110 protein-coding genes and 1 pseudogene (2 of these 111 only partly in view) are annotated in these 111488 nt (G+C 66.3%); 45 read left to right on the forward strand and 66 right to left on the reverse strand.

The genetic code is table 11. The features are described from left to right. Positions 1-428 carry the 5' end (the start) of an MFS transporter gene (locus AC3FKH_RS06555; protein ID WP_488673968.1) on the reverse strand. 901 nt of this gene lie to the left of the window's left edge, so 428 of the gene's 1329 nt are visible here — the first part of the coding sequence; the start codon lies at positions 426-428; the stop codon falls past the left edge of the window. Between the two features lie 71 nt (positions 429-499). After that, a complete protein-coding gene (locus AC3FKH_RS06560) occupies positions 500-1669 on the reverse strand; it encodes a M20 aminoacylase family protein (RefSeq protein WP_488673970.1) in 1170 nt (389 codons plus the stop codon). A 130-nt stretch (positions 1670-1799) separates the two neighbouring features. Between AC3FKH_RS06560 and AC3FKH_RS06565 the strand changes: the two genes are divergently transcribed. After that, positions 1800-2759 carry a LysR family transcriptional regulator gene (locus AC3FKH_RS06565; protein WP_488673972.1) on the forward strand — a complete coding sequence of 320 codons (960 nt, stop codon included), beginning with the start codon at positions 1800-1802 and terminating at the stop codon, positions 2757-2759. Between the two features lie 81 nt (positions 2760-2840). Here the strand turns inward: AC3FKH_RS06565 and AC3FKH_RS06570 are convergent, their stop codons facing one another. The 5 genes from AC3FKH_RS06570 to AC3FKH_RS06590 all read right to left on the reverse strand — a co-directional run bounded on the left by AC3FKH_RS06570 (position 2841) and on the right by AC3FKH_RS06590 (position 8930). Next, positions 2841-4232: an FAD-dependent oxidoreductase gene (locus tag AC3FKH_RS06570; protein ID WP_488673974.1), complete on the reverse strand. Its 1392-nt coding sequence runs from the start codon at positions 4230-4232 to the stop codon at positions 2841-2843. A 30-nt stretch (positions 4233-4262) separates the two neighbouring features. Next, positions 4263-5381, reverse strand: coding sequence for an alanine dehydrogenase (ald, locus tag AC3FKH_RS06575; RefSeq protein WP_488673976.1), 1119 nt, complete (start codon positions 5379-5381; stop codon positions 4263-4265). Positions 5382-5434: 53 nt separating this feature from the next. After that, positions 5435-6877: a phosphonoacetaldehyde dehydrogenase gene (gene phnY / locus AC3FKH_RS06580; protein ID WP_488673978.1), complete on the reverse strand. Its 1443-nt coding sequence runs from the start codon at positions 6875-6877 to the stop codon at positions 5435-5437. Between the two features lie 98 nt (positions 6878-6975). Then, a complete protein-coding gene (gene phnA, locus AC3FKH_RS06585) occupies positions 6976-8211 on the reverse strand; it encodes a phosphonoacetate hydrolase (protein ID WP_488673980.1) in 1236 nt (411 codons plus the stop codon). 29 nt (positions 8212-8240) lie between these two features. After that, positions 8241-8930 (reverse strand): phosphonate utilization associated transcriptional regulator, encoded by a 690-nt coding sequence (locus tag AC3FKH_RS06590; RefSeq protein WP_483714028.1) that lies wholly within the window; start codon positions 8928-8930, stop codon positions 8241-8243. Positions 8931-9105: 175 nt separating this feature from the next. Between AC3FKH_RS06590 and AC3FKH_RS06595 the strand changes: the two genes are divergently transcribed. From AC3FKH_RS06595 to AC3FKH_RS06615, 5 genes are all read left to right on the forward strand, one after another. Next, positions 9106-10131, forward strand: coding sequence for a putative 2-aminoethylphosphonate ABC transporter substrate-binding protein (locus tag AC3FKH_RS06595; RefSeq protein WP_488673983.1), 1026 nt, complete (start codon positions 9106-9108; stop codon positions 10129-10131). 71 nt (positions 10132-10202) lie between these two features. Further along, positions 10203-11333: a putative 2-aminoethylphosphonate ABC transporter ATP-binding protein gene (locus AC3FKH_RS06600; protein ID WP_488673985.1), complete on the forward strand. Its 1131-nt coding sequence runs from the start codon at positions 10203-10205 to the stop codon at positions 11331-11333. Continuing rightward, the gene (locus AC3FKH_RS06605) at positions 11330-13060 is read left to right on the forward strand and encodes a putative 2-aminoethylphosphonate ABC transporter permease subunit (RefSeq protein WP_488673987.1); all 1731 of its coding nucleotides are present in this window, start codon (positions 11330-11332) and stop codon (positions 13058-13060) included. The genes AC3FKH_RS06600 and AC3FKH_RS06605 overlap by 4 nt, the downstream gene beginning before the upstream one ends. A gap of 23 nt (positions 13061-13083) precedes the next feature. Continuing rightward, positions 13084-14256, forward strand: a complete 1173-nt coding sequence (locus AC3FKH_RS06610) for a 2-aminoethylphosphonate--pyruvate transaminase (RefSeq protein ID WP_488674851.1) — start codon at positions 13084-13086, stop codon at positions 14254-14256. A gap of 325 nt (positions 14257-14581) precedes the next feature. Next, complete coding sequence (locus tag AC3FKH_RS06615; RefSeq protein WP_488673989.1) at positions 14582-15154, forward strand: NADPH-dependent FMN reductase; 573 nt, start codon at positions 14582-14584, stop codon at positions 15152-15154. 142 nt (positions 15155-15296) lie between these two features. On the opposite strand, the gene AC3FKH_RS06620 is transcribed toward AC3FKH_RS06615, so the two are convergent. From AC3FKH_RS06620 to AC3FKH_RS06630, 3 genes are all read right to left on the reverse strand, one after another. Next, the gene (locus tag AC3FKH_RS06620) at positions 15297-15668 is read right to left on the reverse strand and encodes a hypothetical protein (RefSeq protein ID WP_488673991.1); all 372 of its coding nucleotides are present in this window, start codon (positions 15666-15668) and stop codon (positions 15297-15299) included. A 164-nt stretch (positions 15669-15832) separates the two neighbouring features. Next, positions 15833-16669 (reverse strand): hypothetical protein, encoded by an 837-nt coding sequence (locus AC3FKH_RS06625; RefSeq protein WP_488673993.1) that lies wholly within the window; start codon positions 16667-16669, stop codon positions 15833-15835. 129 nt (positions 16670-16798) lie between these two features. Beyond that, positions 16799-17602, reverse strand: a complete 804-nt coding sequence (locus AC3FKH_RS06630) for an SDR family NAD(P)-dependent oxidoreductase (RefSeq protein WP_488673995.1) — start codon at positions 17600-17602, stop codon at positions 16799-16801. 296 nt (positions 17603-17898) lie between these two features. Here AC3FKH_RS06630 and AC3FKH_RS06635 point away from each other — a divergent pair, with 296 nt between their 5' ends. Further along, complete coding sequence (locus tag AC3FKH_RS06635) at positions 17899-18405, forward strand: MarR family winged helix-turn-helix transcriptional regulator (RefSeq protein WP_488673997.1); 507 nt, start codon at positions 17899-17901, stop codon at positions 18403-18405. A gap of 136 nt (positions 18406-18541) precedes the next feature. On the opposite strand, the gene AC3FKH_RS06640 is transcribed toward AC3FKH_RS06635, so the two are convergent. Genes AC3FKH_RS06640 through AC3FKH_RS06675 form a run of 8 tightly spaced genes read right to left on the reverse strand, consistent with a single transcriptional unit; the run spans position 18542 to position 25224 of the window. After that, complete coding sequence (locus tag AC3FKH_RS06640; protein WP_488673999.1) at positions 18542-19270, reverse strand: NIPSNAP family protein; 729 nt, start codon at positions 19268-19270, stop codon at positions 18542-18544. 9 nt (positions 19271-19279) lie between these two features. After that, positions 19280-19696: a nuclear transport factor 2 family protein gene (locus tag AC3FKH_RS06645; protein WP_488674001.1), complete on the reverse strand. Its 417-nt coding sequence runs from the start codon at positions 19694-19696 to the stop codon at positions 19280-19282. Then, the gene (locus AC3FKH_RS06650; RefSeq protein WP_488674003.1) at positions 19689-20405 is read right to left on the reverse strand and encodes an ABC transporter ATP-binding protein; all 717 of its coding nucleotides are present in this window, start codon (positions 20403-20405) and stop codon (positions 19689-19691) included. Before AC3FKH_RS06650 ends, AC3FKH_RS06645 begins: the two co-directional genes overlap by 8 nt. A 2-nt stretch (positions 20406-20407) precedes the next feature. Continuing rightward, positions 20408-21217 carry an ABC transporter ATP-binding protein gene (locus tag AC3FKH_RS06655; RefSeq protein ID WP_488674005.1) on the reverse strand — a complete coding sequence of 270 codons (810 nt, stop codon included), beginning with the start codon at positions 21215-21217 and terminating at the stop codon, positions 20408-20410. Further along, positions 21214-22164: a branched-chain amino acid ABC transporter permease gene (locus AC3FKH_RS06660; protein WP_488674007.1), complete on the reverse strand. Its 951-nt coding sequence runs from the start codon at positions 22162-22164 to the stop codon at positions 21214-21216. The genes AC3FKH_RS06655 and AC3FKH_RS06660 overlap by 4 nt, the downstream gene beginning before the upstream one ends. A gap of 3 nt (positions 22165-22167) precedes the next feature. After that, positions 22168-23055 carry a branched-chain amino acid ABC transporter permease gene (locus AC3FKH_RS06665; RefSeq protein ID WP_488674009.1) on the reverse strand — a complete coding sequence of 296 codons (888 nt, stop codon included), beginning with the start codon at positions 23053-23055 and terminating at the stop codon, positions 22168-22170. Between the two features lie 27 nt (positions 23056-23082). Further along, a complete protein-coding gene (locus tag AC3FKH_RS06670; RefSeq protein ID WP_488674011.1) occupies positions 23083-24243 on the reverse strand; it encodes an ABC transporter substrate-binding protein in 1161 nt (386 codons plus the stop codon). A 42-nt stretch (positions 24244-24285) separates the two neighbouring features. After that, on the reverse strand, positions 24286-25224 hold the full coding sequence (locus tag AC3FKH_RS06675) for an NAD(P)-dependent oxidoreductase (protein WP_488674013.1): 939 nt from the start codon (positions 25222-25224) through the stop codon (positions 24286-24288). 336 nt (positions 25225-25560) lie between these two features. Here AC3FKH_RS06675 and AC3FKH_RS06680 point away from each other — a divergent pair, with 336 nt between their 5' ends. From AC3FKH_RS06680 to AC3FKH_RS06720, 9 genes are all read left to right on the forward strand, one after another. After that, positions 25561-26523 carry a VOC family protein gene (locus tag AC3FKH_RS06680; RefSeq protein WP_488674014.1) on the forward strand — a complete coding sequence of 321 codons (963 nt, stop codon included), beginning with the start codon at positions 25561-25563 and terminating at the stop codon, positions 26521-26523. 90 nt (positions 26524-26613) lie between these two features. Beyond that, on the forward strand, positions 26614-27468 hold the full coding sequence (locus tag AC3FKH_RS06685) for a fumarylacetoacetate hydrolase family protein (protein ID WP_488674016.1): 855 nt from the start codon (positions 26614-26616) through the stop codon (positions 27466-27468). Between the two features lie 32 nt (positions 27469-27500). Then, positions 27501-29279 carry an FAD-dependent oxidoreductase gene (locus AC3FKH_RS06690; protein WP_488674018.1) on the forward strand — a complete coding sequence of 593 codons (1779 nt, stop codon included), beginning with the start codon at positions 27501-27503 and terminating at the stop codon, positions 29277-29279. Between the two features lie 94 nt (positions 29280-29373). Continuing rightward, positions 29374-30168, forward strand: coding sequence for a GntR family transcriptional regulator (locus AC3FKH_RS06695; protein ID WP_488674020.1), 795 nt, complete (start codon positions 29374-29376; stop codon positions 30166-30168). Between the two features lie 167 nt (positions 30169-30335). After that, a complete protein-coding gene (locus AC3FKH_RS06700; protein ID WP_488674022.1) occupies positions 30336-30722 on the forward strand; it encodes a DoxX family protein in 387 nt (128 codons plus the stop codon). A gap of 8 nt (positions 30723-30730) precedes the next feature. Continuing rightward, positions 30731-32917 (forward strand): FUSC family protein, encoded by a 2187-nt coding sequence (locus AC3FKH_RS06705; protein WP_488674024.1) that lies wholly within the window; start codon positions 30731-30733, stop codon positions 32915-32917. Between the two features lie 10 nt (positions 32918-32927). Beyond that, positions 32928-34385 carry an efflux transporter outer membrane subunit gene (locus AC3FKH_RS06710; RefSeq protein WP_488674026.1) on the forward strand — a complete coding sequence of 486 codons (1458 nt, stop codon included), beginning with the start codon at positions 32928-32930 and terminating at the stop codon, positions 34383-34385. A 14-nt stretch (positions 34386-34399) separates the two neighbouring features. Further along, positions 34400-34600: a DUF1656 domain-containing protein gene (locus tag AC3FKH_RS06715; RefSeq protein ID WP_488674028.1), complete on the forward strand. Its 201-nt coding sequence runs from the start codon at positions 34400-34402 to the stop codon at positions 34598-34600. Positions 34601-34626: 26 nt separating this feature from the next. Continuing rightward, the gene (locus tag AC3FKH_RS06720; RefSeq protein ID WP_488674030.1) at positions 34627-35502 is read left to right on the forward strand and encodes an efflux RND transporter periplasmic adaptor subunit; all 876 of its coding nucleotides are present in this window, start codon (positions 34627-34629) and stop codon (positions 35500-35502) included. Between the two features lie 819 nt (positions 35503-36321). Here the strand turns inward: AC3FKH_RS06720 and leuD are convergent. From leuD to AC3FKH_RS06740, 4 genes are read right to left on the reverse strand one after another with little or no spacing between them, the layout of a single operon-like run. Then, on the reverse strand, positions 36322-36972 hold the full coding sequence (leuD, locus tag AC3FKH_RS06725; RefSeq protein WP_488674031.1) for a 3-isopropylmalate dehydratase small subunit: 651 nt from the start codon (positions 36970-36972) through the stop codon (positions 36322-36324). Next, a complete protein-coding gene (gene leuC, locus AC3FKH_RS06730) occupies positions 36969-38402 on the reverse strand; it encodes a 3-isopropylmalate dehydratase large subunit (protein ID WP_488674032.1) in 1434 nt (477 codons plus the stop codon). The genes leuD and leuC overlap by 4 nt, the downstream gene beginning before the upstream one ends. A 24-nt stretch (positions 38403-38426) precedes the next feature. Further along, positions 38427-39371, reverse strand: coding sequence for a hydroxymethylglutaryl-CoA lyase (locus tag AC3FKH_RS06735; RefSeq protein WP_488674034.1), 945 nt, complete (start codon positions 39369-39371; stop codon positions 38427-38429). Positions 39372-39398: 27 nt separating this feature from the next. Then, the gene (locus AC3FKH_RS06740) at positions 39399-40634 is read right to left on the reverse strand and encodes a CaiB/BaiF CoA transferase family protein (protein ID WP_488674036.1); all 1236 of its coding nucleotides are present in this window, start codon (positions 40632-40634) and stop codon (positions 39399-39401) included. A 70-nt stretch (positions 40635-40704) separates the two neighbouring features. Here AC3FKH_RS06740 and AC3FKH_RS06745 point away from each other — a divergent pair, with 70 nt between their 5' ends. Continuing rightward, positions 40705-41556 carry an IclR family transcriptional regulator domain-containing protein gene (locus AC3FKH_RS06745; RefSeq protein ID WP_488674038.1) on the forward strand — a complete coding sequence of 284 codons (852 nt, stop codon included), beginning with the start codon at positions 40705-40707 and terminating at the stop codon, positions 41554-41556. On the opposite strand, the gene AC3FKH_RS06750 is transcribed toward AC3FKH_RS06745, so the two are convergent. The 4 genes from AC3FKH_RS06750 to AC3FKH_RS06765 form a co-directional block, all read right to left on the reverse strand. Next, a complete protein-coding gene (locus AC3FKH_RS06750; RefSeq protein WP_488674040.1) occupies positions 41553-42386 on the reverse strand; it encodes a dioxygenase family protein in 834 nt (277 codons plus the stop codon). The two genes, AC3FKH_RS06745 and AC3FKH_RS06750, sit on opposite strands and share 4 nt — an antisense overlap. A 58-nt stretch (positions 42387-42444) precedes the next feature. Next, positions 42445-44073: a class I adenylate-forming enzyme family protein gene (locus AC3FKH_RS06755; RefSeq protein ID WP_488674042.1), complete on the reverse strand. Its 1629-nt coding sequence runs from the start codon at positions 44071-44073 to the stop codon at positions 42445-42447. Then, positions 44070-44867 carry a citryl-CoA lyase gene (locus AC3FKH_RS06760; protein ID WP_488674044.1) on the reverse strand — a complete coding sequence of 266 codons (798 nt, stop codon included), beginning with the start codon at positions 44865-44867 and terminating at the stop codon, positions 44070-44072. Before AC3FKH_RS06760 ends, AC3FKH_RS06755 begins: the two co-directional genes overlap by 4 nt. A 200-nt stretch (positions 44868-45067) precedes the next feature. Further along, positions 45068-45709 carry a hydrolase gene (locus AC3FKH_RS06765; protein WP_488674045.1) on the reverse strand — a complete coding sequence of 214 codons (642 nt, stop codon included), beginning with the start codon at positions 45707-45709 and terminating at the stop codon, positions 45068-45070. A 257-nt stretch (positions 45710-45966) separates the two neighbouring features. Here AC3FKH_RS06765 and AC3FKH_RS06770 point away from each other — a divergent pair, with 257 nt between their 5' ends. Beyond that, the gene (locus tag AC3FKH_RS06770; protein ID WP_488674047.1) at positions 45967-46266 is read left to right on the forward strand and encodes a putative quinol monooxygenase; all 300 of its coding nucleotides are present in this window, start codon (positions 45967-45969) and stop codon (positions 46264-46266) included. 4 nt (positions 46267-46270) lie between these two features. Here AC3FKH_RS06770 and AC3FKH_RS06775 read toward each other — a convergent pair whose 3' ends face one another. Then, positions 46271-46936 (reverse strand): TetR/AcrR family transcriptional regulator, encoded by a 666-nt coding sequence (locus AC3FKH_RS06775; RefSeq protein ID WP_488674049.1) that lies wholly within the window; start codon positions 46934-46936, stop codon positions 46271-46273. A 206-nt stretch (positions 46937-47142) separates the two neighbouring features. Here AC3FKH_RS06775 and AC3FKH_RS06780 point away from each other — a divergent pair, with 206 nt between their 5' ends. Together AC3FKH_RS06780 and aceE are read left to right on the forward strand one after the other, a co-directional pair. Further along, entirely contained in the window at positions 47143-47421 is a 279-nt protein-coding gene (locus AC3FKH_RS06780) for a hypothetical protein (RefSeq protein WP_488674051.1), read from the forward strand. Between the two features lie 193 nt (positions 47422-47614). Next, positions 47615-50290: a pyruvate dehydrogenase (acetyl-transferring), homodimeric type gene (gene aceE / locus AC3FKH_RS06785; RefSeq protein WP_488674053.1), complete on the forward strand. Its 2676-nt coding sequence runs from the start codon at positions 47615-47617 to the stop codon at positions 50288-50290. Positions 50291-50320: 30 nt separating this feature from the next. Here the strand turns inward: aceE and AC3FKH_RS06790 are convergent, their stop codons facing one another. Further along, positions 50321-51289: a LysR family transcriptional regulator gene (locus tag AC3FKH_RS06790; protein WP_488674055.1), complete on the reverse strand. Its 969-nt coding sequence runs from the start codon at positions 51287-51289 to the stop codon at positions 50321-50323. Positions 51290-51455: 166 nt separating this feature from the next. Here AC3FKH_RS06790 and AC3FKH_RS06795 point away from each other — a divergent pair, with 166 nt between their 5' ends. Next, positions 51456-52361 (forward strand): LysR family transcriptional regulator, encoded by a 906-nt coding sequence (locus tag AC3FKH_RS06795; RefSeq protein ID WP_488674057.1) that lies wholly within the window; start codon positions 51456-51458, stop codon positions 52359-52361. Between the two features lie 28 nt (positions 52362-52389). Here AC3FKH_RS06795 and AC3FKH_RS06800 read toward each other — a convergent pair whose 3' ends face one another. Then, positions 52390-54120, reverse strand: a complete 1731-nt coding sequence (locus AC3FKH_RS06800; protein ID WP_488674059.1) for an FAD-dependent oxidoreductase — start codon at positions 54118-54120, stop codon at positions 52390-52392. Between the two features lie 217 nt (positions 54121-54337). Between AC3FKH_RS06800 and AC3FKH_RS06805 the strand changes: the two genes are divergently transcribed. Together AC3FKH_RS06805 and AC3FKH_RS06810 are read left to right on the forward strand one after the other, a co-directional pair. After that, complete coding sequence (locus AC3FKH_RS06805; protein ID WP_488674061.1) at positions 54338-55042, forward strand: YceH family protein; 705 nt, start codon at positions 54338-54340, stop codon at positions 55040-55042. Between the two features lie 188 nt (positions 55043-55230). Then, positions 55231-56169, forward strand: a complete 939-nt coding sequence (locus tag AC3FKH_RS06810; protein WP_488674063.1) for a patatin-like phospholipase family protein — start codon at positions 55231-55233, stop codon at positions 56167-56169. 40 nt (positions 56170-56209) lie between these two features. On the opposite strand, the gene AC3FKH_RS06815 is transcribed toward AC3FKH_RS06810, so the two are convergent. The 4 genes from AC3FKH_RS06815 to AC3FKH_RS06830 all read right to left on the reverse strand — a co-directional run bounded on the left by AC3FKH_RS06815 (position 56210) and on the right by AC3FKH_RS06830 (position 60484). Next, positions 56210-56716: a hypothetical protein gene (locus AC3FKH_RS06815; protein ID WP_488674065.1), complete on the reverse strand. Its 507-nt coding sequence runs from the start codon at positions 56714-56716 to the stop codon at positions 56210-56212. 231 nt (positions 56717-56947) lie between these two features. Then, complete coding sequence (locus AC3FKH_RS06820; RefSeq protein ID WP_488674066.1) at positions 56948-57610, reverse strand: Hpt domain-containing protein; 663 nt, start codon at positions 57608-57610, stop codon at positions 56948-56950. 13 nt (positions 57611-57623) lie between these two features. Beyond that, the gene (locus tag AC3FKH_RS06825; RefSeq protein WP_488674068.1) at positions 57624-58247 is read right to left on the reverse strand and encodes a response regulator; all 624 of its coding nucleotides are present in this window, start codon (positions 58245-58247) and stop codon (positions 57624-57626) included. A 206-nt stretch (positions 58248-58453) separates the two neighbouring features. Then, positions 58454-60484 carry a hybrid sensor histidine kinase/response regulator gene (locus AC3FKH_RS06830; RefSeq protein WP_488674070.1) on the reverse strand — a complete coding sequence of 677 codons (2031 nt, stop codon included), beginning with the start codon at positions 60482-60484 and terminating at the stop codon, positions 58454-58456. Between the two features lie 258 nt (positions 60485-60742). Here AC3FKH_RS06830 and AC3FKH_RS06835 point away from each other — a divergent pair, with 258 nt between their 5' ends. Both AC3FKH_RS06835 and AC3FKH_RS06840 read left to right on the forward strand, forming a co-directional pair. After that, on the forward strand, positions 60743-62593 hold the full coding sequence (locus AC3FKH_RS06835) for an ATP-binding protein (protein ID WP_488674072.1): 1851 nt from the start codon (positions 60743-60745) through the stop codon (positions 62591-62593). 423 nt (positions 62594-63016) lie between these two features. Continuing rightward, positions 63017-63259, forward strand: coding sequence for an isochorismatase (locus AC3FKH_RS06840; RefSeq protein ID WP_483734057.1), 243 nt, complete (start codon positions 63017-63019; stop codon positions 63257-63259). 29 nt (positions 63260-63288) lie between these two features. On the opposite strand, the gene AC3FKH_RS06845 is transcribed toward AC3FKH_RS06840, so the two are convergent. The 3 genes from AC3FKH_RS06845 to AC3FKH_RS06855 all read right to left on the reverse strand — a co-directional run bounded on the left by AC3FKH_RS06845 (position 63289) and on the right by AC3FKH_RS06855 (position 65396). Continuing rightward, positions 63289-63645, reverse strand: coding sequence for a hypothetical protein (locus AC3FKH_RS06845; protein ID WP_488674073.1), 357 nt, complete (start codon positions 63643-63645; stop codon positions 63289-63291). Between the two features lie 85 nt (positions 63646-63730). Beyond that, the gene (locus AC3FKH_RS06850; protein ID WP_483714003.1) at positions 63731-64015 is read right to left on the reverse strand and encodes a hypothetical protein; all 285 of its coding nucleotides are present in this window, start codon (positions 64013-64015) and stop codon (positions 63731-63733) included. 478 nt (positions 64016-64493) lie between these two features. Next, complete coding sequence (locus AC3FKH_RS06855) at positions 64494-65396, reverse strand: LysR family transcriptional regulator (RefSeq protein WP_488674075.1); 903 nt, start codon at positions 65394-65396, stop codon at positions 64494-64496. 116 nt (positions 65397-65512) lie between these two features. Here AC3FKH_RS06855 and AC3FKH_RS06860 point away from each other — a divergent pair, with 116 nt between their 5' ends. From AC3FKH_RS06860 to AC3FKH_RS06880, 5 genes are all read left to right on the forward strand, one after another. Further along, a complete protein-coding gene (locus AC3FKH_RS06860; protein ID WP_488674076.1) occupies positions 65513-66502 on the forward strand; it encodes a 2Fe-2S iron-sulfur cluster-binding protein in 990 nt (329 codons plus the stop codon). A gap of 47 nt (positions 66503-66549) precedes the next feature. Next, positions 66550-67803 (forward strand): aromatic ring-hydroxylating dioxygenase subunit alpha, encoded by a 1254-nt coding sequence (locus tag AC3FKH_RS06865; RefSeq protein ID WP_488674078.1) that lies wholly within the window; start codon positions 66550-66552, stop codon positions 67801-67803. 4 nt (positions 67804-67807) lie between these two features. Next, positions 67808-68278 carry an aromatic-ring-hydroxylating dioxygenase subunit beta gene (locus AC3FKH_RS06870; RefSeq protein ID WP_488674080.1) on the forward strand — a complete coding sequence of 157 codons (471 nt, stop codon included), beginning with the start codon at positions 67808-67810 and terminating at the stop codon, positions 68276-68278. A 21-nt stretch (positions 68279-68299) separates the two neighbouring features. Beyond that, entirely contained in the window at positions 68300-68614 is a 315-nt protein-coding gene (locus tag AC3FKH_RS06875; RefSeq protein ID WP_488674082.1) for a non-heme iron oxygenase ferredoxin subunit, read from the forward strand. Between the two features lie 83 nt (positions 68615-68697). After that, positions 68698-68919: a DUF3820 family protein gene (locus AC3FKH_RS06880; protein ID WP_211950750.1), complete on the forward strand. Its 222-nt coding sequence runs from the start codon at positions 68698-68700 to the stop codon at positions 68917-68919. Between the two features lie 3 nt (positions 68920-68922). On the opposite strand, the gene AC3FKH_RS06885 is transcribed toward AC3FKH_RS06880, so the two are convergent. From AC3FKH_RS06885 to AC3FKH_RS06895, 3 genes are all read right to left on the reverse strand, one after another. Continuing rightward, positions 68923-69675, reverse strand: coding sequence for an SDR family NAD(P)-dependent oxidoreductase (locus tag AC3FKH_RS06885; protein WP_488674085.1), 753 nt, complete (start codon positions 69673-69675; stop codon positions 68923-68925). Between the two features lie 124 nt (positions 69676-69799). Then, positions 69800-70858: a porin gene (locus tag AC3FKH_RS06890; RefSeq protein WP_488674087.1), complete on the reverse strand. Its 1059-nt coding sequence runs from the start codon at positions 70856-70858 to the stop codon at positions 69800-69802. 154 nt (positions 70859-71012) lie between these two features. Beyond that, a complete protein-coding gene (locus AC3FKH_RS06895) occupies positions 71013-72002 on the reverse strand; it encodes a Bug family tripartite tricarboxylate transporter substrate binding protein (RefSeq protein ID WP_488674088.1) in 990 nt (329 codons plus the stop codon). Positions 72003-72258: 256 nt separating this feature from the next. Between AC3FKH_RS06895 and AC3FKH_RS06900 the strand changes: the two genes are divergently transcribed. After that, positions 72259-72975, forward strand: coding sequence for an FCD domain-containing protein (locus AC3FKH_RS06900; protein ID WP_488674090.1), 717 nt, complete (start codon positions 72259-72261; stop codon positions 72973-72975). Here the strand turns inward: AC3FKH_RS06900 and AC3FKH_RS06905 are convergent. Both AC3FKH_RS06905 and AC3FKH_RS06910 read right to left on the reverse strand, forming a co-directional pair. Beyond that, positions 72972-73358: a RidA family protein gene (locus AC3FKH_RS06905; RefSeq protein ID WP_488674092.1), complete on the reverse strand. Its 387-nt coding sequence runs from the start codon at positions 73356-73358 to the stop codon at positions 72972-72974. The genes AC3FKH_RS06900 and AC3FKH_RS06905 overlap by 4 nt on opposite strands. Further along, positions 73355-74236: an alpha/beta hydrolase gene (locus AC3FKH_RS06910; protein WP_488674094.1), complete on the reverse strand. Its 882-nt coding sequence runs from the start codon at positions 74234-74236 to the stop codon at positions 73355-73357. Before AC3FKH_RS06910 ends, AC3FKH_RS06905 begins: the two co-directional genes overlap by 4 nt. 473 nt (positions 74237-74709) lie before the next feature. Between AC3FKH_RS06910 and AC3FKH_RS06915 the strand changes: the two genes are divergently transcribed. After that, positions 74710-75129, forward strand: coding sequence for a BON domain-containing protein (locus AC3FKH_RS06915; protein ID WP_488674853.1), 420 nt, complete (start codon positions 74710-74712; stop codon positions 75127-75129). Positions 75130-75176: 47 nt separating this feature from the next. Here the strand turns inward: AC3FKH_RS06915 and AC3FKH_RS06920 are convergent, their stop codons facing one another. From AC3FKH_RS06920 to AC3FKH_RS06935, 4 genes are read right to left on the reverse strand one after another with little or no spacing between them, the layout of a single operon-like run. Further along, complete coding sequence (locus AC3FKH_RS06920; RefSeq protein WP_488674096.1) at positions 75177-76238, reverse strand: VWA domain-containing protein; 1062 nt, start codon at positions 76236-76238, stop codon at positions 75177-75179. Next, a complete protein-coding gene (locus AC3FKH_RS06925; RefSeq protein ID WP_488674097.1) occupies positions 76235-77251 on the reverse strand; it encodes a DUF58 domain-containing protein in 1017 nt (338 codons plus the stop codon). Before AC3FKH_RS06925 ends, AC3FKH_RS06920 begins: the two co-directional genes overlap by 4 nt. Beyond that, a complete protein-coding gene (locus tag AC3FKH_RS06930; RefSeq protein WP_483713993.1) occupies positions 77229-78242 on the reverse strand; it encodes an AAA family ATPase in 1014 nt (337 codons plus the stop codon). The genes AC3FKH_RS06925 and AC3FKH_RS06930 overlap by 23 nt, the downstream gene beginning before the upstream one ends. Before the next feature lie 12 nt (positions 78243-78254). Continuing rightward, positions 78255-79199 (reverse strand): S1C family serine protease, encoded by a 945-nt coding sequence (locus tag AC3FKH_RS06935; RefSeq protein ID WP_488674100.1) that lies wholly within the window; start codon positions 79197-79199, stop codon positions 78255-78257. Positions 79200-79274: 75 nt separating this feature from the next. On the opposite strand from AC3FKH_RS06935, the gene AC3FKH_RS06940 reads away from it, so the two are divergent. Beyond that, entirely contained in the window at positions 79275-80339 is a 1065-nt protein-coding gene (locus AC3FKH_RS06940) for a VWA domain-containing protein (protein ID WP_488674101.1), read from the forward strand. Positions 80340-80492: 153 nt separating this feature from the next. Next, positions 80493-81260, forward strand: coding sequence for a ParA family protein (locus AC3FKH_RS06945; RefSeq protein ID WP_483713989.1), 768 nt, complete (start codon positions 80493-80495; stop codon positions 81258-81260). A gap of 36 nt (positions 81261-81296) precedes the next feature. On the opposite strand, the gene AC3FKH_RS06950 is transcribed toward AC3FKH_RS06945, so the two are convergent. Together AC3FKH_RS06950 and AC3FKH_RS06955 are read right to left on the reverse strand one after the other, a co-directional pair. Beyond that, on the reverse strand, positions 81297-82100 hold the full coding sequence (locus AC3FKH_RS06950; RefSeq protein ID WP_488674104.1) for a BPL-N domain-containing protein: 804 nt from the start codon (positions 82098-82100) through the stop codon (positions 81297-81299). 79 nt (positions 82101-82179) lie between these two features. After that, positions 82180-82653 (reverse strand): Lrp/AsnC family transcriptional regulator, encoded by a 474-nt coding sequence (locus tag AC3FKH_RS06955; protein ID WP_483734039.1) that lies wholly within the window; start codon positions 82651-82653, stop codon positions 82180-82182. 411 nt (positions 82654-83064) lie between these two features. Between AC3FKH_RS06955 and hppD the strand changes: the two genes are divergently transcribed. From hppD to AC3FKH_RS06990, 7 genes are all read left to right on the forward strand, one after another. Next, on the forward strand, positions 83065-84144 hold the full coding sequence (gene hppD / locus AC3FKH_RS06960; RefSeq protein WP_483734038.1) for a 4-hydroxyphenylpyruvate dioxygenase: 1080 nt from the start codon (positions 83065-83067) through the stop codon (positions 84142-84144). 139 nt (positions 84145-84283) lie between these two features. Next, entirely contained in the window at positions 84284-85669 is a 1386-nt protein-coding gene (locus AC3FKH_RS06965) for an amino acid permease (RefSeq protein WP_488674106.1), read from the forward strand. Between the two features lie 117 nt (positions 85670-85786). Then, positions 85787-86986 carry an amino acid aminotransferase gene (locus tag AC3FKH_RS06970; RefSeq protein ID WP_483713983.1) on the forward strand — a complete coding sequence of 400 codons (1200 nt, stop codon included), beginning with the start codon at positions 85787-85789 and terminating at the stop codon, positions 86984-86986. Between the two features lie 215 nt (positions 86987-87201). Then, positions 87202-87876, forward strand: coding sequence for a (2Fe-2S)-binding protein (locus AC3FKH_RS06975; protein WP_488674109.1), 675 nt, complete (start codon positions 87202-87204; stop codon positions 87874-87876). A 9-nt stretch (positions 87877-87885) separates the two neighbouring features. Continuing rightward, the gene (locus tag AC3FKH_RS06980; protein WP_488674110.1) at positions 87886-88875 is read left to right on the forward strand and encodes an FAD binding domain-containing protein; all 990 of its coding nucleotides are present in this window, start codon (positions 87886-87888) and stop codon (positions 88873-88875) included. After that, positions 88872-91082 (forward strand): xanthine dehydrogenase family protein molybdopterin-binding subunit, encoded by a 2211-nt coding sequence (locus tag AC3FKH_RS06985; protein WP_488674112.1) that lies wholly within the window; start codon positions 88872-88874, stop codon positions 91080-91082. The genes AC3FKH_RS06980 and AC3FKH_RS06985 overlap by 4 nt, the downstream gene beginning before the upstream one ends. 57 nt (positions 91083-91139) lie before the next feature. Beyond that, a complete protein-coding gene (locus AC3FKH_RS06990) occupies positions 91140-92024 on the forward strand; it encodes a MipA/OmpV family protein (protein ID WP_488674114.1) in 885 nt (294 codons plus the stop codon). Between the two features lie 74 nt (positions 92025-92098). On the opposite strand, the gene AC3FKH_RS06995 is transcribed toward AC3FKH_RS06990, so the two are convergent. Further along, complete coding sequence (locus AC3FKH_RS06995; RefSeq protein WP_483734032.1) at positions 92099-92281, reverse strand: hypothetical protein; 183 nt, start codon at positions 92279-92281, stop codon at positions 92099-92101. 276 nt (positions 92282-92557) lie between these two features. On the opposite strand from AC3FKH_RS06995, the gene AC3FKH_RS07000 reads away from it, so the two are divergent. From AC3FKH_RS07000 to AC3FKH_RS07010, 3 genes are all read left to right on the forward strand, one after another. After that, the gene (locus tag AC3FKH_RS07000; protein ID WP_488674116.1) at positions 92558-93070 is read left to right on the forward strand and encodes a hypothetical protein; all 513 of its coding nucleotides are present in this window, start codon (positions 92558-92560) and stop codon (positions 93068-93070) included. A gap of 86 nt (positions 93071-93156) precedes the next feature. After that, the gene (locus tag AC3FKH_RS07005) at positions 93157-93486 is read left to right on the forward strand and encodes a DUF3175 domain-containing protein (RefSeq protein ID WP_483734030.1); all 330 of its coding nucleotides are present in this window, start codon (positions 93157-93159) and stop codon (positions 93484-93486) included. A gap of 19 nt (positions 93487-93505) precedes the next feature. Further along, complete coding sequence (locus AC3FKH_RS07010) at positions 93506-94537, forward strand: class I fructose-bisphosphate aldolase (RefSeq protein ID WP_488674118.1); 1032 nt, start codon at positions 93506-93508, stop codon at positions 94535-94537. 10 nt (positions 94538-94547) lie between these two features. Here AC3FKH_RS07010 and AC3FKH_RS07015 read toward each other — a convergent pair whose 3' ends face one another. From AC3FKH_RS07015 to AC3FKH_RS07080, 14 genes and pseudogenes are all read right to left on the reverse strand, one after another. Further along, complete coding sequence (locus AC3FKH_RS07015; protein WP_488674120.1) at positions 94548-95081, reverse strand: cytochrome b/b6 domain-containing protein; 534 nt, start codon at positions 95079-95081, stop codon at positions 94548-94550. A 22-nt stretch (positions 95082-95103) separates the two neighbouring features. Then, positions 95104-95370: a PepSY domain-containing protein gene (locus tag AC3FKH_RS07020; protein ID WP_488674122.1), complete on the reverse strand. Its 267-nt coding sequence runs from the start codon at positions 95368-95370 to the stop codon at positions 95104-95106. Between the two features lie 162 nt (positions 95371-95532). Continuing rightward, complete coding sequence (locus AC3FKH_RS07025; protein ID WP_488674124.1) at positions 95533-96300, reverse strand: IclR family transcriptional regulator; 768 nt, start codon at positions 96298-96300, stop codon at positions 95533-95535. Positions 96301-96345: 45 nt separating this feature from the next. Continuing rightward, a complete protein-coding gene (locus tag AC3FKH_RS07030) occupies positions 96346-97500 on the reverse strand; it encodes a CaiB/BaiF CoA transferase family protein (RefSeq protein WP_488674125.1) in 1155 nt (384 codons plus the stop codon). A 13-nt stretch (positions 97501-97513) separates the two neighbouring features. Continuing rightward, on the reverse strand, positions 97514-98680 hold the full coding sequence (locus AC3FKH_RS07035) for an acyl-CoA dehydrogenase family protein (RefSeq protein WP_488674126.1): 1167 nt from the start codon (positions 98678-98680) through the stop codon (positions 97514-97516). Between the two features lie 28 nt (positions 98681-98708). Next, complete coding sequence (locus tag AC3FKH_RS07040; protein WP_488674127.1) at positions 98709-99689, reverse strand: Bug family tripartite tricarboxylate transporter substrate binding protein; 981 nt, start codon at positions 99687-99689, stop codon at positions 98709-98711. A gap of 86 nt (positions 99690-99775) precedes the next feature. Continuing rightward, positions 99776-100165, reverse strand: coding sequence for a cupin domain-containing protein (locus AC3FKH_RS07045; RefSeq protein ID WP_488674129.1), 390 nt, complete (start codon positions 100163-100165; stop codon positions 99776-99778). A 108-nt stretch (positions 100166-100273) separates the two neighbouring features. Then, positions 100274-100867 carry a uracil-DNA glycosylase family protein gene (locus AC3FKH_RS07050; RefSeq protein WP_488674131.1) on the reverse strand — a complete coding sequence of 198 codons (594 nt, stop codon included), beginning with the start codon at positions 100865-100867 and terminating at the stop codon, positions 100274-100276. A gap of 67 nt (positions 100868-100934) precedes the next feature. Further along, positions 100935-101783: a TauD/TfdA dioxygenase family protein gene (locus AC3FKH_RS07055; protein ID WP_488674133.1), complete on the reverse strand. Its 849-nt coding sequence runs from the start codon at positions 101781-101783 to the stop codon at positions 100935-100937. 12 nt (positions 101784-101795) lie between these two features. Beyond that, positions 101796-102776, reverse strand: coding sequence for a tripartite tricarboxylate transporter substrate binding protein (locus AC3FKH_RS07060; protein WP_488674135.1), 981 nt, complete (start codon positions 102774-102776; stop codon positions 101796-101798). 69 nt (positions 102777-102845) lie between these two features. After that, entirely contained in the window at positions 102846-103817 is a 972-nt protein-coding gene (locus AC3FKH_RS07065; RefSeq protein ID WP_488674137.1) for a quinone oxidoreductase family protein, read from the reverse strand. A 67-nt stretch (positions 103818-103884) separates the two neighbouring features. Next, positions 103885-104631: an SDR family NAD(P)-dependent oxidoreductase gene (locus tag AC3FKH_RS07070; RefSeq protein WP_488674139.1), complete on the reverse strand. Its 747-nt coding sequence runs from the start codon at positions 104629-104631 to the stop codon at positions 103885-103887. Between the two features lie 104 nt (positions 104632-104735). After that, positions 104736-105794, reverse strand: a complete 1059-nt coding sequence (locus AC3FKH_RS07075) for a beta-keto acid cleavage family enzyme (protein WP_488674141.1) — start codon at positions 105792-105794, stop codon at positions 104736-104738. A 101-nt stretch (positions 105795-105895) separates the two neighbouring features. Continuing rightward, positions 105896-106042: pseudogene (locus tag AC3FKH_RS07080) on the reverse strand (3-keto-5-aminohexanoate cleavage protein); the annotation flags it as partial. 179 nt (positions 106043-106221) lie between these two features. Between AC3FKH_RS07080 and AC3FKH_RS07085 the strand changes: the two are divergent. After that, on the forward strand, positions 106222-107232 hold the full coding sequence (locus AC3FKH_RS07085; protein WP_488674143.1) for an AraC family transcriptional regulator: 1011 nt from the start codon (positions 106222-106224) through the stop codon (positions 107230-107232). A gap of 47 nt (positions 107233-107279) precedes the next feature. Here the strand turns inward: AC3FKH_RS07085 and AC3FKH_RS07090 are convergent, their stop codons facing one another. From AC3FKH_RS07090 to AC3FKH_RS07105, 4 genes are all read right to left on the reverse strand, one after another. Beyond that, positions 107280-108455 (reverse strand): MBL fold metallo-hydrolase, encoded by a 1176-nt coding sequence (locus AC3FKH_RS07090; RefSeq protein ID WP_488674144.1) that lies wholly within the window; start codon positions 108453-108455, stop codon positions 107280-107282. 16 nt (positions 108456-108471) lie between these two features. Next, positions 108472-109893, reverse strand: coding sequence for an MFS transporter (locus tag AC3FKH_RS07095; protein ID WP_488674146.1), 1422 nt, complete (start codon positions 109891-109893; stop codon positions 108472-108474). An 84-nt stretch (positions 109894-109977) separates the two neighbouring features. Continuing rightward, on the reverse strand, positions 109978-111138 hold the full coding sequence (locus AC3FKH_RS07100) for an FAD-dependent monooxygenase (protein ID WP_488674148.1): 1161 nt from the start codon (positions 111136-111138) through the stop codon (positions 109978-109980). A gap of 10 nt (positions 111139-111148) precedes the next feature. After that, on the reverse strand, positions 111149-111488 hold the end of the coding sequence (locus AC3FKH_RS07105; RefSeq protein ID WP_488674150.1) for a maleate cis-trans isomerase family protein. It continues 431 nt past the right edge of the window; 340 of the gene's 771 nt are visible here — the last part of the coding sequence; its start codon lies off the right edge, out of view — the gene reads right to left on this strand; it ends in the stop codon at positions 111149-111151.

Genomic DNA, 111488 nt, shown 5'->3' on the forward strand with positions numbered 1-111488 from the left:
AGCGCAAAGCCCTGCAGCAGCCGCGCCAATACGATCAGCATCGGCGCGGCCAGCCCGGCCTGTGCGTAGGTAGGCGAGACCACGAACAGCAGCGAGCCCAGCCCCATCAGCCAGAGCGTCAACGTCATGGCCGGCTTGCGTCCGGCCCGGTCGGCGTAGAGCCCGATCATCAGGCCGCCGAGCGGGCGCGCAACGAAACCCACGCCAAACGTCGCCAGCGAAAGCATCAGCTGGCCGAAGCTGCCGCTGACGGGGAAGAAGAGCTTGCCGATCAGCACCGCGAAGAAGCTGTAGACGGTGAAATCGTAGAACTCAAGGCCGTTGCCGATGGTGATGGCGGCAATGACGCGACGGCGCGGTACGGCGCGGCCAGCGGGATGCGCGGCGCAAGCGCCGTCCAGCGGCTGCGCAGGCAGGGAGGTGGGCATTCGGTGTCTCCGTGGGTAAGTTGGCGCCGGCCTTGAGGGCCGGTCATTGTCGATGGCGATTGGGGTGCGGCTCAGCGCAGGTAGCGCTCGACCAGCTTGACCCAATAGGTGGCGGCAAGCGGCAGGCATTCGTCGTTGAAGTCGTAGCCCGGGTTGTGGACCATGCAGCCGCCCTCGCCGTCACCGTTGCCGACGATCAGGTAGCAGCCAGGACACGCCTCCAGCATGAAAGAGAAGTCTTCGCTGCCGGTCAGCGGCACCATGTCGCCGATCAGGCCGCTCTCGCCCAGCCACTCGCGGGCAACCTCGCGCGCCAGTTCCGTGGTGGCCGGGTCGTTGACCAGCACCGGGTAGCGGCGCTCGTAATGCACCTCGGCGCTGGCACCAAAGCTGTCCGCCTGGGCATGCGCCAGCGCGGTGATGCGCGCCTGCAGCAGGTCGCGCACTTCGGCCTTGAGCGCGCGCACCGACAGCCGCAGCTCGGCACTCTCGGGAATCACGTTGGGCGCCTTGCCGGCTTCGATCGCGCCGACGGTGACGATGGCCATGTCCAGCGGGTTGACGTTGCGCGACACCACCGACTGCAACGCCATCACCATCGACGCGCAGGCCACCACCGGATCGACCGCCCGATGCGGAACCGCACCGTGGCCACCGCGCCCTGTCACGCGGATCGTGACGGTGTCGGAGGACGCCATGAACGCGCCGGGCAAGAAGCCGAACTTGCCGGTCGGGTGTCCGGGCATGTTGTGCAGCGCGAACACGGCATCGCACGGGAACAGCCGGAACAGCCCGTCCTTGATCATCTCGCGCGCGCCGCCCATGCCTTCCTCGGCCGGCTGGAAGATCACGTGCAGCGTGCCCTGGAAGGACTTGTGCCCGGCCAGGTAGCGCGCCGCGGCCAGCAGCGTGGCAGTGTGGCCGTCATGGCCGCAGGCGTGCATCTTGCCGTCGATCTTGCTGGCATACGGCAGGCCCGTGGTTTCACGGATCGGCAGCGCATCCATGTCGGCGCGCAGCCCGATGGCGGGGCCGTCGCCGTGGCGCAGCGTTCCGACCACGCCGGTGCCGCCCAGGCCGCGATGTACGGCATAACCCCATGCCTGCAGGCACTCGGCCACCAGGTCGCTGGTGGCGAATTCCTCGAAGCCCAGCTCGGGATGGGCATGGATGCGGTGGCGCAGGTCCACCATCTCGGCTTCGATGGCGCGGATGCCGGGCAGGACGGGATCTGGATGCATGGGGTCTCCGGGGATGTTATTGGCGGGGAATTGCGGGATTGCGTGCCGCGATCTTAGGCATCGCCCGCCCGGGCCGATAGCCGCAAAACTGTTATCCTGACAACCCCTGGTTGTCACCCGCCAATCCCTCATGTCGATGAAACTGCACCAGATCCAGGCGCTGGTCGCCGTTGCCGATGCCGGCAGCATCCGCGCCGCCGCCCGGCTGGCCGGACTGTCGCAGGCAGCGGTTACCAAGGCGCTGCGCGAACTGGAAAGCGAAGCCCGACTGCCCTTGCTCTCGCGTACTGCGAGCGGCGTGGCGCTGACCGCGGCGGGACAGCGGATGCTGGGCCATGCCCGTCTGGTGGTGGGCCAGCTCGCACGCGCCAGCGAAGAACTGGCCACGCTGCGTGGCGAAGGCGTGGGGCGGCTGTGCATCAGCGTCACGCCGTGGGTCATGCTGACGTTCCTGCCGCGGGTGCTGCTGCGTTTTCGCGAACGCATGCCGGGCGTGCAGGTGGAGATCTTCGAGGGCCTGACCGCGGTGGCCTTGCCGCGCTTGCGCGAAGGCACGCTGGACTTTGCCGTGGGGCCGTTCACGGCCGCGATGTCCACCCAAGAATTCGAGTGCGAGCCGCTGCTTGCGTACACCTCGTGCGTGATCGCCCGGCGCGGCCATCCGTGCGCGCAGGCACGCGCGCTGCACGAACTGCTGGCGCAGGATTGGGTCGTCAACTACACCGCAGCCAGCTACGAACCCTTCATGCGCAACCTCTTCTGGCAGCATGATGCACAGATCGACCCGTCCCGGCTGCATTGCGCGCACTCCACCGCGTTGCTGCTGGAACTGGTCCGCAATGCCGGCATGATCAGTTATTGCCCGCGGCCACTACTGCTGTCCGAGCCGATGCGCGGCTGGGTCCACGCCTTTGCCCTGGCCGAGCAATTCGAAACCAGCCGGCTCGGCATCATCACGCGCCACAACGCGGTGCGCAGTCCCGCGGCGCAGTGCTTCTCCGACTGCCTGCTGCAGGAGATCCGGCGCCGTGCGCGCTCGGCAGCGCAGAAGGACAGCGAGCTGTTCGACGAGCTGGAGGTCTTGTACTGAGCGTCAGGCGTTCGGACTCTCACGATTCATGCGTGCCCAGTGTCATGTACGCGTCGGTCCGTGGCGGCTATCCGCTTGCGCTCAGGCCACCTTATCGGCCTTACCCGCGGCTTGGGCGAAGCGGGCCAGGAACTTGTCGAGCAAGAACGGTTCCGTGTGACGGTCTTCGGCGCTTTCCTTGCGGCGAATCGCGTTGCGGACCAGCAGTGACCCAAGGTAACGCACCGGTTCGGGAGGAAACTGGCCAAGAGGACCCTTGGCAAGGCCCGAACGCGTCCAGTCATTGTCTTCGCCCAGCGCCAGCGACGACAACAGTTGGCCCCCCATATAGCTTGGCGCCACGCCATTGCCGGAATAGCCGAAACCGTAGGAAATTGCCCGGTTTCCGTTCAGGTAACCGAAGAAAGGGAATCCGGTTGCAGACCGGTCCGAGGGGCCGTTCCAGCTGGCAATCACCGGCACATCGCTCAGGGCCGGGAAGAACGCGCGCAGACTGTGCGTGAGCATGGTCTCGTAGGGGGATGCCTGGTTAAAGACCGGCACGATGCGCCCCCGGTAGGAAAACGTGTTGCCTCCCTTGCCAAGCATGAGGCGCCCGTCGCGGGTGGTGCGGTAGTAATAGACGAACGTGCGTGAATCCAGCACCGAGGTGCCGTGATCCAGACCGATGCTGGCAAGCAGGTCGGGACAGCGATCGGTCATGATCATGTCGCTCGACACAATGGCTACCGAGCGCTCGAACTGTGGGAACACGGTTGGCATCCAGGCATTGAGTGCCAGCACAACGTGGCCGGCTTCAACGCGTCCACCCGGCGTCACGACCGCGGGACGCGCGGCATCGACCATGGATATCATCGGCGAGCGCTCGTGGATCTCGATGCCCTGGCTCAGCGCCACGCGACGCAGGCCGCGGACAAGCTTTCCCGGATGTACCGTGCCGGCCAACGGTGAAAAGAAGCCGGAGCGGTTGCGAGCGGAGCCCGTTCGCGAAGCAATTTCACTGGTGCTCAGGCGCTGCCAGCTATTCAGCCCCCACGCCTCCAGCGCTTGCACGACCGGATCGAGCAAACCCTCCTGAGCAGGATTGGTGGCGGTATAGAGGGTGCCATCCATGCGCAACTCGGCGTCGATGCCATGAGCGCGACAGAACTCGGCGATGGCGGGGATCGCATCCTCGGACGCCCGTATCAGCCGCCTGGCTTCCGTTTCCCCGAACAGCCGGGCCAGCGTAAAGAGCTTGGTTGACCAGGTCAGCATGCAACCGCCGTTCCGTCCGCTTGCACCTGCACCACAGATGTCTGCTTCGAGAACGGTAATCTTCAGGGACGGCCGCTTTTGCCTGAGTTGCAGCGCTGTCCACAGGCCGGTGAATCCGCCGCCAACGATGCAGATGTCGGCCTGCCTGGTTCCACGCAATGCAGGGGCGAGATCTGTATCGCCGAGAAGGGCTTGTTCCAGCCAGAATGGGCGCATGGATGGCTCCGAAGTTGTTTGCGGTTCAGCTCAATGCATCAGCAATTGCCCGGCATCGTGGCACTCATAGCCGAGAGCGTGCGCGACTTCCTTGCACGTCACCTTGCCGAACGCCACGTTCAGGCCATTGGCGAGGTGCGGATTGTCGGCCAATGCCGCTTTCCAGCCTTTGTCGGCGATCTGCAGGGCAAAGGGCAACGTGGCGTTGTTGAGCGCGTAGGTCGAGGTACGCGGCACCGCCCCCGGCATATTGGCGACGCAATAGTGCAACACGTGGCCAACCAGGTAGGTGGGATCGGCGTGCGTCGTGGCCTTGGCGGTCTCGCAGCAGCCGCCCTGATCGATTGCCACATCCACGATGACCGAACCCGGCTTCATCGCGTCCACCATGGCGGCCGTGACCAGCCTGGGTGCGGCCGCGCCCGGAATCAGCACGCCGCCGATGACGAGATCGGCTGACAGCACGTGGCGCTCGACATTGTCCTGGTTGGAGTACACCGTCGTCACACGGGCGCCCAGCAGGCGGTCCATGCGCCGCAGCACATCGATATTGCGGTCGATCACCACCACGTGGGCGCCGGTTCCCACTGCAATCTGCGCCGCATTGCTGCCCACCACGCCCCCGCCGAGAATCACGATCCGGGCGGGCTCCACGCCCGCCACGCCGCCCAGCAGAACACCCATGCCGCCGCGCGCCTTTTCCAGGCAGTGCGCCCCGGCCTGCACCGACATGCGGCCGGCAACCTCCGACATCGGCGCCAGCAGCGGCAGGCCACCGCCGGCTTGCGTGACAGTCTCATAGGCAATGCAGACTGCACCGCTGCGGACCAGGTCGGAGCACTGGTCCGGATCCGGTGCCAGATGCAGGTAGGTATAGAGGATCTGTCCGTCCTGGAGCATGGCACGCTCGGCGGCCTGCGGCTCCTTGACCTTGACGATCATTTCCGCCTTGGCGAAGACTTCCGCCGCCGTATCGACGATCGTGGCACCGGCCTTGCGGTAGTCGGCATCGCTCGCGCCGATGCCTGCGCCAGCCGTGGTTTGTACCAGCACGTGGTGGCCATGTGCCGTCATCTCCCGCACGGAAGATGGCGTCAGGCCTACGCGATACTCATGGTTCTTGATTTCCTTCGGTACTCCGATCCTCATTGCTGTCTCCTGCTCGTGTGTATGCAATTCCGGTACGGTGGCGCTGCCCGCCCCTACCAGGGCAGCGAATAGGTCTTGGTATTGCAGAAGCTCTTCATCGCTTCGAGCACGCCTTCCTTGTAGCCCAGCCCGGAATCCTTGATGCCGCCGAACGGCGTCATCTCCAGCCGATAGCCCGGGACTTCGCGGACGTTGACCGTCCCCACGTGCAGTTCGCGGATAAAGCGGGTGATGTAATCGAGCCGGTTGGTGCAGACCGATGACGACAGCCCATAGGCCGTGCCGTTGGAAATCCGGATGGCGTCGTCGATATCCTTGAAACGGATCACCGGTGAGACAGGGCCAAAGGTCTCGTGCCTGACCACGGTCATTTCCGGGTCCACGTGGTCGAGCACCGTAGGCGCGTAAAGTGCGCCGTCGCGCTTGTGGCCGGCCAGCAGGCGCGCGCCGCCGGCGATGGCCGCGTTCACCACCGACTCGAACTGGATGGCTGCTGCCTCGTCGATCACCGTGCCCATGTCCGTCGCGGGATCCAGCGGGTCGCCATACTTCACTTCCTGCGTCCTGGCCACGAGCAACTCGACAAAGCGGTCGGCCACGGATTCCTGCACCAGCATCCGTTTCACCGCCGTGCAGCGCTGGCCGGAATTCTTGTACGACCCGCCCGCAGCCAGCGTGGCGGCTTCCTCCAGATCGGCGTCCTCCATCACGATGATCGGATCGTTGCCGCCCAGCTCCAGTACCTGGCGCTTGTAGGCGGCCTTGCCAGCAATGTACTTGCCGATCGACACGCCGCCGGTGAAGGTCACAAGATCCACGTACTGGCTGGTCAGCAGTTCGTCGGCGATCTCGCGGGGGTCGCCAGTGATGACCGACAGCATCTGCGGTGGCAGGCCGGCCTCATAGAGGATGTCGGCCAGCGCGAACGCGGCCAGCGGCGTCTTCTCGCTCGGCTTGAGGACCATGCGGTTATTGGTAGCCACCGCCGGCGCCACTTTATGAATGACCTGGTTGAGCGGGTGATTGAATGGCGTGATGGCCGAAATGGCGCCCAGCAGCGGTTCCTTGAGCGTATAGACCTTGCGGCTCTTGCCATGCGGGGTGAGATCGCACGAGAAAACCTGGCCGTCGTCCACCAGCGCCTGGTTGGCAGCGAACAGCAGCACGTCGGAAGCGCGGCCCACCTCGTAGAGCGTGTCCTTGAGCGACAGTCCCGATTCCAGGGTGATCAGGGTCGCGATCTCTTCCTTGCGCTGCGCGATGATCTCGCCGGCGCGCATCAGGATGCGATAGCGGTCGTAGCGGGTCAGGGTCGAGCGGTACTGGTGGGCGATGCGCAGGGCCCGGCGCACGTCTTCAAGGTTGGCCTTCGGCACCGTGGCAATCACTTCCCCGGTGTAGGGATAGGTCACCTCGATCACGCGATCGCGATAGACCTTTTCGCCGGCAATGCGCAGCGCTTCATGGCGGATGCCGGAGGTGGCAGGCGTGTTCATCTTTGTCTCCTTTTGATCTCGGTCGGCAGGCTTGATGTCCCCCGCCACTGCGCGAGGAGCGTGTCGGGACAGCAGGCAGGCATGCTGGGAAGGCGCCGTCAGGCGGCGTAATTCAACGCGAGGTCGAGAGCGTCGAAGTTGCGCAGGCGGCGGGCCGGCTTCAGTCCGACCATCACGCGGTTGCAGAGCAGCGGCACGACCTGCTCCGACACTCCGCCATGGGAGCGCAGCGGCGCGTCCAGGCCGGACAGGTCGTGCCTCGATCTGGATGTGCCGATCACGACGTTCCGTCGCGAGACCGCGACGATGTCGCCGATGCGGTCGGGCGGCAGCCCGAAGCGCTCGGCGGCCTCCTGGCGTGTGAGCACGCTGTCCATGCCCTCGATGTCCGCGATCCGCGGAATCCAGCGCGCGGCGCTCTCGGCGTCCGGCGCATAGATGGTGGCGAACGAGCCCAATGCCCCGTGGTGGACCACATAGGGGTCGGTAATGGGCAGAATGACGCGCGCCGCGCCCTCCCCGTACCAGTCGTCGAGCTGGTCCTGCAGGTAGATGACGTTGGGCTCGCCGGTGGCGCCGTGCTTGTCGTTCATGCCGTGGTCGGCGGTCAGCACGATCGTCGCGCCCAGCGCGTCGAGCTGGCTCAGGTAGCCGTCCATCATCTGGTAGAACGCGTTGGCGGCCTTGCTGCCCGGGGCCGCCTTGTGCTGAACGTAGTCCGTGGTGGACAGATACATCAGGTCAGGCCGCTCGCGCTCCATGAGTTTGACGCCGGCGGCAAAGACGAATTCGGACAGCTCGGCACTGTAGACCGACGGTACTGGCATGCCCACCATTTCCACGACACCGGTGATGCCGTTTTCCTCCTGCGTGACCTGGTCGGCCTTCTCCGACGAAAAGCAAATACCGCTCATGCCATGGCCGAGCAGCTTGCGCAGCTTGTCCTTGGCGGTGACCACCGCCACTTTCGCCCCGGCGTTCGCAAAGGCCGCCAGCACAGTGCCGGCGCGCAGGTACTTCGGATCGTTCATCATCACTTCGGCGCCCAGTTCGCGATCGAAGAAGTAATTGCCGCAGATGCCGTGGACCGACGGCAGTGCACCAGTGACGATGGACAGGTTGTTGGGGTTGGTGAATGAGGGAATCACGCAGTCGCCCAGCAGGCTCGTCCCGTGCTGCATGACGGACTGCAGAAAAGGCGCCACGCCTGCTTCGGTGGCGGCGTGGAGGTATTCCGGCGCGCAGCCGTCCACGCATACCACGACCACCGGGCGGTTCATCCAGCGGTAAGTCCTGCCATTGACTTCAATGCTTTCTGCCTTCGTCGTTCCCATTTCCAATCCCCTTGATGATGAGCTTCAGCTCATGGTTCCTTGTTACTGCCCGGATGCACCTTGCGGTGCGCCTTGAGCATGCGTACACGGCTGGCGGCCACGTGCGCGCGCAGTGCGGCACCGGCGCGCCGGGCATCGCCCGAAACGATGGCGTCCATGATCGTGCGGTGTTCGTCGGCGGACACATCGAGCCCTCCGCCCTGGGTCAGCGCCTGCATGCGAAACAGGTGCAGTTCCTTGACCAGGCGGCGGTAGGTCTCGGTCAGCTTGTTGCTGCCCGCGTGTTCCAGCAGAAGTTCATGGAACCGCAGGTTCAGCGACGCGTACTCGGCCGCTTCTTTCTTGTTGGCGACCTCCTCCATGGCGCCCACCAGCTGCTTCAGTTCGCTCACCAGCGTGGCGTTGATGCGCTGCGCCACACGCTTGCCGATGATTTCCTCCAGGGCCTCGCGCAGTTCGTAGATTTCATCGGCCTCCTCGACCGAAATCTCGCGCACGAAGACCCCGCGGTTTTTCTCGTTGCGGACCAGCCCGGCTTCCTCCAGCGCACGCAGCGCTTCGCGAATCGGACCCCGGCTGGTGCCATAGCGGGCAGCGATGTCGCTCTCGTTGATGCGCGTGCCCGGCGGCAATTCGCCGGTCATGATCAGGCGTTCGATTTCCTCCTGCACCAGCATTGGCAGCGAGCTTGAACGCAACAATTGGATGGCGTCGGTCATTCCCATGGCTCCATTAAAGTTTGCAAACTGTAAATTGTCAACAGTTTTCAATCTTACGTTGACAGTCTTCATCCTACGTTCTACATTGGTTCCATCTTACCGTAGGGTGTGTTACGGCACACCGCGGAAGGCAACAGGGCAGACACAGATCTGGCTAACAGGAAGGAGACAGAGCATGAAGATTTCCCTCGCCATGGCGCTTTGCGCCTCCGCGCTGGTAGTTCACGCGGGCAGCGCCTGCGCGCAGCAAAAGACCACGCTCACGGTCTATACCGCGCTGGAAACGGACGCGATGAAGCTCTACAAGGACGGTTTCGAGAAGGCCAACCCGGATATCGACGTGCGCTGGGTGCGCGATTCCACCGGAATCGTGACCGCCCGCCTGCTGGCCGAAAAGGCCAATCCGCAGGCTGACGTGGTTGCCGGACTGGCCGCCAGCAGCCTCGTGCTGCTGTCACAGGAAGGCATGCTGCAGGGCTACGAGCCCAAGGGCTTCCAGCAGCTGACCCCGAACTATTCCGATACCGCACGGCCGCCGCAGTGGGTCGGCATGGACGTCTGGGCGGCCACGATCTGCTTCAACCGCGCGGAGGCGCAGAAGCTGGGCTTGCCCAAGCCGGAAAGCTGGAAGGATCTGGCCAAGCCGGTCTATAAAGGCCGCATCACGATGCCGCATCCGGCTTCCAGCGGCACCGGATACCTCGATGTGGCGGCCTGGCTGCAGATGTGGGGAGAAGCCGATGGCTGGAAGTACATGGACGGCCTGCACGAGAATATCGCCCAGTATGTGCACTCTGGTTCGAAGCCGTGCAAGCAGGCGGCTACGGGCGAATTCCCGATTGGCATCTCGTTCGAATTCCGGGGTCACCAGGTGCGCAAGTCCGGAGCCCCGGTCGACCTGATCTTCCCGACCGAGGGCCTGGGCTGGGACATCGAGGCCACGAGCATCATGAAGACAACCAAGAAGCTGCCGGAGGCAAAGCGCTTCGCCGACTGGATGGCCAGTCGAGACGCAAACCAGATCAGCGCCAACTGGTGGGCCGTAGTGGCCTACCCCGGCGTAGCCAAGCCATTGGACGGCATTCCTCCGAACTATGAGAGCCGCTTCGCCCGCAATGACTTCCAATGGGCGGCAAAGAATCGTTCGCGCATCCTGGCCGAGTGGAGCAAGCGCTACGACAGCAAGGCAGAAGCCAAGTAAGCCTCGCCCGCGGGCGCCTGGCGCGCCCCTTTTTCCACCACCGTAGTCATCACCACATTGTGGGGACACACATGGAAATGACCAGCGCCAAGTTCGTCGCCACGCGCGCCGGCGGCGTGCCCGCCCTCGAGATCCGGGGCGTGCGCAAGGAATTCGAAACATTCACCGCTCTGCGGCATATCGACCTGACCGTCTACCAGGGCGAGATGCTGTGCTTCCTCGGGCCGTCGGGCTGCGGCAAGACCACGCTGCTGCGTATCATCGCCGGGCTGGAGACGCAGACCGCCGGCACTATCTTCCAGCTCGGGCGCGACATTTCCTCGCTGCCTCCCGCCCGGCGCGACTATGGCATCGTGTTCCAGTCGTATGCCCTGTTCCCTAACCTGACGATTGCCGATAACGTGGCCTACGGTCTCGCTAACCGTCGCACCAATCGGGCCGAGATTGCGCAGCGGGTGCAGGAACTGCTCGACCTGGTAGGCCTGCCGGCCTCCGGCCGCAAGTATCCCAGCCAGCTTTCCGGAGGCCAGCAGCAGCGCGTCGCGCTGGCGCGGGCGCTGGCAACCCGCCCCGGACTGCTGCTGCTCGACGAACCGCTGTCGGCGCTCGATGCCCTCGAACGCGTGCGCCTGCGCGGCGAGATCCGGCGCCTGCAGCAACAGGTGGGCGTGACCACCATCATGGTCACGCACGACCAGGAAGAGGCATTGTCCATGGCCGACCGGATCGTGGTCATGAACCACGGGGTCATCGAGCAGGTCGGCACACCGCTGGAGGTCTACGAACGCCCGGCCACGCCCTTTGTGGCCGACTTTGTCGGACGCGTGAACGTGCTGGCCGGCACTGCGCTGGGTGACCGGCGCTATCGCGTGGGCACGCTGGAGCTGACTTGCGAGGGCTGCAGCCGCGAGTTCGAGCCAGGCACGGCAATCAACCTCTACCTTCGCCCCGAGGACCGCCATATCGGCCAGTTCGGAGTCGACACACCGAATCAGCTGACCGTCAATATCGAAAAGGTCGAGTTCCTGGGCGACACCTGCATGGCCGAGGCGAGCTGCGAGCAGCTGGCGGGACAGTCGCTCTGCCTTCAGTTCACACTTGACCAGTTCCACGACCACGGCATCCGGGCCGGCCAGCCCCTGCGCATCGCGCTGCGCGCGAGCCGCATCCAGGCCTTCGCCGCGAGCGGAGCAAAACAATGAAAGAGATCGCGCTTCCTCAGACGCCCGAACCCACCCAGGCGGGCTGGCTGGCACGGTGGAACTGGGACGAAATCATCGCCCGTGCAGTGCTGGCCTGCGTGCTGCTGGCGCTGTTCTTCTTCCTGCTGGCACCGATGTGCGCCATCCTGGCCAATGCCGTACTCGACCGTGATGGCCATTTTGTCGGGCTCGCCCACTTCGCTGCCTACATCAAGACACCGTCGCTGATGCAGTCGGCACGCAACTCGGTGGTGTTGGCAGCCAGCGTGGTCGGCATCTCGGTGCCCCTGGCTTTCATCTTCGCCTATGCCCTGACACGCAGCACCCTGCCAGCGCCGCTCAAGGCGGTCTTCCGGCTGGTGGCACTGATCCCGCTGCTGGCGCCGTCGCTGCTTTCCGCCATCTCGTTCGTGCAGTGGTTCGGCAACCAGGGCGTGCTCAAGCCGCTGCTTGGCGGGGCATCGATCTACGGTGCGCGGGGCATCATCATCGCGGAGGTCTACAACACCTTTCCCCATGCGCTCATGATTCTGGTCACGGCGCTGTCGCTGGCCGACGGACGCCTCTACGAAGCTGCCAGCGCCCTCGGTGCCAGTACCCGGCGCAAGTTCTTTACCGTTACCCTGCCCTCCTGCAAGTACGGCCTGATCAGCGCGGCGACGGTGACCTTCACCTACGTCATCTCCGACTTCGGCGCGCCCAAGGTGATCGGCGGCGACTTCAACGTGCTTTCCATCGACGTCTTCAAGCAGGTGATCGGCCAGCAGAACTTTTCGATGGGCGCAGTGGTGGGTGTGCTGCTGCTGGTGCCATCGGTGCTCTCTTTCATGATCGATACCGTGGTGCGCCGCAAGCTGCGGGCCCAGCTTACCGCGCGCTCGGTGCCCTACGTACCCAAACCCAACGCCTGGGCCGACGCACTGCTGGGGAGTTACTGCACGCTGGTTTGCGCACTGTTGCTGGCAGTGGTGGGCATGGCCGTCTATACCTCGCTGATCAAGCTGTGGCCCTACGATCTGACGCTCAGCCTCCAGAACTACCGCATCGTGCTGTTCGAGAGCGACATGGCGGGCGCCTACAAGAACAGCCTGGTGCTTGCCACCGCTACGGCGCTGACCGGCTCGCTCATTGTCTTCACCGGCGCCTACCTGATCGAGAAGACCCGCAACCTGGGACTGATGCGGCCGGTCATGCATTTTCTGGCCGTACTGTCGATGGCCGTACCGGGACTGGTGCTTGGCCTGGGCTATGTGATCTTCTTCAACCACCCCGCGAATCCCCTCAACTTCCTCTACAACACGATGGCCCTGGTGATCCAGTCGACCATCATTCACTACTACACATCCAGCCACCTGACAGCCATTACCGCGCTCAAGCAGATCGATGATGAATTCGAAGCGGTCTCGGCTTCGCTCAAGGTCCCGCAATGGCGCACCTTCCTGCGTGTCACGCTGCCGGTATGCCTGCCGGCGGTGCTCGATATCGCCCGGTATTACTTCGTGGTGTCGATGGCCACGCTGTCCTGCGTGATCTTCCTCTACACGCCTGAAACCATCCTTGCCTCCGTTGCCATCATGCATATGGACGATGCCGGCGACATCGGTCCCGCAGCAGCCCTTGCCAGCCTGATCGTGCTGACCTCCACCGCTATCTGCCTGATCTATGCCCTGTGCACCCGCGTGCTGCTGCGACGCACGCAGGGTTGGCGCGAGCTGGCCCGCCACTGAGCGCGCCCATCCGACCTACCAGTATGCCCACATACCGACCGTCTGAAACCCAACGTCAGGAGACATCCGTGACCGCTTCGCCCTGCCCTATTCTGCTCACTCCCGGCCCCCTCACCACCTCGGACCGTACCCGCGCAGCCATGCTGCGTGACTGGGGCTCGTGGGACTCTGACTTCAACGCCATTACCGCCCGCATTCGCCAGCGGGTGCTGGCCATCGTCCACGGCGAAGGCACGTACGAATGCGTGCCCATGCAAGGTAGCGGAACGTTTTCCGTGGAGGCAGCCATCGGCACACTGGTGCCGCGCGACGGCCATGTGCTGGTGCCCGTGAATGGCGCCTACTGCCAGCGCATCGCCAGGATATGCAAGACGCTTGGCCGGCGCCTGTCCACCATCGAGTATGCCGAGGACCGCCCTATGCGGGCCGCGGACATCGACCGCCTCCTGGCGGCGGACCGTTCCATCACCCACGTCGCCGTCGTGCACTGCGAAACCGGTACCGGTGTGCTCAACCCGCTTGATGAAATCGCCCAGGTCGTGGCGAAGCACGGGCGCGGATTGATCGTCGATGCGATGAGCTCGTTCGGCGCGATCGATATCGACGCGCGCACCACCCCGTTTGACGCCGTCATTGCCGCCTCCGGTAAATGCCTGGAGGGGGTGCCGGGCATGGGCTTCGTCATCGCCCGCCGCAGCGCGCTGGAACGCTGCGAAGGCAACAGCCACTCCCTGTCGCTCGACCTCTATGATCAGTGGAAATACATGGAAAGAACCACGCAGTGGCGCTTCACGCCGCCGACGCACGTGGTCGCGGCGCTTGACCAGGCGCTCCAGCAATATGTCGAAGAAGGCGGGCTCCCGGCGCGCGGCGCGCGTTACGCCCGCAACTGCCAGTTGCTGGTGGACGGCATGGAGGCGCTTGGACTGAAGCCCTATCTGGAGCGCGAGGTGCAGTCACCGATCATCGTCACATTCCATGCGCCGACCGACTCCCGCTACGACTTCAAGACCTTCTATGAGGCCGTCAAGCAGCGCGGCTACATCCTGTATCCGGGCAAGCTGACCGAGATCGAAACCTTCCGCGTAGGGTGCATCGGCCATTTCGGAGACGCCGGCATCCCCGGTGCGGTGAAGGCCATCGCCGAAGTCCTGGCCGGGATGGGCATCGAGATCGGGCCGACCGTTGCCGCGTGACGGTTGAGCCGGGACGACTGGAAAGATCTTCGTGCCATGACATGGCAGAGCGCCGCCGGGGACTGTCCCCGGCAGCCACTCCGATGATTTACGGCCAGTTTTTTTGGAGGGGTGCCAGGCGCTCTGGGCACGGACGTGGCCGGAGAACATCGCCCTGGTGCGCGACGCTCCCAAGCCTCCTATCATAGAGAGCACCGCAGCGGAGATTCGCGGTGGACAAGTCGCACGCGTGGGTTTCACTTCGTGCCATGGACGAAGCCTGGGACTCGCAGTCGAAGCACTCTCTCGTGGGCCGGTCGTTCAAATCACCAATAAAGGAGTCCGCATGGCAACCTATAAAGTCGGCTACCTGATCGGAAGCCTGGCCAAGGCTTCCATCAATCGCACGCTGTCCCGGGCGCTGATCAAGCTGGCCCCGCCGGAGTTGGAGTTTTCCGAGATTTCGTTCAAGGAGCTTCCCCTTTACAGCTACGACTATGACGACAACTTCCCAGCGGAGGCCAAGGCGTTCAAACAGGCCATCGCGGAGGTCGATGCGGTGCTGTTCATTACGCCCGAGTACAACCGCTCGATACCCGGCGGCCTCAAGAACGCCATTGACTGGGCCAGCCGTCCGTATGGGAAGAACTCCTTCACGCACAAGCCCTCGGCCGTCATTGGCACGTCCCCGGGAGCGATCGGTACCGCGGTGGCGCAGCAGCACCTGCGCGGCCTGCTGAGTTTCTGCAATTCACCGCAGATGAACGCGCCGGAAGCCTACATCCAGTTCCGGCCCGGCTTGATCACCGAGGCGGGAGAGGTCACCGATGCCTCGACGGAAGAGTTCCTGCGTCATTACATGTCAGAGTTCCAGGCCTTTGTCGTGAGGGTTCTGACGGTACTGCCGAGAACCGCCTAGCCCGGCATTCCGGCTCATCACCCAGGCTCACATGGGGCTGCTACTTGCCGCCTGGACGCCGTGCCGTAGTGCAGGTGGCACGCAACCATCCATGCTTGCCCTTCCAGCGGCGCGCCTTGCAGCGGCGCGCCGCTGCAGCGCCTCATGGCTTTTTCGCGCCGTCCGTATAGGGGTCGCTTTTGCCGGTCTTCGCGCCATCGGTGTACGGGTCGGCCTTGCCCATCTTCGCGCCGTCGGTATAGGGGTCGGGCTTGCCCGTCCTGGATCCGTCGGAGTTTGGATCGGCACGGCGGTCGACGGGGTTCAGGTTGTTTTTCGTCGAGCCCTTGGCGCCATCGGTATACGGGTCGAACTTCCCGGATTTTGCGCCGTCGGTATAGGGATCCGCCGAGCGGCCGCCCTTCGCATGAACACCATCAGGCTTGGTACCCTGGGCGTGGGCCACGGCAACCGCACCGGCACCGGCACCGACAACGACAGCCACCAACAGCGAATGCAAGTTCCTCTTCAGCATATCGATCCTCTGGAAAATTCTGGCAGTAAGAAAATGGAAAGCGAGCCGACCAACTCCGTTTGCAGTATAGGGAAATCGTTCCAGGGGATAAGTACGGCTTTGCCCAACCCGGCGTTCGCTGAGCGCGAACAGCGCTGCCGCCACAGCAGGCAGCGTTGCCCGCTCTATTCGATCTCCACGACGTCGACAATCTGCAGCTGATTCTTGTAGCGAACCTCCTGGCGCATCACGAAGCGTCGCGCGGGGCAGTACCAGTCCGTCATGTCGAGCACGGTCGGCTCCATCTCGACCACCACGTCGTCCAGCCGGAATCCGCTGAGATCGATGAACTTGGTATAGCGGATCGGCCAGCACAGCAGCGAGCCGCTGGCAAGGCGCAGACGCTGCAGTGCTCCTACCCTGCGCTCGGACAGCGTCAGCCGGACCTTTGAAGCCACCAGCTCGGATACCTTGCTGCCGGTGCGGCGGTCGACAATGCGGAAGTCATAGCGGGACACGAATGTTTCCGCCGGCAGTACCTGGCCTTCCACCAGCGCTGGCGGATACAGCAGCAAGCCGTTGGAATTGGTGCTCATCTCGCCGATCAGTTCCGTGTATTGGCCGTAGGCGTTCACGCGCGCGTCCAGGCTGCGCACGATCGGCTGCCCCGTGCGTTCGTCAATGACAATGTGGTGACGCTGCACGGTTTCGACAGGCGGCCCCATCAGGCGCCGAAGCGCCGATTTGGAGTAGATATCCAGGTTGAGCGTGCACATGTCGTGCTCGAGGTCATCGACCTTGCTGAAGAAGGCAAGCGTCGTCATCGGCGTCAGGCCATCGGCCTCGAAGCGAATGTGGCCACCGTCGTGGATGTAAGGCGCATCGCAGATCTGTCCCGCATAGGCGAGCTGGGGCGTCACGCCTGGCAGGCCGAGGCCAAGCCAGGCCGTGGCAAGCAGTGAGCGCAGCGGTATGAAGCCGCGTACCGGACATCCGGGACCGGGGACCTGAGCCTGTTTCATCGGGCGGCGATGTCGCGTTGGAATCTCTGGATGCTGCCCGAATTGGGCTCATACAGTGTAGTTCCCAGGCGGCGCGCGGGGGGTCACGATTTGCGCGCAGTCAGTCCGGCCAGGTCTTGCGCCCGCGGATCAACGGGCGTTGACAGTCAGCCCGCCGTCGATCGCCAGCTTGGCGCCGTTGATGTAGCGCCCCTTGTCCGACGCGATGAACGCGGCCAGGTCGCCGATCTCCTCGACCGTGCCCCAGCGGCCTGACAGGATGCCCTTGCTCCGGCAGAAGTCGTGCAGCCATTGCGCCCTGCTCTTGCCCGCCTGCGCAGCAGCCCCTTCGGCCCAGGCTTCGCGCCATTCGGTACCGACCAGCCCCGGCACGATGGCATTGACCGTGATGTTCTCGTCGGCAAGGTCCGCTGCGAGGTAGCCGCTGACGTGCATCAGCGCGGCATTGTTCAGGCCGTAGGTCAGCGCGGGCATCCACGCCATGGAGCCCGAGGCGCCCGCAATATTGATGATGCGGCCGGTTCCGTCGCGCGGCACCAGCGGCAGGAATTCCCGGATCATGCGCAGCGCCCCGACCGACTTGATCTCCACCTGGTTGATCCAGTCGCTGTCGTCCCAGGTGATCTCGCGGTCCTGGCGGCGGATGGCCGCGCCGGCGTTGTTGACCAGGATGCTGGCGTGGCCGAAGTGCTCGCGCACCTTCGCGGCAGCCGCACGCATCGACGCGGTGTCGGTCACGTCCGCTTCCACCGGCAGCGCCTGCACATGGAACTCGCCCGCGATTTCCTCCGCTGCCTGCACCAGCGCTTCGCGCCCGCGCGCGATCAGGGCGATGTTCACGCCTTCCCCCGCCAGCGCCCGTGCCACGCCCTTGCCCACACCCTTGCTTGCACCAGTGATCACGGCCACCCGGCCCTTCAGATTCAGTTCCATGACTTGCACTCCATGTGCCGGCTAATGCCGGCGTCTACCAACAGTCTTGCCAGGCAGCCCGCCGCGCATGACAAGTGCAGACGCTTGCGCGGACGGCATCGGATACCCGGCACCATTGCCCTTGCCCCGCCCCGCCGCACCGCAAATCCGGCTCGAGACAAAGGTCAATAAGCTATATTTACACTAAATATATATATAAATTGTGTTTGCATATCTTATGGAAAACCCTCATCTCGAAGTCCGCGTTCAGCCGCACGCGGGTTGCCTGCCACGCACCTGCCCCTACCTCTCTTTGAATGGAAAACACCAACCTGGACCAACTGATCTATGGCAAGCCGGGCCACTTGATACGCAGACTGCATCAGATGGCCACCACGGTCTTTCTCGAGGAAACGGCGGAGTTCGACACCACGCCCATGCAATACGGCGCACTGGCGGCGGTACGGGCTTATCCCGGCATCGACCAGCTGCGCCTGGCCAATGCACTGGGCATTGACCGGACCACGCTGGCCGGCGTGGTGGAGCGGCTTGAAGGCAAGGGAATGGTGCGCCGTACGCCTGGCGTAGCGGACCGGCGCACGAAGGTGCTCTTCCTGACGGAGCAAGGCGCTGCCCTGCTGTCGGCCATCTACCCCGGCACGGAACGTGCGCAGGCGCGTACGTTGACCGGGTTGAGCGATGCGGAGAAAGCTGCGTTCGTGGACATGCTGCGGCGCGTGGTTGCGGCCAGCAACGATGTCAATCGCGTGCCGATTTCATCGCCACCGGCAGGACTGCCACGAGTCGTACATGTACCGAGATAGCGGCGGCCCATGCGCCAAGAGGCCGCCCCGGTCCCGGACCGTTGCGCCAGCGCGGTCAGGGGCATGCGGCCCGGTGTCCATATCTGCGTCGTATCGGCTTCCAGGGGCCGCGCTGCCTTGGGCTTCTCGGCATCCCTCACGCTTGCACGAATGCCGGCGACAGTTCGGCAATCGGCGCCAGCCGCAGCACCTTGCGCATGTTGCTGACCACCAGCGGGGCGGTGGATGCCAGGAATGCCTGCCAGTTGCCGTCACGCAGCCTGGCATGCCCGAACGCTTCCCGTTCGGCGAAATCCGGATGCCAGCGATAGTGCACGACCTGGTGCTGGCGCCCCACCAGGCTGACAAAGCAGCCCAGCACTCCGCCCGCCGATTCTACCGGGCATCGCAGGCCGTGCTCGCGGCATGCCTGCCAGTAGGCCGGCAGCGCACCGGGCCGCAGCACAGTGGTGGTTTCGTCGAGCACGACGTTGTGCATCACGCCGTCTCCTTGCGCAAGCGGAAAGATCGGCCCATCGGCGGGACGCCAGTCGTGGCCGCCGCTCCAGCACGGTGCCAGTTCCGGCAGCGGTGCAGGCGCGAGGAACTTGTTTTCCTGCGCCAGCATCAGGGACCGCACGCGCTTGAAATAGGGCTCCAGCGCCGCCACGCCATACAGGCCATGCAGCCGGCTCACCCAGTCGTCATAGCTGTCATAGCGGTAGAGATGCACGACCTGGTCGCCCGGCCCGCTCGCCGCCGAGAAATACCCGACCAGCCGGTCCAGGATCGGCTGGACAAGTGCGAAGCCGCGGTCACGCTGTGCCTGCCAGAAGGCATCCAGCGCGCCCGGCACCAGCGTATAGATGCGCTGTTCGAACAGCATGGTGTCTCCCTATGTCCGGTGGGGAATGGGGGTCGAGGCCCAGGCCAGCATGCGCCAGCCGCCGCCGTCGCCGTCGCGCTTCCACACGCTGAGAAAGCGATTGTCGAGCGTGCGCTCGGCACCGTCGACGATGGCGTGCAGCAATGCCTTGCCCTGCATGACCGCGACGTCGCCATGCAACTGGCGCACCACCTCCTGCACGTCCGCATCGAGGTACCGCACGCGCCCGCTGCGCAGGGATTCCAGGTACGCCGCCTTGCCTTCCTGCAGCGCCGACGAGTGGGTATAGCTCAGGGCCTCGTGCAGCAGGTGGTCGAGGGCGCCCAGGTCGCCGTCGAGCATGGCGCGGTAGCGCGCCTGGTCGGCGCGGTCCAGTTCCGACAGCGCGTGGTCCTGGGCGCGCAAAAGTTCGTGGATATCAGCCATGCAGGTATGCCTTGATGAGTGATTTGTCGTTGAGCATCGCGCTCCATTCGCCGGTCCGAACTTCGTGAATGACGCGTCCGACCGAGAGCACATAGGCGCGGTCCGTCATCTCAGAGGCAATGGCGACGCTCTGCTCCACCAGCACGATGCTCATGCCGCGCGAGCGCAACTGGTTCAGCACGGCGAGAATTTCCTTGACGATGCGCGGCGCGAGCCCCGTGGTCAGTTCGTCCATGAGCAGCAGGTCCGGCTGCAGCAGCAGGGCCCGTGCGATGGCCACCATCTGCTGCTGCCCGCCCGAAAGCAGGCCTACCGCCGAGTGCGCGCGCTCGCGCAGGATGCTGAACAGGTCGCAAACCTCGTCGAACGCGAAGCGCTGCCCCCCGGGCCTGCGCTTGCCCGCCTGCTCGGCGAGCCGCAGGTTGTCGCGCACTGACAGTTCGGCGAACAGGTTGCGGTTCTCCAGCACCACCGCAATGCCGTGCTCGAAGCGGCGATGCCCCGGCACATGGCCGATCTCGGCACCGTCCTTGAGGATGCTGCCGGCCATCGGCCGGACCAGCCCGCACAGCGTGCGTACCAGCGCGGTCTTGCCGGCGCCGTTCGCACCGACCACCGCCACCGCTTCGCCCTGCCCCACTTCCATGTCGATGTCATGCAGCACCGGCACGGCCCCGTAGCCGGCGCGCAATCCCTTCACTTTCAGCATATTCAGACTCCCAGGTAGGCCTCGCGCACGCGGGCGTCGGCCTGCACCTCGTGCAGCGCGCCGGATGCGATGATCTCGCCGTAGTACAGCACGTGCACGGTGTCGCAAACCGTCATCAGGCCCATGTCGTGCGAGACCAGCAGGATGGTCATGCCCTCCTGAATGAGCCGCGTGATCCAGCCGCGCAGGGTCTCGATCTCTTCGCTGTTCAGGCCGGACGAGGGCTCGTCCAGCAGCAGGATCTCCGGGCGGCCGATGCAGGCGCGCGCGAGCTCGACGATGCGCCGCTGGCCGGCGGGCAGGCTGCCCGCCAGGGTGTCGCGCAAGCGCGCCAGGCCGAACTTCTGGCAAGCGGCCTCGGCATTGGCATTCATCCGGGCAAGGTCGGCCCGCGCACGCGGGGTGCGCAGCATGGCCTGCACCACGCCGGAATGCGTGTCCTTGTAGCTGCCCGTCATCAGGTTCTCCAGCACGGTCATGTGCTCGAACACCTGCGGGGTCTGGAAGGTGCGCACCAGGCCTGCACGGCTGCGTTGCTGCACGGTCTCGGCGGTGATGTCGCGCGAGGCGAGCGCGACCTTGCCCGCCTTCGGTCGCAGGAAGCCCGAGACGATGTTGAAGCAGGTGGTCTTGCCGCTGCCGTTGGGCCCGATCAGGCCGACGATGCGACCGGCGGGCACGCTGAAACTGACGTTGCGCAGCACGTCGAGCCCGCCAAAGCTGTGGGCAATGCCGTCGAGCCGCAGCAGCGTCGGCGCGCTGTCCCGCGGCGCCTGCGCGCCGGCCTCGAAATGACGTTGCGGAGCATTCATTGCGCGGCCTCCTGCGGCACGGTGTTGCGGCGCCATGCCGGCGCCAGTGCGCCCACCAATCCGCCCGGCATCAGGGTTACCACCAGCACCAGCGCAAGGCCGAACAGCACCTGGTGGAAATCGCCCAGGCCGCTCAGCAGTTCCGGTGCCAGCGCCACGAACAGCGCGCCAAGCACCACGCCATAGACGGAGCGCGCGCCGGCCACCACCGGCGCCAGCAGGAAGACGATGGAACGCTCAACGGTGAAGCTCTGCACGCTGACGAACGACACGTAGTGCGCGAACAGCGATCCCGCGAGCGACCCGAGCATGCCCGACAGTACGAACATCACCGTCTTGAGGCGGTGCATGTCGACGCCCAGCACCTCGGCCGCCGGCGCGGCGTCGCGCATGGCGCGCATGGCCAGGCCCGGGCGCCCCTTGACGAGGTTGTCCGCCAGCCAAAGCAGCAGCGCCGTCAGCGGCCAGACGAAGTAGTAGTAGCGCTGCGGCGTATCGAGCTGGAAGCCGGCCAGCGACAGCTTGGGAATGCCGGCAATGCCGAGCGTGCCGCCTGTCAGCCAATCCCACTCAAAGAACAGCACCCCAGCAATGCTGCCGGCCGCCAGCGTGGCCAGGGCCAGGAAGAAGCCGCCCAGGCGCAGTACAGGCAGGCCAACGGCCGTGGCCAGCGCGGCGCTGCACACCAGGCCGGTGGCGATACCGGCCAGGATGGGCCAGCCCAGCGCTGTGGTGCAGTAGGCGGATGCGTAGGCACCGATGCCGTAGAAGGCAGCCTGCGCCAGGTTCACCACCCCGCATTGCCCCAGCAGCAGCCCCACCCCTAGTCCACCCACGGCCAGGAAGGCGGCAAAGTTCAGCATGTCCAGGTAATGCCGAGACAGTACCTGCCCTGCCACCGCCCATAGCAGTAACGCGGCAAGCGTCAGCGCGCGTGTCTTGTTCATCGGTCAGCCTCCCCTGCGCGCCGCCCGGCCCAGCAGGCCGTTGGGCAGCACGATCATGATCACAATCAGCATCGACAAGGCGATGACATCGCGGTAGCCGGACGGAAAGCCCAGCACCGCGAGCGACTCCGCCAGGCCTAGCACGAGTGCCCCGGCCACCGCGCCCAGCGGGTTCGTCAGCCCGCCCAGGATCGCCGCGGCAAACCCCTTGAGCGTGAGCCCGATGCCCATCTGGTAGTTCATGGCCAGCAGCGGCGTGACCAGGATGCCGGCAATGGCCCCGAAGCCGCCGCCCAGCAGGAAGGTCAGCGAGCGCATGCGGCGCACGTTGATGCCCGAGGTGGTGGCGCCGTCCGGGTCGAGCGAAGCCGCCGTCATGGCCAGGCCGACCAGCGTCCTGGTGTAGAACAGCCGCAGCGCCGCCACCAGCGCCGCGGCAATCGCGATCAGCGCCAGCGCATGCACCGGTATGGCGGCCCCCAGGAACTCCACCACGTCGTCGCCGCCGATGGCGGGCAGCAGGTGGGAATCGCGCCCGCCAAAGTAGAGCGCCGCGGCCGACAGCGCGAAGGCCAGGCCGATGGTCAGCAGCAGGAAGCTTTCCTCGCTGGCGCCGCGCCGCGTCATGGGCTGCACGAACAGCAGGTCGATGGCAAGGCCGCTGGCCGCGCCGGCGGCAATGCCCAGCACGATGGCGAGTGCGTAGGGCAGGCCCGCGGACTGCAGCGCGAACACCGCCACCAGGCCTCCGATCACGGCGAACTCGCCCTGCATGGCGTTGATGATGCGCGTGCCCTTGAAGATGATGGCAATGCCCACGCCGATGAGGGCGTAGACGAAGCCATTGGTGATCCCGGACAGGATCGCCTGGACAATCAGGTCGACAGACATGCTGGTATCCCCTGGCTCATCGTCCCGTCACGGCTTGGCCGCGGCGTAAGGAAGCCGCACGAACTGCCCCTTCTGCAGGCGCGAGTACGTGAAGCTGGACAGCGTCATGCCGCCCATGTCCGGCGCGGCGAAGTCATAGCGCGTGGTGGCGCCCTGGAACGGCCGGCGCAGGGCAGTGCACAGCTTCTCGCCGGACGCGTCGGCGCCCGCGTTCCGGAAGCCTTCGGCAAGCGCCATCACGGCGTCCCAGCCGGCGGCCGAGAAATGCTTGGGCAGCTTGCCGTACTCGGCGCGGTAGGCGTCGACGAAGGCCTTCTGGCTGGGCAGCGGATCCTCCGACACGATGAACTCCGGATGGATGATGTTGTCCGCCGCGTCGCCCATGGCCTTGACGGTCTCATAGGTGGCGGTGCCATGCACCGAGATGATCGGCACGCCGACCTTGAGCTGGCGCACGTTGCGGAAGGGCGCCGCCGAGGTGGAGATGATGATGATGGCATCCGGTGACGCGGCCTTGACCTTGGCGGCCTGGGTGGTGACGTCGGTCGCCGCGATCTCGAATTTCTCCACCTGGACGAAGTTCACGCCGTACTCGCGGTCCAGGCCCTTCATGCTGTTCCACACCACCTGGCCGTAGCCCGAGTCATGCAGTACGCCGATGCGCCTGGCGCCGTTGTCGCGGGCGTAGGACAGCACGGCGCGCGCGTTCAGCTCCTGCGACGGCGTCAGATGGAAGACGCAGGTGCGCTCGCGCTCCACCGCCGGGCCGACACCCGAGAACGCGAACAGCGGCACCTTCTGCGCCTGCGTGATGCCGCCGATGGCCACGGTCTGCGCGATGCCGCTCGGCCCGACGATGGCGCGCACCTTCTGCGTGAACAGCAGCGCATTGACCTTGGCCACCGCGGAGTCGGGGCTGGAGGCGTCATCCTCCATCACGATCTCCAGCGGACGGCCGCTAATGCCGCCGCGCGCATTGATGACCTTCTGCGCGAGCAGTACGCCCTCGCGCTCGGCCAGGCCCACTTGCGCAATGCCGCCGGTGGTGGACAGCAGCGCGCCGATGCGGATGGGTTCGGCGCCGGGCCTGGCCTGCGCCTGCGCGGTGGTGGCGGCCATGCCCAGTCCTGCCAGCAAGGCGGCCAGCATGCCGAAGGACAGTCGGCCAGTCTCGGTCTTGCGATGCATCGTTGTCTCCATGGTTCTTGTAGTGGAATCTGTCGGGAAGGATCAGGCGATGCCGGCGGGCGGCGCGGTGGCGCCATCGCCGGCCAGCACGGCGTCATCGATATCGCCGCCAAGCAGCGGTAGCACGTCGGCCAGCGCGGCAACGTCGAGGTGGCTGAGCCCGCGGCCCTGCAGAATCGCCAGGTACTGGCGCACGAGCGCCGACACCGGCAGCGCGGTGTCCTGCCCGCGCGCCACGGACAATGCAAGGTCGAGGTCCTTCGCCACCAGTGCAATCGAGCCGGCGGCGCTGTATTCGCGCTGCTTGAGCTTGTCCGCCTTGGTGCGGAAGTGCGGGCAGCCGACGATACTGTCGTTGATGGCGTCGACCATCAGCGCGCGGTCAAGGCCGGCACGGCTGCCAAAGGCCATGGCCTCGCCGATGGCGGCGGTGCTCATGAACACCATCAGGTTGATCATCAGCTTGACGATGCGCGCCTCGTCCTGCTGGCCCACATAGGACTGCCGCGCGCTCAGGCAGGCCAGTACAGGCTGCACCGCCTCGAACGCCGCCCGCGGCCCGGACACATAGCAGCCCAGCTGCGCGCTGGCCGCCAGCGATACCGTGCCGGAAACGGGCGCGCGCAGGTACTGGATGCCCGCCCGGCCGAACGACTGCGCGACGGCGGCGGACGCCTGCGGGGAAACGGTGCTCATGTCGACGTGGATGTCCGGCCGCGATCCCGCCGCCAGTACACCCTCCGCGCCCGTGACCACATCGAGCAGGCCTTCGTCATTGAAGATGGTCGAGAACACGACGTCGGCCTTTGCCGCGACATCCGCGGCCGACGTGCCGGCCCTTGCGCCGCCCTCTACCAGCGGCGCGTATTGCGAGGGAGCCCGGTCGAACACTGTCAGGCTGTAGCCCGCTTTCAGCAGGTTGAGACACATGGGACGGCCCATGGCACCTGTGCCGATCCAGCCGATTCGTGGACGAGTCATTGAGTCTCCGTTTTTTTCGTCTAACGCAAATTATGGCGTTATGCGCAAAATTTAGGTGACAATGCCCAACGGCACAAGGCGGGGTTTTTACGGGGGGGCGGGCACGGCAGTTCTGCAATTCCGGCTTTCCCGACACTTCTATGGCCCATCTTTCCGCCTCGCCCGAGGTCTTCGTACTTCCCTCCGCCCGGCGCCATCAATATTCAAATCTTGTTTTTATATATTTTTCTGGCTAGTATAGCTTTTAAGAGCGGAGGCCCTGGGCAAGTCCGCCTCGCCAGAAAGACCTGCTGGCACTCAGCCGGCGGGACACACAAGACGCAGGAGACGACAAACATGGACACTCATCGCGCCGATGCCGGCCAGCGTTCTCAAGCGCCCGCGGCCGGACCGCGCCATGCCGTGCATTCGATCGATCATTACGCGCTCGAGGTGCCGGACCTGGCCGTGGCCGAGCATTTTCTGGACGCTTTCGGGCTGACCGTGCTGCGCACGCCGGACTGCCTGGAGGTCTACGCCGCCGACGGGCACCGCTGGGCCCGCTTCTATCCGGGCGAGCGCAAGCGCCTGGCCTGCCTGAGTTTCAACTGCTTCGAAGACGATTTCGCGGGCATCGCGCGGCAACTGGCCGCCAGCGGCGCGGCCCTGGTCGAGGACGCGCGCTTCGGGGACAAGTCCGGGATCTGGTTCCTGGACCCAGACGGCAACCTGGTCCAGGTAAAGGTCGGCCCGAAGACCTCGCCTGACAGCAAGCCGCCCGTGGCGCAAGAAAACGCTCCTGGCGGCCAGCGCGGCGCGGTGGTGCGCAGCCAGGTGCAGCGCGTGCGGCCGCGCCGGCTGTCGCACGTGCTGCTATTCTCGCCGGACGTCCAGCGTGCGCTGGACTTCTACCGCGACGTACTGGGCCTGCGCCTGTCGGACCGCTCCGACGACGTGATCGCCTTCACGCATGCGCCCCATGGCAGCGACCATCACCTGCTGGCGCTGGTGAAAAGCTCGGCCAGGGGCTGGCATCACGCCGCCTGGGACGTCGAGAGCGTCAACCAGGTCGGCCAGGGCGCCAGCCAGATGGCGAAAGCCGGCTACGCGCAGGGCTGGGGCACCGGGCGGCACGTGCTCGGCTCGAACTTCTTCTTCTATGTGCGCGACCCGTGGGGCTCGTTCTGCGAGTACTCCGCGGATATCGACTACATCCCGTCCGGGCAGGCTTGGCCGGCAGGAAATTTTGCCGCCGAGGACTCCCTGTACCAGTGGGGGCCCGACGTTCCCGAGTACTTCGTCCGCAATACCGAGGCCTGAGCCGGCGCTACGCATGACGCGTGCCGCGCGCCCTGCCTCGCAACAATCCCCGCCGCACTTGGCGGCATCAATTCCGACTGGAGCTGGAAAATGAAGTTGGCAACGTTTCTGCTGGATGGCAAGCAACGAGTGGGCCTGGTGTCCGATGAAGGCGTCTTTGCCCTGCCGCCGGCTGCCGGCAAGGATGTCGGCGCCCTCATCGACGCCGGTCTTGGCCCGCAGCAATGGCACAGCCTGATGGCGCAGGCATCGCCGGTGCCGGCCACGGCCAGGCTGGCGTGGCTGCCGCCGGTCATGAACCCGCGCAAGATCCTCTGTGTCGGCCTCAACTATGCCGACCATACCAAGGAGTCCCCGTACGAGCAGCCGGACTATCCGACGCTGTTCCTGCGCGTGCCGACCAGCATGGTCGGACATGACGGCGCCATCGTGCGCCCGCTGGCCAGCGACACGCTCGACTACGAGGGCGAGCTCGCGGTGGTGATCGGCAAGGGCGGCAAGCATATTGCCCGCGAAGACGCCCTCAGCCACGTGTTTGGCTATTCCATCTTCAACGACGGCTCGGTGCGCGAGTACCAGTTCAAGTCTCCGCAATGGACGGTGGGCAAGAATTTCGACGCGACCGGTGGCTTCGGCCCCTACATCGTGACGGCCGACGAACTGCCGCCGGGCGCCGCCGGACTGCAGCTCGAAACGCGGCTCAATGGCAAGGTGGTCCAGTCCGCCAGCACGTCCGACATGCTGTACGACGTGGCTTCGCTGATCACGATCATCAGCGAAGCCATCACGCTCGAACCCGGCGACGTCATCGTGGCCGGCACGCCTTCCGGCATCGGCTGGGCGCGCGACCCCAAGCTGCTGATGCGCCATGGCGACGTGTGCGAAGTCAGCATCGAGCGGATCGGCACGCTGTCCAATCCGATTGCCGACGAACAGGCCCGCTGAGGCTGACTGGGATGATGACGGAGGAGACCGCCGTGAAGACGATTGAAGTACCGGTACTCGTGGTGGGCGCCGGCCCCGCTGGCCTGACGGCTACGGCACTGCTTGCCACGTATGGCGTTCGCACGCTGACCATCACCAAGTATGCGGGCACCGCGAATTCGCCGCGTGCCCACATTACCAACCAGCGCACCATGGAGGTGTTCCGCGACCTCGGCATCGAGGAGCGCGTACGGCAGCTGGCCACGCCACACGAGTTGATGAGCCATTGCATCTGGGCCACCAGCTTTGCCGGCACCGAGATTGCCCGCCTGCACGCTTGGGGCGGTTCGGAGCAGCGCCAGGCCGACTATGCGCTGGCCAGCCCGTCGCAGATGTGCAATGCGCCGCAGCACCTGATGGAGCCGGAGATCCTCGCCTGCGCGCGCGAGCGCGGGGCCGAGTTCCTGTTCAATACGGAGCTGACGCAGATTGCCCAGGACGCCGACCACGTCACCGCCATCGTAAAGGACCGCATCACCGGCGAAACCACCCAGATCAAGGCGCGCTACGCCATCGGCGCGGATGGCGGCGCCAGCACCGTGGTGCCCCAGTGCGGCTTCGAGATGGAAGGCGAAATGGGCCTGGGCGCAGCGGTCAATTGCTGGCTGGAAGTCGATCTGGCCCGTTACTGCGAACAACGTCCCGGCACCCTGTACTGGATGACGCAGCCCGGCAATGACTACTGGGTCGGCAGCGGCACGTATATCTGCGTGCGGCCGTGGAACGAATGGGTGCTGCTGTTCATGTACGACCCGGCTGAAGGCGAACCCGACCTGAGCGAAGAGGCCGTGATCCGGCGCGCGCGGGCCACCATCGGCGACGACTCGCTGCCGATCCGGGTCAAGGCGGTCAGCAAGTGGCAGATCAACCATGTCGCGGCGAAGTCCATGCGCAAGGGGCGCGTGTTCATTGCCGGCGATGCCGCACACCGGCACCCGCCCGCCAATGGACTTGGCACCAATACGTCGATCCAGGACGCCTTCAACCTGGCCTGGAAGCTGGCCCATGTGATCCGCGGCAGTGCGGACGATGCCCTGCTCGACAGCTACTCCGCCGAGCGCCAGCCGGTGGGCCGGCAAGTGGTGGACCGCGCCATGCAATCGGTGCGCAATATGCTGCCGATCTCCAAGGCGCTGGGGTTCGAGCCCGGCCAGAGCGAAGCGCAGGGGTGGGCGAACGTCGATGAACTGTTCAGCGACACCGAACTGGGCCGCGAGCGCCGCCAGGCACTGCAGAAAGCCGTCGACCTGCAGAACTACCAGTTCAATTGCCACGGCGTGGAACTTGGCCAGGCCTATGCGTCAGCGGCGGTAGTGCCGGACGGTCGCGCGCGCGAACCCTTCGGGCGCGATCCCGAACTGTATTACCAGCCGAGTTCGGCCCCCGGCAGCGTGGTGCCCCACGCATGGCTGGAATTCCAGAAGGAACGCGTTTCCACGCTGGACCTGGTCGGCCGCGGGCGCTTCACGCTGCTGACAGGCGTCGGCGGACAGGCCTGGCGCGACATGGCGGCACGCATTGGCGAGGCGCTCGGCATCGGGATCGATGTGGTCAGCATCGGCGGCCCGAACTGCGATGCCCACGATGTCTACGGTGCCTGGCGCACGCTGCGCGGCACCACGGACGCCGGCGCCATCCTCGTGCGCCCCGACCGCTTCGTCGGCTGGCGCGGGCAGGATTGCGGCGCGCAGGCCGCGCGGGAACTGGCGCAAGCCATGCAGGCCATCCTGGGGCGCCAGTCCGGCGGCGCCGACCGCCGCCAGGCGGCCTAGCCGGCGAGTGCCGGGCCGGGCACCCCGAGCCGTGCCCGGGCCTCGTAAAAATATATAATGATGCCAACCATCTATCTTTCTACGAGCCCCGCCCGTGCCCACCAAGCCCGCCAAGCCATCCGCCCCGTCCTCCGCCGCCGACACCGTCGCCAGCGCGCTGCCGGACCCCGGCGGGCGCACGTGGGCGTCGGTGCTCGAGCAGGCGGTGCGCGAGGACATCATCAGCGGCCGCCTTGCGGCGGGCAGCAAGCTGCGCCTGAAGGAGCTGGCCGAGCACTACCAGGCCGGCGTGATCCCGCTGCGCGAGGCCTTGTCGCGGCTTTGCACCACGGGCTTCGTGCTGGCCATCGACCAGAAGGGCTTCCGCGTGGCCGAGCTGTCCCCGGAGGAGCTGCTCGACATCACGCGCGTGCGCCAGCAGATCGAGAGCCAGGCACTGCGCGAAGCCATCAGGCTGAAGGACATCGCCTGGGAAAGCGAAGTGGTGGCCGCGCACCATCGCCTGACCCGCATCCCGATGTCGCTGCGCGGCCAGGGCGGCGCGCTCAACCCCGAGTGGGAAGCCGCGCACGTGGCCTTTCACGATGCGCTGATCTCGGGCTGCCAGTCACCGTGGATGCGCCGCTTCTCGGCGGTGCTGCGCGACCAGACGGCGCGCTACCGCTTCCTCTCGCTGGCCGTGCCCAAGACCGAACGGACCCGCGACGTGGCGGCCGAGCACGAGGCCATCGTGCGTGCCGTGGTCGCGCGCGATGCGGACCGCGCCTGCAAGCTGCTTTCGGCCCATTTCCAGCAAACCACCGACCTGGTGCTCCAGTACCTGGCGCGCCAGAAGAGCGGCGGCAGCCCCACGCGCAAGCGCCGCGCCGCGGCCGAAGCGACCACCTGACGCGGCGCCTCCCGTGGGCGGCCCGCAGGCGGCGGGCGCCCGTTCTGCCGGACCGAACAGTGGGTTCTGCCGCCGCCTCTCACTCCTGGCGCGCGCTCTGGCCTATCCTGCACAGGCCCCGGGGGCCCAAGCCGCCCGGAAGGCTGGTCCATTTCCGGGAAGCCACCATGTCCGACTACTACCTGCTCGCCGGCCGCCTGTTCATCGCCTTCATGTTCGTGCTCAGCGGCGCCAACAAACTGCTGTTCTTCAGCCACGGACTGGACGAGGTCAAGGCGCGCAGGCTGCCGTTCCCGCGCCTGGCGCTGACCGCCACCATCATCGTCCAGCTCATCTGCGGGCTGGCCATCATGGCCGGCTACCAGACCACGGCGGCATCGCTGCTGCTGGCGCTGTTCACGCTCGCCACGGCCGTGATCTTCTATGATTTCTGGAACCAGCAAGGGCCCCAGCACACATTGATGTTCACGGGCTTCCTGGAACATGTCAGCATCATCGGCGGCTTCGCCATCCTGATGGGCGCGGGCCCCGGCAGCATCGTGCTGCATCTCTGAGGACGACCATGGACGCCAGGGCGCTACGGGCCGGCGCATGGCCGGCCGCGCTGGCCGCCGCGGCCCGCGCCTGGTGGCAGGCGGACAGCGCCCGCTGGCTGCATGCGGGCAAGACCGCGCTGGCGGTGGTCATGGCCACGTGGCTGAGCATGCGGCTGGAACTGGCCGCGCCGCGCACCGCCATGGTCTCGGTGGTGATCCTGATGATGCACCAGCACAGCGGCATGGTGCTGGCGCGCGGGTTCTACCGCGCGGTGGGCATGCTGGCCGGCAGCCTGGCCGCGCTGGCGCTGTTCCATGCTTTCCCGCAGGAACGCGTGCTGTTCTTCGCGGCCCTGTCCATCTGGATCGGACTATGCGTGGCGGGCGCGGCCTACTACCGCAACTACCAGTCGTACGGCTTCGTCCTGTCCGGCTACGCCACCTGCATTGCCGCCGTGCCGTCGATCAGCAACCCCTACGGCATCTTCGACAATGTCGTGGTCAGCCTCAGCGAGGTCTCGATCGGCATCCTGTGCGCGGGGCTGGTGAGCGGCCTGGTGTTTCCGCAGCGCGTCACGGCCATGCTGCTCGGCGCCGGGCAGCGGCATGTCGCGGGCTTCATCGGCTTCATCCGCCTGGCGCTGCGCGGAGAGCAGGACCGCGACGCCCTGCACCTGGTCCACCTGCGCCTGATGGGCGAGCGCGCCCAGCTCGAGAACCTGCGCAGCGCCACCGTCTTCGAAAGCCCTGAAATGCGCGCGAACAATGCGCTGATGATCCGGCTGAACCATGACTTCCTGGATGCGGTCGCGCGCTTCCACAGCCTGCACCAGCTGCAGGCGCGCATCACGCGCGCGGCCGACCATCGCGCCGGCGAAGCGCTGCGGGCCTTGTCGGCACGCGTGCTGGACGCGCTGCCCGTGCTCGAGCCGGGTGCGAGCCTGCGCCTGGAGCAGGTGCGCACGCTGCACGCTCGCCTGCAGACGCTGCGCGACGACCTGCCGGGACGCATCCATTCCTTGCGCGCCAGCCTGGCCGATGCGGGGGCCGCCACGCGCGACCGCTTCGCCGCGGGCGCGCTGGTGCTCGACGACGGCGTTGCCGACCTGCTGGCCTTCACGGGCAACTACGTGGCGCTGCGCAGTCCGCGCCCGGCCGAGGCCCCGGCCGCCAGCGCGGATCGCCCCGACCGGCTGCTGAGTTCGGCCAACCGCGCCTTTGCCATGGCGTCGGGGCTGCGCGCGGCCGTCGCCATCCTGGCCTGCTCCTGGCTCTGGATCGCCTCGGGCTGGAGCAATGGCGGCTCCGCGCTGATCGCCACCACCATCGCCATTGCGCTCTATTCGATCATGCCCAGCCCCACCACCGTGGCCAGGCACATGCTGATCGGCTGCCTGGCGGCGTGGCTTGCCGGCATGGTGTTCAACTTCGCCCTGCTGCCCCGGCTCGACGGCTTCGTGCTGCTGTGCGCCGGCCTGGTGCCATTCATCGTGGCCGGCAGTTTCCTCGGCACCTTCCCGGCTACGGCGATCATCGGGCTGGGCTTTGGCATCTACTTCTGCTTCCTCACCAACCTGGCAAACCCCACGGTCTACAACCCGGTGGCCTACCTGGACGCCGGGCTTGCGACGTTGCTCGGCATCGGACTGGCTTCGCTGGCGTTCGCCACCATCGTGCCCGCCGGCAGCCACTGGCTGGCCGACCGCTATCTGCGCCAGCTGCGTGCGCTGGTCGCCACGCGGGTCTGCTATGGCTCGCTGGCGGGGCTGCGCCTGACCTTCGAGAGCAATCTGCGCGACTTCATCCAGTACGCCGCCACGCGGCCGGCCACCGGCCCGGCCAGCCAGGCGGTCATGCTGAACTGGTCGTTTGCCGCGTTGGAGATCGGCCTGGCCGTGATCTACATTCGGGAAGCGACCGCGCGCCATGTCATGCCCGGGCCCTGGCAGGCGCAGCAGGATCTGCTGCTGGCAGCCCTGGCGGCCCTGTTCCAGGCGCCGACGCCGGACGCGCTGCGGCGGGCGGTGGACGCGGTCGAACAGGTAATCCGCGAGACTGCGGAGAGCGCGGACTGGGGCAGCGATGCATCCGGCGCGCTCACCGCCGGCCCGGCGCGGGTACGCGCGCAGTTGCATGTCATCCGGCTGTCCCTGCTCGACGACGCCTTTCCGCCGCCGGACCCCGCCACGAAAACCGAAGGACAGGCTGCCTGAATCTCCTCCCATGGTATCCGCTGCATCCCCCCCTCCCTGGACCCGGCTGCTCGCCGGCACGGCCGCCGCGCTGGTGCTGGCCGGCTGTGCCGACACGGGCGGCATCGCCCCGGCATCCACGCCGATCGAGGCCGCCGCGGTCGACCCCGGCGCGGCGCTGCGCGCCACCCAGCAGGATGCGGGCTGGCCCCGGCAGTCGTGGTGGGAGCACATGGGCGATCCCAGGCTCAACGCGCTGGTCGCGCAATCCGTTGCCGGCAATCCGGACATGCGCATTGCGCTGGCGCGCAGCGAGCTCGCCGAGGGTCTGGCCGGGGTGGCGGGTGCCGCGACCGAGCCGAACCTCAGCGCGGGCGGCGCCTTCGGACGGACCCGCTTTCCGCGCCTGGCCACGCCGCAGCCGCTTGGCGGCCACAACACCTGGAACAACCACATCAGCGTCGACCTGTCCTATGACCTCGATCTGTGGGGCCGCAACCGCGCCGTGCTGCGCGGCGCGCTGGACGGCGTGCAGGCGGCGGCGGCCGAGGCCCGCGCCGTGCAGATCGGCCTGGAAACCTCGGTGGTGCGGGCTTACGTGGACCTGGCGCTGCAATATGCCTTGCTCGATGTCAGCCAGGCCAACCTGGCACGGCAGCGCAACATCTACGACATCATCCGCAAGCGTGCCAGCCGCGGCCTGGCCAGCGAACTGGAACTGAGCGAAGCGCAGACCCCGATTGCCTCGCTGGAAGCCCAGGTCCTGCAGGCCGAGCGGCAGATCGCGCTGGCCAGGAACCAGATCGCCATCCTCAGCGGCCAGGGCCCCGGCGCCGGCGATTCGCTGGAACGGCCCCGCCTGCTGCTGGACACCCCCGTCGCCGTCCCGGCGTCATTGCCGGCCGAACTCGTGGGGCACCGGCCCGACGTGGTGGCGCAGCGCTGGCGCGTGCAGGCCGCGGCGCAGGGCATCAAGGCCGCCAAGGCGGACTTCTACCCGAACATAAACCTGGTGGCCACCGTCGGGCTGGCCTCGGCCGCGTTCGGCAATTTCTTCACCTTTGTCAGCCGCGACGCCATCGGCCACAACGTGGGGGCGGCGTTTTCGCTGCCGCTGTTCGACGGGGGCCGGCGCCGCGGCAACTACACCGTGGCCACCGCCAACTACGACGTGGCCGTGGAGACCTACAACAAGACCGTGCTCGCCGCCTTCCAGGGCGTGGCCGACCAGGTCATCTCGCTGCAGTCGTTGGGCCGCCAGCAGCAAGGCATCGAGGCCTCGCTGAAGTCCGCGCAGCGCGCCTATGACCTGGCGGAGAAAGGCTATCGCGGCGGCTTCACGGACTACCTGAACGTGCTCGCCACCGAGAACGAACTGCGGCGGCAGCAGCTGGCGCTGGCGCTGGTGCAGGCCGCGCGGCTGGACGCTTGGGCGCGGCTGATGCTGGCCCTGGGCGGCGGCTTCGACGCCGCCCAGGCGCAACCCTGAGCCAGGCCACTGCCATGCCCAGAGAAATCGCCCTGTTCTATGTGCTGATGCCATCGCTGCTGCCGGTGTTCCTCGCCTGCGGGGCGCTGTACTGGCTGCTCGACCGGCTCCTGACGCGCATCGGCCTGTATCGCCGGGTCTGGCATCCGGCGCTGTTCCGCGCCGCGCTCTTTGTCTGCCTTTTCAGCGGCATCGGCCTCCTGCTCTGGGACTGAGCGAGACCGATGCACCGAACCCCGCCATGACATTCAATCTCCAATCCCTGCTCCGCATCCTGGCCACCTGCCTGGCCGCCGCCGCCGCCATTGCCCTGGGCTACAGCCTGTGGGCCCACTACATGTACTCGCCGTGGACGCGCGACGGACGGGTGCGGGCCGAGGTCATCAACATTGCCGCGGACGTCTCCGGGCTGGTGGCGCGCGTCGCGGTGCGCGACAACCAGGAGGTGCATCGCGGCGACCTGCTCTTCACCATCGACCAGGAACGCTTCCGCCAGGCCCTGGCGCAGGCCGAGGCCCAGGCGCAGGCGCGCAAGGCGGAGCTCGACATGCGGCACCAGCAGGCCGTGCGGCGGCGCGGCCTGGACAGTTCGGTGGTTTCCGTCGAAAGCCGCGAAGACGTAGGCGCGCAGGAAAAGCAGGCGCAGGCCAACTACCACGCCAGCCTGGCGGCGCTGGACACCGCGCGGCTCAACCTGCAGCGTAGCGAAGTACGTTCACCGGTGGACGGGTATGTGACCAACCTGAACCTGTTCGCCGGCGACTACGTCAGCGCCGGCACCGCCCGGATGGCGGTGATCGACAAGCATTCCTACTGGGTCTATGGCTACTTCGAGGAAACCAAGCTCGCCAATGTGAAGGTCGGCGCAAAGGTGGAAGTGCGCCTGATGTCCGGCGGCGACCCGCTGAAAGGACACGTGGAAAGCCTCGCGCGCGGCATTGCCGACCGCGACAACCCCACCGGCGCCGGCCTGCTCGCCGATGTGAACCCGGTGTTCACGTGGATCCGGCTGGCCCAGCGGGTGCCGGTGCGGATCCACCTGGATGAAGAGCCGACCGGTTTGCCACTGGCCATGGGCACGACCTGCACCGTCACGGTGTTGCAGGACAAGCCGTAGCATTGCCGCTCAACATAAAAGGTTCTTCCGCGAATTGCGGGGCGTCGTGCTTGGCTTGCGCGGCTGTTTCGCCGGGGTAGCCGGGAGGCGTTCCGTGGTTATGATCGAGTCATCGCTCTTGGCAGATGCCGCTGTTTCGCCGGCGTAGCCGGGAGGCGTTCCGTGGTTATGATCGAGTCATCGCTCTTGGCAGATGCCGCTGTTTCGCCGGCGTAGCCGGGAGGCGTTCCGTGGTTATGATCGAGTCATCGCTCTTGGCAGATGCCGCTGTTTCGCCGGCGTAGCCGGGAGGCGTTCCGTGGTTATGATCGAGTCATCGCTCTTGGCAGATGCCGCTGTTTCGCCGGCGTAGCCGGCGACCTACTTTCTTGTCCGAGCGACAAGAAAGTAGGCAAAGAAACGCGTCGCTTACCCTAACGGGCGAATATTGATCGTAGTGTGCGAGGAATTTCGTACGGGTATTCGCTTCAGAGTCTGCCCCGCTGCCTGCCGCGTGGAGCGCGCCCGTATGCAGGCTCTCCAACAATGATTGAACGAGCCCCGAAACTGTCCGTGGCCCGACACTGCCAGCGTTATCGCATCATCGCCTTCGACTGCTGCGCGGCTCAGTAGTCGGCAGGCGGGACGACATCAACGGCGCAGATGCCGGCACTTCCGCTTCTTCCGTTCCCATCCCTCGGTTTTCACCGTGCGCGCAGTGCAGCCGTAGGCGTCCTACCGATGGCGAGGTTCGGAGAGGCCACCAAATGATCCGGGTTCGCTCATCTGACGAACTCGACCTTCAGCCCCAGCTGACGGCGGCAAGCCGGCTGTGCCGGGCTACGCTTGCGCCGGACCGAACAGCCACGGCTCGCGCCCGGCCCGTTCCTGTTCGTAGCGCCGGATCGCATCCTGGTGCTGCAACGCGAGCGCGATGTCGTCCAGCCCGTTCAGCAGGCAGTACTTCCTGAACGGGTCGAGCGTGAAGGGAATGACGTCGCCCGCCGGGGTCGTCACGAGTTGCGCGGCCAGGTCAATGTGCAGCCGGTATCCCGGTGAAGCGGCGACCTCGGCGAACAGACGGTCGACTGCGCCCGCGTCGAGGACGATCGGCAGCAGGCCGTTCTTCATGCAGTTGTTGTGGAAGATGTCGGCAAAGCCCGGCGCGATCAGCGCGCGCAGCCCGAAATCCTCGAGCGCCCACGGCGCATGTTCGCGCGACGAACCGCAGCCGAAGTTCTCGCGCGCCAGCAGCACCGAGGCGCCCTGGTAGCGCGGCTGGTTCAGCACGAAGTCCGGGTTGCGCGGCCGCAGCGAGCAATCCTGCCCCGGCTCGCCGTGGTCGAGGTAGCGCCAATCGTCGAACAGGTAGGGGCCGAAGCCGCTGCGCTGGATGGACTTGAGGAACTGCTTGGGCAGGATGGCGTCGGTGTCCACGTTGGCGCGATCCAGCGGGGCCACCAGGCCGTCGAGTACCGTAAAGGGCTTCATGCCGATGTCTCCTGTTGCAGCGTGCGCACGTCGATGAAATGGCCGGCCACCGCCGCGGCGGCGGCCATCTGCGGGCTGACCAGGTGCGTACGGCCGCCCGGTCCTTGCCGGCCTTCGAAATTCCGGTTGGAAGTGGAGGCGCAGCGCTCCCCCGGCGCGAGACGGTCGTCGTTCATGCCCAGGCACATCGAGCAGCCCGGCTCGCGCCATTCGAAGCCGGCATCGATGAAGATCTTGTCGAGCCCCTCGGCTTCGGCCTGCGACTTCACCAGCCCCGAACCGGGCACCGCCAGCGCCTGCCGGATATTGGCCGCGACGCGGCGGCCGCGCAGCACCGCGGCGGCGGCGCGCAAGTCCTCCAGACGCGCATTGGTGCAGGAGCCGATAAAGACCTTGTCGAGCGCAATGGCCGCCACGGGCGTGCCGGCCTGCAGCCCCATATAGGCCAGCGCCTGCTCCATGCCACGGCGCCTGACGGGGTCGGCCTCCTGCCGCGGATCGGGCACGCACTCGCCGATCGGCACCACCATCTCGGGCGATGTGCCCCACGTGACGTGCGGCTCGATCGAAGCGGCGTCGATCTCGACGACCGCGTCGAACACGGCATCGGAGTCGCTGCGCAGCGTGCGCCAGTACGCGCTGGCGTGCTGCCACGCCTCGCCTTGCGGCGCCTGCGGGCGATCCGCCAGGTAGGCCAGCGTGGTCTCGTCCACGGCCACCATGCCGGCACGGGCGCCGGCTTCGATCGCCATATTGCAGACCGTCATGCGCGCTTCCATGCTCAGGCCACGGATGGTGGCGCCGGCAAACTCGATCACATGACCGGTTGCACCGGCCGTGCCGATGCGCCCGATCAGCGCCAGCGCGATGTCCTTGGCGGCCACGCCCGGCGGCAGCTCGCCTTCCACGCGCACCAGCATCGAACGCGGCTTCTTCATCCACAGGCACTGCGCGCCGAGCACCTGCTCGACCTCCGACGTGCCGATGCCGAAGGCAAAGGCCGCGAACGCACCGTGGGTGGACGTGTGCGAGTCGCCGCAGGCGATGGTCATGCCGGGCAGCGTCGCGCCGCGCTCGGGGCCGACCACGTGCAGGATGCCCTGGCGCGGATCATTCATGCCGAAATTGACGATGCCGGCCTCGGCGCAGTTGCGGTCGAGCGCATCGACCTGGATGCGGCTGACCGGGTCGGCAATGCCCGCCGCCCGATCCGTGGTCGGCACGTTGTGGTCGGCGGTGGCCAGCACCGATGCCGCGCGCCACACCTTGCGGCCATGCAGCCGCAGTCCTTCGAAGGCCTGCGGACTGGTCACCTCATTGACCAGGTGCCGGTCGATATAGATCAGCGAAGGCCCGTCGGCCTGCTCGTGGATGACGTGGCTGGCCCACAGCTTGTCCAGCAGGCTGGCGGGTCGATTGGCTTGCACCATGCTGCTTGTCTCCTCTTGAAATCGTCATTGGCCGGCGCCAACAGCCGGCACCGGAAAGAGCTGGGTTCGCTTGCCGGCCTTGAGCACCTGCCCGGCGACATCGTGGCCTACCACCTCCGGCAATGCCCGTGCGACGCGCAGCAAGCTGTCCAGGTCGACACCGGTCGGAATGCCGGACGACTCGAGCATGTGCACCAGGTCTTCGGTGCAGATGTTGCCGGTCGCGCCGGGCGCGAACGGGCAGCCGCCCAGGCCGCCCAGCGAGGCGTCGAAGCTGGTCGCGCCGGCGGCCAGCCCGGCCAGCACATTGGCCAGCCCCATGCCGCGCGTGTTGTGGAAATGCAGGGTCAGCGGCACGCCGGGGAACCACTCGCGGAACGCCGCGACGAGCTCGCCCACCTGGCGCGGGTCGGCCATGCCGGTGGTATCGGCCAGCGTGATCGCATGCATGCCCATGGCCAGGTACTGCTCGGCGGCCCAGCGCACGCGCGCCGGCGCAATGTCGCCTTCGAACGGGCAGCCGAACGACGTGGCGACGCAACCGCTCACGGCCATGCCGGTGCCGCGCACCAGGTCCATCACGCCGCGGAACTGCGCCAGCGACTGCTCGCACGTCATGCGCATATTGGCGAGGTTGTGGGTCTCGCTGGCGGACATCACCAGGTTGATCTCGTCCAGCCCGCACTCCAGCGCGCGCTCGCCGCCGCGCGCGTTTGGCACCAGCGCGACGTACGTCACGTCCTCGTGGCGGCGGATCTGCTTTGCGACCGCCTCGGCATCGCGCAGGTTCGGGATGGCCCTGGGCGAGACAAAAGACGTGATCTCAATCTTGGCAAGGCCCGTCTGCGACAAGGCATCGATCAGCGCAACCTTCTGCTCCGTTGGCACGAATTGCGGCTCGATCTGGAAGCCGTCACGCACCGACACCTCGTTGATAAAGACCCGCTGCGGGGCGTCTGCAAACCACATGATGTTCTCCTCTTGAATGGCCGCGTCTCAGACCACGCCAGACTTGCGCAAGGCCTGGAAGTCCTCGCCGGCAATGCCGATCGCCGCCAGGATCTCCTCGGTATGGGCACCCAGCTCCGGGCCGACCCAGCGGGTCTGCCCAGGGGTTTCGCTCAGGCGCGGCACGATGCCGGGCAGCGATACGGCGGCGCCGTCGGGCAAGCTGTGGGTCTCGATCATGTCGCGCGCCTGGTAGTGCGGGTCGGCCCAGATGTCCGCCGCGGTATAGATGCGCCCGCACGGAACCGCAGCGGCTTCGAGCACGTCGAGCACTTCGTCCAGGCCAAGTCCGCGGGTCCACGCAGTGATGGCATCGTCGAGCATGGCGTTGTGCGCCACGCGTCCGTCGTTGTGCGCGAGGCGCGGATCGCTGCCCAGGTCATCGCGCCCGATGGCCGCCATGAAGCGGCGGAAAATGGCGTCCCCATTGCCGGCGATGATGACGTAGTGGCCGTCCTTGCACGGATAGGTGTTGGACGGCGAGATGCCCGGCAGGCTCGCGCCCGAGCGTTCGCGTATATGGTCGAACATGGCGTATTCGGGCACCAGGCTTTCCATCACGGCGAACACCGATTCGTACAGCGCCACGTCGATGAACTGGCCCTCGCCACCGTTGGCGCGCAGGTGGTGCATCGCCAGCAACGCGCCGATCACGCCGTAGAGCGAGGCCAGCGTATCGCCGATGCTGACGCCCGAGCGCACCGGCGGGCGGTCCGGATAGCCGGACACATAGCGCAGGCCGCCCATCGATTCGGCGATCGCGGCAAAGCCCGGACGGTCCTTGTACGGCCCAGTCTGCCCGTAGCCCGACACCCGCACCATGACCAGCGCCGGGTTGACGGCACGCAGGTCTTCCCAGCCCAGGCCCCATTTCTCGAGCGTGCCCGGGCGGAAGTTTTCGACCACGATATCGGCTTCGGCCACCAGCCGGCGCACGATGTCCTGCCCCGCCGGCGCGCGCAGGTCCAGCGTGACGGACTTCTTGTTGCGGCTCTGGCTGTACCACCAAAGCGATGTGCCGTCATGGAGCTTGCGCCATTTGCGCAGCGGGTCGCCGTCGTGCGGCGGCTCGATCTTCAGCACCTCGGCGCCGAACTGCGCCAGCAGGCCGGCTGCGTACGGGCCCGCGATCAGCGAGCCGAGCTCGACCACCCGCACCCCCGCGAGCGGCTGGGGCCGCCCGGTGTCGGGCTTGCTGCCGGACATGTTCTTCGCTTCTGTCATTCTGCTACCTCACACAACTTGTCTCGTCCATCGAAAGGGGCATCCGTCCAAGTGCGGATAAAATGCGGTCATGACATCGACCGCCCCGCCCCGCCCCGCCAGTGAAGACCCGCCGTCCCGGCTCGACGAGGGCCATCGTGACTACGTGGCAGCCCTTGCGCGCGGGCTGGCCGTGATCCAGGCGTTCACCGAAGGCTCGCCCGAAATGACGCTGAGCGAAGTCGCCCAGGCCACCGGCATGAGTCCGGCCACGGCACGCCGCGCCTTGCTCACGCTGCAGTCGCTCGGCTATATCGGCGCCAACGGCCGCCGCTTCCTGCTGCTGCCCAAGGTGCTGTCGCTGGGCGCGGCCTACCTCAGCTCGATGAACCTGCGCGACGTCGTCCAGCCCTTCCTGCAGGAGGTCGCCGACCGCTTTCGCGACTCGGTCTCGCTGGCGATCCTCGATGGCGACAGCGTGGTCTACCTCGCGCACGTGCCGAGCAGCCGCCGCATCGTGTTCCGGGCCTCCGTCGGCTACCGCCTGCCCGTGCACTGCACTTCGCTCGGCCTCGCCCTGCTGGCCCATGCCCCGCAGGCGCAGCAGGAGGCCGTGCTGGCCAGGGCGCCGTTCCAGAAGTTCACGCCCATGACGCTGAGCGAGGCAGAGCCGTTGCGCACGGCGCTCGAGCAGGTGCGCGAACAGGGCTACGCACTGCAGGAAAGCCAGCTCGAAATCGGCGTGCTGTCGGTCGCGGTGCCGGTGCGCGACGCCTCGCGCCGCGTCATCGCCGCCATCAACTGCTCCACCGAGTCCGGTCGCGCCAGCACACAGGACCTGGTGTCCGAACGGCTGCCGGCATTGCGCAACGCGGCCGCGATGATCGAATCCGCGTTGTTGCGGGCACCGGCGCTCGCGCATTCGATCACGGCGGCAGGCTAGGCCGCGGGCTCCATCGCGATATCCAGCATCACCAGCTGATGGCCATCGCGCTCGGGATGCGCGGCCACCTCGACGATATGGTCGGCAATCGTCGAGAAGATGCAGTCGACCGGATTCGCCGGGTCTCCCGCAAAGTAGATCTGCGACGTCAGCGTCTGGTAGCCCGGATGCAGCACGCGGTAGTGGATGTGCGGCGCGCGCTGGCGGTTGCGGCCCAGCCGCGCCATCAGTACGCCCACGGCCGTATCCTCGCGGCCGATGATGTATCCGCCCGGACGGACCGTGAATACCTGGAAGCCGCCCTGCCCGTCGCAACGCAGCTTGCCACGCAGGTTGTCCTCGGACTGCGAGTCGTCCTCGTTTTCGTAGCGCCCGTACTGGTTGGGCTGCCAGACGATCAGCTGCGCGCCGGGCAGCACGCGGCCGGTCACTGCATCGCGCACCTGGCCACGCAGTTCCATGCGCTGGCCCGGTTCGTCGTCGCCGGCAAGCTGGCAGGGATTCGGGCCCTCGGCCACGCCATCCTTCGGGAACGGGCCGGTCACGTTCTGTGCGGTCGCCTCGCTGCCGGTGCGCGCGAGATCCAGCGAACGCATGGTCAGGCCCATCATGTCGCACAGCATGATCAACTCGTCGTCCCGGGCCACCTGCCCGAGCCAGCCGGCGATGCGGTAAAGCTCCGCATCGGTCAGCCGAAGCTCGTCGAGCATGGCGTGGAAGTAACGCAGCGCAATGGCGAACTTCGCCTGCAGGGCGGGATCGGCGCCGTCGGCATCGGCACACATCGCTGCGAGTGCGCGGGATAGCGTGGGGTTGTTGGCTTGGTCCATCGTTGTCTCCAGTCTTGTCAGGGCTGCCGCGCAAGGGCAGCTGTAAAACGCGTTCCGCTCAGCCGGCACCGCCAGCAAGGTCGGTTGCGCGGGCGAGCAGGCCGGCATCCGCCTTCAGGCGGTGCTTGGCCGGCTTGTGCGTGGGGGTGTGGGGAATCTGCTCCACCTGCACTACATAGCGCGGCAGCTTGTGCACGGCCAGGCGATCGCGCGCCCAGTCCACCAGCGCTGACGCACTGATCTCCTTGCCGGCGCGCCATTGCACCGCCAGCAGGATTTCTTCCTCGCCGAGCTCGGCGGGCACGCCGATCGCCGCGGCCTCTTCCACCGCCGGGTGCTCGCCGAACACGCGGTCCAGCTCGGCACCAGAAACGTTTTCCCCCTTGCGGCGGATCACGTCCTTCTTGCGCGCGACAAAGACGTAGTAGCCGTCGGCGTCCTGGCGTACGAGATCGCCAGTGGCAAACCATCCTTCGCGGAAGGCGGCCTCGGTCTGTGCGCGGTCGCGGTAGTAGCCCTGCATCAGGGTCGGCGTGCGGATCAGCAGCTCGCCGGTGCCGCCGGCGGGAACATCACTGCCGTCTTCACCGACGATGCGTGCCTGTGGCGCGGCGATGCCGGGATCGGGGTGACGCGAAATCAGGCCCATCGTGCCCAGCCTGTGCGGCCCCTGGAACGGGTTGGCGATCACGCCCGGAATCTCGGTCATGCCATAGCACTCGATCAGCCGCGCGACGTGGAACTCGTTGCGCATCACGCTCACCATCTCGCGCGTCTGCGGCGCGATGAACATCTTGGTGATACGGTGGCCACGCACGAACTCTTCACGCGGGCGCCGCGCCAGGATGCTGCCGGCCGCAGCGACCAGGTTGACCTCGGTCGCGCCGCTTTCCGCCGCGAAGCGCCAGAACGACGATGCCGAAAACCTGCGCACCAGCACCAGGCACCCGCCGCACGCCAGCGCGCCGCCGACCGAGTACATCAGCGCGTTGATGTGGAACAGCGGCATCACGCACATCACGCGCTCGTTCGGCTGCAGGTGCATGCGACCCACAAAGGCTTCGGCAGTCAGTACATAGCCGCGCTGGCCATGCATGGCGCCCTTGGGAAAGCCGGTCGTGCCCGAGGTATAGATGATCATCGCCGTGGCCCCGGCGCTGGCGTCCGACCCGGTATCGGCTTCGGATTCGCCGATCAGCGCCTGTGGGTGCGCGCCGGCTTCGTTGGCACGCAGCCAGGTGCTGCCGCCAAGCTGCGACACCACGGCCGTGGCCGTGTCCAGCGTGGCCGGGGAACACACCAGCCCGCAGATCTGCGCATGCTCGAAGACGTACAGCGCCTCGTCCAGCCGGTAATCGGGATTGGCGGGGACCAGCGTGGCGCCAAGCCGTGCCAGCGCGAACATCAGCACGACCGTGGACGGATGGTTGGCCGACAGCACGCCGACCCGGTCGCCGGCACCGACATGCATCTCGTGGGCAAGCCATGCTGCGGTGCGCGCGATGCGGGCAGCCAGTTCACCGTAGCTCCAGGTCTCGCCCTCGAACAGCAGGGCCGGCTTGTCCGGATGCTGCGCGACGCGCGCGGCCAGGAAATCGGTCAGCGTGAAGTCATGTGCGCGGTATTGCCGCAGCACTTCCAGGGGCGGCACTGCCTGAGCCTCGACGGCGTTCGCGAGCGGGTTCATGCCGTGCAGGCCTCCGGCCCGGTGTAGGCGATGGCGTGCTCGGCGGCATCGGCCAGCGCGAAGCCGATCGGGTGCCGCGATTCCTCCTGCAGGTGCGCGATCAGGCTGGCCACCCGGGCCAGCAGCGGCACGCCCTTGAGCGCGCCGGGCGGATAGCCCGCATCCAGGAGCACAGCGGGAATCGCGCCGGAAACATTGAGCGGCAAGGCACGGGAAAAATGTCGCGGAACCGCTTCGGCCACGGCTTCCAGCGCCGCCACGTGCGCCCCCGCCAGGCCGAGTTCGCGTGCCACCTCGAGCAATCGATGCGCACGCGGATCGCCTTCCTTGTGGGTCGGATGGCCAAAGCCCGGCAAGGGCTTGCGCTCGAGGCGCATCGCCGCCACCACGGCATCGGCGCTCGCGGCGAGCGTGCCTTCGCCCTGCCCGGCCAGCACGTCCTGGAGCATCCGGCCGGCAGTCTCCGAAGCGCCCAGGATGACCGAGCCGCAACCGAGCAGCCCTGCCGCCACCGCGCCCTGCAGGGCGTCCGGTGCCGCTGCCAGCGTCATGCGCGCAGCCTGCACCGACGGCACCAGGCCGTGCTCGGCAATCGCGACCAGGCACGCATTGGTGGCCGCCGCCAGGCCGCTGTCGGGCACGCGGCCCGTCAGCAGGAACAGAAAGTACTCGGTGAAATCCATGCGGCCGATCAGCTCGCGGCTGAGATTGCGGCCGTGTACCGACACGCCATGGGTATCCACAAAGGCGATTGCCGTCGCCGGTTGCGGTTTCGTGCTGGGAGAAGCGGACATACTCTGGTCTCCGTTTTTGCGCTAGGCGCATAATTAATCGCTATACGCAAATACTAGGCGCACTCTCAGGGGGGCGCAAGGAAAATATTTCCGTACGGTACGGTATTAATCGATGGCGAAAAAAATCGCCTGACTGGCAGGCGAAATGGGGAATGACCACGAAAGTGCGGGCTCGCTCGCATGAGCGGCCCGTGGAGCACTTACTCCGTGCGGTCGTATGAGAACTGGATGCCGGCGGTGCCACCGGTCTCGATGAACAGGTTCATGAAGGCAGGCACGGTGTCCTTGCGCGACCAGTCGCGCTGCAGTTCGCAGAACAGCTGGGCCACGCTGATCATCTTGGCGCCAGCCTGCTCGATGCGCCGCAGCGCAGCCTCGTGCGCGGCCACCGAGGTACCGCCGACCGCATCGGCCACGACATAGACTTCATAGCCTTCGGCCAGTGCGTCGAGGGCCGGGAACGTCAGGCATGCCTCGGTCCACAGCGCCGTCATGATGAGCTTTTTGCGGCCCGTCGCCTCCACCGCCGCGCGGAACTCCACGTCTTCCCACGAATTGATGCTGGTACGGTCGTAGGTCGGATATTCCTTCAGCACCTTGGCCAGCTGCCCGATGGGCGGCTTGTTCAGGCCGGTCTTGACGTTGACCGTCGAATGCACGATCGGCAGCTTGTAGGCGACGGCCGCCTTGGCCGTGCCGACGATGTTGTTGATCAGCAGCTGCCGGTCCATCGAGGCAATCGAGTTCACCTGTACCGGCTGGTAGTCGATGACGACGAAAGCGGAATTCTGCGGCGTGAGCAAATGGTCCTTGAGAGGATCGCGGATGGGTTCGCTGGCCATGGTGGTCTCCGGAGAAAATTGGCGAATGCTCGCTATGCGGTGAGCGATGGCGCCGCTGGTCAGTCACCGACTGCAGCGAGCCTTTGCAGCATATGTGAGGACCGCCCGGATGCGTGATAGCCGTTCGCAGAACCCGCCGTTCGATGCTGCCGAACAGCGCGGGGCCGCTCAGGACAGCGCAGAACACGGCTTGCATCCGGCGCATTCCTTGACTAGCCTGCCCTCTACCCAGACTGTTTGGAAACCGGGGAACCAGCATGGACGAGAGTTTCTTTGTGCTTGCGGTGCTGTATGCGAAAGCTGGCCGGGAAGCGGAACTGCGCGAGAAGCTCGAAGCCGTGGTCGAGCCCTCGCGCCGGGACGCCGGCAACCTGCGCTATGAACTGTTCGTCCAGCAGGATGATCCGCGCCGCTTCGTCTTCGTCGAGCACTGGGAGAGTGCGCAGGCCCAGGAAGCCCACCATACGCGCACGGAGCATATCCGCCGCTTTCAGGAAGAAGGCAGCGATGCGGTGGAGCGGATGGAACTGTTCTACCGAATGCAGCGGCTGGCGTAGCGCCTCAGGCCGCGGTGCCGGGCCTGGCCACGATCAGGTCGATGGCGGAGTCGACCAGCGCATCGACCTGCGCCGTGCCGGGTCGCTGGCCCGTGGCCAGCGTGCGGTGCAGGACACCGGCAATGACCATGCTGTGGAAATGCTGCGCGGCGACATCGGGCGTGGCATTCAGCTTCGTTCCGGCGGCCTGCTGCTCGGCGAGGTAGCCCGACACGTACTGGCAGGTGGCCACCGGGCCGCGCGCATACCAGACCTGGCCGATTTCCGGGAAACGGCGCGCTTCGGCAATGATCAGCCGCAGGAACGCCAGGTGGCTGTCCTGCAGCAATGAGTCGAGGAAGCTGTGCGCGAGCGCGCGCAGGCCCTGCGCCGTATTGCTGCGCGCCGGTTCGATCTGCTCGACCTTCTCGAGGAATCGGCCGCACAGCGCTTCCACCACTGCCACGAACAATCCGTCCTTGCCGCCGAAATAGCTGTAGACGTTGGTCTTCGAGCCCCCGCAGGCCTTCACGATCTCGTCCACGCTGACGCCGTCATAGCCATGCGCCAGGAACAGCTCCGAGGCTGTCTCGAGGATGGCGGCACGCTTGACCTCTCCACGGCGCGTGATGCGCACGGCGGGCTTGTCTGCGGCGGCGGACGGTCTCAGCGTGGGCGGCGTAGTTTTCACGGAATCGGTACGGACGGATGGAGTGACGGCGCAGTCTACCAAAAGCGATCTTCCCACTGCTGGCGTTCCCGTTCACAGGGCGGATCGGCGCCACAACAATAACCGTACTGTACCGTACGGTTTGTGCTATAGTGGGTCGTGGTCGGCGCTGCGTCCCGCGCGGCCCGCCCAAGCTCGCTGCTTCCCTAGCCAAAGGATCCAACACCATGAAGACCGTCTTCCTGACCACTGCCGCCCTGCTGATTGCCACGGCCAACGCGCACGCCACCACCCGAAAGCCTGACCCGTTCACCGATGGCGCGCGCGCCGAGGTGGCCGCCCGGCAACTCGCGGCACGTACCGCTTCGCCCCGACTCACCGACGAACAGTTCCGCACACTGGCCCTGCGCAAGGTCGATCCGTATACCGATGGTGCCGTGCGCAGCGCCGATCCCTACACCGACGGTGCCGCGAGGCCGGTCGACACGTTCACCGATGGCGCCTGACGGCGCCATCCCGGCCCCGGCGGGACGCCTGTGCGCACGCTCGCGTTCCCGGATGCCGAACACCCTGTTCGCCGCGGCGCACCTTACCCGGGCCGCGCCGCGGTGCTAGTCTCTTCCGGCTGTCCTCTCTACCACTTATTGCCGCGGCCTTGCCCGCGCCTTCTGCCCTCTGCCGGGCTGACAGGAGACCACCATGGCGTCAGCGATGCCCATCCCGTCCTCCGATAACGACACCGATGCACAGGAAACCCGCGAGTGGCTGGATGCGCTCGAAGGCGTGATCGCCCAGGAAGGCCCCGAGCGCGCGCATTTCCTGATCGAGCAACTGATCCGGCGCGCGCATGGTGCCGGCATCTACTTGCCGTTCAGTGCCAATACCGCTTACCTGAATACGATTCCGGTGCAGACCCAGGCGCGCAGTCCGGGCGACCACCAGCTCGAGCACCGCATCCGCTCGTATATCCGCTGGAATGCCATCGCCGTGGTGCTGCGTGCGGGACGCGATACCAATGTGGGCGGGCATATCGCCAGCTTTGCCTCGGCGGCGACGCTGTATGAAGTTGGCTTCAACCACTTCTGGCACGCACCCTCGGCAGAGCATGGCGGCGATCTCGTGTTCTTCCAGGGACATTCCGCGCCCGGCTTCTATGCGCGTGCGTTCCTGGAGGGGCGGCTGAGCGAATCGCAGATGGATCATTTCCGCCAGGAAGTGGGCGGGCACGGTATTTCCTCGTACCCGCACCCGTGGCTGATGCCGGATTTCTGGCAGTTCCCGACGGTTTCGATGGGCCTGGGGCCAATCATGGGCATTTACCAGGCCCGCTTCATGAAGTACCTGCAGGACCGTGGCTTTGGCCAGCACGACACGCGCAAGGTGTGGGTGTTCTGCGGCGACGGCGAGATGGACGAGCCCGAGTCGCGCGGCGCGCTGGGCATGGCCGGGCGCGAACAACTCGACAATCTGGTCTTCGTCATCAACTGCAACCTGCAGCGCCTGGACGGACCGGTGCGCGGCAACGGCAAGATCATCCAGGAGCTGGAATCGGAGTTCCGCGGCGCCGGCTGGAACGTGATCAAGGTGGTCTGGGGCAGCAAGTGGGATCCGCTGCTGGCGCGCGACAAGCAAGGCATCCTCGCGCAGCGCATGATGGAATGCGTCGACGGCGACTACCAGACCTTCAAGTCGAAGGACGGCGCCTATGTGCGCGAGCATTTCTTCAACACGCCCGAACTCAAGGCGCTGGTGGCGGACTGGTCCGACGACGATATCTGGATGCTCAATCGCGGCGGCCATGATCCGCACAAGGTGTACGCGGCCTACCAGGCCGCGGCGAACCACGCGGGCCAGCCCACGGTGATCCTGGCCAAGACGATCAAGGGCTACGGCATGGGCGAGGCCGGCGAGGCGCAGAACATCACGCACCAGCAAAAGCACATGCGCGTCGAGACCCTGGCGCACTTCCGCGACCGCTTCCGCCTGCCGCTGAGCGACGAGCAACTGGCCAACCTGAGCTACCTGAAGTTCGACGAGGGCTCGCCCGAGCATGCCTACCTGCACCAGCGCCGGCAGGCGCTGGGCGGCTACCTGCCGTCACGCCGCCGCACCGGACCGGAACTGCCGGTGCCGGCGCTTTCGGCGTTCGACAGCCAGCTCAAGGCCAGCGGCGAGGGCCGCGAGTTCTCCACCGCGATGAGCTTCGTGCGCATCCTCAACGTGCTGTTGCGCGACAAGGCACTGGGCCGGCGCATCGTGCCGATCGTCTCGGACGAGTCGCGCACCTTCGGCATGGAAGGCCTGTTCCGCCAGATCGGCATCTGGTCGCAGCAGGGGCAGACCTACACGCCGCAGGACGCGTCGCAGCTGAGTTTCTACAAGGAGTCGAAGGACGGGCAGATCCTGCAGGAGGGCATCAACGAAGCGGGCGCGATGGCTGACTGGATCGCCGCCGCCACGTCGTACAGCACGCACGGCGAGCCGATGATTCCGTTCTTCATCTTCTACTCGATCTTCGGCTTCCAGCGCTTCGGCGACCTGGCGTGGGCCGCCGGCGACCAGCGTGCGCGCGGCTTCCTGCTCGGCGGCACCGCGGGACGCACCACGCTCAACGGCGAAGGCCTGCAGCATGAGGACGGCCACAGCCTGGTATGGGGCGGCACGATTCCCAATTGCGTCAGCTATGACCCGACCTTCGCCTTCGAACTCGCGGTGATCATCCAGGACGGCCTGCGCCGCATGCTGCAGGCGCAGGAGGACGTCTACTACTACATCACCGTGATGAACGAGAACTACGAACATCCGGCGATGCCCGAGGGTGCCGCGCCAGACATCCTGAAAGGCATGTACGCGTTCCGCCGCGCACCCGACGGCACCGGCCCGCGCGTGCAGTTGCTGGGCGCGGGCACGATCTTCCGCGAGGTCATCGCCGCGGCCGCCATGCTGGAGCAGGACTGGGGCGTGCAGGCCGACCTGTGGGGCTGCCCGAGCTTCACCGAGCTGGCGCGCGACGGCAATGCGGCGGTGCGCTGGAACCTGCTGCATCCGGACGAAACGCCGCGCCAATCGCACGTGGCGCGTTGCCTGGCGGAAACGCTCGGTCCGGTGATTGCCGCGACCGATTACGTGCGCATGCTGGCCGAGCAGATCCGCCCGTTCGTGCCGCGCGCCTATACCGTGCTGGGCACCGACGGCTACGGGCGCTCGGACACGCGCGAGAAGCTGCGCGATTTCTTCGAGGTGGACCGCCGCTGGATCACGCTGGCAGCCCTGAAGGCGCTGGTAGACGAAGGCACGCTGGAGCGCGGCGTGCTGCGCGAGGCCATCGGCAAATACGGGATCGATCCGGAGAAACCCAACCCGTTGTTTGCCTGAGCGACCGCTGGCGCCGCCGCGCCGCGCGGCTCAGGCGGCGCCGCCTTGCAACAGCCTGAGCGACCCGGCCCCGGCCTCGGCAAATTCCGGGTCTTCCCATGGCGGCCGCGCCAGCGAGGCCTGGAGATACTGCACCAGCGTGCGCAGCTTGACCGAGCCGAAGCCGCTGCGCGGATAGACGGCAAAGATGCCGTCGTCCACGGGCGGCAGCTCCGGCAGCACTTCCACCAGGCGGCCGGCACGCAGATCCTCCCAGACGATGAAGCGTGGCAGCACCGCCAGGCCCTGCCCGGCCAGCGCCGCGTCGCGCAGCACTTCACCGTTATTGGCGGTGAACACGCCGCGCGGCGTGGTGCTGCGCAGGCCGCCCCTTGCCGACGGATCGGCAAAGGCCCACACCTGCCCCGGCGGCGAGTTGCTGTAGGCCAGGCAGGCGTGCTGCACGATATCGTCGAGCCCGCACGGCAGGCCCGCGCGTTCGGCATATCCGGGACTGCAGCACAGCACGCGCCGGCTGACAGCCAGCTGGCGCGCGATCAGCGAACTGTCGCCGAGACGCGTGATGCGGATGGCCATGTCGTAGCGCTCGTAGCCCACGTCGGCGAGCTTGTCGTCGAGTTCGAGAATCAGGTTCAGGCGCGGATGGTCACGCGCAAAGGCCGCGATCAGCGGCGACAGCCAGCGCGTGCCGAAGGTCATCGGCGCCAGCACGCGTAATTCCCCGCACAGCTCGCGCGCGGCGTCTGAGACCGCCTGCGCCGCATGGTCGAGCTGGCTCAGCGCGGCGCGCGCCTGCTCGTAGAAGTAGCGGCCGCTCTCCGACGGCCGGATGCTGCGCGTGGAGCGCTGCAGCAGCGATACCCCCAGCTCGCGCTCCAGGTCGCTGATGCGCTTGCTGACCACGGATTTGGACAAACCCATGCGCCGTGCCGCCGCGCTGATGCCGCCAAGCTCGACCACATAGAGATAGGCCTGGATATCTTCGGTTCGCAATGACATCAATGTCCCCTTGCACGTCCGCCGGGGCCGCCCGCCTTGGCGGCCCCCATGATGGTGGACCTCTGTTGCTCGATACGACAGTCCAAGCATAGTATTGGGACGAAGTCGCCTCTAGATGGCAAATGCGCGCATCAGAGTCCTGTTTCATGAACGATGAGGACACGGTTTGCAAGACCTGAACGATCTCTACCTCTATGTGCAGGCCGTGGACCATGGCGGCTTCGCGCCGGCCGGCCGCGCGCTGGGCATGCCGAAATCCCGCCTCAGCCGCCGCATGGCGATGCTGGAGGAACGACTTGGCGTGCGCCTGATCCAGCGCTCGACCCGCCGTTTCGCCGTGACGGAGATCGGGCGCATCTACTACGAGCACTGCAAGGCCATGCTGGTACAGGCGGAGGCCGCGCAGGAAGCCATTGAACTCACGCGTGCCGAGCCGCGCGGCACGGTCCGCGTGACTTGCCCGGTCGCGCTGCTGCAGGCCCATGTAGGAACGATGCTGGGCGAGTTCATGGCGCGGCATCCGCAGGTGACCATCCATCTGGAGGCCACCAACCGGCGCGTCGACCCGGTGGCGGAAGCCGTCGATGTCGCCATCCGCGTGCGCCCGCCCCCGCTCGAGGACAGCGACCTGGTCATCCGCCCGCTGGCGGAGCGCAGCCAGTGCCTGGTCGCCAGCCCGTCGCTGGTGCAGGCATTCGGCATGCCGCAGTTTCCCGCCGCGCTCCACGACTGGCCGAGCCTGGCCATCGGCACGCCGCAGGCGGACCACGCCTGGCGGCTGTTCGGCCCCGACGGGGAGCAGGCCAACATCCATCACCGCCCGCGCTATGTCACCGGCGACATGGTGGCCGTGCGCAATGCGGCCGTCGCGGGCGTCGGGGTCTGCCAGCTGCCGGTGATGATGGTGCGCGACCAGCTCGGCGACGGCTCGCTGGTGAAGGTCTTGCCAGGGTGGGCGCCGCGGCGCGAGATCCTGCATGCCGTCTTTGCCTCGCGGCGCGGTCTGCTGCCGGCGGTCCGAATGCTGATCGACCACCTGGCCGAGCACTTCGGACAGATGGAGGAAGAGTAGCCGGGGAACCCCACGTCCGGGCCGCAGATCAGGCGGCCTGTGTGGCCGGCAATCCGGCGAGATAGCTGTGGATCTGCGCGACCACGGCTGCGCCCTCGCCTACCGCCGCGGCGACACGCTTGGTCGACCCCGAACGCACGTCACCGATCGCGAATACGCCTGGCACGCTGGTCTGCAAGGGATACGGCACCGCCGACGCGCAGCCCAGCGTGCCCCCGCCCGTGCGCACGAAACCCTTGTCGTCGGTCTCCACACTGCAGGTGCGCAGCCACGACGCATTGGGATCGGCACCGATGAACAGGAACAGGTGGCGCACCGGCAGCGACACCAGGGCGTCGCTTTCCGTGGGCGCGTGATAGCGCACGTCGGAAAGCCAGCCGTCCCCGTTGAGCGCACGGATTTCCGCATGGTTGTGAAGTTTTACGTTCCGCAGCCCGGCAATCCGGTCGATCAGGTAGCGCGACATGGTGGCGGCCAGCCCCTGTCCGCGCACCAGCATGTGCACCTGCGCCGCATGCGTCGCCAGGTACACGGCGGCCTGTCCGGCGGAGTTGCCGCCGCCCACGAGCATGACCGGCTCGTTCTTGCACAGCTTGGCCTCCACGGGCGAGGCCCAGTAGTACACGCCGCGTCCCTCGAAGCGTTCGAGCGCGGCAATCGCCGGCCGGCGGTATTGGGCGCCGGTGGCGATGACCACCGTGTGCGTCGGGATCATGCGGCCATCGGCCAGCTCCAGCCGGATCGGGTCCGAACCGCAATGCAGGGCCTTGACCTCGAGCGGAATGGCAATGTGGGCACCGAACTTGAGCGCCTGCACAAATGCGCGCCCGGCCAGCGCCTGACCGGAAATGCCGGTGGGAAAGCCAAGGTAGTTCTCGATGCGCGCGCTGGCACCGGCCTGCCCGCCCGGCGAGCGGCAATCGATCACGGCCACCGACAGGCCTTCGGACGCGGCATACACGGCCGTGGCCAGGCCGGCCGGACCCGCGCCCACCACGACCACGTCATAGACGTGCGCCGGGTCGAATTCGGGCAGCAGCCCGAGGCAGGAGGCCAGCTGCCCTTCGTCGGGCGCGCGCAGCACGCGGCCGTCCGGGCAGATCACGAGCGGAAAGTCCGACGCCGGCGCGTTCGCGAACTCGCTCAGGCAGGTGCAATCGCGCTCGGTGTCCATGTCGATCACCGTGTACGGATGCCCATTGCGGCGCAGGAACGCCTGCAGCGCCAGCAGCAATGGCTCCGTGCCGTGGCCGACCAGCACCGGACCGCTGCCGGACTCGATCAGCCCGACCCGGCGCAGGATCAGCGCGCGCATGATGCGCTCGCCCAGTTCGGCCTCCGCCACCAGCAGCGCGCGCAGCCGGTCGGGCGGAATGACGAACCCCTCGGACTCGTTCAGCGCGCGGCCGTCCACCAGCGACGGGCGGCCGCTCAGGGTGCCGACTTCGGCGGAGAACATCCCCGGCCCGAGGTCGGTGATGAGGTTCTCGCGCCCGAGGCCGTCGCGACGGATGATCTGGATGCTTCCACTGACCACCACGTACATGCCGCGGCCGGCCTGCCCGACCGAAAACAGGTGCTCGCCGGCGTGCCAGCGCTGCGCGGTGCCGAAATGGCGCATGCGAGCGACTTCCTCGGCGCTGAGCGTCGGGAACATCTGGTGCTGCCGCGATTCCAGCGTCGAATAGGGCGCGTCGAGGCCGGCTGCCGCTTCGGTGCCCTGCCCTTCGACGTTCGCCGTCAGTTCCGCCTGCGCCATGCTTGCCCCCGGTCATCCATGGATTTGTCGGCTTGCGCGCACAGCCGGCGCGGCCGACCATCGCACCTCATCGATAGTAGTCCGCAGCGGCGCGAAAGCGAGCGCCGGGGCGCGAGGGAGCCGCCTCAGGGCCGCCGGGAGTTGCGCATTCCGCCGGCTTACGCTTGAATGTCCGCCTTGCCGGCTTCGGCTCACCGCACAACGACACGGACCCCTGATGAGCGCCACGCCCGATTCTCCTTCCCGCCAGCCGATCCGGACCCTGACCCCGATCGAAGGGCGCGTACTCGGCGTCCTGCTGGAAAAGCAGCACACCGTGCCAGACACCTATCCGCTCTCGCTCAATGCGCTGACCGCGGGCTGCAACCAGAAGACGGCGCGTTCGCCGGTCATGAACGTTACGGAAGCGGAAGTGGTGGTCGCCATCGACGGCCTGAAAGGACTGAGCCTGGTTTTTGAAGGCAGCAGCAGCCGCGTGCCGCGCTTTGAACACAATATGGGCCGCGTGCTGGGGGTGCCGTCGCAATCGGCCGCGCTGCTCGCCATGCTGCTCCTGCGCGGTGCGCAGACGGCGGCGGAGCTGCGCCTGAACACGGTGCGACTGCATTCCTTCGCGGATATCTCGTCGGTCGAAGCCTTCCTTGACGAGCTGGCCGAACACGAACCGCCCTATGTCGTGAAGCTGGCGCGCGCACCGGGCGAGCGCGAGCATCGCTGGATGCACCTCCTCGGTGGCGAAATCAGCGCGGAGACCCTGGCCCTGAGCGGGTCAGCAACGGCCGAAGAGTCGGTGGCGCCGTCCGAACTCGAACGGCTGCGCGCCGAGCAGCGCGAGCTTTCCAACCGCGTCCAGCGGCTGGAAGCCCTGGTCGAGCACATGGCCAGCCAGCTGGGTATCGACCCGGACGCGCTGGCCGGGTGACGGGCTGGCCAGAGAGGGCGCCGGCTTGGCCTGCTCGCTTCGTGCAGGCTGATGCGACCGCAGGTCGATTCATAGTGCGGGGAAATTCCTGTCGGTTAATTGCGAAAACGATCACAGGCGTTGGTGTCGCCTAAGCTTTGCTCAGGAGGACTTCAACACGCACGCGCTGGCTGCGCCGGACCCATATCATGGAAAAAACCGCTTTCGTCTTTGCCGGTGGCGGCAGCCTGGGCGCGATCCAGGTCGGCATGCTGCGGGAACTGGTAGCGTCGGGCCTGACGCCCGACCTCGTGATCGGCGCCTCCGCAGGGGCCATCAACGGGGCCTACTTCGCCTGCAACCCGGGGCGCGACGGGGCAGCGCGGCTCGAACAGCTGTGGCGCACGATCCGGCGCACGGAGATCATGCCGTGGTCCTGGCGCAGCGTACTGGGCATGCTGGGCGGCAGCCGCGGCTACCTGGTGGACGCCTACGGCTTGCGCACGCTGCTGAGCCGCAATTTTGGCGACGCGCGGCTGGAAGGCTCGGCGCTTCCACTACACGTCGTGGCCACCGACATGCAGAGCGGCGCCGAGGTCCTGCTTTCCAGCGGCGCGATCGTGGATGCGGTGCTGGCCAGTGCGGCCATCCCCGGCGTCTTTCCGCCCGTGCAGTTCGACGGACGAACGCTCATCGATGGCGGCGTGGCGAACAATACGCCAGTGTCGACCGCCGTCCGGCTCGGCGCCACGCGCGTGATCGTGCTGCCCGCGGGATTTACGTGCTCCGAGCGGCGGCCGCCGCGTGGGGCGCTGGAGCATGCCTTCAATGCGCTCTCGCTGCTCGTCGCGCGCCAGCTCGTCCACGATCTGCAGCACTGGAGCAGCCACGCGCATATCTCCGTGGTGCCGCCGCTTTGCCCGCTCGATATCTCGCCCTACGATTACTCGCGCTGCGGCGAGTTGATCGACCGTGCGGCCAGCACCACTGCACTGTGGCTGTCGCATGACGGGCTCGAAAGCGCGAATGTGCCAGGGGCGCTCCATCCGCATACGCATGCGCACGATGCGGACGCGCCGAGCTGCAGTGCCGACATAACGCCGCCACGGCCGCCGCAGGAATCGTCCGGCGCCGAACACCACTTGTAGCGCGGCGGGCACTCACTCAACCTTGGGACCGGAGGCAACCTCAGGGCAGGCGTGCCAGCAAACGGTCGCGCAAGCTCGGCGGCAGCACGAGCCGGCCCTTGCCCTCGACGGCGCCCGGCTCGAAGACCAGCACGCCGCGGTCCCAGTGCAGGCGCACAGGGCCGGAGTTCGCGAACGTACGCTGGGCCAGCAGGACGTTGCGGCGGGCGCTGTACACGCGCACCAGCACCTTGTGCTCGGAAAGGTAGCAATACTCGGCCTCGTAGCGCGCCGAGGCGTCGGGCGTGGGCAGGCGCCGGCAGTTGTGGGCGTCCGCGCGCTCCCAGGCCCCGTGGCCGTAGAGGATCGCCGTCCACGTTGCCCCGAGTGCCAGCCCCCAGCGCGTCCCGGTGGTGGCAAGCTGCATCGCTCGCCCGCGCCGCCCTTCGGCACGGGAAAACACGAACCACACTGCGTGTGCCACCCCCACGACCAGCAGCAGTACCGCCACCCCGGCCAGATGGAAGTAAAAGGAGGATTCCGGCATGGCCGCCATGGCATGAGTCATGACCCGTCCCCAGACAAGCGTGAATGGAAACCCGAAGGGAAAATGCCTGGAGGGCCGCGACACGCGACGAGAAGCCATTACCCGGGATGCGGGCCTCCGCGATTCGTTCCGCACCCTCATATAAAGATCGCTTTAATTCCTTATATTATTATTTCGATGCGGAATTTAAATAATAATAATGCCGGCAATGGATTTTTAAATCCGGTGAATTACTGAATCAATGAACCCGGGTTATTCGCCGGCTCCGCCAACGAGCATGGCGTGGAATTCGCGGGCGGTCGGTGTGAATATCGCGGCCACCGCACTGGCCAGCGCGGCATCGCCGCTGCGGGCGGCATTTTCCAGCCTTTGCGCGAGCCGGTGGAAGCCCTGGCAGTCGGCAAGGTGCGCCGACGCTTTCACGCGATGCGCCACGCTGCGCAGGCTTTCCAGGCTCTCGCCTTCCGCCTGCAGCCTTTCGAGATCGGACTCTGTCGATGTCGCGAGCGCCTGCACCAGTTCCGCGGCAAGCGCGGGATCGCCGAATGACTGGCGCGCAATGGCATCGGCCAGCCCTGCGCGCTCCCTGCCTGAAATGGCCAGGTAGCCATGCCGGGCCAGCAGCCGGAAGACGGCTTCCTCGGTGACAGGCTCGGCCAGGGCATCGTCGTAGAAGTCGCCCTGCGCCTGGCCTACACAGACCAGCAGTACACCATCCCGGCGCGCGCGCTGCAGCAGGCACGTGGCGACGAAGTCCGGAGCGGCCACGATCAGGCGCGGCAGCGCAGCGGCAAGTACCGCGTCCACCTCCGCGGCCGTCACGCATTGCGCGGACAAACCCGCGTCACCGAGCCACTGCGCCAGCCGCTCGCTCCAGGCGCTGCCCGACTGGGCCAGGATGAATGCGTCATGCATGGCAGTTCCTTCTTCACCCGGTGGCGATATGGTGCCGCCGGGCGAAATCGATGACATCGACCAGCGAGCGCGCGCCCAGCTTTTCCATGATGCGGGTCTTGTGCGTACTGACGGTCTTGTTGGAAATGAACAGGACCTCGCCGATCTGCTTGTTGGACATGCCCTTGGCCAGCATCTGCAGGATCACCAGTTCCTTGTCGGACAGGCTGCCGAGGCGGCCCGCCTCATCGCCCCCTTCAACGCGTCCAACAGCGGCGTCGGGCATGACCGAGTAGCCGGCCAGCACCGATTCCACGCAGCGGACAATCTCCGGCAGCTCCTGGGTCTTGCTGACAAAGCCGTTTGCGCCGGCCTGCCGGGCACGAGGGGCAAAGGTGTTCTGGTCCTGGCCGGAGATCACCAGGATACGCACGGCCGGCTGAATTGCCTTCAGCCGCGGGATGACGTCCAGGCCGTTGATGCGTGGAATGTCCAGATCCAGGATCACAACGTCGGGCGCATACTGGCGCACGATCTCGACGGCGGCCTGGCCATTGTCCGCCTCCAGAACGTGCGTCACGCCGAGGACCTGCGACAGGTGCGTCTTCAGCACGACACGCACCGCGGGGTGGTCGTCGACAATCAGGATTGTGGCCAAGGCAAGGGCTCCGTCTCTAATGGCATTGCCTGCAACGGGAACGCAGGCATTTATTGTCTGGCACACCATTGTGTTCAGCATTTTTCCGCATAGGCGCAGGAAATTTCCGAGTGCCGGTACGACTTTTCCCGATTCAACGCAAAGTTAACAATTAGGCACTTTAATTTGAGGTCACGTGACCGTTGCCGACCGCATCATGATGCGCCCTAACGCGCCCACCGGGCAATGCAGGCGCGCAGTGCTTCCATGCGCACGGGCTTCGCCAGACAGGCGTCCATGCCCGCGTCGCGACACTGCTGCGCGATCTCGGTGCCCACCGAGGCTGTCAGCGCAACGATCGGCACATCGGCATTGGCTCCGGGCCCGGACGCCCGGATCCGGGTCGCCAGTTCGAAGCCATCGATCCCGGGCATCTGGCAGTCCGTGAGCACCAGGGCGAAGGCGTGTTGCCCAAGCAGTTCCAGTGCCGCTTCGCCGTCCGACGCCACGGTGCAGTCCTGGCCCAGTTTTTCCAGCTGGCGCCGCATGATGACCTGGAACGGCAGATGGTCTTCCACCACCAGGATGGCCTTGCACTCGTCGAGCGGCGCGATCGACAAGGGCTGCGGTGCAGCCGGATCTCCCGCGGCAAGCGCCGGTACGGGTTCGGCCACCGGCAAGGTCACGCACAGGGAGACCGTCGTGCCCGCGCCAGGCTCGCTGATGAGTGTCAGCGTGCCGCCCATGTGCTGCGCCAGCCGCCGGCAGATCGCCAGGCCCAGCCCGCTGCCCCCGAAGCGTCGCGAGATGGTGCTGTCCGCCTGGGAGAACGGCGCGAACAGCAGTGCCTGCTGCTCGGGCGCGATGCCAACGCCCGTATCGGCAACACTGAGCGCCACGCGCTGGCGCTCGCCCTGGTCTTCCAGCAGCGCCAGCCGGAGCCGGATCCCGCCGTGTGCCGTGAACTTGACTGCATTGCCGACCAGGTTGAGCAAAATCTCCTTGAGCCGCGTGGGATCGCCGAGCAAGGCCGCGGCGACGTGCGGATCCGCATCGAACGTGAAAGCCAGCCCCTTGGCCGCAATCGCGGGCCGATGGACGGCCATGACGGATTCGACGAGCGCGCGCGGATCGACCGGCAGCGATTCCAGCTCCAGCTGGCCGGCCTCCAGCCGCGAATAGTTCAGGATGCCGCCGAGGATCTCCATCAGGAGGCGCGCGGCATTGTCGGCCAGCGCGACCTCCGAGGCTTGCTGCGCGCTCATCGGGCTGCCGCGCAGCAATTCCAGCGCACCGATCACGGCGGCCAGCGGGGTGCGGATCTCGTGCGTCATGGTCGCCAGGAAGCGCGCCTTGGCCTGCGCCGCCTCTTCCGCGGTCGCGCGCGCTGCGGCCAGCGCGTCGAGCTGCCGATGTTCGTCGGTGGCGTCGCCGGCGTAGCCACTCCAGCGCAGTTGCCCCGATCCGGTCCGCACGGGCGCGCCGACGAACAGCCGCAGCCAGCGGGTTTCGCCATCGACCAGGATGCGCAGCTCGAACTGGGCCGCCGACTGCGCAGCAGCGGACTGGCGCAGGGCTTCCGCCATCTTGAGCCGGTCGTCAGGCAGCACGGACGCATACCGGCCGTCCACCACCGCGAGCAGCCGCTCGGCCGACCAGCCGCGGTAGCGCTCGGCCTGGGCCGCGAAATACGAAAACCAATGCCGGCCGTCGGGATCGGCGCAAAGCTGGAACGACGCCACCGGCAAAGCGTCGGAGATCTCGTCGAGCATGCGCTTGGCATCGAGCGCGGCGCGTTCCGCGGCCAGTTGCCCGGTGAGGTCGATGGTCGCCGAGACGACGCCCGCCACGGTGCCATCCGGCAGTCGCAGCGGCTGCGTGGCAAAAAGGAGGTCGTGCCAGTCGCCGGCGGCGTCCTGCACGTGCAGGGCTTCCTCGACGCGCTGGCCGGTCGCCTGGGCTTGCCCGACGGGCGACGCCACGGCCGCGGTGATATTGGCCGGCAAGTCGACCTCTGCAAGGGTCCTGCCTACCATCTTCTCGCTGCCGATGCCAAGAAAAGACTCGAGCGCCGCGTTGACCACCATATAACGGCCACGCTCGTCGCGCGCGGCAATCGGATAGGGCGCGGCATCGACAATGGCAGCCAGCACATCGCGCTGTTTGCCCAGCGCCCGCAGGCGCCGGTAGAGGCGAGCCAGGCAGGCACCCATCAGCACCAGGCAGGCCGCCAGCAGGCCAGTCAACGCAGTCGGCATCGCAAGCTCCATCGCTAAGGGGGGCGCGCAGATCAATAATACCGCTCCACAGTGCCTTGCACGCCGCACCTGCAGGCTACTGGCAAGGTGTCTCGGCATGGGCAGCCCACACCCTAATAGGAAATTTCCGCACAGAAACTCAGACGATTCTGAAACTGCGGCGATGCAGGCGTCCATAGAGTGTGCAGACAGAGATTGCGCCCGGCGACGTCAATGCCGTGCGGCGCGCTCCTTCATGCCCAGTTGCCTGCCTCCTCGATGCTGTCCGCCCTGCCCCCGCCGCTCCTCTGGCTGGCCGTGTGCCTGCCGGTGCTGCTCGCGTCCGCGCTGCTTGGCGCGCGGCTGCGCGTACTGCGGCGCCGGCTTGCGCGCAGCCAGGCCAGCGCGGCAAGGCTGCGGCAGCGCCTGGCGCTTCATACCGCGGTACTGGACAGCATCCCGCAGCCCGTCTACGTGCGCGACGCCGAGCAGCGGCTCATCACCTGCAACCGCCGCTACGAGGAACTGGTCGGGGCCTCGCTGGCCTCGCTGCGCGGCCAGCCGCCGGAAACACCGGGACAGCTTGCGGGCGTGATCGACGATATCGCCGCATTGTCGGAGGACTATCGTGACGTCATTGCCTCGGGCCGCCCGCTCAGCAAGGACCGCTGCCTGCATATCCAGGGCGCAAAGCGGCACGTGCTGAACTGGGTCGCGCCCTTGCCCGGCCCCGGCGAGACGGTGACGGCCCTGGCCGGCGGCTGGGTGGACCTGACCGAGCGCCACGACATGCTGGCGCAGCTGGCCGAAGCCAAGGCGCGCGCCGAAGCCGCCAGCCGCGCCAAGTCCACCTTCCTTGCTTCGGTCAGCCATGAGATCCGGACCCCGATGAACGCGGTGGCCGGCATGCTGGAGCTGGCGCTGAAACGGCCGGGCCTGCCGCCCGAGGATCAACGCATGCTGTCGACCGCGCATGATTCGGCGCTGGCATTGCTGGCCCTGATCGATGACATCCTCGACCTGTCGAAGATGGAGGCCGGCAAACTGCGCGTCCACGCCGTCCCGGCAAGCCTGCCGCAGCTGGTGGACGAGGTGCTGCAGATGCTCGGGCCGGTGGCCGCGCAGAAGCGATTGCCGCTGGTACCGGTCATCGATACCGGCGTCGCGCCCGGGCACAAGATAGATCCGCTTCGCTTCAGGCAGATCCTCGGCAACCTGGTTTCGAACGCCATCCGCTTTACCGATCACGGCGAGGTCCGCGTGCATCTGCGGGGCGGCCCGGTGCGTGCGGGCATGCAGGAAATCGAACTGACGGTGTCTGATACCGGCATCGGCATCGCGCGCGCCGACCAGGGCCGCCTGTTCCAGCCCTTCGAGCAGGCGCACGACCGCTCGCGCCCGCAATCCGGCGGCACCGGCCTGGGCCTGGCCATCTGCCGGCGCCTGGTCGCGGCCATGGGCGGCCGCATCCGCCTGGAGAGCGAACCGGGCTCCGGCACGTGCGTGCAGGTCACCCTCCGGCTGCCAACGGCCTGCGCACCAGCCACCGCCCCGGGACCGATCGCGCCGCCGCCTGGCGCCGTAGCCGCCAGTCCGCTGCATGTCCTGGTCGTCGACGACCATGCGCCCAACCGCCTGTTGCTGACGTGGCAGTTCGAATACCTGGGCCACCGCGTCGAGACCGCCGCCGACGGCCGCGAGGCCCTCGCACGGTTGGTCACGCCCGCGTCCGGGCAAGAGGATCCGTTCGACCTGATCCTTTGCGACTGCGCCATGCCGGTCATGGACGGCATGGCGTTCGTCCGGGCGCTGCGCGGGCGCAACGACGCACTGGCGCGCATTCCCGTGATCGGCTGCACCGCCAGCGCCGTGCCCGAGGATCACCATGCCGCGCTGCAGGCGGGTATGGACGGCATCCTGGTCAAGCCGGTCGGATTGCAGGCGCTGGGCGAAGCCGTGCGCACTTATACCGGCGGCGGCGGCCCCGCTCCGGCATCCACGCCTGTGGCCCTTCCCTGGCCCTGCGGCGAGACGTCGTTGCCGGCTCCGGCCCCCAAACCAGATCGATGGTGCGAGATCTGCGAGGCCATGAATGTGCAGTGCGACCAGTTCCGCCAGTCGTCTCCGTGACCGGCAAGCGGCGAGCCCGGAACAGGCCAGCAGGGAGAGGATCTTCCAACGGTGGTATCATGGACCCCACTTGCCATTCATCGATACCTGTCGGACTGAATGTGCTGGCCGCCAGACCACATTGGTCAACAGCGCGATCGAACATGCATTGGCGGTCTGTCGGGCGTACACCCGATTCCTCTGGGCGACACTCGCCCACCACCCTATCGACCGGCGGCACGTCCGCTCCGCAATCATCGCGCATGTACCTGGCGCGTTCGGCTTGCGCAAGCACGGTCCTCTCACGCCAGTAATGCCGCCCGCGCCTGATGCACGGGACGCGACACTGACTATTCATCCATGGCGCCCGCTTGCCGGGCCACCACGCACGGTATATGGCCGTGCGCGACGCCGCCCAAGGCCGCGCCACTAGCAGGAGACAATTTGAATCTCAACATCACACCCTTCACCGTTTCGGTGTATCCCATCCAGCAGCAACCGGGTGTCTGGTTTGCGAACTACATGATCGCCGAGTACCGGAACGGCGCCGAGCGCATTGTGGCCAACGTCTCGATGCGGCACGCCACGCACCGCTCTGAAGCCGATGCCAGGAAGGCCGCCCGCCGCGCCGGCGAAACCGCGGTCGCGCGCATGCGCCAGCAGCGCTCGCCGCACCGGCAGGCATAGTCGTCAACGCAGGGCCGGGCGGACCGGCGCTATCGTGCCCGGCCCGGTACGCCCCCGCCTACCGGCCTGAGTTCGCCATCCCAAGGCGCGGCATGCAGATCCAGGACAGAATCGCCCTCGCGCGTCTTCTCGTAGAGATGGTCCCGGACCGCCTGCCCGATTGCCAGGCGGCATAGCGTCTCGCTGTTCTGCGGGAGCGTGTCCGGCGACAAACCGGCTGCCACCATCACGCCGAACGAACGCCTGCCATCTCCGACAAAGCTGGCGAACCTGACGCCGGTGGGATGTCCCGCCGCGGCAAAACAGGTGGCGACATGGTAGGCGATCCCTTTGCCTGCGCCCGGCAGCGTGCACAGGAAACTCGATGACTCCGCGACTTTGTTCATGGTTGTACTGGCGCTCCAGGCGGCCTCATGCCGCCGTTGTCCCAGTGACCTCATGGGCGCGATTGAGAATTCCCGTCGACGATACTCAGAGGGAAACGACGGATTGGCCGGGAATGGCGCCGTTGATGATGTCCTCGGCATAGCGAAGCACTGCGCGCCGTGCCGCCCCAACGTTGTCCCAGGGCGTTTCGTCAAGACGGAAGGTACGCGCCTTCTCGCCTTCTGGCTGTCCGCCTTCACGGCAGATCACGACGGCTGCGTTGAAGGATCGGTCTGGCTTCGGCTCCATCCAGGCCCGTTCCGCAGTATGTCTGTACACCAGAGGGTAAAGGTCATACCCCTTGTAAGTGGCAGTCGGAAAAGCATCCATGACACGCTCCGGGGCGTTTGCGATGTATTGCCCACTCTACTCCTCTTGCACGCCGCGAGTGCCTTTATTTCGCCCGGGATCGCAACTGCGCGACAGTGCCTGCGAAAGGCTTTGCAATGCGAAGCCATCTGTGGCCACTCTCTTCCGATCCTGCAATCCGAATATGCGAGCCATATCGTGATGCGTGCTACAGTGAGCCTTCCCTAATGCAAGAGGCCAGTATGTCGCTCTGTGCAAATTGCCTCGCACTGATACCCGACACACCCGGCGTCGCTGGCCACCCCGCACTTCGCATCGTGGACACCCAGCGGCGCAAGGTTCCGCGCTCGGTCACCGTCACCCTGAGTACATTCCGCTGCACGGACTGCGGCGCGATGTGGCGTTACCGCGAAGCGAAGGATGACGGGCCGCAAGGCTGGGCGCTGCTGACAACGGAAACCGCGAACCAGGGATCCTGAGCACGGCGCCGCGAACATCTTCAATCCGAAAACAGGCCGACGAATTCCTTGCGCAGCCACTGGTTGGCGGGGTCGCGATGGTACCGGGCATGCCAGAAGAGATTGATCTGGATTTCCGGCAACTCGACCGGATGCGCAATATGCCGCAGTCCAAAGTAAGCGGCGCTGCGACGGGCAAAGGTCTCGGTAACCGTCGCGACGAGATCCGTGCTCGCAACAATGTCCGCCAGCGCGGCGAAATGCGGCACGCGCAAGCGAATCTTCCGCTGCACGCCCCGCTGGGCGAGGATTTCATCGACCCGCGCATGTCCCGTGCCTGCCGCCGTCACCACCACGTGCTCCGCTTGCTCGAAGTCGCCCTGGCTGACGTCGCGCTTGTCCAGTGCATGGCCGGGCCGGAACATGCACACGTAGCGCTGGCGGAATAGCCGACGCTGGAAGAATTCAGAACCCAGTTCAGGCAGCGGCCCCACCGCAAGGTCGATCTTGCCCAGGCTCATTTCCGATGCGAGATCGACGGCCGTATTGCGCACGGTCGCTACCGCGACCCCCGGCGCGCGTTCCCGCAGCGCGCCCATCAGCCGCGGAATGAAGTGCACTTCGCCGATGTCGGTCATCGCAATCCGGAACGACCGGTCACTGCGCAACGGATCGAACGAGACTTTCTGGCTCAGCGCAACCTGTAAGGCTTCGAGTGCGTACGCAACCGGCTCCGCGAGATCCTGAGCAAGCGGCGTCGGCAGCATGCCCTTGCTGCTGCGCACAAAGAGCTCGTCGTCGAACAGCCGGCGCAGGCGCGCCAGCGCATTGCTGACGGCCGGCTGGCTTAGGTTGAGTGCCCGGGCCGCTCCCGATACCGTCCGCTCGCGCAATAAGTGCTCGAACACCACCATCAGGTTCAGGTCCACATCCTTTAGTTCCACGGCGCACCTTTATTGATTTGGTGAATAGGCGATATTGCCGCAATTCTATTGGTTAATTTCACTCGTTGCACCATGATTCCTTCCAGGCCACAAGACAGACCACTGCCGGAGACATCATGGAAGTCCTCGTCCAACCCTTGGGCAAACGCATCGACATTACCGGCGGCGAGAACCTGCTGGCCGCGCTGCGCAAGCACGACATTCCCATTTCATACAGTTGCATGGCCGGCCGCTGCGGCACCTGCCGCTGCCGCGTGATCGACGGCGATATCCATGAAGCCGGCGGCTACGATTTCCACCATGGCGACCACGCGACGCAACGCCATGTGCTGGCATGTCAGTCGGTCGTGACCGGCAATTGCTCCATCGAGATCCCCGAGCCCGACGAGGTGGTCGTGCACCCCGCGCGCATCGTCAAGGCGACCGTCACCGCACTGACCGAACTCACCCACGATATCCGGATGATCCGGCTGGCACCGTCCAAGCCGCTGTCGTTTTCGCCCGGCCAGTACGCGATGCTGCAGTTCACGCCGGACCATGTCCGCCCTTACTCCATGGCGCGGCTGGCCAGCGATGGCGAGCTGGAGTTCCATGTGCGCAGCGTGTCCGACGGCCGCGTCACCCGCTATATCCGCGACACGCTCAAGGTCGGCGACACGGTTCGCGTCAGTGGCCCGCTGGGCACGTCGTACTTGCGCACCCGCAATGACGATCCGATCCTCTGCATCGCCGGCGGCACCGGGCTCGCCCCCGTACTGTCGATCGTGCGCGGTGCGATCGCGGCGGAATTGCCGAACCCGATCCACCTCTACTTCGGCGTGCGCGCGCCACGCGATGCCTATGGGCTCGACTGGCTGCGCGAACTCTCACAACGGCATCCGCGGCTGCGCGTCGAGATCGTGTCGACACTGCCTGGCGATGACGCCGGATTGCGCACCGGCCTGGTCACCGAAGCCGTTGCCGCCGACTTCCCCGACCTGCAGGGCTGGCGTGCCTACCTGTGCGGCGCGCCGCCGATGGTCGACGCCGCCACGCTGCTACTGCGCAGCAAGGGCGTAGCGCCCGCGCACATCTACGCCGACGCCTTCTACGCAACCGGCACCTGACACCCCGCCACATCCAGATGGACACCACAACGATGGAGACGACATCCATGGCCAGCACCCCCACGCAAGACCGGCCTGTCTGGGCCGAAGACGGCATCAGCCGCATCCCGTTCCGCGTCTACACCGACCAGCAGCTTTACCAGCGCGAACTGGAACGCGTCTTCTACCAGGGCCACTGGAACTACGTCGGCCTGGAAGCGGAAATCCCGAGTCCGGGCGACTTCAAGCGGACCACCATCGGCGAACGCTCGGTCATCCTCGTGCGCGACCAGGAAGGCGGGATCAACGTGGTCGAAAATGTCTGCGCCCATCGCGGCATGAAGTTCTGCCGCGAACGCAGCGGCAACCGCAAGGACTTCCACTGCCCCTACCACCAGTGGAACTACGACCTGAAAGGCAACCTGCAGGGCGTGCCGTTCCGCCGCGGCGTGAAGCAGGACGGCAAGGTCAACGGCGGCATGCCGGCCGACTTCAAGCCGCAGGACCATGGGCTCACGCAGCTGAAGGTCGCCGTGCGCGGCGGCGTGGTGTTCGCCTCGTTCGACCATGACGTGGAGCCGCTGGAGGATTACCTCGGACCGGAAATCCTCTGTTACTTCGACCGCCTGTTCAACGGCCGCAAGCTGAAGGTCCTGGGCTACAACAAGCAGCGCATCCCGGGCAACTGGAAGCTGATGCAGGAGAACATCAAGGACCCGTACCACCCAGGGCTGCTGCACACGTGGTTCGTCACGTTCGGCCTCTGGCGCGCGGACAACAAGGCGCGCCTGGTCATGGACCCGCACTTGCGCCATGCCGCGATGGTCTCCACGCGCGGCCAGGGCGGCAAGGGTGAGGTCACGTCAGGCGTGACCAGCTTCAAGGACCAGATGACGCTGCAGGATGACCGCCTGCTCGACATCGTCCACGAGCCCTGGTGGGGCGATCCGACCGCCGTGATGATGACGGTCTTCCCGAGCGTGATCTTCCAGCAGCAGGTGAATTCCGTCTCGACGCGCCACATCCAGCCCAACGGCCCGGATTCGTTCGATTTCGTCTGGACGCATTTTGGTTTCGAGGACGACACCGAAGACATGACGCGCCGCCGCTTGCGGCAAGCCAACCTGTTCGGGCCCGCCGGCTTTGTCTCGGCCGACGACGGCGAAGTCATCGAATGCTCGCAGGAGGGTTTTTCGCAGAAGCCGTGGCACCGCGTCGTCGCGGAACTCGGCGGAAAGACCGCGGAGAACACCGACCACATGGTCACCGAGACGCTGATCCGTGGCATGTACGCCTACTGGCGCAAAGTGATGGAGATCTGACGACATGGACTTCGCAACGTATCACGCGCTGCTGTCGCTGTACGCCGACTACGCCAGCGCCGTCGACCAGGGCGACTGGGACCGCTGGCCCGAGTTCTTTACCGACGACTGCCTCTACCGCGTCCAGCCGCGCGAGAATTTCGAACGCGGCCTGCCGCTGGCCACCATGTCGCTGGAGAGCCAGGGCATGCTGCGCGATCGCGTCTTCGGCATCCGCGAAACGCTGTTCCACGATCCCTACTACCAGCGCCATATCACCGGCGCGCCGCTGGTCCGCGAAAGCACCGATGCATATATCGTCGCCGAAGCGAATTACGTCGTACTGCGCACCAAGCCGGACCAGGTCAGCGAGGTGTTCAACACCGGCCGCTATCTCGACCGGATCGCGCGCACGCCGCAGGGCCTGCGCTTCGCCGTCCGACAGTGCATCTTCGACAGCGAGATGATCCCCAACTCGCTGATCTACCCGATCTGAATACGACACCGGAGACAACCCATGACCGAAACCTGGATCGAGGCGGCCCCGCTTGCCAGCGTGCCGCAAGACGATGTGATTGCCGTGCGAGTACAGGATCGCGAGATCGCCCTCTATGGCGTCGACGGCGAGGTGTTCGCCACCGACAATCTCTGCACGCATGGCCATGCCAGGCTCTGCGATGGATTTCTCGATGGCCATGAAATCGAATGCCCGCTCCATCAGGGCAAATTCGATGTACGGACTGGTGCCGCCATGTGCGCGCCGTTGACCGAGGCGGTGCGCGCCTATCCCGTGAGGATCGAGGGCGGGAAGGTGTTTCTCGACCTGGGCTGACCCGGCGCAGCCGGACCACGGCCAACGGGGTCCGGCTGCGCGGTGGCGCTACAATGCCCGCCACACCCCCCAAATCACCTGCCATGCTGCCGGACAGCGAATCCCTTCTCCTGCTTGTCACCCGCCAGATGCCGTTCGGCAAACACAAGGGAACGCTGATCGCCGACCTGCCCGGCAACTACCTGAACTGGTTCGCGCGCGAGGGCTTTCCGCCCGGTGAAATCGGCCGCTTGCTCGCGCTGATGCACGAGCTCGACCACAACGGCCTGACGGACCTGCTCAAGCCGCTGCGCGGCAGAGCCTGAACGTCAGATCCCCAACCCGCCGAGCGATTTTCCGCCATCGACGAAAAGCGTCTGCCCCGTGATGAAGCGCGTGCCAGGCGACGCAAGAAAGGCTATCGCATTCGCAATGTCATCCGGCGATGCGGCAGCGCCGCTGGGTTCCAGCGACACGGCGGTAGCGTACTGGTCCGGCGGCATGGTGCGCGTCATTGGGGTATCGGTAAAGCCAGGGGCGATCGAGTTCACGGCGATCTTCCTGCCGCGCAGTTCCATCGCCATCGCGCGCGTGAGTCCGATCACGCCGGCCTTGGATGCCACGTAGTCGGGGAAGCCCAGACCGCCCAGTGCCCCGCGCGAAGATACCGTGACGATGCGGCCGCCCTCGCGCATCCGCCGCGCGCCTTCCTGCGCCGGCACGAACACGCCGATCAGGTTGACCTCCAGCGTCTGGCGAAAATCCTCATCCGTCACCTCGTCAAAGCTGCGGGGCTTGTAGATGCCCGCCGCGCAGACGACGACATCGACGCGTCCCTCCGCATCCATCGCGCGCGCCAGGCCGCTACGGTCGCATACATCCAGCGCGTAGCCGACGACGTCCAGCTCCATCTGTCGAAGCGCCGACTCGGCCGCACTGACGGCGGCGGCATTGCGATCGATGATCGCCACACGGAAGCCATCCCGCGCCAGGCGCTCCACGGTGGCGCGCCCGATGCCGGACGCGCCGCCGGTGACGAAAGCGATTTCCCGATCCGTCGCGCCGGACTGCTTTGCATTCATGCTTCTCTCCAAGCTATATCTGTGCCGCCATGCGGCCAGGAATAAAAGAGGCCCGGCGGGCGGCCATGACATGCCGCGCAGCCGGCGCCAAACCCCGCAAGCTTGCACACTCGCGGAACGGTAGTCAGAAGATGTGGTTCATGCCCAGGCTGAAGGCCGAATTGCCGGCGGCAGCATTGCCGACGTCGTTCGCATTCCACACGCGATAAAAGCCGGAGGTCGCGGTATTCGGCGCACGGTTCCAAATATGCGCATATGACGTATAAAGGCTGGTGCGCTTCGATAACCGGTACACGTAGCCGATGCCAGCCTGCTGGGCATCATTGTTGGCGGCGGTCCGGTCATTCTTGTAAATATAAGACGCGACGATGCGGCCCGCGCCCACGGGAATCGACGCGCCGACCAGGATGTCCTCTGACTTGTAGTTCGGCGTACCGGGGACAATCGCCCCGCGATTGATCACGTAATTGAGATAGCCCGTGGCAGCACCGAAATCGTACTTGGCACCGAAGAACACCTCGCGCGCGTCCTTGCCGGGCCCGTTGGCATCATGCGCGTCCGCATACGCGACGCGCCCCATGAACCGTTCGTTCGAGTAACCAAGCGATGCGCCGAACTGCCCGTTGGTGCTCACGCTGCCGGGGGTCTCGCCGAAGCTGTACGACACTTCGCCATCGAGCCCACCAAGCGTGTTCGGCAGGTTGTATTTGATGCCGTTGTCGAAGCGGTTGCTGCCACCGCGGCCACCGGCCGAGATCAGGTTGGCGGACGTGCCCGCCAGCCCGGTCACGAATGGATCGAATTCAACCTGGGCAAGCGCCAGTGTCGTGTATTGCCGCCCCAGCGTGATGCGACCGGCCCTGGCATCGAGGCCGACATAGGCCTGCCGGCCGAACAGCAGGCCGCCCTGCCCCGATGCCCCGGTATCCATCAGGACGCCGGCCTCGAGCGTGAAGAACGCTGCCGTGCCACCACCGAGCTCTTCGCGGCCACGCATGCCGACGCGCGAACCCGACATCATGCCGCTTGTCACCTTCGTCACCGAACCCGCCGCTGCCCCGTTTTCATGGACCAGGCCGACATCGGCCACGCCATACAGGTTGACCGAAGACGACTGCGCCCATGCCGCGCCGCACGCGCCGAATGCCGCCAACGCTCCCGCCAGAATTGCCCGTTTCCTCATTGCACCTTCCTTCTTGTCGTAGGGTTGCAAACCTGAATTTCCAAATTCACGCTTTTCTTATAAATTCGAGCCGCGCGCGCACGAAACCGTGCCCCGGTACAAGGGCCTTACGGGTTTAAACGGAAAGGACTTGCCGCGCGCGCGGCGGATCGGGTCAGTCGGCCTGGATGCCGAATTCCTTCACGAGCTTGCCGTAGCGCGCATAGTCGTTCGCGATCAGCGTGCGCAGCGCGGCGGGATCGCCGCCGACGGGAGTCGTGGCAATGGTCGCCATGCGCGCCACTACCTCGGGCATTTTCAGGATCTCGTTGAGATGGCGGTTCAGCGTGCCGACCAGTTCGACGGACATGCCCTTGGGCCCGAGCACGGCTTGCCATGCGCCGACCTCGACATCCTTGTAGCCGAGTTCTGCGAGGGTCGGCACGTTGGGCGCGAACGGCGAACGTTTGGTATCCGCGACGGCCAGCGGACGAAGCTTGCCGGACTGGAAATACTGCGCTACCGGGCCTAGGGTCGAATACATCATCGGCACCTGGCCGCCCAGCAGGTCGACAATGGCGGGCGCGCTGCCGCGATATGGCACCTGGGCGATCTTCACGCCGGCGGACTTATTGAACAGTTCACCGAGGATGTGCATGGGCGAGCCATTGCCAGGGCTGGCATAGCTCTGCAGACCGCCGGACCTGGCGCGCGCGACAAGCTCCGACATCCGGGTGACGCCGGCCTCCTTGTTCACGATGACAAACAGCGACTGCGTTCCCAGTTCGACGATCGGCGTCAGGTCCTTCTGCGGATCGTAGCTCGCGCCGGTGCCTGGCCGGAGCACCAGTGGCGAAATCGCCAGCGTATTGGGGGCGAACAGCAGCGTGTAACCGTCAGCCGGAGCCTTGGCCACGTAAGCGCTTCCGATCGTGCCGCCCGCACCGGTACGGTTCTCGACCACCACCGGCTGGCCCAGGCGCGCGGTCAGCTTTTCGGCGAACAGCCGAGCGAGCACGTCAGTATCGCCGCCGGCCGGATAGGCCACGACGAGCGTGACAGGCCGGTTTGGATAGCCTCCCTGAGCCACAGCGCTGCCCGCCAGGGTGGCCGCGGCCATGGCCGTCAGTGCGATCAGCACACGGCGTCTTGCAGTCTTGTTCATGGTCATTCTCCCCGCTCCGATTTTCGTTTCACATATAAAACGACGTTTCACATAAACGCGTGGAAATTATAAATTTACTAATATCGAATAAAAGATGGCGTTTACCCTGCATGCGAACCAAGGTGATCCATAGGTTGCCCGATAGTGCAAAATTTCGTTGATGCAGTTAAATTTATTAAATTCTTGAGGGCCGGCAGTTCAAACCACGCGAAAGCCGGGCTTCCCCATTCACTTGCCGCCCAATTGCAGAACCACTATGCGGACTTCCGACCTGCCCAGCAGACCCCAGACCCCCGAACCGGCACCAAGCCAGACCATTTCCGGAAAGGCCTATCAGCTGCTGCGCGCCGACATCATTGCGGGCAGCCTCGCGCCGGGAGAAAAGCTGCGCCTGCAGGCGCTGCAGGACCGCTACGAACTCGGCCTCAGCCCGATCCGCGAGGCGCTGATGCTGCTGTGCGGGGAAGGGCTGGTCAGCAATGAAGGCCAGCGCGGCTTCAGCGTGTCGAAGTTGTCAAAGAGCGACCTGCTCGACCTGATGCATGCGCGCACCTCGATCGAGCTGCAGTTGCTGGCGGACGCCATCGAGCACGGCGACGACGACTGGGGCGCCAACATCATGGCCGCCTACTACAAGCTGACCAAGGCACGCCTGCCGACCGACGCATCCGACACGGTCGCGGTCGAACTCTGGGAAACCGCCCACCGGCGCTTCCACTTCGCGCTGGTCGCGGCGGCGCGCTCGAGATGGCTGTCGCGCATCGACGAACAGCTGGTGGACCATTCCGAGCGCTACCGCCGCATCCGCCTTGCCTATCGGGAATCCAGCAAGGCGCTGGCCGACGATGTCATGCAGGAACACCTCGACCTGATGGAAGCGGTGCTCGCCCGCGATACCGCCAAGGCGTCCGAACTGCTGAGGCACCACCTCATGCGCACCGCGGATGTCCTGAGCCAGCGCTTCGCGGATTAGTGCGCGACACCGGCTAGCGCCACATAGGCCACGATCTCGATGCGCATGCCGGGCACGACCAGCGCCTTGGCGATCACGGTCGAGCGGTTCGGATACGGGGCGGCAAAGAATTCCCGGTACACCGCATCGACCACGGGCACGTCATCGGCTTCGACCAGCGTGACGAGCACCTGCGCAACGCTTTGCAGGTCCGCGCCGGCCGCTTCAGTTGCCTTGCGCAGGTTCTCGAAGGTCAGGCGCGCCTGCTGCGCGACATCTCCGGTGTCCACGGTGCCATCGGACCGTACCGGACCATGCGCGGTGAACATCAGGCCGGAGGCGCTGACCGCCCAGGAAAACGGTTGCGCCGGCATGGGCAGGCCGGTGTCGATCATCTTTCTCATTGCGATGTCTCTTTGACGAGTTGTGCCAGCCGCGCGTACCAAGGATGGCCAGGATCGGCGAGCGCGGTATGCGTGCCAAAATGATCTTCACCGGCATGCTCGTGGCAGCGGACGGTGTCTTGCTGCGTCGTGAGCATGGCGTACAGGCTGCGATTGGACCGGATGACGCGTTCGCTGTCATGCTCGCCATAGCTCAGTACCATCGGTACCTTGCTGCCTGCGGACCAGGTCAGCGGGCTCATCACGGCATCGGACTCCGGCGCGTCGAGCAGCAAGGTGTAGACGCGTTCTTCGAGACTGCCGGGCGCGGGGCTCGGGTGGTACAGATTCATGATGCCGCTGATTGGCAGGCAGCCGCGCAGGTTTCCTGGCACAACGCCCGCTGCCGTCAGTGCGGACTGCCGCATGGTAGTCATCGCGGCAATGCCGCCGCCGGCTGAATGCCCGGCCAGATAGAGGCGCGCCGGGTCACCGCCCCACCTGGCAATGTCCCGCTGGACCGTGGCCAGCAGCAATACGCCATCGTCGAACGCAGCCGGCAGCCGGTGCACCGGCGCCAGCCGGTAAGTGGGCGCCACCAGCACCATGCCGAGTGCCGTCACCAGCGGCGCCATAAAAGAGACGTACTCCTTGTAGCCATTGGTCCAGCCACCGCCGTGCCAGAACACGAGCACCGGTGCATGGCGCAGTGCGTCGGTGGTAAAGACGTCATAGCGATGTTGCCGGGAAGGGCCGTACGGCACGTCCCGAACCGCCGAGACATGGCCCGGCAGCGCGTTGGCCCAGTCGAGCACGGTCTGCTCGTAGGCAATCGCCGCTTCGAACGTAAGCGGCGGCTGGTGTGGCACGGCGGAGGTGCCGGTCTGGACTGACGTCATCTGTGTCCTGTCTCATTCTGTTTGAGGTTTGTCGCCGGGAAGGTGGCAGTGCGCGACACCTCCCGACGCCAGGAAAGAATATACACACTCAATATATTTCCAAGCAATAGCATTATTTATAAATAATATGCTGAGCAAGCTGGAAGACATGTGCTCCTACGGACACCTGTATTGATGAGATGGCGCTTATTCGCACGGACTTGCCTGGCCCTGCCGGACAGCAAAGCAAGCCGGGCCGATTTACATCCTGTGGTATGAACTAGCCGGCCGGCCAGTCTGTTGCGCGCCACATTCCGCACCTCCTGTCGCAAAAAGGTCACCTGCCCCCCAGGCACGCCCCATGCAAGAACGCGTCGATATGCGGCGGCATCGGAACCGCCGCTGACCTGTTCATCTTCGAAGGAGAGGCATCCATGCGTACAGGAAACCGCAACCTCATCGATCTGGCCGTCGCGGCAATAGGCGGCGCCGCGCTGATGTACCTGCTTGATCCGGAGCTTGGTGCGCGGCGGCGAGCCATGCTTCGGGACAAGGCAGAGGCAAAAAGCCATGACCTGAGCGACTACGCGCAAGCCCAGGCGAAGCGCGCGCTCGATCACGCGCGTCGCTTCACCGCACGGGCGCAAACCAGCGTGGCAGCAGGCGAAAAAGCCCGTTCGAGCGACTACGAGATCGGCGAGCGGATCCGGACGCGGCTGGACGACGTGGTCAGCCACCCCCGTGCGATCGGGGTCGATGTGGTCCGCGGATCCGTCTGCCTGAGCGGCCATGTCCTCCGGCACGAGCACGATGCCGTGCTGACCGCGGTGTGGGCGGTGCCCGGCGTCGCGGACATTGAAGACGGACTGACCGTGCACGAGGAAGCCGGCAACATTGCGGCGCTACAAGGCTAGCTTCGCCCTGGTAGCGGCGTTCGGGCGGCAACGCGCGCGGGCCGGGCCTACAGCACCCGCCCGAACCACCACAGCGACAGCAGCCCCGCACAGGCCGCCAGCAACGCTCCCGCGGCCGCGAAGAACGCCGTCACCTCGACCTGGTCGCGCTTGTCGAAGGCCAGCCTCGCATTGAGCGCGCGATACACCCGCTTCAACGAGGCTGCATCTTCGAGCCGGAAGTACTCGGCCCCGGTCGCGTCGGCGACCTGCTTCAGCACCTTCTCGTCCAGCCTGACGCGCGCCGACCAGCCCTCCGCCGACAGCACGACACCCTCGGTCGTGCCGACGCCGACGGTATAGACCCGCACGCCATACATCGCCGCGAGTTGGGCGGCCTGCTCCGCGGCCGGGCCAGCGTTGTTTTCGCCATCCGAGAACAGGACGATCGCGCCCGAAGCATAGGAGCCTGGCGTTGGCGGATCGTCGTCGCCAGACGCCCCCGGCTTCTTCACTTGCGGGACCTCGCCGCCATTCATCAGTCGCTCGGCGTCGTTGGCAGCCTCCGGCAGCAGCGTCGTGAGCGCGATCAGCAGGCCATTGCCCAGGGCGGTGCCGCCCTGCGGCTTCAGCCCTTCAATGGCCGCGGCCACGTCGTCCTTGCTCCGGCTGGGCGCCTGTGCCAGCGCGGCCGTGCCCGCCATCGCCACCACGCCCACGCTCACGCCCGCCGGCTGGGCGTCGAGCAGCACCCGGGCGGCCTGCTGGGCGGCGCGGATGCGGCTCGGATGCACATCCTGCGCGCGCATGCTGCCCGACAGGTCCATGACGAGGATCACGGTCTTGATGCGCGAGGGCAGCGTCATCACCGCCTGGGGACGGGCGATGGCAAAGATGAGCGCACTCAGGGCCAGCAGCGTCAGTACGGCCGACACGTGACGGCGCCAGCCCGTGCCGCCCTTCATGGCCATGCCGATGGCGCGCATGGCGGGATGGTCGACCGTAGTTCGCCGCCGGCGCAGGTCGAGCCAGACGTAGCCCGCGGCAAGCACCAGCACCAGCGCGAGCAGCCAAAGCATGCTGGGCCAGAGGAAGCTGAACAGCGGCAGCCGGTTGAGGGTCTCGGTCATGTCGCCCCCACTGGCGCGCCCCTGGCCGCCCCTTGGCGGAAGCGGCGCTCGCGCATGAACTGCAGCAGCGCCAGGTCAATCGGCGCGTAGGTCGAGAGCGTCAGGCATTCCACGCCGGCGCGCGCGAACGCGAGGCGCAGCTCGGACTCGCGCTCCTGGGCGATCGCAGCGAAGCGTTTGCGAAACGCGGGATCGTGCGTATCGATGAACATCTGCTCGCCGGATTCCGCGTCCTGCAGCACGACCAGCCCGAGGTCGGGCAACGCCATCTCCAGCGGATCGACCAGCCGTACCGCGACGACTTCATGGCGCCGGGCCAGCATGGCGAGCGACGTCTGCCATCGCTGAGCGCTGATGAAATCCGACACGATGAACATCACCGAGCGCCGTTTGGCGACGGCGCGCGCGCGCTCCAGCAGGTCGCGCAGGCGGGTCTCGCCGGGGCACACGGCCGGGGTGGTGTGCATGCGGTCAAGCAGGTGCAGCAACTGGCGGCGGCCGGAGCGCGGCGGAATCATCGATGCCTGCGCGTCGCTTGCCCCGCCATCGAGCACGGCGCCGATGCGATTGCCATAGCGCGTCAGCAGCAAGGCCATGACGGTGGTGAAGTCGCTCAACAGGTCACGCTTGCGCACCTTGCCGGAACCGAACTCCACCGACCCGCTCAGGTCGAGCACGAACCATGCGGAGAGGTCGCGATCCTCCTGGAACTCGCGCACGTGCGGCACCTGCAGCCGCGCCGTCACGTTCCAGTCGATGTGCCGGACGTCGTCGCCGGGACGGTATTCGCGCAGGTCGGCAAGATCCAGCCCGAAGCCGCGGAACAGCGTGCGGTAGTCGCCCTGCAGCAGCCCGTCGAGGCGCCGCACCACGGTCCACTCCAGCCGCCGCAGCAGCGTCTCGGCCTGCCGTGCGCCGACGCTCGCCAGCGCCGCGCCGGAACGGGCGGGCGCGGCCGCGGTGGCAGCCGGCGCGTCGCCGCGCGGACGCTTACCGAACAGCCGCGCGAACATGGGATTCGAGCGGGCGCTCCGGAACCGGCAGCGCCTGCAGGATGCGCGTGATGAGCTGGTCCGCCGTCGCGCCATCCGACATGGCCTCGTACGACAGCGACAGGCGGTGGCGCAGTACATCGGGCACGAGATCGATCACGTCTTCGGGCACGGCATAATTGCGGCCGCGCAGGAACGCCAGCGCCCGCGCGCCTTCCACCAGCCCGATGGTGGCCCGGGGGCTCGCGCCGAACGCGATGTAGCGTCCCATGTCTTCCAGGCCGTAGTTGCCCGGCTTGCGCGTGGCCGCCACCAGCCGCACCGCGTACTGGACCAGCGACGGGTCCACGTAGACGCGGCGGCACTCTTCCTGCAAGGCCGCCAGGTGCTCCGGCGTGGCAATCGCACTCACGCTGATGCGGGCCCCGGTGACGCGATTGACGATGACGACCTCTTCCTCCTCGCTCGGATACCCGACCAGCACCTTCATCATGAAGCGATCGACCTGCGCCTCGGGCAGCGGATAGGTGCCTTCGGTCTCGATCGGATTCTGCGTCGCCATGACCAGGAACGGCGTGGGCACGCGATGGGTCTCGCCGGCAATCGTGACCTGCTTTTCCTGCATGACTTCCAGCAGCGCGCTCTGCACCTTGGCCGGCGCGCGATTGATTTCGTCGGCCAGCAGCAGGTTGGCGAAGACCGGCCCGCGCACGGTCGAGAACTCGCCCGTGCCCTGGTTGTACATGCGCGTGCCGACCAGGTCCGCCGGCAGCAGGTCCGGCGTGAACTGGATGCGCTTGAAGGTCCCGCTCATGGTGCGGGCCAGCGTATTGACGGTCAGCGTCTTGGCCAGGCCGGGCACGCCCTCCACCAGCAGGTGGCCGCCGGCCAGCATGGCCACCAGCACGCGTTCGAGAAAGTGGTCTTGCCCGACCACCACGCGCTTCACCTCGTACAGCAGGCGCTCCATCAGGTCGGCGCTGTCTGTCGCGCCATGGGCTTGCTCGTTCATAGGCCTCCGCGTCTAGAAAGGAGAAGTTCCGATAGAAGCGCCGGCGCTTTCGATCGTGACGGCAAAGCCGATCCCGAGGAAGGTGCCGCTCTGGTTGGGGTTGAGGATGGCGGTGACGATGCCGACCACCTCGCCATCCATGTTCACCAGCGGGCCGCCCGAATTGCCGGGATTGGCGGCCGCGTCGAACTGGATCAGGTTGTCCAGGCTCTGCGTCTTGTCGGGCGACACGAACTGCCGGTCGAGCCCGGACACCACGCCGGCGGACACCGACGGCCCGATGCCGAACGGAAAGCCGACCGCCACGACCTCGGAGCCCGGCGCCAGGTTGCGGCTGGAGCCGAGTGTCGCAGGCGGCAAGTCGTCGGGAATGGATTTCGGCCTGACGAGGGCGAGGTCTTTCTCGGGGATCGCCTGCATCACCGTCGCCTCGGAAGTCTGGCCGTCGTAGAAGCGAATCTCCACGCGCTTGGCATCGGCAACCACGTGGTAGCTGGTCAGCACCAGTCCGCTTTCGGTCACGACCACGCCAGAGCCGATGTGACGCGCTTCGCGCTTGCCCTGCTTGTCCTTGGTCGCGTCCTTGGTTGCGTCCTTGTCAGCCTGCGGATCGCTCTTCGCGAGTTCGTCGGAGGGCGTGCGCCGCGATGGCGGCGAGGACTTCTGCCGGGTGGCCGGAGGATCACGCCGGGCACGCGGGGCGGACGCGGCTTCGGCCTCCGGCTCCGCCGGCGAGAAGCTGCGCACCTCCACCACGGATTCGCGGATGGCCTCGGCCGCGCGCGCGGTGCGCGATGGCAGGCTCTTGGTCTGCAGCGTATGCAGCACCGCCGCATCGATATCCGCCTGCGTCAGCACCCGTGGCGACGGCCGCGACTGCCACGCAATGCCCAGCGCCGCCGCGACCACCACCGCGACCGCAGCCGAGATCCATCCGTAGATCGTCACACGCTTCATCGCACGCTCCCGAGGTCCCGTGCCGCCTTAAAAAATACAGTACCATCCTCTTAACCATGCGCCAAGGAGCAGGGCATGCAGTTTCTCTGGCCGCAAATGCTCTGGTTGCTGCTTGCGCTTCCGTTGCTGGCAGCCGCTTACCTGTACCTGATCGCGCGACGCAAGAAGTCTGCCCTGCTTTACGCCAGCCTTGCGTTGCCCCGCGCTGCGCTCGGCACCGGCCAACGCCTGCGGCGTCACATTCCCCCGCTGCTGTTCCTGTTTGCCCTGGGCGCCGCCCTGCTGGCCTGCGCCCGGCCGACCGCCACGCTCACGCTGCCGTCCGACACCATCACGCTGGTGCTGGCGATGGACGTCTCGCGCAGCATGGAGGCCACCGACGTGGCGCCCACGCGCCTCAGCGCCGCGCAGCAGGCGGCGCGCGAACTGATCGTCGGGCTGCCGGGCAGCGTGCGGCTTGGCATCGTCTCGTTCGCCGCGACGGCGACCGTGGTCCTGCGTCCCACCAGCAACCGGCAGGACATGCTCGACGCGATCGACCGGTTCCAGCTCCAGCGCGGCACGGCGACCGGCAGCGGGCTGATCCAGGCGCTGGCCGTGCTGTTTCCGGACGATGGCATCGACCTCGAAGCGATCCTGTTCAACGACGACCCGCCCTTTGCCTCCGCGCGCCGCGCCACGCCGCTCGATGAAGCCGCCGCGGCCGACGCCGCGCGCAAGCGCGCGCAGGACCGGCCGCCGGCGCAACCGGGTTCCTATCGGCACGGCGCGATCATCCTGCTCAGCGATGGCCGCCGCACCACCGGCCCGGACCCGATTGACGCCGCGCGCATGGCGGCCCAGCGTGGCGTGCGTGTCTATACCGTAGGCTTCGGCACGCTGGGCGGCAATGCGCCCGAAACCAGCCTGTCCTACTACATGCAGCTCGACGAGCCCGCCCTACGGGCCGTGGCCACGCTGACCGGGGCCGAGTACTTCCAGGCAGGATCGGCGGCGGACCTGAGCCAGGTGTACCGGCAACTGAGCGCGCGCTTCGCGATGGAGCGCCGCGAGACCGAAGTCGGCGCGCTGCTGGCCGCGGCGTCGGTCGTGCTGCTGGTCCTGGCTTGCGCACTCTCGATGTTGTGGTTCCGTCGTTAACGTGCGTTGACGATATCGGCGGAGCGGCGAACCTGCCGAGCGCACCTTGCTTCGCCTGTCAACGAGCGTCCACACCCCCCATCGGCGCCGTCCGGAGGCCATCGTGTTGAGGTATGCTTTCGCCCTCCAAAACGATCTTCTCCAGAGGGACCCATGCGGCGCGTCGTGTTCAATCAGAAGGGTGGCGTGGGCAAGTCGACCATCGTATGCAACCTCGCCGCGATCAGCGCCCGTGAAGGCTTGCGCACGCTGGTCGTCGACCTCGACGCGCAGTGCAACTCGACCCAGTACCTGATGGGCGCAAAGGCCGCCGAGGCAAACCCGACGGCGGCGCACTTCTTCGAGTCGTCGCTGACCTACAGCTTCAAGCCGGTCGACCTGGGCAGCTTCATCCACGCCACGCCGTTCGAGAATCTTGATGTGATGCCGGCGCATCCTGACCTCGACGCGCTGCATGGCAAGCTGGAATCCCGCTACAAGATCTACAAGCTGCGCGATGCCCTGATCGAACTGGAGTCGGTCTATGACGCGATCTACATCGACACGCCGCCGGCGCTCAACTTCTACACGCGGTCGGCGCTGATCGCGGTGGAGCGCTGCCTGATCCCGTTTGACTGCGACGATTTCTCGCGCCGGGCGCTGTACACGCTGCTCGACAACGTGAAGGAAATCCAGCAGGACCACAACGACGCGCTGCAGGTCGAGGGCATCGTCATCAACCAGTTCCAGCCGCGCGCGAGCCTGCCGGTCAAGCTGGTCGAGGAGCTGGTCGGTGAAGGGCTGCCGGTGCTGGCATCGCGGCTGTCGTCATCGGTGAAGATCCGCGAATCGCACCAGCACGCCACGCCCATGATCCACCTGGATCCGCGCCACAAGCTGTCGCAGGAGTACCTGGCGCTGCACAGCGAACTGGCTGGCTGAGGAACCGCCGGGTCTGGATACGGTTACCCAGGCAGTTCAGTCCAATGCCAGGCCGCCGTGCGCCAGCACTTGGCGGAATACCTCCAGCCGGGCGTCGCCGGTCTCGGCCAGCCTGTGGCAGACGTGCATGTACTTGTCCATGTCGCTGTGTCCGCGCAGGGCTTCCTCGCACTCCTGCTCCGAGACTTCCAGGTGGACACCGGTCAGGATCGCGCGGCCCTGCCCGACCCGCGTGCTGACGATGGCCGGTGGCGTGCCTTCCATATCCGCATAGACGGCCAGGACTTCCGTATCGGCAGCGGGCGCGCCGTCGAAATCGAAGCGGCAGCCACCGTGATAGTGCGTGTAGACCGACATCGGCGACGAGGCCAGCCGCTCGGTGGTCCGCAGTTCGACCGCGGCCGTGGTGCGCGGCGTGCCGTCATAGAGGCGGCCGCCGGTCAGTTCGGGCAGCGAGCCAACCGCGACGGCGTCGACGAAGCCCAGTTCGCGCGGGCCGCAGATAGCCCCGCGGGTGCCGGCGTGGAACGCCAGTTCCCTGCATGCGTAGTACGCGCCCGCGCAAATGCCCAGGTAGGTGCCGCCGTTTTCGACAAAGCGCCGGATGCGCGCGTTGGGCGCGCCATTGAGTTTCGCGCAGTACGGCAGGTCGGCCCCGCCCGGCATGACGAACATGACCGCGTCGTCGAACAGCGTCGGGTCGTGCCGGATGTCCGAGGCCATGACCGCACGCATTTCATAGGTGCCGGACTGCAGCTGCTGGCCGATCGTGCGCATCAGGCAGGCGGTCCAGTCGGAAGCGCCGGCATCGATATAGGTCAGGATGTGGGGCTTTGGCATCTTCGGGGGCGAGAGGTCGGGCCGCATTGGCACGCTGAACCGAGTGTATTCCACGGATGGGCGCCCAGCCGCATGCGCCTTACATATCGAGCGGCACGGCGCTGGTGCATTTGATTTCGTCGAGGCACACGCTGGACTTCACGCCACTCACGCCTGGGATGCGCATCAGCGTATCGAGCAGGAAGTCCGACAGCGACTTGAGGTCCTTGGCGACCACCTTCAGCACGTAGTCGATATCGCCCGTCACCGAGAAGCATTCCTGGATCTGCGCCAGCTCCGCCACCAGGCTCTTGAAGTTCGACAGGTCGCGGATATGGCCGCGCTCCATGGTCACGTGGATGAACGCGACCACGCCAAGTCCCAGGCTCGCCGCGTCGAGCCGCGCCTCGTAGCACTTGATGATGCCGCTCTCTTCCAGGCGGCGGTGGCGCCGCAGCGTTTGTGCCGGCGACAGCGCAATCGCTTCGGACAATTCCAGGTTCGAAGCCCGCCCCTGTTCCTGCAAAACGCCCAGCAGGCGGCGGTCCGTACGGTCAAGCTCGATGGCAGGCACTTTTATTTCCTATTAAGATAATTTCATGAAATCAGATTTCTCATTTCAGGGTTTCCCTGCGTGAGGAATGAAATCCAATTTTGCCGGCCAGAATATACACTGCATTCCAGATTGGCAATGCCAGCGAGGAGCCAGAGAGACTTCCCGACATTGCCGGAACGCGCCGCAGGCCAGGATCGTGGCGCACTGTTCGCAATATTATTTCCCGGCCGCCTGGCCGGCAAAGACAGCGCCCCATGAACTTCCGCACACCGTCCCTGCCGCGTCCGCATGCCCGCCATCCCGACGCCCGGCTCCGGACGCCCGCGTGTTGATCGCGGCGGCCTGCCCGATTTCCTTTGCCTCCGCGGCCGACGGCACTCCGTCCGGTGCGCGAGACCGAAACCCTTACCTTCCCCTGTGAGACAAACCATGGCCGATCTCTTTGACAACCCGATGCAACTGATGGGCTTCGAATTCGTCGAATTCGCCTCGCCGACCCCCAATGTGCTGGAGCCGCTGTTCGAAAGGATGGGCTTCACGCTGGTGGCGCGCCATCGCTCCAAGGACGTGGTGCTGTATCGCCAGGGCGAGGTCAACTTCATCGTCAACCGCGAGCCCCATAGCCACGCCGCCTACTTTGCCGCCGAGCATGGCCCGAGCGCCTGCGGCATGGCTTTCCGCGTGAAGGATTCGCACAAGGCCTATGCCCGTGCGCTGGAACTGGGCGCGCAGCCGGTGGAAATCCCGACCGGCCCGATGGAACTGCGCCTGCCCGCGATCAAGGGCATCGGCGGCGCGCCGCTGTACCTGATCGACCGCTTCGAGGAAGGCAAGTCGATCTATGACATCGACTTCGAGTTCATCGAAGGCGTGGACCGCCACCCCGAAGGCCACGGCCTGAAGCTGATCGACCACCTGACGCACAACGTCTACCGCGGCCGCATGGCGTACTGGGCCAGCTTCTACGAGAAGCTGTTCAACTTCCGCGAGATCCGCTACTTCGACATCAAGGGCGAGTACACCGGCCTGACCTCCAAGGCCATGACCGCGCCGGACGGCAAGATCCGCATCCCGCTGAACGAGGAATCGTCCAAGGGCGCCGGCCAGATCGAGGAATTCCTGATGGCCTTCAACGGCGAGGGCATCCAGCACATCGCCTTCCTGACCGACAACCTGCTCGAAGTCATCGACAACCTGCAGCTCGCCGGCGTGGAACTGATGACGGCGCCGAACGACTACTACTACCAGGCCCTGGAAAACCGCCTGCCCGGCCACGGCCAGCCGGTGGACCAGCTCAAGGCCCGCGGCATCCTGCTCGACGGCACCACCGAAGGCGGCAAGCCGCGCCTGCTGCTGCAGATCTTCTCCAAGACCGTGCTCGGCCCGGTGTTCTTCGAGTACATCCAGCGCAGCGGCGACGACGGCTTCGGCGAAGGCAACTTCAAGGCGCTGTTCGAATCGCTGGAACGCGACCAGATCGCACGCGGCACGCTCAAGGTCGAGGCCTGAACGGCCCCTTCCAGTCCCCGTCACCGGGCGCGGTACCCCGTGCCCGGCGATCCTAAAGGCCCAGGCGTCCCACCCGCACAGCAAGAGACGCCAGGCCCCGCATGCCATTCCATAAGAATGGGTAGAGGAAACAAGACAGATGGTTGAAAGCAACAATGACGGCACGCTCAAGCGTGGCCTCAAGAACCGGCACATCCAGCTGATCGCGCTCGGCGGCGCGATTGGCACCGGGCTGTTCCTGGGCATCGCCCAGACGATCAAGATGGCCGGCCCCTCGGTCCTGCTCGGCTATGCCGTGGCGGGCATCGTGGCCTTCTTCATCATGCGCCAGCTCGGCGAAATGGTGGTGGACGAGCCCGTCGCCGGCTCCTTCAGCTACTTCGCCAACAAGTACTGCGGCCACTTCGCCGGCTTCATGTCGGGCTGGAACTACTGGGTGCTGTACATCCTGGTGAGCATGGCCGAGCTGTCGGCGGTCGGCATCTACGTGCAGTACTGGTGGCCCGGCATTCCGACCTGGATTTCGGCGCTGGCCTTCTTCCTGATCATCAACGCCATCAACCTGTCGAGCGTAAAGTCGTTCGGCGAGATGGAGTTCTGGTTCTCGATCGTCAAGGTGGCGGCCATCGTCGGCATGATCGGCTTCGGCGGCTACCTGCTGATGTCGGGCAATGCCGGTCCGCAGGCCAGCATCACCAACCTGTGGCAGCACGGCGGCTTCTTCCCGAATGGCCTGGGCGGACTGGTCATGGCCATGGCGGTGATCATGTTCTCGTTCGGCGGCCTGGAACTCGTCGGCATCACGGCGGCCGAAGCCGACCAGCCGGAAAAGAGCATCCCGAAGGCGACCAACCAGGTCATCTACCGCATCCTGATCTTCTACGTCGGCGCGCTGGCGGTGCTGCTGTCGCTGTACCCGTGGGAAAACGTCGTCACCGGCGGCAGCCCGTTCGTGCTGATCTTCCATGCGCTGAACAGCAACTGGGTTGCCAATGTGCTGAACGTGGTGGTGCTGACGGCGGCGCTGTCGGTCTACAACAGCGGTGTGTACTGCAACAGCCGCATGCTGTTCGGCCTGGCCCAGCAGGGCAATGCGCCGAAGTCGCTGCTCAAGGTCAGCAAGCGCGGCATTCCGCTGACGGCGCTGGGCGTGTCGGCGGCCGCGACCGGCCTGTGCGTGCTGATCAACTACTTCATGCCCGGCAAGGCATTCGAACTGCTGATGGGCCTGGTGGTCTCGGCCCTGATCATCAACTGGGCCATGATCAGCATCATCCACCTGAAGTTCCGCGCAGACAAGCGCAAGGCCCGCCAGGAAACGCGCTTCAAGAGCTTTGGCTACCCGCTCACGAACTACCTGTGCCTGGCCTTCCTGGGCGGCATCCTGGTCGTGATGTACCTGACCGATGGCTTGCGCATCTCCGTGTACCTGATCCCGGTGTGGCTGGCCGTGCTGGGCATCAGCTACCGCCTGCGCCAGAAGAACGCGGTGCCCGCCTTGCAGGGCAGCGTCTCGACCCAGTAAGGCAAGATCCCGGCGGCGCCGCATCGCGCGCCGCCGGTTACACTTCAGCCTGTGCGTCCGGCCCAGAAGTCCTGTTCTGCACGCGCTCCAGCCCCGTCCAAGAATCCAGAGAATCCCATGTTTGCACATATCGAGGCCTTTCCCGGCGACCCGATCCTCTCGCTCAACGAAGACTTCCAGAAAGACCCGCGCACCGAGAAGGTCAACCTGAGCATCGGCATCTACTTCGACGACAACGGCCGCCTGCCGGTGATGGAGGCCGTCGAAAAGGCTGAAGCCGCGCTGCTGGCCGACATGGGCCCGCGCCCCTACCTGCCGATGTCGGGCCTGGTGGCCTACCGCAACGCCGTGCAGGCGCTGGTGTTCGGCGAAGACAGCCCGGCCCGCGCCGCCGGCCGCATCGCCACGCTGCAGACGCTGGGCGGCTCGGGCGCACTGCGCGTGGGTGCCGATTTCCTGAAGCGCTACTTCCCGCAGTCGCAGGTCTGGATCAGCGACCCGAGCTGGGAAAACCACCGAGTGGTGTTCGAGCGCGCGGGTTTCACCGTCAACACCTACCCGTACTACGACGATGCCACCGGCGGCCTGAAGTTCGACGCCATGGTCGACGCCATCGGCAAGCTGCCGAAGCAGAGCATCGTGCTGCTGCACGCGTGCTGCCACAACCCGACCGGCGTGGACCTGAACCAGGACCAGTGGCGCCAGCTCGCCGGCGTGCTGAAGGCGAAGGAACTGCTGCCGTTCGTCGACATGGCCTACCAGGGCTTTGGCGAAGGCCTGGAAGACGACGCGTTCGCCATCCGCGAACTGGAGCGCCAGGGCGTGCCGTGCCTGGTGGCCAACTCGTTCTCGAAGAACTTCTCGCTGTATGGCGAGCGCTGCGGCGGCCTGAGCGTGGTGTGCCACAGCGCCGCCGAAGCCGCCAACGTGCTGGGCCAGTTGACCGGCGCGGTGCGTGCCAACTACAGCAACCCGCCCACGCACGGCGCGCGCGTGGTGGCCAAGGTACTGACCACGCCCGAACTGCGCACGCTGTGGGAGAAGGAACTTGCCGAGATGTGTGGCCGCATCGCCCGCATGCGCGAGGCCATTCACCACAACCTGCGCGACCATGTCAGCGGCGAGGCGCTGTCGCGCTACCTGACCCAGCGCGGCATGTTCACCTACACGGGGCTGAACGCGGAACAAGCCGACCGCCTGCGCGAACAGCATGGCGTGTATCTGCTGCGCTCCGGCCGGATGTGTGTGGCCGGTCTCAACGAACGCAATGTGACGGTGGTGGCCAAGGCCATCGCCGCCGTGCTCGGCGGCAAATAAGTCGCTTCCGCGCCGGCCGCTCGTCCATGGGGACATCCGACGAGCGGCCGCAGCCGAGGTAATTCCTACACCGCCCCGGCAATTCTGACACTCAATCCCCACCAGCAACCAACCGCGCACCCGGTGCACCCGACAATGGGCACCGATCTTGCTGCCCTTGGCCCTGACAGCGAAGCCCCTCCTGCCCTGCTTCGTGAACAGACCAAGGACCGCGCATGCCCCGCCTCCATCCTGACGGCCCGGACCGTCCCACCCGACGCCGCTTCCTCCAGTCCGCCGCGCTGAGCGCTTCCGCAGCCGCCTTGCCTGCAGTCCAGGCAGCCGGGCCGCCCGCTCTGCAAGATGCGCCGACGGCACCCTTGTCCGTGCCGGCCCGCCCCGTCCGCCTCCATATCAACGGCAGGGAACATGCGCTCTCGCTGGAGCCGCGCGTGACGCTGCTCGATGCGCTGCGCGAGACCATCGGCCTGACCGGCGCCAAGAAGGGTTGCGACCATGGCCAGTGCGGCGCCTGCACGGTGCTCAGCGACGGCCGGCGCATCAACGCCTGCCTCACGCTCGCCGTGATGCAGGAGGGCCGGCATATCACCACCATCGAAGGCCTGTCCGACGGCCATACGCTGCACCCGATGCAGGCGGCCTTCGTCGCGCGCGATGCGCTGCAGTGCGGCTTCTGCACGCCGGGCCAGATCTGTTCGGCCGTCGGCATGCTGGCCGAGGCGCGGGCCGGCGCGGCCAGTACGGTGCGTCCGCCGCCGGCGGCCTTGCCGACCGCGCTGAACGACGCCGAGATCCGCGAGCGCATGAGCGGCAATATCTGCCGCTGCGGCGCCTACCAGAACATCGTCGCCGCCGTGCAGGACGCCGCCGGCGCCACGCGCCGCGCGTGAGGCGTCACGATGATCCCGTTCACCTACCACCGCGCCACCACCGTTGAAGACGCGCTGCAGCTCGGGCGCCAGCCCGGCACGCGCTATATCGGCGGCGGCACCAACCTGCTCGACCTGGCCAAGGCCGGCGTCGAGCAGCCGTTGCACCTGGTCGATGTCGGCTGGCTCCCGCTCGCAACGATCGAGTCGCTGCCCGATGGCGGCGCGCGCATCGGCGCCACGGCCAGCAACACCGACACCGCCAACCACACACTGATCCGGGAGCGCTACCCGCTGCTGTCGCAGGCACTGCTGGCCGGGGCATCGGGCCAGTTGCGCAATATGGCGACGGTGGGCGGCAACCTGATGCAGCGCACGCGCTGCCATTATTTCTACGACACCGGCTTCAGCGCCTGCAACAAGCGGGCGCCCGGCTCGGGCTGCGGGGCGCTGCAAGGCGTGCATCGCACGCACGCCATCCTTGGCGCAAGCGAGCAATGCGTAGCCGTGAATCCGTCCGACATGAGCGTGGCGCTGGCCGCGTTGGAAGCCGTGGTGGTCGTGCGCGGCGAGGGCGGCGAGCGCCGCATCGCACTGGCCGATTTCCACCGCCTGCCGGGCACCACGCCGCAGTTCGACACGACGCTGAAGCCCGGGGAAATGATCATCGCGGTGGATCTGCCGCCATCGCGCCTCGCCGCGCATTGCAATTACCTCAAGGTCCGTGACCGCGCCAGCTACGCATTCGCGCTGGTGTCGGTGGCCGCCGCGCTGGAGCTCGACGGCGGCACGGTACGCACCGCGCGGCTGGCGCTCGGCGGCGTCGCGCACAAGCCGTGGCGCGTCCCGGCGGCCGAGCAAGTCCTGGTCGGAAGGCCGATCGATGCGGCCAGTGCCGGCGAAGCGGCCCGGCTGCTGCTGGACGGCGCCCGGCCCCTTCCCCAAAACACCTACAAGCTGGCCCTGGCGCAACGCGCCATCGTGCGCGCGCTTGGCATTGCCGCAGGAGACACCACATGAGCGTGATCGGCGCCCCGCTGGACCGCACGGACGGCATTCTCAAGGTCACCGGGCAGGCGCGCTACGCCGCGGACCATCCGCTGCCGGGCCTGCTGCATGCCGTGCTGGTGACCAGCACCATCGCCAGCGGCGAGATCACGGCCATGGACACTGCCATGGCGGAGCGCATGCCGGGCGTGCGCAAGGTGATGACGCCGTTCAACGCGCCGCGGCTGCCGGAACACGGCACGGCCGCATCGGGCACCCCACCGGCCGGCCGCGTGCTGAACCTGCTGCAGGACCCGGTCGTCCACTACAACAACCAGCCCGTGGCCGTTGTCATCGCCGACACGCTGGAACAGGCGCGCGATGCCGCCGCGCACCTCGTCATCCGCTATCGCGCACAGCGGCCGGCGCTGGACTTCGCCGCAGCGCGTGCGGGCGCCTACAAGCCGAAACAGGCCAAGGACGAGCCGGCGGATACCACGCGCGGCAGCCTGTCGGGCGCGGAAGGTGCGGCGGCGACGATCGATGCCACCTATTCCACGCCGTTCGAGAACCACAACCCGATGGAGCCGCACGCCACCGTGGCGGCCTGGCAAGGCGACATGCTCACGCTGTACGACGCCACGCAGTACGTCAGCGGCGTGCGCAAGACCGTTGCCAAGACGCTGGGCGTACCGCCCGCGCAGGTGCGCGTGGTCTGCCCCGTCGTCGGTGGCGGCTTCGGCTGCAAGGGTTCGACGTGGTCGCACGTGGTGCTGGCGGCGATGGCTGCGCGCGAGACCGGACATCCGGTCAAGCTCGTGCTGGAGCGCCCGCAGATGTTCGGCCCGGTCGGCGGGCGGCCCCGCACAGAGCAGCATGTCGTGCTGGCGGCGCGGGCCGACGGCACGCTCACGGGCATGCGCCACGAGGTCGTGGCCAGCACCTCGTTCATGGAAGACTGGCTGGAGCCGTGCGCGCTGCTGACGCGGATGCTGTATGCCGTGCCGAACCAGCAGACCAGTCACCGGCTGCTCAAGCTCAATGTCGGCACGCCCACGTTCATGCGCGCGCCGGGCGAGGCCTCGGGCAGCTTCGCGCTGGAGTGCGCGATGGATGAACTGGCCTACAAGCTCGGCATGGATCCGGTCGCCCTGCGCCTGCGCAACTACGCGGACACGGACCCCGGCAAGGGACTGCCGTTCTCGAGCAAGTCGCTGCGCGAATGCTACCGCGACGCGGCCGAGCGCTTTGGCTGGGCGCATCGCAATCCCGCGCCGCGCTCCATGCGGGCCGATGGCCGGCTGGTGGGCATGGGCATGGCCACCACGACCTATCCGGCCAATCGCTCGGCCGCCAGCGCGCTCGCGCGCATCCTGCCCGACGGCACCGCGCTGGTCCAGTCGGGTTCGCAGGACCTGGGCACCGGCACCTTCACCGTGATGACGCAGGTGTCCGCCGACGCGCTCGGCCTGCCGCCGGACAAGGTGCGTTTTGAACTGGGAGACACCAATTTCCCCGAAGCGCCCGTGTCCGGCGGCTCGCAGTCCGTCGCCAGCGTGTCGCCCGCGGTGCAGGCCGCCTGCGCGGCGGCGCGGCTGGAGCTGGTGAAGCTGGCGGTCGCCGACCGGGCGTCGCCGCTTGCCGGCGCATCGCCCGAGGACGTGGACATCGTCGATGGCTGGCTGCTGCGCCGCTCGGACCCGTCGCGCCGCGAGCCGATCGCGGCGCCGATCGCGCGCCGCGGCGGGCAGCCCGTCGAAGCCCGCATGACCGCGCGGCCCGGCGACGAGCGCAAGTCGTTCTCGATGCACAGCTTCGGCGCCGTGTTCGCCGAAGTCCACGTCGACCCCGATCTCGGCGAGATCCGCGTGCAGCGGATCGTGGCGACCTACGGCGTGGGCCGGCTGCTGAACCGGAAAACCGCTCACAGCCAGCTCATGGGCGGTATCGTATGGGGCATCAGCATGGCGCTGCACGAGCAAGCCGAATTGGACCCGGCCAGCGGACGCATCGCCAATGCCAACCTGGCCGAGTACCATGTGCCGGTCAATGCCGATATCGTCGCTATCGACATCGTCGTGCTGGACGAGGATGATCCGCATATCAACGCGCTCGGCACCAAGGGCATCGGCGAGATCGGCATTGTCGGCGTGGCCGCGGCGGTGGCCAACGCGGTGTATCACGCCACGGGCCGGCGACTCCGCGACCTGCCGCTGACGGTCGACAAATTGATGACCTGAGCGGCCGCCCGCCTGCAAAGAACAACCAACGAATAGATGAATCAACGGGAGAAACCATTGGCAGAGCTGGAAACCCTCGGGCCGCGGGGCGGCTTGCGCGCGCTTGTGCCGCGCGCGGTACGGCCGTGGCTGTTCGCGCTGTCCGCCTGCGCGTCGGCGCCGGCCTGGGCCCAGACACCGGCCCCGCTGGCCGAATGGCAATTCTCGGTCGGCATACCGCTTGAAAAGCTGTACGAAGACACGATTCCGGAATGGGAAGTCCGCCTCGGCGCCGCGGCAATGCTGCGCCCGCGCTATGACGGCTCGTCGAAATACATCGTGATCGCCGGGCCCAGCATCGATATCCGCTATCGCGATATCGCGTTCGCCTCGATCGGCGAAGGCTTCGGCGTCAACGTCCTGCGCGGCAAGAACTACCGGGCGGGGATTGCGCTGACCTACAACCTGGGCCGGCGCGCCGAGGAGAATTCGCCGCTGCTGGACGGCATGAAGAACATCAACCCGGCGCCGGAAGCCAAGCTCTTTGCGGAATACGCGGTGTCCAAGGAATTCCCGCTGGTGATGCGCGTCGACGCGCGGCGCAGCATGGGCGGCTCGGACGGCTGGATCGGCGATATCGGCGCCTACATGCCGCTGCCGGGCAGCTCCGAGAAGTTCTACTGGTTCGCGGGCCCGACGCTGACACTGGCGGACTCGCGCTACATGAATGCCTGGTACGGCGTGAGCGCGTCACAGGCGCGGGCTGGTCGCCCGCAGTTCAATCCCGCTGGCGGCGTGCGTTCCTACGGGTTCGGCCTCAGCGCGGTCTGGTTCTTTGACAAGCACTGGTTCGCCTCGTCCGACGTCTCCGTCGTGCAACTCGTGGGCGATGCGAAGCGCAGTCCGCTGACGCAGAGTTCGACGGGCGGAGCGTTCGATCTGTCGATCAACTACCAGTTCTGAGCGGCACCGAAAGAAAAGACGCGGCGGGCCTCCTGCCGAGACCGCGCCGCGCGGCAAGCCCATCAGCCGGGCACTTATTGCGCCGCGGCCTTGTCGGCGGCGGGCTTCTTCGCGTGCTTGTGAGCGTGGGTCTTCTCCTTGTGGGTGCTCTTCTCCACCTTGGCGGGTTCCTTGGACTCCGGCGCGGCAGCCGGCGCTTGCGCATACGCACCAGCGGCAAACAGGCCCAGGGTCAGGATGGCAAGTACTTTCTTCATTGTTGGTCTCCGGATGGACGCGCGGTGTTGCGCGCTGATTGTGAAAACGTCGACCCGCGGCGCACTGTTGACGGTCCATCGACGGATGTGTGTAACGGAATATTTCAGTCCATCGGCTTTCCTTGCGCTGCCGCAATGTCCTGTGGATGTGACTTAAAGCTGGCAATCTGCTGCCGATAACGGTGAAATCCCCCGCGTAGACCTTTCTACCCTCGTACCTACGTTGCCCCCGGCGTGGCGTGCGGAAAACCGCAGTCCGTCAACAGGAGCACCCTCATGAGCATGATCGAAGCCACCACGGCAAGCCCGCCAGCCTCCCTCTCCATGGCGGCCACCGCCACGGCGCAAGACCTCTCCGCGGATTCCGCTGATTCCACGGACGCCGCCAATGCGGCCAGCAACACGCCGGGCAGCGCCACGGCGCAGCCCAGCGCCGATGTCAGGATTTCCATGTCCGGCAGCGCGCTGGCTTCCGGGCGCGGGGCTGACAAGGCAGCCGCCCGGGACAGCGACATCGACAACAGCAAGTTGCCCGACAACGTGAAGAAGCTGGTCAAGCGCCTGCGCGAGCTGCGCGAGAAGCTCGAGCAAAAGGCCCAGGAACTGCAGGAACTGAGCAACAGCACCACGGGCAACGCCGAGCAGCGCCGCATGCGCATCGAGGCGCTACGGGCCGAGGTCGGTGCGCTGACCTCGGCCATGAACAGCGTCAGCGCCGACCTTGCCCAGGCTACGCGCAAGTTCAGCAGCGATGAGAAGGCTGCCTTGGCCGGGCTGATCATGGGCTAGGCCCCACGGCAAGGCAACGTCCCGGCCCCACACCGCTCCCCAAATCGCCTAGTCTGAGAGTGACACCAGCGTTTCGGGGAGACCCAGTGCCCGCAGCCAGATCCACGCGCCAGTCCGGCAAGCAGCGCCGCCACGGCCGCCATGCGCGACGCTGGTCAAAGCAGGTCAGCGAGCACAGCGACGCGCTGGACCTGCAACCCGACCTCTTCAAAGGCACCGACCCGAAGGCAATCGCCGCTTCGCTCAAGCGCTCGGCGGAGCACAGCCGCCGGCGCAAGGGCACGGCGTTCCAGTCGGCCATGTCGATGCTCAACTTCTACATCAACCGCGCGGGCCGCAACCTGCCCAAGACGCAGCTGGCCGTCCTGCAGCGGGCCAAGGGCAAGCTGCGCGAGGCCTTCGGGCGCGCGCCGTGAACGCACTCCAGGAGATGCCATGGATACCGCAAGCGAACTGCAGGCAACGGTGACGGCAATGGTGCAGCCGGGCAAGGGATTGCTCGCGGCCGATGAAAGCGGCCCGACCATTGCCAAGCGCTTCACCACGATCGGCGTGGAATCCAATGAAGAGAACCGCCGTGCGTGGCGCAGCCTGCTGTTATCGACGCCGGGCCTCGGCGCGCATATCAGCGGCGTGATCCTGTACGAGGAAACGCTCGGCCAGCGCGCCGACGATGGCACGCCCCTGCCCGAACTGTGCGCGCGCCAGGGCATCGCGCCCGGCATCAAGGTCGACAAGGGCAAGGTGCCGCTCGTGAATGCGCCCGGAGACGAGATCACCGAAGGGCTCGACGGATTGCCGAAGCGGCTGGAGACCTACCGCCAGCAGGGCGCGCGCTTTGCCAAATGGCGTGCGGTGATCAATGTCTCGGACACCTTGCCCGGCACGCTGGCGGTGCAGGCCAACGCGCAGGTGCTGGCCGCTTACGCGGCTATCTGCCAGGCATCGGGCATCGTGCCGATCGTCGAGCCGGAGGTGCTGATGGACGGCGACCACAGCATGGCGCGCTGTGCGGCCGTGACCGAACGCGTGCTGCACGCGCTGTTCCATGCGCTGCATCGCTATGGCGTGGTGTTCGAACACATGGTGCTCAAGCCCAGCATGGTGATCGCCGGCAAGAAGTGCGCGCAGCAGGCATCCGTGCAGGACGTGGCCAGCGAAACGGTGCGCGTGCTCAAGCGCACGGTGCCGGCGGCGGTGCCCGGCATCTTCTTTCTGTCGGGAGGACAGACGCCCGAACAGGCCACGGCGAATCTCGATGCGATGAACCGGCTCGGCCCGCTGCCGTGGCCGCTGAGCTTTTCCTATGGGCGCGCGCTGCAGGAGCCGCCACTGGCCGCGTGGGGCGGCAAGGCCGCGAACCTTGAACCGGCGCAGCAGGCGCTGCTGAAGCGCTCGCTGCTGAATGGCAAGGCTTGCCTGGGGCAGTATGAAGCGGCGCAGGAGACGATGAAGACAGTCGCCTGACGGCGGGTCGCTAAGCGTCGGGGTTCCGGCGCTTGCGCCCGGTCAGCATCGCCAGCACCAGGTTCTCCTTGCTGGTCACGCTGAACACGACGGCGGCGAGCACGTGGACCACAATCAGCACCATCAGCGTTTCCGCGAGCGCGGCATGGATGCTGATCGGCCAGTCCTCGCCCCACAGGGCATCGAGCCTCGACATCCATCCTGTGACAGCCAGCGCCAGGATCAATGCCCACATCAACAGCATCATGACCGCGCCGAGCGGCGTGTGGCTCAGGAAGCGCGGTGCGCGGCGCTGCAGCAGCGCCTTGCCGTAGGCCAGCACGCTGGCCGGCCGCGGCACCCAGGCACGAAAGCGTGCGTGTTCGCTGCCGACAATGCCCCAGAGCAGGCGCACCAGCACGAGACCCGCGGCCACGTAGCCGAGCATGCGGTGCAGTTGGCCGCCGGAATCCTCTATCAGGTCCCAGATGACGATGGCCGCCACGCTCCAGTGCGTCAGGCGGACCACCTGGTCCCAGACGCGGACCGATGCGTTATCCGGCATGGCGGTAGCGAGGCGTCAGGCGTTACTTCCCGATCTCGGACTTCACGATATCCAGGGTCTTGGTATCGAAATAGATTTCGGCTTTCTTGCCGTCCTTGGTGGTGCCATAGATCTCATAGCAGTTGCCGTCCACCTTGAATTTCTTGATGACATAACCCTGCGCCTCGATCTTGGCCTTGGCATCGGCCTCGCTCATCCATTCGGCCTTGGGGTGGGCCACGCATTTGGCACTGGCGAGCGCGCCGGTGGAAACCGCGGCGGCCGCGGCGAAGGCGATGAACTTGAGCATGGAGGTCTCTCCGTCGGATTGCCCGGGATGGGCGATAGCAGGAGCGTACGTTCAAACGGTAACGATTCTCAATGCCGGGTTTCCCTAGGTTGCGGGGACCCTCAAGTCACCGGGCCTCCACGCGGCCTGCGAAGCGCCGGATGAAGGCCGGATGAGCTTCGCTTATCCCTTCAACAATGCCTGTCCACGTCGCAGCGCCTCTGCGATGGCCGCTACGCTCGACTCCACACGGTGGATCGGCCCTGCCACAGACATCCCGTACACAGCGCCACCGATCTCTACCGGCACCGCAATCGCCCCGAGGTCCGGAAACGATTCGCCGAAGTTCGGATACCAGCCCTGCCGCTGCCACTGGACGATAGCCTGCTCCAGCGCCTCGCGCGAGGCTACGGTGCGCTCGGTGCGCGGCTGGAACGAGACCTTCGACAATGCGGTGTCGCGCGCCTGCTCGGGAAGCGCACCAAGAATCGCTCGGCCGATGGAGTTGATATGCACGTCGCGCAGCTCGCCCGGCGTGGCAATGTAGCGCACCGGGTTCTGCGACTCGCGCACGTCGAGATAGAGCACGCGTCCGTCATCCTGCAGCTTGCCGAAGATGACGGTTTCCCCCGTGGCATCGCGCAGCGATTCCAGCACGGGCTGCACGCGTTCGAGCAACGGGTCGTTGCGCGAGATGCGCTGGGCGATATTGAGCAGCCGGCTGGTCGGGTAGTAGCCCTGCCGCCGCCCGGTCTCGTAGAGATAGCCGAGCGACGCCAGTGTGCGGATCAGGCCGAGGCAGCTCGACATCGGCGCGCCGAGCAGTTTCGCCAGTTCCGTCAGCGTGAGCGAGCGGCCTTCGCGCGCATAGATCTCCATGATCTCGATCACGCGCAGCGCCGTCTTCACGCTGGCCTGCCCTGCCTTGTCGCCCGTCTCGGATTCCGCCATCTCCCTGTTCCTGTCAGCCTTGCCGTGCGCGGATTGTACGCGTCTTCAGGCGTCGTCCGGCGACGGCAGCGCCTGCGCCCACGTGCGGATATTGCCGGGCGTGCGCAAGAAACGCGTCGGGATGCCGATACCGCGCAGGCGCCCTTCGGTCGGATGCTCGTACTCGAACACCATGCCGGTGGCGCGCAGGTGCGGGTCCTCCATCACCGCTTCGAACGCCGGCACTTCGCTGTGCGGGATATCGGCGTCGGCCAGCAATGCGAGCCACTGAGCCGTGGTCTTGCGGCTCACGATATCGGCCAGCGTCGCATACAGCGCGTCGATATTGGCGCTGCGCACGGCCGGGTCGAGGTAGCGCGGGTCCTGCGCCAGTTCCGGGTGACCGGAGAGCGCGAAGAAACGCGCCCACTGCGGCGTGGTGTACGGCAGCAGCGCGATATAGCCGTCCTGCGTGCGGTAAGGCTTGCGGTGCGGCGACATCACGCGCGGATAGCCGCACGCGCCCTGCCCGGGCACGAACGTCTGGCCGGCCAGTTGTTCAGGCGCCAGGAACGACACCAGCGTCTCGAACATCGGCACCTCGATGGCCTGGCCCTGCCCCGAGCGCTCGCGCTCGTACAGCGCCATCGGGATGGCATAGGCGACGGTCAGGCCGGCGACCTTGTCGGCCAGGATGGTGTTGACGTACTGCGGGCCCTCGGCGCTGTTGGCGCCCTGGAACTGCGCCAGGCCGCTGCGTGCCTGGATGATGTCGTCGAACGCGGGCATGCCGGCATACGGGCCCGTTTCCGAGTAGCCGTAGGCGCCGCAGTAGATCAGGCGCGCATTGGACGCGCGCAGCGACTCATAATCCAGCCCCAGCTTGCGCAGCGATTGCGGGCGCACGTTGGAGATAAACACGTCGGCCCCGGCGATCAGGTCCTTCAGCCGCGCTAGGTCTTCCGCGCGCTTCACGTCGAGCACCACGAACTGCTTGTTGCGGTTCAGGTTCAGGAAGGTCGCGCCCATGCCCGCGTGCAGCGCTGGCTCCGCATGGCGGAAGACATCGCCGGCCGGCGCCTCCACCTTGATGACCTCCGCGCCCATGTCGGCGAGGATCTGCGTCGCATACGGCCCCATGCCGACCGAAGTCATGTCGACCACGCGCACGCCCGCCAGCGGCCCGGTCGCCGTTGTCGCTTCCGCGTTCTGCATCGTCATCGTTGCCCCCCGTTCAGTACGACTTGGGCAGGCCCAGCACCCGCTCCGCGATGAAGCACATGATCAGCTGCGGGCTGACCGGCGCGATGCGCGGGATATACGACTCGCGCAGCAGCCGCTCGACGCGGTATTCGCGCGAATAGCCCATGCCGCCCAGCGTCAGGATGGCAGTCTGGCAGGCGTTGTGGCCCGCTTCGGCCGCGAGGTACTTCGCGGTGTTGGCCTCGGCGCCGCAGGACTTGCCCGCGTCGTAGCGCGCGGCGGCCTTGAGCATCATCAGGTTGGCCGCTTCGAGTTGCATCCACGCCTGCGCCAGCGGATGCTGCACGCCCTGGTTCATGCCGATGGGCCGGCCGAACACCACGCGTTCCTTCGCGTACTGCGTGGCAATGGCCAGCGCCGCACGGCCAAGACCGATGGCTTCGGCGGCGATCAGGATGCGCTCCGGGTTCAGGCCGTGCAGGATGTACTCGAAGCCGCGTCCTTCCTCGCCGATGCGGTCTTCTTCGGGGATGAACAGGTCGTCGATGAACAGCATATTGGTATCGACGGCCGAGCGGCCCATCTTGTCGATCTCGCGGATCTCGATCTTGCTGCGGTCCACCTTCGTGTAGAACAGCGACAGGCCTTCGGTCGGCTTCTTCACCGATTCCAGCGGCGTGGTGCGCGCCAGCAGCAGCATGCGGTCGGCCACCTGCGCGGTGGAAATCCAGATCTTGCGGCCCGTCACCGAATAGCCGCCCTCCACCTTGCGCGCGTAGGTCTTGAGCTTGGTGGTGTCGAGGCCCGCGTCGGGCTCGGTCACGCCGAAGCAAGCCTTCTCCTTGCCGGCGATCAGCGGCGGCAGGAAACGCGCCTTCTGCTCGTCGGTGCCGAACACCACCACCGGGTTCAGGCCGAACACGTTCATGTGCACCGCCGAGGCACCGCTCATGCCCGCGCCGGACTCGGAGATGGTCTGCATGACCAGCGCCGCTTCCAGGATGCCCAGCCCCGCGCCGCCGTACTGCTCCGGCATGGCCACGCCCAGCCAGCCGCCTTCGCACAGGCTCTTGTAGAACTCGTGCGGATAGGTGTGGGAGACGTCGAGCTTGTTCCAGTACTCCATGTCGAACTGCGTGCAAACTTGCTGCACGGCTTCGACGATCGACTGCTGTTCGGCGGAGAGATCGAAATTCATGTTGGTGTTCCTTCTGTTTCTTATGTTTTTATTCGGCCTGGATGCCCGCATCCTTCACCAGCCGCGACCATTTCTGCAATTCCGCCACGACGAACTGGCCCAGCTCGCCCGGCGTGCTGCCAAACGGTTCGAAGCCGAAAGCGTGGAATTGCGGCGCGTATTGCTTGTTGGACGCAATCGCAACCAGCTCATGGTTCAGGCGCTCGACCACCGGCGCCGGCGTGCCGGCCGGCGCAAACACCCCGTTCCACGACGTAATGTCGAAGCCCTTGAATTCAGGCTCGCTCGCCAGCGGCGGCAAGTCAGGCAGCAGCGCGCTGCGCTGCGCGGTGGTCACGGCCAATGCGTGCAGCTTGCCGGCCTTGACGTTGGCGATGCCGGCCGCGAAGTCGACGAACATCACCTGCACTTGCCCGCCGATCACGTCGGTCATGGCCGGAGGCGTGCTCTTGTACGGCACGTGCAGCATCTTCAGGCCGGCCATCTTCGACATCGTCGCGCCAGCCACGATGCCGGTGCTGTTGCCGCTCGCATACGACATGCCCGGATGCGCCTTGGCATAGGCGATGAATTCCGGCAGCGTCTTGACCGGCAGCGACGGACTGACCACCAGCATGAACGGCAGGTTGCCCATGCGCGAGACCGGCGTGAAATCCTTCACCGGGTCATAGCGCAGCTGCTTCATCAGCGACGGGTTGGCCGAATGCGTGGTGTTGGTGGTCATGAACAGCGTGTAGCCGTCCGCGGGCGCCTTGGCCACGAACTCCGCGGCAATGGTGCCGTTGGCGCCGGGCCGGTTGTCGACCACCACCGGCTGCTTGAGCGCTTCGCCGAGGTACTTGGCCGTCAGGCGCGCGACGGCATCCGTGCCGCTGCCCGCGGCAAACGGCACCACCAGCCGCAGCGGCTTGGACGGGAATGGATCGGCCGCGCCCGCCGGGGAAATCATCGCCATGGCGGCACCACAACCCACCGCCAGGGTGAGCAAAGCCTGTTTTGCGAACTTCACGATGCTGGTCTCCTGTTTTCAGCGTGTCCGTGACGGTCTGAGGCGCCGGCTGTCGGACGGGTAAATCGGAAGCTGGGCGTGCGGCGCTATGCAGGCCGCACAACGCGCTCCGGGGATTCTTCGTAAGGCGGGGAATAAATCACGAGGATCCTGGCGGGCTCGTCGCTCACGACGGTGAACACGTGCATGGTGTCCGGCGGGAAAAAGCAGCAATCGCCCGGCCCCATCTCCTTGCGCTGGCCGCCAACTTCGGCAATGGCGCGGCCTTCGAGCACGTAGACGACCTGCTCGATGCCGGGGTGCGCGTGCGGCAGTGCGCCCTTGCCCTTCTCGATCGTGCCGTGCAGCACTTCCAGGTGGCGCGCGCCGACCGTCTCGGGGGAAATAAGACGGCGGTTGAGCGTGCCGGTGTGGTTGGCCGGGTGATAGCCCGGGGTGTCCTCGGTGGAAACGAAGTAGACGGGAGGCTGCGGCATGTTGCGTGTCTCTAATTCATGTCTGTGAATTTAAGTTTATCACTATGAATTTATGAGGCAAGCCCGCTGGACCCGTTATCGGGTTTACACCGGTGCCGGATACGGCGCTCAGTTCGCCAGCGCCACGGCGACCAGCTGCCGCAGCCGCGGCACCACGTCGGTCTCGAACCATGGGTTGCGCCGCAGCCAGAGCCGGTTGCGCGGGCTCGGGTGGGGCAAGGGCAGGAATTGCGGCAAGTAATCGGCGTAGGCCGCGACCGTTTCGGTCAGCGTCGGCCTGGCGTTGTCCCGGAGGTAATACGCCTGTGCGTAGCGTCCGATCAGGAGCGTGAGCCGGATATGCGGCATGGTGGCCAGCAATTGCGCATGCCAGAGCGGCGCGCACTCGGGCCGGGGCGGCAAGTCGCCGCTTGCGCCCTTGCCGGGATAGCAGAACCCCATCGGCACGATCGCCACCCGGCTGGCGTCATAGAACTCGTCGCGCGTCATGTTCAGCCACGTGCGCAACTGGTCGCCGGACGGGTCGTTCCATGGGATGCCGGTTTCATGCACGCGCCGGCCGGGCGCCTGACCGACGATCAGCACGCGCGCGCTGGCGGCGGCACGCACCACCGGGCGCGGTCCGAACGGCAAGTCGCAGGCGCGGCAGCCGGTGATGTCGTTGAGCAGGATGTCGAGCGGGGAACGGCGCTTGGCGGGCAATGTGGCGCGGGAGGTATCGTCAGGGACGATTCAGTGTAGTCCCGCACTTCCGTCCCCTGCGCGGATATCAGAAGGGACGGTCTCCGATGATCGTTGCGCGGTCCATCCTCCGGTGGCACGGCGGATAGTCCATGACGGCGTAATGCTGGGTCGACCGGTTGTCCCAGATCGCCACGCTGTTCTTCTTCCAGCGCCAGCGCACCTGGTGCTCGGGGATGTATGCCTGCGTCACAAGGTAGCGCAGCAGGTCGGCGCCGCCGGGGCTGTGGTCCTGCCCGAAACGCACGCGCGCCGGCGTGTGGAAGTTGGTGAAGTGCGTGGTAAACCCGTTGACGAACAGCACCTTCTCGCCAGTCTCCGGATGGATGCGCACCACCGGGTGTTCCGCGTCGGGGAACTGGCTTTTCAACGCCAGCCGCTTTTCGATCGGCATGGCGGCGCCAAAGCTCGCCTCGATGCTGTGACGCGCCCGCAGGTCGGCGATCTGCTCCTTGACGTGGGCCGGCAGGTTTTCATACGCCAGCGCCATGTTGGCCCACATGGTGTCGCCCCCGACCGGCGGGCACTCCCGGCACCGCAGGACGGCGCCGAGCGGCGGTGCTTCGCGCCAGGTGGCATCCGTGTGCCAGGCGTTCTCGTAGCGATCCGGCGGGTTCTCGGGCGTCTTGTAGATCTGCACCAGCCCTGGATTCTCCGGGTCGCTACCTGTCACGGGGTGATCCTCCAGGTCCCCGAAGCGGCGCGCAACGGCCACGTGCTGCGCGGCCGTGATGTCCTGGTCGCGCAGGAACAGCACGCGGTGCCTGAGCAGCGTCTCGCGGATGCCGGCGAACAGGCCGTCGTCATGGATCGCATCGGCCAGGCTGACCCCAATGAGTTCCGCGCCGATTGCGCAGGTAAGTTGTTCAACTCGCATGGTCGCTCGGTGTCATTCCGGCTGGATATGGAAGGTCTTCACGATTCCGGCATTCCGCTCGAAATCGGCGCGCAGATCGTGGCTGAGCTGGCCAAGGCTTTGAGGCGGTAGCGGCTCGAACCCGAGCGCGGCAATTCGTTCCTGCACACTGGCCCTCGAGGCTGCCTTGTAGACTGCGGCCTGGATCTTCTCGGTCAGCTCCGCCGGCATCCTGGACGACACGAACACGCCGGACCAGTTGCTGAAGTCGACTTCCGGATAACCGAGCTCGGCGAACGTCGGCACCTGCGGGAGCAGCGGTGACCGCTGCTTCCCGGCCACGGCATAGGCTTTCAGCTTGCCTGCCTTGAGATAGGGCAGCGAGGTCACCATGCCGTCATACATCACGGCGATCTGCCCGCCCATCACCTGCGTCAGGGCCAGCGGCGACCCAGGGAACGGAACGTTCTGGAGGTCCATGCCGGCCTTCTGGTTCATGATCATGCCGGCGTACTGCGAAGCCGTGCCCGGGCCATAGGTGGCGAAGCTCAGGGTGCCCCGATGCGCCTTCGCATAGCTGATCAGTCCCGGCAGGTCCTTCGCCGGCAGGCTGGGCGCACTGACGAGCAGCAGCGTCGATCTGGCCACGGCTGCAACCGGCTTCACGTCCTTCATCGGATCGTAGGGCACCTTCATCACGTGCGGGATTTCCGCCAGCACATTGGTCGCCGACACCAGGATGGTCTGCCCGTCGGGCGGCGCCGCCAGCATTGCGCCGATCGCGATGGCGCCGCCGGCACCGGGCTTGTTGTCGACGATCACCGGCTGCCCCAGGTCCGCCGTGAGTTGCTCGGACAGCATGCGGGCCATCACATCCATCGTGCCGCCGGCCGGTGCGGGCACCAGCACCCGAACCGGTTTGTTGGTCCACGCCATGGCGGCAGGCATGGCAAGCGCCAGGATCGTCGCGGCGGCAACGCGGCGCACGCGCAGGAAGGCAGGTCGATTCGACATCTCTAGTCTCCGTTTTGGAACTTCCGGCAATGTGCACTTGCCTTGTTGAAAGCAGCCGTCCTATGGAACCTACGGCACCAGTACCGTCGCGCCACTCGTCTGCCTGTTCTCCAGGGCGCGATGGGCCAGTGCGGCATCTTCCAGCGCGAACTGCTGCTTCGGCTCGCTGGTAATCTTTCCGGCGATCACCATGTCGAACACCTCGTTGGCCATGGACAGCATGTGCGAGCGCGGCGTGGCGTAGTGCACCATGGCCGGACGCGTGACCCAGAGCGAGCCCTTTGCCGCGAGGGTGCGGCTGTCGATTTCGACGGGACCGGAAGTCGTGCCGTTGCTGACCAGCGTGCCGCGCACCTGCAGGCAGGAGAGCGACGCGTCCAGCGTCGACTTGCCGACCGAATCGAACACCACCGGGACCTTCTTGCCGTCGGTGATTTCCATCACGCGGTCGACGATGTTCTCGCGCGAGGTGACGATGACGTGCGAGCAGCCATTGGCCCTGGCGAGCTCCGCCTTCTCGTCGGTGCTGACCGTGCCGATCATGTTCACGCCAAGCGCGCGTGCCCATTGGCAGGCGATCAGGCCCACGCCGCCGGCTGCGGCGTGATAGAGGATGGTCTCTCCGCCCTTGAGCGGGTAGACCTGGCGAAACAGGTATTGCGCCGTCATCCCCTTCATGACGAGCGTGGAGGCAACGCGGTCGGAGACGCCATCCGGCAGCGGGATCAGCCACTCGGCGGGCATGACCCGCACGTCCGAGTAAGCGCCCTGCGGGCCTAGCAGGTAGCCCACGCGGTCGCCCACGCGGACGTCGGTTACGCCGGGACCCACGGCCTCGACCACGCCCACGGCGTCGGAGCCGAGGCCGTTGGGCAGGTCCAGCGGATAGTGGCCGGTGCGGAAATAGATATCGATGAAATTGACGGCGATGTAGCTATGCCTCACGCGCGCCTGGCCGGGGCCCGGATCGCCGACTTCCACGGTCTCGAGCTTGAGGACATCAGCGCTGCCCGTCTCGTGAAACCGGATTGCCTTTGCCATGACTTGTCTCCTGAAATACTTTGTTCATTGCGGCTGAGCGCGCCTGGCAGGCCCAGCGTGCCGGCGACTACATTGCTGTCTTGCCGCCATTGACTGCGAGAATCTGGCCCGTTATGTACCTGGACCGGGTTGATGCCATGAACACGATGGCGTCGGCGACCTCCTCGGGGGAGCCAATGCGACCTGCGGGGATACCCGCGGCAACTGCCGCAACGTTTCCGGCGCCTCCCGCAATGCGGTCCAGCATGCCGGTCTCGATCGGGCCGGGCGCAACCGCATTCACTCGGACATTCGAACCGGCCACATCGAGTGCGGCTGCCTTGGTCAAGCCCTCGATCGCGTGCTTGCTGGCCACGTACATCGGGTTCTTTGCATTGCCGCGGCTTCCCATGGTGGACGAGAGGTTGATCACAACGCCCTCCTTCTGCTCCAGCATGACGCGCAACTGGTATTTCATGCTCAGGAACGTCCCAAGGACATTCGCGTCGAACGTTGTCGCATAGGATTCAACGGTCTGGTCGACGATCGACCCTGGCGTGCCTTCCGTCCCTGCGCTGTTCACCGCGACATCGAGCCGCCCAAAGCGGGTAACGGCATGCTCGACGAGTTTGCGGACTTGCTCCTCGTTGGCTACGTCAGCAGGCACGAACTCGGCCTCGGCGCCGAGTTCCCGGAGTTGAGACACCAGTGCGGCGCCTGCGGCGGCATTGCGGCCGGAGCAAACCAGTTGTGCCCCGTCACGGCCAAATGCAAGCGCAGTGGCGCGGCCGATTCCAGACGTGGCTCCCGTAACGAGAACGACGGTACGAGTCATGACAATCCCTATTTGAATCAAGTCGAAACAGATCGATCCAGTCGCAGCAATTCAGGCTGGCGTGCACACATCAACCGGATCGATTCCTTGTCTGCGCCGTATGCTCAGGCTGCGCGGCGCAACGGCACGTTCTTGACACCCGGCTTGCGGTTCGGGGTCATGCCGTTGGCGGCCAGGGTTTCATCGACATCGCTGTACCAGGTGCCGATGCGGTAGATTTCCCGCGCTTCCTTGCCATTGGCGATCTCGCGGCCCAGTTCCTTGGCGATACGCACGGTCTGCTGGATCTGCTGCACCGAGGTGAAGCGGTTGCCGTGCTGGTCGATGAGGGTGTCCTCGATGCCGCAGCGCACGTGCATGCCCATGGCCAGCGCCATCGTGTTCCACGGCAGCACGTTCTTGAACAACGACTCGGAGGTAATCGTGCAGCCGTCCGGCGCACGCTGGATGAAGTCGAACAGGTTGTAGGGATGCGGTCCATGGTGGCCGCCGCCGATGCCGATGCAGGTCAGGTTCAGCGGGCCCTTATAGAGGCCCCTGCGAACCATGCGGTCCAGCGTTTCGAGCGCATGCATGCCTACCAGCTGAAAGTGCGGCTGGATGCCGGCATTGCTCAGGCGGCGCAGGTGCTCTTCCGCCCAGTTCGGTCCCGCCGGAACGATCATTTCACGGTACGCGTCGTAGACGGCCGGGTTGGCCATGTGCGTGTTCTCGTAGAACTCCGGGTAGATCAACTCCATGATGTTCATCTGGATGGTGTTGAGTGCTACCGTCACCTGGTCCGGCTTGGGGTCGAGGTCCGCCAGCGCGTGACGCGTGTCATCGTCCAGCCACTTCGCGGCCTGGCCTTCATCTTCCGGTGCGAACGAGATCGAGCCGCCAACCTGGATGATCATGTCCGGCACCGCCTTGCGCACGCCGGCGATCAGTTCGTTGAACATGGACAGGCGCTTGGAGCCCTTGCCATCCGGCTCGCGCACGTGCAGGTGCAGCACGCTGGCGCCGGCTTCATAGCAATCCACCGCCTTCTGGATCTGCTCTTCCATGGTCACCGGGATGTCTTCCGGGAAATCTTCAGGCATCCACTCCGGGCCGTACGGGGCCACGGTGATGACCACCTTGTCCATGTTCTCCGGGTGCAGCGAATCATCCAGGAATTGCATGTCTATCTCCGTGATAAGGGATTGATTGACCGGCGTCGCAGCAAATTGCGGCGGCCGGGTCGGGTATCAGTTGACTTGAATGGCTCGTGGGCGATGACTGCTCAGAACGCGACCGCATGCCTGCCCTTCAGCTGGAGCATGTCGCGCGTCTCGTCCGGCGTGGCCACCTCCAGATTCAGGGATTTCAGGATCCCGACGATGCGCCTGACCTGATCGGCGTTGCTGGTCGAAAGCCTGCCCGGACCGTTCTGCGGGGCTGCCATGGGGTTCCGTCTGTCGTCGATTGATGCGATCAGTCTAGTAACCCCGGATCAGCCGTGTTCTCTCATTTCACGACATTCATATCTCATTTCATGACAGAATGCCGGGGCGTTCGGGTTTCCCCGGAACGAGCGGTTCCGGGCTGCACACGAGTGAAGGAGAGGCAATGGGCACATTGATTCGCACTGGCGTGCTGACCCACTATTTCAAGGTTGCGCGGCAATTGGGCCTGGAACCGCAGCCGCTGCTGCGCAAGCTCGGATTGAGCAGCGACAAGCTTGCGGACCCGGAACACTGGATTTCCGGGAGTGCCGCCGTGACCTTGCTGGAAGCGTCAGCGCGGCTCACGCAATGCCCGACCTTCGGGCTGCGCATGGCCGAGTTGTGGCAACTGTCCGACCTCGGGGTCGTCGCGGTGTTGCTCACCCATCAAAAGACGCTGCGCGACGCGCTTGGAACCATGGTCCAGTATCGGCACCTGATGAACGAGTTCCTGGTGATCCGTATCGAGGAGAGCGGCAGGAAGGTCATCGTGCGGGAGGACGTCGTCGCGGATGAAGCCGGGCCGACCGTGCAGTCGGTCGAGCTGGCACTGGGCACGCTTTCACGCCTGTGCAGCACACTGCTTGGCACGTCCTGGCAACCCCTTGGCGTCCATTTCACCCATGACGCTCCCGATGACCTGAGGCTGCACCGCCGCATCTTCGGGGGGAAACTGGAGTTCGCCAGCGCCTTCAACGGCTTGATCTGCCGCGCCGCCGACCTGGACTTGCCCAACCCGATTGCCGACCCTGTCATGGCACGCCATGCACAACGCCTGCTTGCGGGCCTGCCGGGAGCCAACGAGCCGTCAATCGTGCTCGAGGTGCGCAAGGCGATCTACCTGATGCTGCCGGCGGGGCGCGCGACGATCGAGCAGGTTGCCCAGGGACTGGGGATGAACGTGCGTACCCTGCAGCGCCAGCTCGAAGGCGCCGGGAAGATCTTCTCGGACATGGTCAATGGCGTGCGGCGCGATCTCGTTATCCACTATATGGACAACCGAAGCTACTCGCTCGGACGCATTGCCGAATCGCTTGGCTATTCCACCTATGGCTCGTTCGTACGCTGGTTCGCGGCGCAGTTCGGCATGACGCCGACGCAGTGGCGCAGCGCCAGGCCGGCAAATGCAAGGTAGGCCGGTATCCGGCTCCGCTTATTGTTTTCGCTTGCCGCGACAACCCTCTAACGTGCCTTGCCAGCGGCCACGGGCGAGCCTATGCCCAGCCACATGAGATCCTTGCCGACCACGACCCGGCCGGAATACCCATCCTGCGCGCGGCGCCACCGGCTCTCGCTGCTGTCGGCCGGCGCCAGGTGCGACAAGACCAGGGTTTTCACCCCGCTCGCCTGCGCGACCGCACCCACCGACTCGACAGCGGTGTGGGCTTCGAGCAAGTGGCGCGCCTTGGCCTCCTGCGCCGCATTGCGTGGCTTGGGCAGGAACTCGTCGATCCAGTGCGTGTCGATGACCTCGTGCACCAGGACATCCGCCCCCTTGGCCAAGCGTATGAGGTTCTGGCTCGGACTGGTATCGCCCGAGAACACCACGGAGCCGTCTGCCGTATCGAAGCGGAACGCGAACGACGGATACACCGGCGCGTGGCTGACCAGAATCGCGGTGACCTTGACCTTGTCGTCCTGGTAGACGGGAAAAGGCTGCATGTCCGGCGCGGTGCCGCGGTTGGCGTCCGCTACCACGCCCTTGGGCACCTTGATGTCTTCCACCGCGACCAGGGTATGCGGATCCGGCTTCTGGCTGTCGCGGATGTTGTCGTTGATATCGTTGGCGAAAGCCTTGTAGATGGACTCGGTCATGGCGACAGTTCCGGGCGTGGGATCTTCCGGGTGGATCACCGGGACATCGGTCCGGCTGGCACCGGCCACTGGGACCAGCGAGCCACGCGGGCCAGGTCCGAACACGCGCACCGGCGTCTTGCGCGCCGCCAGTCCGTCCGTGGTCCCGAACAGGAACAACGCCGGATAGTCCACGACGTGATCGGCGTGCAGGTGCGTGATGAATGCCGCGCGCAGCGAGGACAGTCCGGGCTTGCCCGGCAGGTTCCCCAGACCGGCCTGGAGGTACCGGCGCAGCCACCCCGCGCCAAAGTCGACCAGATACACGTCCCCGTCCACGACGAGTGCCGAGGAAATGCCCGCCAGAGGCGTGCCTCCGTAGGACGTGCGGCCCCCGGCGGTTCCGAGCAGGACCAGGTTGGTACGGAAGCCGGAACCCGGCGGGGATGCCGCCACGTCCGGTGTGCCGGCGGCACTCGCCATGGCAGGCACCAACGCCAGGAGCAAGCAGTGCGCGAGCCGGACAAGCCAGCCTGGGCGGACCTCGGGAAGCTTCATCCTCATGTTCTTGTCCATCGTCTTATTCAGGGAACTGGGTAGCGGCTTCGATCCGGGTGAGGTCCGCACGGATGTCAGGGCCAGGGGTTTTGAGCGTAACCTGGACGCGCCCGGTCCGGTAGATGCCGAACGCCGCGACCACCGCCGGAATTGCCAGCAGGAGATAAAGCGCCGCATTGCTCCAGCCGGCCGACAACAGCCATGCGCCGCCGAGCGAGCCCGCGATGGCCCCCACCCGTCCGATGCCGAGCGCCCATGCCACGCCCGTGGCACGGCTCGAAGTCGGATAGAACGCCGAGGCCAGCACATTGGCGCAGACCTGTGAACCGCTGACGCAAAATCCGGTGACGAAGATGGCCGCTGCCATCGCCATCGGCGCGCTCACGGAAGCCAGGCATGCCACGGCGATCGCCCCCATCGTGTAGGCTGCGGCCACCACGGCATAGGGGTTGAACCGGTCCAGCAGCACGCCCAGCACGACGGCACCCGCCACGCCTCCCCCTTGCAGCAGCCCGGCGAGCATCGAAGCTTCCTTCAGCGACAGGCCACTGCGCTGGACCAGGATCGGCAGCCAGTTGATCATGAGGTACAGCAACAGCAGGCTGCAGAAGAACGCCAGCCAGAGCCACAGCGTCCCCTGCCGGTAACGCGACGCAAAGAGCTGGCTGACGGGTGAACCGGGGCCGTCCGGCTCATCGGCGACGTACCTCGCGTCGTCACAAACCCTGCCGGCATCGATGCGCGACAGGATGGCGGCGATGCGCGCCTGCATGCCTTCGCGCGTGGCGAGGTAGCGCACCGATTCCGGCAAGGCCAGCGCCAGTACCGGCACCAGCACCAGCGGCAGTGCCCCGCCCAGTGCCAGCACGCCGCGCCAGCCGGCATGTTCGATCAGGTATGCGGTCACCACGCCGCCAAGCGCCGAGCCGAGCGAGAACCCGCAGAACATCACTGTCAGCAACATGCCGCGGCGGCGCGACGGACTGAACTCGGCGGTCAGCGTGATGGCATTGGGCATGGCGCCGCCCAATCCGAGCCCGGTCAGGAACCGCAGCGCGATCAGCCAGCCGATGCCGGGCGCCGCGGCGGATGCCGCGCAGGCGGCGCCGAACCACGCCACCGACAACACCAGCACACGGCGCCGGCCGATGCGATCGGCAAGCGGACCACAAAGAAAGGCGCCGGTCATCAGCCCGAGCAGCCCGGCGGAGAACAGCGGCCCCAACGCCACCATCGACAGCGACCATTCGCTGCGGATATGGGGCGCAAGGAAACCGATGATGGCAATATCGAAGCCGTCCAGCGCGACGATCGCAAAGCACAGCGCGATGATGCGCAACTGCAGGCCGGACAGGCGGGCTGCGTCGATGAACTCGCGTACGTTGACGGCGGCGCGCGCAGGGGCGGCGGCCGCCGCATCGCGGGGGGCGGATGGGGCAGTCATGTTGTCTCCTGGGATGGTCAACGCACAGCCGCTATGCTGCGGCTTGTGCGGGTAAAGAGCTGAGGTTTGCGCTTCGGCCGACGCCTATGCCGCGGCAGCGTTGGGCTGGTCAGGCTGGTGATAGCCACCCGCTTCCACGCGGGCGATAAATTCCGGGTCGCGCTGGCGCAGGTCTTCATGTGTGACCCTGCCGGTGCGCAGCATGTAGTCGTAGGCGAACGCGACCGGATCGAGATGCATCTTGCTGTCGACCGACTCATACCAGTCGAGGCTGCGGCGCGCCGCGTCCTGGAACTTGGCCGACGCATCGCGCCGGCTGCTCTCGAATGCCTGGAACGCCGCCGGTACGTCGTCGCGATGCGCACAGACGGCATCGCACAGCGCGATCGCATCCTGCATCGCCATGCGGGTGCCGGAGCCCAGCGAGAAATGCACGCTGCGCAGCGCGTCACCCAGCAAGACCACCTTGCCGTGCGACCAGTGCTCGTTGCGCACCACGCTCGCCTGGAACCAGTTCGAGCGATTGCCGAGCAGGGAGTGGCCGCCCAGGTCTTGCGCAAAGACCTGTTCACAGAACGCGCGGCTCTCCTCTTCGCTTGCGGTGTCCAGGCCCGCGCGATGCCAGGTATCGGGATCCACCTCCACCAGGAAGGTCGACAGCGTATCGCTGTACTGGTACGCGTGCGCAATGAACACCCCGTACCCGGTCTCGCGGAAGATCAGCGAGACCGGGTGGAACAGCTGACGGGTACCGTACCAGGCGAACTTGTTGCGACGCACGTCGAAGCTCGGCTGGAAATGCTCCGCCAACCGGCTTCGCACTTCGCTGTTGACGCCGTCGGCCGCCACGACGATGTCGGCGTCCGGCAGTTCGGCCGGATCGTTCACGCGGCTGCCATACCGAATCTCGACACCCGCCTCGGCGCACGCCTCCTGCAGCACGCGCAGCAGGTCGATGCGCGAGGTGCGCGAGAAGTGGTTGTTATGCAGCGGCACCCGCACCCCTTTGTGGGTGACCTCCATATAGTCGCAACGCTGATGATGCGCGGTGAACTTCCGGAAGAAGGCCGGATCCGCTTCCTCCAGGAAGGACAGCGCGATGTCCGAAAACACCACGCCCCAACCGTAGGTGGCGCCTGCCTCGTTGCGCTCATGCACGACGATATGATCTTCAGGATGCCGCTGCTTGAGCAGCAGCGAGAAGTACAGGCCGGCCGGCCCGCCTCCGATAACGGCGACATTCATGGTAAGCCTCTTACTTGCTCTGTTGCTTGCTGGCCGGCGCAAGGAGCGCGCCGGCATTGGGAACGACCGGTGCCAGGTCAAGGTGCTCCAGCATCTGGCGGACCGTGCAGACTGCGGTCGACGTGACCGGCAGGCCAACGGCGTCCTGCGCCGCCTGGATCGCGGGTAGCGACGGCATCTGCACGCAGGCCGACAGCACCACGACGTCGGCATTGGCGGTATTCAGGCGCCTGACGTCCTGTAGCAACTGCAGGGGATCGCGACGCCCGACCTCCAGGTTGTCGGGGATCTCGAACGACAGCGCGTCCAGCACTTCGATGCCTTCATGCTCGATGTACTTGACCACCGCG

This window comes from Cupriavidus sp. 21MJTG02-4 (genome assembly GCF_057798975.1).

What these genes read in the sequence shown, in the direction of transcription:
- AC3FKH_RS06560 (WP_488673970.1), bottom strand. Translation starts at nt 1,669, where the DNA reads ATGCATCCAGATCCCGTCCTGCCCGGCATCCGCGCCATCGAAGCCGAG.
- AC3FKH_RS06565 (WP_488673972.1), top strand. Translation starts at nt 1,800, where the DNA reads ATGTCGATGAAACTGCACCAGATCCAGGCGCTGGTCGCCGTTGCCGAT.
- AC3FKH_RS06570 (WP_488673974.1), bottom strand. Translation starts at nt 4,232, where the DNA reads ATGCGCCCATTCTGGCTGGAACAAGCCCTTCTCGGCGATACAGATCTC.
- ald (WP_488673976.1), bottom strand. Translation starts at nt 5,381, where the DNA reads ATGAGGATCGGAGTACCGAAGGAAATCAAGAACCATGAGTATCGCGTA.
- phnY (WP_488673978.1), bottom strand. Translation starts at nt 6,877, where the DNA reads ATGAACACGCCTGCCACCTCCGGCATCCGCCATGAAGCGCTGCGCATT.
- phnA (WP_488673980.1), bottom strand. Translation starts at nt 8,211, where the DNA reads ATGGGAACGACGAAGGCAGAAAGCATTGAAGTCAATGGCAGGACTTAC.
- AC3FKH_RS06590 (WP_483714028.1), bottom strand. Translation starts at nt 8,930, where the DNA reads ATGACCGACGCCATCCAATTGTTGCGTTCAAGCTCGCTGCCAATGCTG.
- AC3FKH_RS06595 (WP_488673983.1), top strand. Translation starts at nt 9,106, where the DNA reads ATGAAGATTTCCCTCGCCATGGCGCTTTGCGCCTCCGCGCTGGTAGTT.
- AC3FKH_RS06600 (WP_488673985.1), top strand. Translation starts at nt 10,203, where the DNA reads ATGGAAATGACCAGCGCCAAGTTCGTCGCCACGCGCGCCGGCGGCGTG.
- AC3FKH_RS06605 (WP_488673987.1), top strand. Translation starts at nt 11,330, where the DNA reads ATGAAAGAGATCGCGCTTCCTCAGACGCCCGAACCCACCCAGGCGGGC.
- AC3FKH_RS06610 (WP_488674851.1), top strand. Translation starts at nt 13,084, where the DNA reads ATGCCCACATACCGACCGTCTGAAACCCAACGTCAGGAGACATCCGTG.
- AC3FKH_RS06615 (WP_488673989.1), top strand. Translation starts at nt 14,582, where the DNA reads ATGGCAACCTATAAAGTCGGCTACCTGATCGGAAGCCTGGCCAAGGCT.
- AC3FKH_RS06620 (WP_488673991.1), bottom strand. Translation starts at nt 15,668, where the DNA reads ATGCTGAAGAGGAACTTGCATTCGCTGTTGGTGGCTGTCGTTGTCGGT.
- AC3FKH_RS06625 (WP_488673993.1), bottom strand. Translation starts at nt 16,669, where the DNA reads ATGAAACAGGCTCAGGTCCCCGGTCCCGGATGTCCGGTACGCGGCTTC.
- AC3FKH_RS06630 (WP_488673995.1), bottom strand. Translation starts at nt 17,602, where the DNA reads ATGGAACTGAATCTGAAGGGCCGGGTGGCCGTGATCACTGGTGCAAGC.
- AC3FKH_RS06635 (WP_488673997.1), top strand. Translation starts at nt 17,899, where the DNA reads ATGGAAAACACCAACCTGGACCAACTGATCTATGGCAAGCCGGGCCAC.
- AC3FKH_RS06640 (WP_488673999.1), bottom strand. Translation starts at nt 19,270, where the DNA reads ATGCTGTTCGAACAGCGCATCTATACGCTGGTGCCGGGCGCGCTGGAT.
- AC3FKH_RS06645 (WP_488674001.1), bottom strand. Translation starts at nt 19,696, where the DNA reads ATGGCTGATATCCACGAACTTTTGCGCGCCCAGGACCACGCGCTGTCG.
- AC3FKH_RS06650 (WP_488674003.1), bottom strand. Translation starts at nt 20,405, where the DNA reads ATGCTGAAAGTGAAGGGATTGCGCGCCGGCTACGGGGCCGTGCCGGTG.
- AC3FKH_RS06655 (WP_488674005.1), bottom strand. Translation starts at nt 21,217, where the DNA reads ATGAATGCTCCGCAACGTCATTTCGAGGCCGGCGCGCAGGCGCCGCGG.
- AC3FKH_RS06660 (WP_488674007.1), bottom strand. Translation starts at nt 22,164, where the DNA reads ATGAACAAGACACGCGCGCTGACGCTTGCCGCGTTACTGCTATGGGCG.
- AC3FKH_RS06665 (WP_488674009.1), bottom strand. Translation starts at nt 23,055, where the DNA reads ATGTCTGTCGACCTGATTGTCCAGGCGATCCTGTCCGGGATCACCAAT.
- AC3FKH_RS06670 (WP_488674011.1), bottom strand. Translation starts at nt 24,243, where the DNA reads ATGCATCGCAAGACCGAGACTGGCCGACTGTCCTTCGGCATGCTGGCC.
- AC3FKH_RS06675 (WP_488674013.1), bottom strand. Translation starts at nt 25,224, where the DNA reads ATGACTCGTCCACGAATCGGCTGGATCGGCACAGGTGCCATGGGCCGT.
- AC3FKH_RS06680 (WP_488674014.1), top strand. Translation starts at nt 25,561, where the DNA reads ATGGACACTCATCGCGCCGATGCCGGCCAGCGTTCTCAAGCGCCCGCG.
- AC3FKH_RS06685 (WP_488674016.1), top strand. Translation starts at nt 26,614, where the DNA reads ATGAAGTTGGCAACGTTTCTGCTGGATGGCAAGCAACGAGTGGGCCTG.
- AC3FKH_RS06700 (WP_488674022.1), top strand. Translation starts at nt 30,336, where the DNA reads ATGTCCGACTACTACCTGCTCGCCGGCCGCCTGTTCATCGCCTTCATG.
- AC3FKH_RS06705 (WP_488674024.1), top strand. Translation starts at nt 30,731, where the DNA reads ATGGACGCCAGGGCGCTACGGGCCGGCGCATGGCCGGCCGCGCTGGCC.
- AC3FKH_RS06710 (WP_488674026.1), top strand. Translation starts at nt 32,928, where the DNA reads ATGGTATCCGCTGCATCCCCCCCTCCCTGGACCCGGCTGCTCGCCGGC.
- AC3FKH_RS06715 (WP_488674028.1), top strand. Translation starts at nt 34,400, where the DNA reads ATGCCCAGAGAAATCGCCCTGTTCTATGTGCTGATGCCATCGCTGCTG.
- AC3FKH_RS06720 (WP_488674030.1), top strand. Translation starts at nt 34,627, where the DNA reads ATGACATTCAATCTCCAATCCCTGCTCCGCATCCTGGCCACCTGCCTG.
- leuD (WP_488674031.1), bottom strand. Translation starts at nt 36,972, where the DNA reads ATGAAGCCCTTTACGGTACTCGACGGCCTGGTGGCCCCGCTGGATCGC.
- leuC (WP_488674032.1), bottom strand. Translation starts at nt 38,402, where the DNA reads ATGGTGCAAGCCAATCGACCCGCCAGCCTGCTGGACAAGCTGTGGGCC.
- AC3FKH_RS06735 (WP_488674034.1), bottom strand. Translation starts at nt 39,371, where the DNA reads ATGTGGTTTGCAGACGCCCCGCAGCGGGTCTTTATCAACGAGGTGTCG.
- AC3FKH_RS06740 (WP_488674036.1), bottom strand. Translation starts at nt 40,634, where the DNA reads ATGACAGAAGCGAAGAACATGTCCGGCAGCAAGCCCGACACCGGGCGG.
- AC3FKH_RS06745 (WP_488674038.1), top strand. Translation starts at nt 40,705, where the DNA reads ATGACATCGACCGCCCCGCCCCGCCCCGCCAGTGAAGACCCGCCGTCC.
- AC3FKH_RS06750 (WP_488674040.1), bottom strand. Translation starts at nt 42,386, where the DNA reads ATGGACCAAGCCAACAACCCCACGCTATCCCGCGCACTCGCAGCGATG.
- AC3FKH_RS06755 (WP_488674042.1), bottom strand. Translation starts at nt 44,073, where the DNA reads ATGAACCCGCTCGCGAACGCCGTCGAGGCTCAGGCAGTGCCGCCCCTG.
- AC3FKH_RS06760 (WP_488674044.1), bottom strand. Translation starts at nt 44,867, where the DNA reads ATGTCCGCTTCTCCCAGCACGAAACCGCAACCGGCGACGGCAATCGCC.
- AC3FKH_RS06765 (WP_488674045.1), bottom strand. Translation starts at nt 45,709, where the DNA reads ATGGCCAGCGAACCCATCCGCGATCCTCTCAAGGACCATTTGCTCACG.
- AC3FKH_RS06770 (WP_488674047.1), top strand. Translation starts at nt 45,967, where the DNA reads ATGGACGAGAGTTTCTTTGTGCTTGCGGTGCTGTATGCGAAAGCTGGC.
- AC3FKH_RS06780 (WP_488674051.1), top strand. Translation starts at nt 47,143, where the DNA reads ATGAAGACCGTCTTCCTGACCACTGCCGCCCTGCTGATTGCCACGGCC.
- aceE (WP_488674053.1), top strand. Translation starts at nt 47,615, where the DNA reads ATGGCGTCAGCGATGCCCATCCCGTCCTCCGATAACGACACCGATGCA.
- AC3FKH_RS06790 (WP_488674055.1), bottom strand. Translation starts at nt 51,289, where the DNA reads ATGTCATTGCGAACCGAAGATATCCAGGCCTATCTCTATGTGGTCGAG.
- AC3FKH_RS06800 (WP_488674059.1), bottom strand. Translation starts at nt 54,120, where the DNA reads ATGGCGCAGGCGGAACTGACGGCGAACGTCGAAGGGCAGGGCACCGAA.
- AC3FKH_RS06805 (WP_488674061.1), top strand. Translation starts at nt 54,338, where the DNA reads ATGAGCGCCACGCCCGATTCTCCTTCCCGCCAGCCGATCCGGACCCTG.
- AC3FKH_RS06810 (WP_488674063.1), top strand. Translation starts at nt 55,231, where the DNA reads ATGGAAAAAACCGCTTTCGTCTTTGCCGGTGGCGGCAGCCTGGGCGCG.
- AC3FKH_RS06815 (WP_488674065.1), bottom strand. Translation starts at nt 56,716, where the DNA reads ATGACTCATGCCATGGCGGCCATGCCGGAATCCTCCTTTTACTTCCAT.
- AC3FKH_RS06820 (WP_488674066.1), bottom strand. Translation starts at nt 57,610, where the DNA reads ATGCATGACGCATTCATCCTGGCCCAGTCGGGCAGCGCCTGGAGCGAG.
- AC3FKH_RS06830 (WP_488674070.1), bottom strand. Translation starts at nt 60,484, where the DNA reads ATGCCGACTGCGTTGACTGGCCTGCTGGCGGCCTGCCTGGTGCTGATG.
- AC3FKH_RS06835 (WP_488674072.1), top strand. Translation starts at nt 60,743, where the DNA reads ATGCTGTCCGCCCTGCCCCCGCCGCTCCTCTGGCTGGCCGTGTGCCTG.
- AC3FKH_RS06845 (WP_488674073.1), bottom strand. Translation starts at nt 63,645, where the DNA reads ATGAACAAAGTCGCGGAGTCATCGAGTTTCCTGTGCACGCTGCCGGGC.
- AC3FKH_RS06850 (WP_483714003.1), bottom strand. Translation starts at nt 64,015, where the DNA reads ATGGATGCTTTTCCGACTGCCACTTACAAGGGGTATGACCTTTACCCT.
- AC3FKH_RS06860 (WP_488674076.1), top strand. Translation starts at nt 65,513, where the DNA reads ATGGAAGTCCTCGTCCAACCCTTGGGCAAACGCATCGACATTACCGGC.
- AC3FKH_RS06865 (WP_488674078.1), top strand. Translation starts at nt 66,550, where the DNA reads ATGGCCAGCACCCCCACGCAAGACCGGCCTGTCTGGGCCGAAGACGGC.
- AC3FKH_RS06870 (WP_488674080.1), top strand. Translation starts at nt 67,808, where the DNA reads ATGGACTTCGCAACGTATCACGCGCTGCTGTCGCTGTACGCCGACTAC.
- AC3FKH_RS06875 (WP_488674082.1), top strand. Translation starts at nt 68,300, where the DNA reads ATGACCGAAACCTGGATCGAGGCGGCCCCGCTTGCCAGCGTGCCGCAA.
- AC3FKH_RS06880 (WP_211950750.1), top strand. Translation starts at nt 68,698, where the DNA reads ATGCTGCCGGACAGCGAATCCCTTCTCCTGCTTGTCACCCGCCAGATG.
- AC3FKH_RS06885 (WP_488674085.1), bottom strand. Translation starts at nt 69,675, where the DNA reads ATGAATGCAAAGCAGTCCGGCGCGACGGATCGGGAAATCGCTTTCGTC.
- AC3FKH_RS06890 (WP_488674087.1), bottom strand. Translation starts at nt 70,858, where the DNA reads ATGAGGAAACGGGCAATTCTGGCGGGAGCGTTGGCGGCATTCGGCGCG.
- AC3FKH_RS06895 (WP_488674088.1), bottom strand. Translation starts at nt 72,002, where the DNA reads ATGAACAAGACTGCAAGACGCCGTGTGCTGATCGCACTGACGGCCATG.
- AC3FKH_RS06900 (WP_488674090.1), top strand. Translation starts at nt 72,259, where the DNA reads ATGCGGACTTCCGACCTGCCCAGCAGACCCCAGACCCCCGAACCGGCA.
- AC3FKH_RS06905 (WP_488674092.1), bottom strand. Translation starts at nt 73,358, where the DNA reads ATGAGAAAGATGATCGACACCGGCCTGCCCATGCCGGCGCAACCGTTT.
- AC3FKH_RS06910 (WP_488674094.1), bottom strand. Translation starts at nt 74,236, where the DNA reads ATGACGTCAGTCCAGACCGGCACCTCCGCCGTGCCACACCAGCCGCCG.
- AC3FKH_RS06920 (WP_488674096.1), bottom strand. Translation starts at nt 76,238, where the DNA reads ATGACCGAGACCCTCAACCGGCTGCCGCTGTTCAGCTTCCTCTGGCCC.
- AC3FKH_RS06925 (WP_488674097.1), bottom strand. Translation starts at nt 77,251, where the DNA reads ATGTTCGCGCGGCTGTTCGGTAAGCGTCCGCGCGGCGACGCGCCGGCT.
- AC3FKH_RS06930 (WP_483713993.1), bottom strand. Translation starts at nt 78,242, where the DNA reads ATGAACGAGCAAGCCCATGGCGCGACAGACAGCGCCGACCTGATGGAG.
- AC3FKH_RS06935 (WP_488674100.1), bottom strand. Translation starts at nt 79,199, where the DNA reads ATGAAGCGTGTGACGATCTACGGATGGATCTCGGCTGCGGTCGCGGTG.
- AC3FKH_RS06940 (WP_488674101.1), top strand. Translation starts at nt 79,275, where the DNA reads ATGCAGTTTCTCTGGCCGCAAATGCTCTGGTTGCTGCTTGCGCTTCCG.
- AC3FKH_RS06945 (WP_483713989.1), top strand. Translation starts at nt 80,493, where the DNA reads ATGCGGCGCGTCGTGTTCAATCAGAAGGGTGGCGTGGGCAAGTCGACC.
- AC3FKH_RS06950 (WP_488674104.1), bottom strand. Translation starts at nt 82,100, where the DNA reads ATGCCAAAGCCCCACATCCTGACCTATATCGATGCCGGCGCTTCCGAC.
- hppD (WP_483734038.1), top strand. Translation starts at nt 83,065, where the DNA reads ATGGCCGATCTCTTTGACAACCCGATGCAACTGATGGGCTTCGAATTC.
- AC3FKH_RS06965 (WP_488674106.1), top strand. Translation starts at nt 84,284, where the DNA reads ATGGTTGAAAGCAACAATGACGGCACGCTCAAGCGTGGCCTCAAGAAC.
- AC3FKH_RS06970 (WP_483713983.1), top strand. Translation starts at nt 85,787, where the DNA reads ATGTTTGCACATATCGAGGCCTTTCCCGGCGACCCGATCCTCTCGCTC.
- AC3FKH_RS06975 (WP_488674109.1), top strand. Translation starts at nt 87,202, where the DNA reads ATGCCCCGCCTCCATCCTGACGGCCCGGACCGTCCCACCCGACGCCGC.
- AC3FKH_RS06980 (WP_488674110.1), top strand. Translation starts at nt 87,886, where the DNA reads ATGATCCCGTTCACCTACCACCGCGCCACCACCGTTGAAGACGCGCTG.
- AC3FKH_RS06985 (WP_488674112.1), top strand. Translation starts at nt 88,872, where the DNA reads ATGAGCGTGATCGGCGCCCCGCTGGACCGCACGGACGGCATTCTCAAG.
- AC3FKH_RS06995 (WP_483734032.1), bottom strand. Translation starts at nt 92,281, where the DNA reads ATGAAGAAAGTACTTGCCATCCTGACCCTGGGCCTGTTTGCCGCTGGT.
- AC3FKH_RS07000 (WP_488674116.1), top strand. Translation starts at nt 92,558, where the DNA reads ATGAGCATGATCGAAGCCACCACGGCAAGCCCGCCAGCCTCCCTCTCC.
- AC3FKH_RS07010 (WP_488674118.1), top strand. Translation starts at nt 93,506, where the DNA reads ATGGATACCGCAAGCGAACTGCAGGCAACGGTGACGGCAATGGTGCAG.
- AC3FKH_RS07015 (WP_488674120.1), bottom strand. Translation starts at nt 95,081, where the DNA reads ATGCCGGATAACGCATCGGTCCGCGTCTGGGACCAGGTGGTCCGCCTG.
- AC3FKH_RS07020 (WP_488674122.1), bottom strand. Translation starts at nt 95,370, where the DNA reads ATGCTCAAGTTCATCGCCTTCGCCGCGGCCGCCGCGGTTTCCACCGGC.
- AC3FKH_RS07025 (WP_488674124.1), bottom strand. Translation starts at nt 96,300, where the DNA reads ATGGCGGAATCCGAGACGGGCGACAAGGCAGGGCAGGCCAGCGTGAAG.
- AC3FKH_RS07030 (WP_488674125.1), bottom strand. Translation starts at nt 97,500, where the DNA reads ATGACGATGCAGAACGCGGAAGCGACAACGGCGACCGGGCCGCTGGCG.
- AC3FKH_RS07035 (WP_488674126.1), bottom strand. Translation starts at nt 98,680, where the DNA reads ATGAATTTCGATCTCTCCGCCGAACAGCAGTCGATCGTCGAAGCCGTG.
- AC3FKH_RS07045 (WP_488674129.1), bottom strand. Translation starts at nt 100,165, where the DNA reads ATGCCGCAGCCTCCCGTCTACTTCGTTTCCACCGAGGACACCCCGGGC.
- AC3FKH_RS07055 (WP_488674133.1), bottom strand. Translation starts at nt 101,783, where the DNA reads ATGCGAGTTGAACAACTTACCTGCGCAATCGGCGCGGAACTCATTGGG.
- AC3FKH_RS07060 (WP_488674135.1), bottom strand. Translation starts at nt 102,776, where the DNA reads ATGTCGAATCGACCTGCCTTCCTGCGCGTGCGCCGCGTTGCCGCCGCG.
- AC3FKH_RS07065 (WP_488674137.1), bottom strand. Translation starts at nt 103,817, where the DNA reads ATGGCAAAGGCAATCCGGTTTCACGAGACGGGCAGCGCTGATGTCCTC.
- AC3FKH_RS07070 (WP_488674139.1), bottom strand. Translation starts at nt 104,631, where the DNA reads ATGACTCGTACCGTCGTTCTCGTTACGGGAGCCACGTCTGGAATCGGC.
- AC3FKH_RS07075 (WP_488674141.1), bottom strand. Translation starts at nt 105,794, where the DNA reads ATGCAATTCCTGGATGATTCGCTGCACCCGGAGAACATGGACAAGGTG.
- AC3FKH_RS07085 (WP_488674143.1), top strand. Translation starts at nt 106,222, where the DNA reads ATGGGCACATTGATTCGCACTGGCGTGCTGACCCACTATTTCAAGGTT.
- AC3FKH_RS07090 (WP_488674144.1), bottom strand. Translation starts at nt 108,455, where the DNA reads ATGAGGATGAAGCTTCCCGAGGTCCGCCCAGGCTGGCTTGTCCGGCTC.
- AC3FKH_RS07095 (WP_488674146.1), bottom strand. Translation starts at nt 109,893, where the DNA reads ATGACTGCCCCATCCGCCCCCCGCGATGCGGCGGCCGCCGCCCCTGCG.
- AC3FKH_RS07100 (WP_488674148.1), bottom strand. Translation starts at nt 111,138, where the DNA reads ATGAATGTCGCCGTTATCGGAGGCGGGCCGGCCGGCCTGTACTTCTCG.